Source organism: Pedococcus sp. 5OH_020, assembly GCF_027812955.1.
Taxonomy (GTDB): domain Bacteria; phylum Actinomycetota; class Actinomycetes; order Actinomycetales; family Dermatophilaceae; genus Pedococcus.
In genome coordinates this window covers 57,672-170,710 of record NZ_JAPYZV010000005.1, presented here as the reverse complement: position 1 = coordinate 170,710, position 113,039 = coordinate 57,672, and the positions used below count along the sequence as shown (strand labels likewise).

The 113,039-nt window shown below is 70.0% G+C and carries 108 protein-coding genes, 1 tRNA gene, 1 pseudogene and 1 riboswitch (2 of these 111 cut by a window edge); of the genes and pseudogenes, 50 read left to right on the top strand and 60 right to left on the bottom strand.

Annotated features, from left to right (window positions below; translation table 11 throughout):
- From PHA84_RS10660 to PHA84_RS10650, 3 genes are all read right to left on the bottom strand, one after another.
- On the bottom strand, positions 1-63 hold the 5' portion of the coding sequence (locus PHA84_RS10660; RefSeq protein WP_270888082.1) for a class I SAM-dependent methyltransferase. It extends 702 nt beyond the left edge of the window; 63 of the gene's 765 nt are visible here — the first part of the coding sequence; its start codon is at positions 61-63; its stop codon lies off the left edge, out of view.
- A 57-nt stretch (positions 64-120) separates the two neighbouring features.
- A complete protein-coding gene (locus tag PHA84_RS10655) occupies positions 121-795 on the bottom strand; it encodes a DUF2461 domain-containing protein (RefSeq protein ID WP_270888081.1) in 675 nt (224 codons plus the stop codon).
- A gap of 96 nt (positions 796-891) precedes the next feature.
- Positions 892-2,034 (bottom strand): MalY/PatB family protein, encoded by a 1,143-nt coding sequence (locus tag PHA84_RS10650; protein ID WP_270888080.1) that lies wholly within the window; start codon positions 2,032-2,034, stop codon positions 892-894.
- A gap of 42 nt (positions 2,035-2,076) precedes the next feature.
- Between PHA84_RS10650 and PHA84_RS10645 the strand changes: the two genes are divergently transcribed.
- The 10 genes from PHA84_RS10645 to gcvP all read left to right on the top strand — a co-directional run bounded on the left by PHA84_RS10645 (position 2,077) and on the right by gcvP (position 10,917).
- Complete coding sequence (locus tag PHA84_RS10645) at positions 2,077-2,697, top strand: CDP-alcohol phosphatidyltransferase family protein (RefSeq protein WP_270888079.1); 621 nt, start codon at positions 2,077-2,079, stop codon at positions 2,695-2,697.
- A gap of 2 nt (positions 2,698-2,699) precedes the next feature.
- On the top strand, positions 2,700-3,641 hold the full coding sequence (locus PHA84_RS10640) for a DUF881 domain-containing protein (RefSeq protein ID WP_270888078.1): 942 nt from the start codon (positions 2,700-2,702) through the stop codon (positions 3,639-3,641).
- A complete protein-coding gene (locus PHA84_RS10635) occupies positions 3,638-3,970 on the top strand; it encodes a small basic family protein (RefSeq protein ID WP_270888077.1) in 333 nt (110 codons plus the stop codon). The genes PHA84_RS10640 and PHA84_RS10635 overlap by 4 nt, the downstream gene beginning before the upstream one ends.
- Positions 3,967-4,707 (top strand): DUF881 domain-containing protein, encoded by a 741-nt coding sequence (locus PHA84_RS10630; RefSeq protein ID WP_270888076.1) that lies wholly within the window; start codon positions 3,967-3,969, stop codon positions 4,705-4,707. The genes PHA84_RS10635 and PHA84_RS10630 overlap by 4 nt, the downstream gene beginning before the upstream one ends.
- A gap of 50 nt (positions 4,708-4,757) precedes the next feature.
- The gene (gcvH, locus tag PHA84_RS10625; RefSeq protein ID WP_270888075.1) at positions 4,758-5,147 is read left to right on the top strand and encodes a glycine cleavage system protein GcvH; all 390 of its coding nucleotides are present in this window, start codon (positions 4,758-4,760) and stop codon (positions 5,145-5,147) included.
- Between the two features lie 107 nt (positions 5,148-5,254).
- Positions 5,255-5,710: an FHA domain-containing protein gene (locus PHA84_RS10620; protein WP_270888074.1), complete on the top strand. Its 456-nt coding sequence runs from the start codon at positions 5,255-5,257 to the stop codon at positions 5,708-5,710.
- Positions 5,711-5,723: 13 nt separating this feature from the next.
- The gene (gene ftsR / locus PHA84_RS10615; RefSeq protein WP_270888073.1) at positions 5,724-6,452 is read left to right on the top strand and encodes a transcriptional regulator FtsR; all 729 of its coding nucleotides are present in this window, start codon (positions 5,724-5,726) and stop codon (positions 6,450-6,452) included.
- Between the two features lie 19 nt (positions 6,453-6,471).
- Positions 6,472-6,993 (top strand): bifunctional nuclease family protein, encoded by a 522-nt coding sequence (locus PHA84_RS10610; protein WP_270888072.1) that lies wholly within the window; start codon positions 6,472-6,474, stop codon positions 6,991-6,993.
- A gap of 192 nt (positions 6,994-7,185) precedes the next feature.
- Positions 7,186-7,767, top strand: a complete 582-nt coding sequence (locus PHA84_RS10605; RefSeq protein ID WP_270888342.1) for a MerR family transcriptional regulator — start codon at positions 7,186-7,188, stop codon at positions 7,765-7,767.
- Positions 7,768-7,839: 72 nt separating this feature from the next.
- Positions 7,840-7,943: riboswitch (glycine riboswitch) on the top strand.
- Positions 7,944-8,016: 73 nt separating this feature from the next.
- Positions 8,017-10,917 (top strand): aminomethyl-transferring glycine dehydrogenase, encoded by a 2,901-nt coding sequence (gcvP, locus tag PHA84_RS10600; protein WP_270888071.1) that lies wholly within the window; start codon positions 8,017-8,019, stop codon positions 10,915-10,917.
- Between the two features lie 20 nt (positions 10,918-10,937).
- Here the strand turns inward: gcvP and PHA84_RS10595 are convergent, their stop codons facing one another.
- Together PHA84_RS10595 and PHA84_RS10590 are read right to left on the bottom strand one after the other, a co-directional pair.
- Entirely contained in the window at positions 10,938-14,099 is a 3,162-nt protein-coding gene (locus PHA84_RS10595; RefSeq protein ID WP_270888070.1) for an AAA family ATPase, read from the bottom strand.
- Positions 14,096-15,271 (bottom strand): exonuclease SbcCD subunit D, encoded by a 1,176-nt coding sequence (locus tag PHA84_RS10590; protein WP_270888069.1) that lies wholly within the window; start codon positions 15,269-15,271, stop codon positions 14,096-14,098. Before PHA84_RS10590 ends, PHA84_RS10595 begins: the two co-directional genes overlap by 4 nt.
- A 133-nt stretch (positions 15,272-15,404) precedes the next feature.
- On the opposite strand from PHA84_RS10590, the gene PHA84_RS10585 reads away from it, so the two are divergent.
- The 3 genes from PHA84_RS10585 to PHA84_RS10575 all read left to right on the top strand — a co-directional run bounded on the left by PHA84_RS10585 (position 15,405) and on the right by PHA84_RS10575 (position 18,152).
- Entirely contained in the window at positions 15,405-16,886 is a 1,482-nt protein-coding gene (locus PHA84_RS10585) for a glutamate-cysteine ligase family protein (protein ID WP_270888068.1), read from the top strand.
- A gap of 88 nt (positions 16,887-16,974) precedes the next feature.
- Entirely contained in the window at positions 16,975-17,520 is a 546-nt protein-coding gene (locus PHA84_RS10580) for a hypothetical protein (RefSeq protein ID WP_270888067.1), read from the top strand.
- A complete protein-coding gene (locus PHA84_RS10575) occupies positions 17,517-18,152 on the top strand; it encodes an RES family NAD+ phosphorylase (protein ID WP_270888066.1) in 636 nt (211 codons plus the stop codon). Before PHA84_RS10580 ends, PHA84_RS10575 begins: the two co-directional genes overlap by 4 nt.
- On the opposite strand, the gene PHA84_RS10570 is transcribed toward PHA84_RS10575, so the two are convergent.
- Entirely contained in the window at positions 18,139-18,765 is a 627-nt protein-coding gene (locus PHA84_RS10570) for a histidine phosphatase family protein (RefSeq protein ID WP_270888065.1), read from the bottom strand. The genes PHA84_RS10575 and PHA84_RS10570 overlap by 14 nt on opposite strands.
- Positions 18,766-18,790: 25 nt before the next feature.
- Here PHA84_RS10570 and PHA84_RS10565 point away from each other — a divergent pair, with 25 nt between their 5' ends.
- From PHA84_RS10565 to PHA84_RS10555, 3 genes are read left to right on the top strand one after another with little or no spacing between them, the layout of a single operon-like run.
- Positions 18,791-19,651: a PhzF family phenazine biosynthesis protein gene (locus tag PHA84_RS10565; RefSeq protein WP_270888064.1), complete on the top strand. Its 861-nt coding sequence runs from the start codon at positions 18,791-18,793 to the stop codon at positions 19,649-19,651.
- 2 nt (positions 19,652-19,653) lie between these two features.
- Entirely contained in the window at positions 19,654-20,196 is a 543-nt protein-coding gene (locus PHA84_RS10560) for a DUF1697 domain-containing protein (protein ID WP_270888063.1), read from the top strand.
- On the top strand, positions 20,193-20,636 hold the full coding sequence (locus tag PHA84_RS10555; protein WP_270888062.1) for an OsmC family protein: 444 nt from the start codon (positions 20,193-20,195) through the stop codon (positions 20,634-20,636). The genes PHA84_RS10560 and PHA84_RS10555 overlap by 4 nt, the downstream gene beginning before the upstream one ends.
- On the opposite strand, the gene PHA84_RS10550 is transcribed toward PHA84_RS10555, so the two are convergent.
- The 3 genes from PHA84_RS10550 to tdh are packed head-to-tail and all read right to left on the bottom strand — an operon-like array spanning position 20,633 to position 23,446.
- Positions 20,633-21,205 (bottom strand): dihydrofolate reductase family protein, encoded by a 573-nt coding sequence (locus PHA84_RS10550; RefSeq protein WP_333742281.1) that lies wholly within the window; start codon positions 21,203-21,205, stop codon positions 20,633-20,635. The genes PHA84_RS10555 and PHA84_RS10550 overlap by 4 nt on opposite strands.
- Positions 21,206-21,208: 3 nt before the next feature.
- Positions 21,209-22,402 carry a glycine C-acetyltransferase gene (locus tag PHA84_RS10545; RefSeq protein WP_270888061.1) on the bottom strand — a complete coding sequence of 398 codons (1,194 nt, stop codon included), beginning with the start codon at positions 22,400-22,402 and terminating at the stop codon, positions 21,209-21,211.
- 6 nt (positions 22,403-22,408) lie between these two features.
- Positions 22,409-23,446 (bottom strand): L-threonine 3-dehydrogenase, encoded by a 1,038-nt coding sequence (gene tdh, locus PHA84_RS10540; protein WP_270888060.1) that lies wholly within the window; start codon positions 23,444-23,446, stop codon positions 22,409-22,411.
- A 71-nt stretch (positions 23,447-23,517) separates the two neighbouring features.
- Here tdh and PHA84_RS10535 point away from each other — a divergent pair, with 71 nt between their 5' ends.
- Positions 23,518-24,138 carry an L-threonylcarbamoyladenylate synthase gene (locus tag PHA84_RS10535; RefSeq protein WP_270888059.1) on the top strand — a complete coding sequence of 207 codons (621 nt, stop codon included), beginning with the start codon at positions 23,518-23,520 and terminating at the stop codon, positions 24,136-24,138.
- Between the two features lie 76 nt (positions 24,139-24,214).
- Here PHA84_RS10535 and PHA84_RS10530 read toward each other — a convergent pair whose 3' ends face one another.
- From PHA84_RS10530 to PHA84_RS10520, 3 genes are read right to left on the bottom strand one after another with little or no spacing between them, the layout of a single operon-like run.
- Positions 24,215-25,048 (bottom strand): DUF72 domain-containing protein, encoded by an 834-nt coding sequence (locus PHA84_RS10530; RefSeq protein ID WP_270888058.1) that lies wholly within the window; start codon positions 25,046-25,048, stop codon positions 24,215-24,217.
- 6 nt (positions 25,049-25,054) lie between these two features.
- Complete coding sequence (locus PHA84_RS10525; RefSeq protein ID WP_270888057.1) at positions 25,055-25,897, bottom strand: aldo/keto reductase; 843 nt, start codon at positions 25,895-25,897, stop codon at positions 25,055-25,057.
- 14 nt (positions 25,898-25,911) lie between these two features.
- Entirely contained in the window at positions 25,912-26,556 is a 645-nt protein-coding gene (locus tag PHA84_RS10520) for an RNA polymerase sigma factor (RefSeq protein ID WP_270888056.1), read from the bottom strand.
- A 356-nt stretch (positions 26,557-26,912) separates the two neighbouring features.
- On the opposite strand from PHA84_RS10520, the gene PHA84_RS10515 reads away from it, so the two are divergent.
- On the top strand, positions 26,913-27,326 hold the full coding sequence (locus tag PHA84_RS10515) for a GNAT family N-acetyltransferase (RefSeq protein WP_333742301.1): 414 nt from the start codon (positions 26,913-26,915) through the stop codon (positions 27,324-27,326).
- Between the two features lie 10 nt (positions 27,327-27,336).
- Here PHA84_RS10515 and PHA84_RS10510 read toward each other — a convergent pair whose 3' ends face one another.
- The 5 genes from PHA84_RS10510 to PHA84_RS10490 are packed head-to-tail and all read right to left on the bottom strand — an operon-like array spanning position 27,337 to position 32,728.
- Complete coding sequence (locus tag PHA84_RS10510; protein ID WP_270888054.1) at positions 27,337-29,742, bottom strand: excinuclease ABC subunit UvrA; 2,406 nt, start codon at positions 29,740-29,742, stop codon at positions 27,337-27,339.
- 2 nt (positions 29,743-29,744) lie between these two features.
- Entirely contained in the window at positions 29,745-30,155 is a 411-nt protein-coding gene (locus PHA84_RS10505; protein ID WP_270888053.1) for a VOC family protein, read from the bottom strand.
- 4 nt (positions 30,156-30,159) lie between these two features.
- Complete coding sequence (locus PHA84_RS10500; protein ID WP_270888052.1) at positions 30,160-30,609, bottom strand: helix-turn-helix transcriptional regulator; 450 nt, start codon at positions 30,607-30,609, stop codon at positions 30,160-30,162.
- A 41-nt stretch (positions 30,610-30,650) separates the two neighbouring features.
- Entirely contained in the window at positions 30,651-31,793 is a 1,143-nt protein-coding gene (gene cax / locus PHA84_RS10495; RefSeq protein WP_270888051.1) for a calcium/proton exchanger, read from the bottom strand.
- A 53-nt stretch (positions 31,794-31,846) separates the two neighbouring features.
- Positions 31,847-32,728: an SMP-30/gluconolactonase/LRE family protein gene (locus PHA84_RS10490; protein ID WP_270888050.1), complete on the bottom strand. Its 882-nt coding sequence runs from the start codon at positions 32,726-32,728 to the stop codon at positions 31,847-31,849.
- 15 nt (positions 32,729-32,743) lie between these two features.
- Here PHA84_RS10490 and PHA84_RS10485 point away from each other — a divergent pair, with 15 nt between their 5' ends.
- The 4 genes from PHA84_RS10485 (at position 32,744) to PHA84_RS10470 (ending at position 36,890) form a co-directional block, all read left to right on the top strand.
- Complete coding sequence (locus PHA84_RS10485) at positions 32,744-33,286, top strand: GNAT family N-acetyltransferase (protein ID WP_270888049.1); 543 nt, start codon at positions 32,744-32,746, stop codon at positions 33,284-33,286.
- A gap of 59 nt (positions 33,287-33,345) precedes the next feature.
- On the top strand, positions 33,346-34,737 hold the full coding sequence (locus PHA84_RS10480) for a D-alanyl-D-alanine carboxypeptidase family protein (protein WP_270888048.1): 1,392 nt from the start codon (positions 33,346-33,348) through the stop codon (positions 34,735-34,737).
- A gap of 76 nt (positions 34,738-34,813) precedes the next feature.
- Positions 34,814-36,373 carry an MFS transporter gene (locus PHA84_RS10475; protein WP_270888047.1) on the top strand — a complete coding sequence of 520 codons (1,560 nt, stop codon included), beginning with the start codon at positions 34,814-34,816 and terminating at the stop codon, positions 36,371-36,373.
- A gap of 157 nt (positions 36,374-36,530) precedes the next feature.
- The gene (locus tag PHA84_RS10470) at positions 36,531-36,890 is read left to right on the top strand and encodes an RNA polymerase-binding protein RbpA (protein WP_270888046.1); all 360 of its coding nucleotides are present in this window, start codon (positions 36,531-36,533) and stop codon (positions 36,888-36,890) included.
- 118 nt (positions 36,891-37,008) lie between these two features.
- On the opposite strand, the gene PHA84_RS10465 is transcribed toward PHA84_RS10470, so the two are convergent.
- The 8 genes from PHA84_RS10465 to PHA84_RS10430 all read right to left on the bottom strand — a co-directional run bounded on the left by PHA84_RS10465 (position 37,009) and on the right by PHA84_RS10430 (position 45,899).
- A complete protein-coding gene (locus tag PHA84_RS10465; RefSeq protein ID WP_270888045.1) occupies positions 37,009-37,551 on the bottom strand; it encodes an FxsA family protein in 543 nt (180 codons plus the stop codon).
- A complete protein-coding gene (locus PHA84_RS10460; protein WP_270888044.1) occupies positions 37,536-38,303 on the bottom strand; it encodes a polyprenol monophosphomannose synthase in 768 nt (255 codons plus the stop codon). Before PHA84_RS10460 ends, PHA84_RS10465 begins: the two co-directional genes overlap by 16 nt.
- Positions 38,296-39,927, bottom strand: a complete 1,632-nt coding sequence (gene lnt, locus PHA84_RS10455) for an apolipoprotein N-acyltransferase (protein ID WP_270888043.1) — start codon at positions 39,925-39,927, stop codon at positions 38,296-38,298. The genes PHA84_RS10460 and lnt overlap by 8 nt, the downstream gene beginning before the upstream one ends.
- A 406-nt stretch (positions 39,928-40,333) precedes the next feature.
- Positions 40,334-40,732: a hotdog domain-containing protein gene (locus PHA84_RS10450; protein WP_270888042.1), complete on the bottom strand. Its 399-nt coding sequence runs from the start codon at positions 40,730-40,732 to the stop codon at positions 40,334-40,336.
- Positions 40,729-41,553 carry an OAM dimerization domain-containing protein gene (locus tag PHA84_RS10445; RefSeq protein ID WP_270888041.1) on the bottom strand — a complete coding sequence of 275 codons (825 nt, stop codon included), beginning with the start codon at positions 41,551-41,553 and terminating at the stop codon, positions 40,729-40,731. Before PHA84_RS10445 ends, PHA84_RS10450 begins: the two co-directional genes overlap by 4 nt.
- Positions 41,550-43,139, bottom strand: a complete 1,590-nt coding sequence (locus tag PHA84_RS10440; RefSeq protein WP_270888040.1) for a lysine 5,6-aminomutase subunit alpha — start codon at positions 43,137-43,139, stop codon at positions 41,550-41,552. Before PHA84_RS10440 ends, PHA84_RS10445 begins: the two co-directional genes overlap by 4 nt.
- Positions 43,140-43,204: 65 nt before the next feature.
- Positions 43,205-44,833, bottom strand: a complete 1,629-nt coding sequence (locus PHA84_RS10435) for an amidohydrolase (RefSeq protein WP_270888039.1) — start codon at positions 44,831-44,833, stop codon at positions 43,205-43,207.
- A gap of 13 nt (positions 44,834-44,846) precedes the next feature.
- A complete protein-coding gene (locus PHA84_RS10430; protein ID WP_270888038.1) occupies positions 44,847-45,899 on the bottom strand; it encodes an L-erythro-3,5-diaminohexanoate dehydrogenase in 1,053 nt (350 codons plus the stop codon).
- Positions 45,900-45,984: 85 nt separating this feature from the next.
- On the opposite strand from PHA84_RS10430, the gene PHA84_RS10425 reads away from it, so the two are divergent.
- From PHA84_RS10425 to PHA84_RS10410, 4 genes are all read left to right on the top strand, one after another.
- Complete coding sequence (locus PHA84_RS10425; RefSeq protein WP_270888037.1) at positions 45,985-47,442, top strand: KamA family radical SAM protein; 1,458 nt, start codon at positions 45,985-45,987, stop codon at positions 47,440-47,442.
- Positions 47,443-47,532: 90 nt separating this feature from the next.
- Entirely contained in the window at positions 47,533-48,117 is a 585-nt protein-coding gene (locus tag PHA84_RS10420) for a biotin transporter BioY (RefSeq protein WP_270888036.1), read from the top strand.
- A complete protein-coding gene (gene ybaK, locus PHA84_RS10415; RefSeq protein ID WP_270888340.1) occupies positions 48,114-48,638 on the top strand; it encodes a Cys-tRNA(Pro) deacylase in 525 nt (174 codons plus the stop codon). Before PHA84_RS10420 ends, ybaK begins: the two co-directional genes overlap by 4 nt.
- A gap of 105 nt (positions 48,639-48,743) precedes the next feature.
- Positions 48,744-49,967, top strand: coding sequence for a glycoside hydrolase family 15 (locus PHA84_RS10410; protein WP_270888035.1), 1,224 nt, complete (start codon positions 48,744-48,746; stop codon positions 49,965-49,967).
- 95 nt (positions 49,968-50,062) lie between these two features.
- Here the strand turns inward: PHA84_RS10410 and PHA84_RS10405 are convergent, their stop codons facing one another.
- Positions 50,063-50,485, bottom strand: a complete 423-nt coding sequence (locus tag PHA84_RS10405; RefSeq protein WP_270888034.1) for an Lrp/AsnC family transcriptional regulator — start codon at positions 50,483-50,485, stop codon at positions 50,063-50,065.
- 47 nt (positions 50,486-50,532) lie between these two features.
- Here PHA84_RS10405 and PHA84_RS10400 point away from each other — a divergent pair, with 47 nt between their 5' ends.
- The gene (locus PHA84_RS10400) at positions 50,533-51,471 is read left to right on the top strand and encodes a 5'-3' exonuclease (RefSeq protein ID WP_270888033.1); all 939 of its coding nucleotides are present in this window, start codon (positions 50,533-50,535) and stop codon (positions 51,469-51,471) included.
- Positions 51,472-51,626: 155 nt separating this feature from the next.
- On the opposite strand, the pseudogene PHA84_RS10395 reads toward PHA84_RS10400, so the two are convergent.
- The 9 genes and pseudogenes from PHA84_RS10395 to PHA84_RS10355 form a co-directional block, all read right to left on the bottom strand.
- Positions 51,627-52,661: pseudogene (locus PHA84_RS10395) on the bottom strand (DUF222 domain-containing protein); the annotation flags it as partial.
- 197 nt (positions 52,662-52,858) lie between these two features.
- Positions 52,859-53,569 carry a mycothiol transferase gene (locus PHA84_RS10390; protein ID WP_270888032.1) on the bottom strand — a complete coding sequence of 237 codons (711 nt, stop codon included), beginning with the start codon at positions 53,567-53,569 and terminating at the stop codon, positions 52,859-52,861.
- Positions 53,526-56,363: a DEAD/DEAH box helicase gene (locus tag PHA84_RS10385; protein WP_270888031.1), complete on the bottom strand. Its 2,838-nt coding sequence runs from the start codon at positions 56,361-56,363 to the stop codon at positions 53,526-53,528. Before PHA84_RS10385 ends, PHA84_RS10390 begins: the two co-directional genes overlap by 44 nt.
- A 15-nt stretch (positions 56,364-56,378) precedes the next feature.
- On the bottom strand, positions 56,379-57,323 hold the full coding sequence (locus PHA84_RS10380; protein ID WP_270888030.1) for a diacylglycerol/lipid kinase family protein: 945 nt from the start codon (positions 57,321-57,323) through the stop codon (positions 56,379-56,381).
- A gap of 9 nt (positions 57,324-57,332) precedes the next feature.
- The gene (gene tatC / locus PHA84_RS10375) at positions 57,333-58,139 is read right to left on the bottom strand and encodes a twin-arginine translocase subunit TatC (RefSeq protein WP_270888029.1); all 807 of its coding nucleotides are present in this window, start codon (positions 58,137-58,139) and stop codon (positions 57,333-57,335) included.
- A 33-nt stretch (positions 58,140-58,172) separates the two neighbouring features.
- Positions 58,173-58,481, bottom strand: coding sequence for a Sec-independent protein translocase subunit TatA (gene tatA, locus PHA84_RS10370; protein ID WP_270888028.1), 309 nt, complete (start codon positions 58,479-58,481; stop codon positions 58,173-58,175).
- A 72-nt stretch (positions 58,482-58,553) separates the two neighbouring features.
- A complete protein-coding gene (locus PHA84_RS10365; protein ID WP_270888027.1) occupies positions 58,554-58,859 on the bottom strand; it encodes a hypothetical protein in 306 nt (101 codons plus the stop codon).
- Positions 58,860-58,892: 33 nt separating this feature from the next.
- Positions 58,893-59,882 (bottom strand): helix-turn-helix transcriptional regulator, encoded by a 990-nt coding sequence (locus PHA84_RS10360; RefSeq protein WP_270888026.1) that lies wholly within the window; start codon positions 59,880-59,882, stop codon positions 58,893-58,895.
- Positions 59,879-60,868, bottom strand: a complete 990-nt coding sequence (locus tag PHA84_RS10355; protein ID WP_270888025.1) for a helix-turn-helix transcriptional regulator — start codon at positions 60,866-60,868, stop codon at positions 59,879-59,881. The genes PHA84_RS10360 and PHA84_RS10355 overlap by 4 nt, the downstream gene beginning before the upstream one ends.
- Before the next feature lie 52 nt (positions 60,869-60,920).
- Here PHA84_RS10355 and PHA84_RS10350 point away from each other — a divergent pair, with 52 nt between their 5' ends.
- Positions 60,921-62,042 carry a DUF3866 family protein gene (locus PHA84_RS10350; RefSeq protein ID WP_442952879.1) on the top strand — a complete coding sequence of 374 codons (1,122 nt, stop codon included), beginning with the start codon at positions 60,921-60,923 and terminating at the stop codon, positions 62,040-62,042.
- Here the strand turns inward: PHA84_RS10350 and PHA84_RS10345 are convergent.
- The 3 genes from PHA84_RS10345 to pafA form a co-directional block, all read right to left on the bottom strand.
- Positions 62,039-62,425 carry an FKBP-type peptidyl-prolyl cis-trans isomerase gene (locus PHA84_RS10345; RefSeq protein ID WP_270888024.1) on the bottom strand — a complete coding sequence of 129 codons (387 nt, stop codon included), beginning with the start codon at positions 62,423-62,425 and terminating at the stop codon, positions 62,039-62,041. The two genes, PHA84_RS10350 and PHA84_RS10345, sit on opposite strands and share 4 nt — an antisense overlap.
- 71 nt (positions 62,426-62,496) lie before the next feature.
- The gene (locus PHA84_RS10340) at positions 62,497-63,444 is read right to left on the bottom strand and encodes an FKBP-type peptidyl-prolyl cis-trans isomerase (RefSeq protein WP_270888023.1); all 948 of its coding nucleotides are present in this window, start codon (positions 63,442-63,444) and stop codon (positions 62,497-62,499) included.
- A gap of 71 nt (positions 63,445-63,515) precedes the next feature.
- Complete coding sequence (gene pafA, locus PHA84_RS10335; RefSeq protein WP_270888022.1) at positions 63,516-64,883, bottom strand: Pup--protein ligase; 1,368 nt, start codon at positions 64,881-64,883, stop codon at positions 63,516-63,518.
- A gap of 71 nt (positions 64,884-64,954) precedes the next feature.
- Between pafA and PHA84_RS10330 the strand changes: the two genes are divergently transcribed.
- The 3 genes from PHA84_RS10330 to PHA84_RS10320 all read left to right on the top strand — a co-directional run bounded on the left by PHA84_RS10330 (position 64,955) and on the right by PHA84_RS10320 (position 67,543).
- Entirely contained in the window at positions 64,955-65,962 is a 1,008-nt protein-coding gene (locus PHA84_RS10330) for an NAD-dependent epimerase/dehydratase family protein (protein WP_270888021.1), read from the top strand.
- Positions 65,963-66,074: 112 nt separating this feature from the next.
- Positions 66,075-66,710, top strand: coding sequence for a peroxiredoxin (locus PHA84_RS10325; RefSeq protein WP_270888020.1), 636 nt, complete (start codon positions 66,075-66,077; stop codon positions 66,708-66,710).
- An 83-nt stretch (positions 66,711-66,793) separates the two neighbouring features.
- Positions 66,794-67,543, top strand: a complete 750-nt coding sequence (locus PHA84_RS10320) for a dienelactone hydrolase family protein (protein ID WP_270888019.1) — start codon at positions 66,794-66,796, stop codon at positions 67,541-67,543.
- On the opposite strand, the gene prcA is transcribed toward PHA84_RS10320, so the two are convergent.
- The 4 genes from prcA to dop form a co-directional block, all read right to left on the bottom strand.
- On the bottom strand, positions 67,540-68,406 hold the full coding sequence (gene prcA / locus PHA84_RS10315; protein ID WP_270888018.1) for a proteasome subunit alpha: 867 nt from the start codon (positions 68,404-68,406) through the stop codon (positions 67,540-67,542). The two genes, PHA84_RS10320 and prcA, sit on opposite strands and share 4 nt — an antisense overlap.
- Positions 68,403-69,230, bottom strand: coding sequence for a proteasome subunit beta (gene prcB / locus PHA84_RS10310; protein ID WP_270888017.1), 828 nt, complete (start codon positions 69,228-69,230; stop codon positions 68,403-68,405). Before prcB ends, prcA begins: the two co-directional genes overlap by 4 nt.
- Positions 69,227-69,433 (bottom strand): ubiquitin-like protein Pup, encoded by a 207-nt coding sequence (locus PHA84_RS10305; protein ID WP_270888016.1) that lies wholly within the window; start codon positions 69,431-69,433, stop codon positions 69,227-69,229. The genes prcB and PHA84_RS10305 overlap by 4 nt, the downstream gene beginning before the upstream one ends.
- A 72-nt stretch (positions 69,434-69,505) precedes the next feature.
- Positions 69,506-71,023: a depupylase/deamidase Dop gene (gene dop, locus PHA84_RS10300; protein WP_270888015.1), complete on the bottom strand. Its 1,518-nt coding sequence runs from the start codon at positions 71,021-71,023 to the stop codon at positions 69,506-69,508.
- 110 nt (positions 71,024-71,133) lie between these two features.
- On the opposite strand from dop, the gene PHA84_RS10295 reads away from it, so the two are divergent.
- A complete protein-coding gene (locus PHA84_RS10295) occupies positions 71,134-72,123 on the top strand; it encodes a ribose-phosphate diphosphokinase (RefSeq protein ID WP_270888014.1) in 990 nt (329 codons plus the stop codon).
- 129 nt (positions 72,124-72,252) lie between these two features.
- The gene (locus PHA84_RS10290; RefSeq protein WP_270888013.1) at positions 72,253-74,943 is read left to right on the top strand and encodes an AMP-binding protein; all 2,691 of its coding nucleotides are present in this window, start codon (positions 72,253-72,255) and stop codon (positions 74,941-74,943) included.
- Here the strand turns inward: PHA84_RS10290 and arc are convergent.
- From arc to PHA84_RS10275, 3 genes are all read right to left on the bottom strand, one after another.
- The gene (gene arc, locus PHA84_RS10285; protein ID WP_270888012.1) at positions 74,873-76,600 is read right to left on the bottom strand and encodes a proteasome ATPase; all 1,728 of its coding nucleotides are present in this window, start codon (positions 76,598-76,600) and stop codon (positions 74,873-74,875) included. The genes PHA84_RS10290 and arc overlap by 71 nt on opposite strands.
- A gap of 74 nt (positions 76,601-76,674) precedes the next feature.
- A complete protein-coding gene (locus tag PHA84_RS10280) occupies positions 76,675-77,721 on the bottom strand; it encodes a tRNA (adenine-N1)-methyltransferase (RefSeq protein WP_270888011.1) in 1,047 nt (348 codons plus the stop codon).
- An 11-nt stretch (positions 77,722-77,732) separates the two neighbouring features.
- Positions 77,733-78,848 (bottom strand): site-2 protease family protein, encoded by a 1,116-nt coding sequence (locus PHA84_RS10275; RefSeq protein ID WP_270888010.1) that lies wholly within the window; start codon positions 78,846-78,848, stop codon positions 77,733-77,735.
- Between the two features lie 59 nt (positions 78,849-78,907).
- On the opposite strand from PHA84_RS10275, the gene metH reads away from it, so the two are divergent.
- Positions 78,908-82,705: a methionine synthase gene (gene metH, locus PHA84_RS10270; protein WP_442952869.1), complete on the top strand. Its 3,798-nt coding sequence runs from the start codon at positions 78,908-78,910 to the stop codon at positions 82,703-82,705.
- Between the two features lie 66 nt (positions 82,706-82,771).
- Positions 82,772-83,617 carry a RecB family exonuclease gene (locus PHA84_RS10265; protein ID WP_270888009.1) on the top strand — a complete coding sequence of 282 codons (846 nt, stop codon included), beginning with the start codon at positions 82,772-82,774 and terminating at the stop codon, positions 83,615-83,617.
- Here the strand turns inward: PHA84_RS10265 and PHA84_RS10260 are convergent.
- The gene (locus tag PHA84_RS10260; protein ID WP_270888008.1) at positions 83,593-84,306 is read right to left on the bottom strand and encodes an HAD family hydrolase; all 714 of its coding nucleotides are present in this window, start codon (positions 84,304-84,306) and stop codon (positions 83,593-83,595) included. The two genes, PHA84_RS10265 and PHA84_RS10260, sit on opposite strands and share 25 nt — an antisense overlap.
- Before the next feature lie 123 nt (positions 84,307-84,429).
- Here PHA84_RS10260 and PHA84_RS10255 point away from each other — a divergent pair, with 123 nt between their 5' ends.
- Positions 84,430-85,281 (top strand): PAC2 family protein, encoded by an 852-nt coding sequence (locus tag PHA84_RS10255; RefSeq protein ID WP_270888007.1) that lies wholly within the window; start codon positions 84,430-84,432, stop codon positions 85,279-85,281.
- Positions 85,282-85,351: 70 nt separating this feature from the next.
- Here PHA84_RS10255 and mshC read toward each other — a convergent pair whose 3' ends face one another.
- From mshC to PHA84_RS10235, 4 genes are read right to left on the bottom strand one after another with little or no spacing between them, the layout of a single operon-like run.
- Positions 85,352-86,599, bottom strand: a complete 1,248-nt coding sequence (gene mshC / locus PHA84_RS10250; RefSeq protein ID WP_270888006.1) for a cysteine--1-D-myo-inosityl 2-amino-2-deoxy-alpha-D-glucopyranoside ligase — start codon at positions 86,597-86,599, stop codon at positions 85,352-85,354.
- 22 nt (positions 86,600-86,621) lie between these two features.
- Complete coding sequence (locus tag PHA84_RS10245; RefSeq protein WP_270888005.1) at positions 86,622-87,401, bottom strand: SCO1664 family protein; 780 nt, start codon at positions 87,399-87,401, stop codon at positions 86,622-86,624.
- A 29-nt stretch (positions 87,402-87,430) separates the two neighbouring features.
- A complete protein-coding gene (locus PHA84_RS10240) occupies positions 87,431-87,970 on the bottom strand; it encodes a DUF3090 family protein (protein WP_270888004.1) in 540 nt (179 codons plus the stop codon).
- A gap of 10 nt (positions 87,971-87,980) precedes the next feature.
- The gene (locus PHA84_RS10235; RefSeq protein ID WP_270888003.1) at positions 87,981-88,679 is read right to left on the bottom strand and encodes an MSMEG_4193 family putative phosphomutase; all 699 of its coding nucleotides are present in this window, start codon (positions 88,677-88,679) and stop codon (positions 87,981-87,983) included.
- 59 nt (positions 88,680-88,738) lie between these two features.
- Between PHA84_RS10235 and corA the strand changes: the two genes are divergently transcribed.
- Positions 88,739-89,719, top strand: coding sequence for a magnesium/cobalt transporter CorA (gene corA, locus PHA84_RS10230; RefSeq protein WP_270888002.1), 981 nt, complete (start codon positions 88,739-88,741; stop codon positions 89,717-89,719).
- A 36-nt stretch (positions 89,720-89,755) separates the two neighbouring features.
- Here the strand turns inward: corA and PHA84_RS10225 are convergent, their stop codons facing one another.
- Together PHA84_RS10225 and PHA84_RS10220 are read right to left on the bottom strand one after the other, a co-directional pair.
- On the bottom strand, positions 89,756-90,613 hold the full coding sequence (locus PHA84_RS10225; RefSeq protein ID WP_270888001.1) for an undecaprenyl-diphosphate phosphatase: 858 nt from the start codon (positions 90,611-90,613) through the stop codon (positions 89,756-89,758).
- 43 nt (positions 90,614-90,656) lie between these two features.
- On the bottom strand, positions 90,657-91,715 hold the full coding sequence (locus PHA84_RS10220; RefSeq protein ID WP_270888000.1) for an LLM class F420-dependent oxidoreductase: 1,059 nt from the start codon (positions 91,713-91,715) through the stop codon (positions 90,657-90,659).
- A 65-nt stretch (positions 91,716-91,780) separates the two neighbouring features.
- On the opposite strand from PHA84_RS10220, the gene PHA84_RS10215 reads away from it, so the two are divergent.
- Positions 91,781-92,719, top strand: a complete 939-nt coding sequence (locus PHA84_RS10215; RefSeq protein ID WP_270887999.1) for an aldo/keto reductase — start codon at positions 91,781-91,783, stop codon at positions 92,717-92,719.
- A gap of 8 nt (positions 92,720-92,727) precedes the next feature.
- On the opposite strand, the gene PHA84_RS10210 is transcribed toward PHA84_RS10215, so the two are convergent.
- The gene (locus PHA84_RS10210) at positions 92,728-93,057 is read right to left on the bottom strand and encodes a hypothetical protein (protein ID WP_270887998.1); all 330 of its coding nucleotides are present in this window, start codon (positions 93,055-93,057) and stop codon (positions 92,728-92,730) included.
- A 39-nt stretch (positions 93,058-93,096) separates the two neighbouring features.
- Between PHA84_RS10210 and PHA84_RS10205 the strand changes: the two genes are divergently transcribed.
- Positions 93,097-93,279 (top strand): DUF5703 family protein, encoded by a 183-nt coding sequence (locus tag PHA84_RS10205; protein ID WP_270887997.1) that lies wholly within the window; start codon positions 93,097-93,099, stop codon positions 93,277-93,279.
- 64 nt (positions 93,280-93,343) lie between these two features.
- On the opposite strand, the gene PHA84_RS10200 is transcribed toward PHA84_RS10205, so the two are convergent.
- Both PHA84_RS10200 and PHA84_RS10195 read right to left on the bottom strand, forming a co-directional pair.
- Positions 93,344-94,363 carry a hypothetical protein gene (locus PHA84_RS10200; protein ID WP_270887996.1) on the bottom strand — a complete coding sequence of 340 codons (1,020 nt, stop codon included), beginning with the start codon at positions 94,361-94,363 and terminating at the stop codon, positions 93,344-93,346.
- A gap of 97 nt (positions 94,364-94,460) precedes the next feature.
- Positions 94,461-95,783 (bottom strand): M20/M25/M40 family metallo-hydrolase, encoded by a 1,323-nt coding sequence (locus PHA84_RS10195; RefSeq protein ID WP_270887995.1) that lies wholly within the window; start codon positions 95,781-95,783, stop codon positions 94,461-94,463.
- 167 nt (positions 95,784-95,950) lie between these two features.
- Between PHA84_RS10195 and PHA84_RS10190 the strand changes: the two genes are divergently transcribed.
- A tRNA-Leu gene (locus PHA84_RS10190) sits at positions 95,951-96,035 on the top strand.
- A gap of 76 nt (positions 96,036-96,111) precedes the next feature.
- Here PHA84_RS10190 and PHA84_RS10185 read toward each other — a convergent pair.
- Both PHA84_RS10185 and PHA84_RS10180 read right to left on the bottom strand, forming a co-directional pair.
- Positions 96,112-97,176 carry an NAD(P)/FAD-dependent oxidoreductase gene (locus PHA84_RS10185; RefSeq protein ID WP_270887994.1) on the bottom strand — a complete coding sequence of 355 codons (1,065 nt, stop codon included), beginning with the start codon at positions 97,174-97,176 and terminating at the stop codon, positions 96,112-96,114.
- 246 nt (positions 97,177-97,422) lie between these two features.
- Positions 97,423-98,538 (bottom strand): LacI family DNA-binding transcriptional regulator, encoded by a 1,116-nt coding sequence (locus PHA84_RS10180; protein WP_270887993.1) that lies wholly within the window; start codon positions 98,536-98,538, stop codon positions 97,423-97,425.
- Positions 98,539-98,740: 202 nt separating this feature from the next.
- Here PHA84_RS10180 and PHA84_RS10175 point away from each other — a divergent pair, with 202 nt between their 5' ends.
- The 8 genes from PHA84_RS10175 to PHA84_RS10140 all read left to right on the top strand — a co-directional run bounded on the left by PHA84_RS10175 (position 98,741) and on the right by PHA84_RS10140 (position 106,973).
- Positions 98,741-99,739 carry an SIS domain-containing protein gene (locus tag PHA84_RS10175; protein WP_270887992.1) on the top strand — a complete coding sequence of 333 codons (999 nt, stop codon included), beginning with the start codon at positions 98,741-98,743 and terminating at the stop codon, positions 99,737-99,739.
- An 80-nt stretch (positions 99,740-99,819) separates the two neighbouring features.
- Positions 99,820-100,833: an SIS domain-containing protein gene (locus PHA84_RS10170; protein WP_270887991.1), complete on the top strand. Its 1,014-nt coding sequence runs from the start codon at positions 99,820-99,822 to the stop codon at positions 100,831-100,833.
- Between the two features lie 9 nt (positions 100,834-100,842).
- Entirely contained in the window at positions 100,843-101,739 is an 897-nt protein-coding gene (locus tag PHA84_RS10165) for a PfkB family carbohydrate kinase (protein ID WP_270887990.1), read from the top strand.
- Complete coding sequence (locus tag PHA84_RS10160; protein ID WP_270887989.1) at positions 101,736-103,082, top strand: ABC transporter substrate-binding protein; 1,347 nt, start codon at positions 101,736-101,738, stop codon at positions 103,080-103,082. The genes PHA84_RS10165 and PHA84_RS10160 overlap by 4 nt, the downstream gene beginning before the upstream one ends.
- Positions 103,083-103,184: 102 nt before the next feature.
- On the top strand, positions 103,185-104,072 hold the full coding sequence (locus PHA84_RS10155; protein WP_270887988.1) for a carbohydrate ABC transporter permease: 888 nt from the start codon (positions 103,185-103,187) through the stop codon (positions 104,070-104,072).
- Positions 104,069-104,968: a carbohydrate ABC transporter permease gene (locus PHA84_RS10150; RefSeq protein WP_270887987.1), complete on the top strand. Its 900-nt coding sequence runs from the start codon at positions 104,069-104,071 to the stop codon at positions 104,966-104,968. The genes PHA84_RS10155 and PHA84_RS10150 overlap by 4 nt, the downstream gene beginning before the upstream one ends.
- Positions 104,969-105,054: 86 nt before the next feature.
- Positions 105,055-105,714 carry an HAD family hydrolase gene (locus PHA84_RS10145; protein WP_270887986.1) on the top strand — a complete coding sequence of 220 codons (660 nt, stop codon included), beginning with the start codon at positions 105,055-105,057 and terminating at the stop codon, positions 105,712-105,714.
- An 11-nt stretch (positions 105,715-105,725) separates the two neighbouring features.
- Complete coding sequence (locus PHA84_RS10140) at positions 105,726-106,973, top strand: MFS transporter (protein WP_270887985.1); 1,248 nt, start codon at positions 105,726-105,728, stop codon at positions 106,971-106,973.
- Positions 106,974-107,157: 184 nt separating this feature from the next.
- Here PHA84_RS10140 and PHA84_RS10135 read toward each other — a convergent pair whose 3' ends face one another.
- Positions 107,158-108,630, bottom strand: coding sequence for an NAD-dependent succinate-semialdehyde dehydrogenase (locus tag PHA84_RS10135; RefSeq protein WP_442952868.1), 1,473 nt, complete (start codon positions 108,628-108,630; stop codon positions 107,158-107,160).
- A 19-nt stretch (positions 108,631-108,649) separates the two neighbouring features.
- Positions 108,650-109,993, bottom strand: coding sequence for a 4-aminobutyrate--2-oxoglutarate transaminase (gene gabT, locus PHA84_RS10130; RefSeq protein WP_270887983.1), 1,344 nt, complete (start codon positions 109,991-109,993; stop codon positions 108,650-108,652).
- A gap of 136 nt (positions 109,994-110,129) precedes the next feature.
- Between gabT and PHA84_RS10125 the strand changes: the two genes are divergently transcribed.
- Positions 110,130-111,029, top strand: coding sequence for a LysR family transcriptional regulator (locus PHA84_RS10125; protein WP_270887982.1), 900 nt, complete (start codon positions 110,130-110,132; stop codon positions 111,027-111,029).
- Positions 111,030-111,033: 4 nt separating this feature from the next.
- Here the strand turns inward: PHA84_RS10125 and PHA84_RS10120 are convergent, their stop codons facing one another.
- Positions 111,034-112,680, bottom strand: coding sequence for a CocE/NonD family hydrolase (locus PHA84_RS10120; RefSeq protein WP_270887981.1), 1,647 nt, complete (start codon positions 112,678-112,680; stop codon positions 111,034-111,036).
- A 258-nt stretch (positions 112,681-112,938) separates the two neighbouring features.
- On the opposite strand from PHA84_RS10120, the gene PHA84_RS10115 reads away from it, so the two are divergent.
- On the top strand, positions 112,939-113,039 hold the 5' end (the start) of the coding sequence (locus PHA84_RS10115) for a carboxymuconolactone decarboxylase family protein (protein ID WP_270887980.1). The gene runs 205 nt beyond the window's last position; 101 of the gene's 306 nt are visible here — the first part of the coding sequence; the start codon lies at positions 112,939-112,941; the stop codon falls past the right edge of the window.

The following is a 113,039-nucleotide window of genomic DNA, read 5'->3' as shown; positions in this document are numbered from 1 at the left end:
GAGCGGCTCCGAGAACCGCCCCATGAACTCGCCGTAGGCGTCTGCGGAAGCGAAGAAGCTCACCCCTCCACGGTAGGCCGCGCGCCGGTCGGCTGCCGACCGGGCTTGGCCCTGCTGGAGTCAGCGCCTGCCGGGCCTCGGACCATCCGCTGCCGGGCCGACGTGCTCTGACACCCAGTCGACAAGTGGCCGAAGGACGGACCACTCGGCCCGCACCCGGTCCAGAGCCTCCTTGCTCTCCAACCACGCCGGCGTGCCGAGGCGTCTGAGCGCCATGAGCTCCTTGCGCCGCAGCAGCTCGAGCCGAGGATGGTCGGCCTCCACGCCCTTCGGGCGGGTCTTCAGGGCCGCCCCCTCCAGGGAGTAGCCCTGGTCGACGAGGGAACCGGTGATCCGCTCGAGCTGCGCGCCGGTGGGACCGGCCGCGATCGCGGCCCGGAAGCGCCCCGTCTGCTCGGCGGAGTGGGTGTGGAAGCCGCCACCCACCAGCAGGCCGTCGGCGTCCAGCTGGACGTAGTAGCCGATGCCGGCGGCCGGCCCCGCGATGGCCCCCTGGTACGTCTTGTAGGGCGACTTGTCCGGGCTGAACCGGATGTCGCGGTTCGGCCGGAAGACCGTCGCGGGCCCGAACTCGTCCTCGAGCGACTCGACCAGCGCGCGCATCGGGTCGCGTACAGCGCGCTCCCACTCAGCCTTGTGCTGCGACCAGAGCTCCTTGGTGTTGGTCGTCCGCAGCTCGTCGTAGAAGCGGACTCCCCACAAGGGAAAGCCCCTGAACCCCGCGTCGCCGGCCATGACCACACTGTGGCACGCGGCACGGGGCGCGCCGCACGCCGCTCAGGCGCAGGCGGCCGCCCCGTCCCATGAGCGGGCCACGCCGACGTCGTTCTGCTACACGGCCGAGGCGATCCGCGATACGGCCTCGCGAACGATCTCAGGGGAGGTCCCGAAGTTGAGGCGCGCGTGGCTCTCGGCTCCGGAGCCGAAGCCCGGACCTGGGTGCAGCGCCACCTTGGCGCGCTCCCGCAGCACGGCGGAGGGGTCCGCTCCCAGGTCGAGCTCGGAGAAGTCCAGCCAGGCTAGGAAGGTTCCCTCGGGGACCCGGTACCGAACCGAGGGAAGCTGCGCAGTCAGCAGGTCGCGCAGCAGCCGCCGGTTCTCGTCCAGCCCCGTGAGCAGGGCGTCGAGCCAGGGGTCTCCCTCCAGGTACGCGGCCCGGTGGGACACCACGCCGAGATGGCTCGCGCCGTGCGAGACCACCTCGGGCATCCGCTCGAGGTCTGCGGCCGCCTCGGGACCTGGGATGGCAACGGCTGCCTTGAGGCCGGCCAGGTTGAAGGCCTTGGACGCCGACATCAGCGCCACCGCCCGGGCCCCGGCCTCGAGCGACACCACCGACGTGAAGGTGGCACCCGAAGGTACGAGGGGTGCATGGATCTCGTCGGCGACGACCCGCACTCCGTACGACGCCGCCAGCGTCAACGCGGCGGTGAGCTCCTCAGGAGTGTGCACGGCTCCGGTCGGGTTCTGAGGGTTGCACACCAGGTATGCCGCGCGCCCTCCGTCCTGGGTCGCCGCCGTCAGCGCGCGCTCGAGCACCTCCAGGTCGATCCGGCCCTCGTCCGACAACGGAGCCTCGACGACCCGGCGGTCCAGACCGCGGACGAAGTCGAAGAACGGCGGGTACACAGGCGGGTTGACCACAACGGCGTCGCCAGGTCTGGTGACGAGCTGGAGCACCTCGGCGACGCCCAGCATGACGTCCGGAACGAGCTTCATCCTGCTCGGGTCTGGGCGCCACCCCCAGCGCCGGGCGGCGAAGTCGGCGAGCGCCTCGGCGTAGTCGGGCGCCCAGGGATAGCCGGTGTCGCCCCGCTCGACGGCGTCGATGACGGCGCGCCGCACCGGTTCCGCCGGGACGACGTCCATCTCGGCGACCCACAGAGGCAGCACGTCCGCGCCGTAGAGACGCCACTTCACGCTGCGCCGCTCACGGAGCCGGTCCAGCCCCGGACCGAGCAGCGGGTTGTCCATGCCTGCGAACTCTACGACGCGGCCGCCCGTTAGGCTTCCCGCGTGGCGGCACGACGACAGCGCGGGACCGCGCGGGGGGAGGCGGCCGTCTCCGACCGCGTCCTCACCCTGCCGAACGTGCTTTCCCTGCTCCGCCTGGTCGGGGTCCCGATCTTCCTCTGGGCGATCCTGGCGGAGCACGATGTCGTTGCCCTCTGCACCCTCATGGCCTCCGGCCTGAGCGACTACCTGGACGGCAAGATCGCCCGCCGGTACGGCCTGGAGTCGCGGCTCGGACAGCTGCTCGACCCGTTTGCCGACCGGCTCTACATCGCCACGACGCTCCTCGGGCTGGCGTGGCGCGACATCATCCCGTGGTGGCTCGTGGCGCTTCTTGTGGGGCGAGAGCTCCTGCTTGCAGTCGTCCTGTGGTGGATCCGTCGCTACGGACAGACGGGGCTACCCGTCCACTTCGTGGGCAAGGCCGCCACGTTCAACCTCCTCTACGCCTTCCCTTTGCTGCTCCTCGGGGAGGGCAGCGGCACCTTCGCACAGTGGGCCCTGCCCGTGGGATGGGCCTTCGCCTGGTGGGGGACGGTCCTCTACTGGGTCGCCGGCGTCATGTACATCGTCCAGGCCCGCCAGCTGGTGGTCCAGCGCAGCGCCCCCGTCGCAGCATCCTGACCATGTCGCCCGTCTCCCATCGCGACTCGCCACCCTCGCCCCGCCCCCCGGGCCGCCGCCTCGACGAGTCCATGACGCTGCTCACGTCCATGATGGAGCGCCCCCTCGACCCGGGCTATGCGGCCGCAGCGGAGGAGCGGCAGCGAGCCGGCCTGCCGACGAGTACCGGCCTGCGGACGCCGACCGTCGCCGTGGCGGCCCTCGTGATCGGCCTGCTGCTCGCGATGGGCGCCGTCGCCCTGCGGGCGCCCTCCACCTCCGCGGCCAGGGCGAAGGAGGACCTCGTGAAGCAGGTGGAGTCCAGGCGGGCGGCGGTGGACAAGCAGGCGGTCCAGCTACGCACGACCCGGGCCCAGGTGGACGAGCTGCAGGCCCGAGCTCTGAGCCAGCAGGGGGAGGCCCCCCTGCAGACGAGGCTGCAGACCCTCAACCTGGCGTCGGGCGCCGACGCTGTCACCGGCAAGGGCCTGAAGGTGGTGCTGGACAACGCCGAGGGGGCGCGCGGCACCAGCGCGGACGGGAACCCCAGGACGACTCCGGAGAACACCGAGGGAGTCGTGCTGTCCAAGGACCTGCAGGTCGTCGTCAACGGCCTCTGGGAGGCGGGGGCGGAGGCGATCTCCGTCAACGGCCAGCGGCTGACCTCGCGGTCGGCCATCCGTTTCGCGGGCGAGGCGATCCTGGTCAACTACCGCCCACTGGCGCCCCCCTACACGATCAGCGCCATCGGGGACCCGGCTTCGCTCCAGGTCGAGTTCGCCGATAACGACGGCGGGGCGTACGCGCGTGCCCTCAAGGACAACTACGGCATCCGTGTTTCGATAGACGCTGCCGACACCCTCACCCTGCCGGCCGCCACGTCCCTGACGGTACGAGACGCCACAGTCCCCACCGCGTCCCCCACCGCGTCCCCCACCGCGTCACCTTCGGAGAGCCCACCGTGATTCCCCTGCTAGGCCTTGTCGGCGGAGTGCTCATCGGACTGCTCTGGGGTCCGGACGTCCCTCTGGGGCTGCAGCCCTACCTTCCTATCGCGGTGATCGCGGCCCTCGATGCCGTCTTCGGGGCGGTGCGGGCAGTTCTGGACGGCATCTTCAACGACAAGGTGTTCGTCGTCTCGTTCCTGGCGAACGTCGTCGTCGCTGCCTTCATCGTGTTTCTCGGTGACCAGCTGGGGGTGGGCTCCCAGCTCTCGACCGGCGTCGTCGTCGTGCTGGGCGTGCGCATCTTCTCCAACGTCGCGTCGATCCGCAGGCACCTCTTCAAGGCATGAGCACCACGTCATCCTCGAGCTCCTGGGCCACGCTGCTGCGGATGGCGCGCCCCAGGGCGACCCGGGCCAACGTGTTCGGCGCCCTGCTCGCCATCCTGCTCGGCTTCGCCATCGCGACCCAGGTGCAGCAGACGAACCAGAGCGGGCTGGAGCAGCTGCGTGAGGACGAGCTGATCCGGATCCTCGACGACGTGACGCAGGAACAGGGTCGGGTGAGCAGCGACATCCGTCAGCTCGAGGCCAGCCGTGACCGGCTGCTGTCCGGCGTCGACTCCAGCTCCGAGGCTCTGAAGTCGGCGCAGGAGCGGCTGGACACCCTCGGGATCCTCACCGGGACGGCGCCGGCAACCGGTCCCGGGGTGGTCATCACCATCACGGACCCCGGGCACAAGGTCACCGCGGCACGGCTGCTCGACGCGCTGCAGGAGCTGCGGGACTCGGGCGCGGAAGCCGTGCAGATGGGTGACCAGCGCGTGGTGGCGGACACCTGGTTCAGCGACGCGGACGGGGGGATCACGGTCAGCGGGCACCAGATCGCGGAGCCGTACGTCATCAAGGCGATCGGCGACAGCGCCACCATGGCGTCGGCGATGGACATTCCCGGGGGCGTGACGGACTCGGTACGCCGCGACGGCGCGCAGTCCACGGTGCGCCAGCTGAAGCGCGTGGACATCACCGCGTTGCACAGCCTGGAAGAGCCTCGTTACGCTCGCCCCGTCCCGGCGCCCACCAAGTAACCGGTCCCTCCCGACCGGTCGTAGGCCGTCCTGTCCGCAGAAGGAGCAGCATGAGCGAGCTGGAGTACCCCCAGGACCTGCGTTACACGCCCGAGCACGAGTGGGTCCGCGCGGGCGAGGACGGGACGGTCCGGATCGGAATCACGGCCTTCGCCCAGGATGCCCTTGGAGACGTCGTCTATGTGAGCCTGCCTGCGACCGGCGACACCGTCGAGGCCGGGGACGCGTGCGGCGAGGTGGAGTCGACGAAGTCCGTCAGCGACCTCTACGCGCCCCTGTCTGGTGAGGTGACGGCCGTGAACGAGGCCCTCGACGCCACGCCGGAGCTCGTCAACACCGACCCCTACGGCGAGGGCTGGATGTACGAGCTTCGGCCCAGCGACTCGGCCGCCGTCGGCGCGCTCCTTGACCCCGCGGCATACCAGGAGCAGCTCGGCTGAGGGCGGCCACCGGCTGCGGAATTCCGGCCCCTGGCCCGGGCTTTCTCACCTAGGGTTTGTGCTTTGCTAGAAGCCACTGACATGACGACCACGAGGAGCTCGGCACCATGAACGGCAGCGAGAAGGACCCTCAGGCATCGCGCCCTCATGAGCCGACCACGATGCGGCTCCCCGGGATCTCTGACCTCGAGCAGGTGGACACCAGCGCCGAGGCTGAGGTATCGCTGAGCAAGGCGGACCAGGCCACGGTCGACGCGCTGCGGCCCGGTACGGCGCTGCTCGTCGTGCTGCGGGGCCCGAACACCGGTGCGCGGTTCCTCCTCGACGACGACGAGGTCTCCTCCGGGCGCCATCCGGACAGCGACATCTTCCTCGACGACGTCACGGTGTCGCGCAAGCATGCGTCCTTCCGCCGGGAGGGTGACACCTTCGTCGTCCGCGACGTCGGCTCCCTCAACGGCACCTACGTCAACCGCGAGCGGATCGACGAGGCGGCCCTGCGCACCGGCGACGAGGTGCAGATCGGCAAGTTCCGTCTCGTGTTCTACGCGGGCAAGGCGTGACGCAAGGCTGCTCGTGACCGCTCGCTCAGCACGTCAGTCGATGACGATCGGGTCGGTCCTCGCTGCCCTCGCGCCGGACTTCCCCGATGTCACGATCTCCAAGATCCGGTTCCTGGAGAGCGCGGGACTGGTCAGGCCGTCCCGTACCGGCTCGGGCTACCGGAGCTACACTGCCGCAGACGTCGATCGGCTGCGCTACATCCTCACCGCTCAGCGGGACCACTTCTGGCCGCTGAAGGTCATCGGGGAGGCCCTCGACGCGATGGACCGCGGCCTGACTCCTGCCCCCGATGGTGAGCGGATGGCGCGACCGTCGGTGCCGGCCCCTGCCGCGGACGCCGACGTGCCCGACGCGGAGGTGCTCACGGCGACCAGTGACCTGCGGCTGACGCGAGGCGAGCTCGCTGCCTCCTCGGGGCTGGACGAGGCCACGGTCGAGGCCCTGGAGACCTACGGTCTCATCAAGCGCGACGCTCAGGGCCACTACCGCGAGGCGGCGCTCGCTGTGACGCACACGGCCGCGGCACTGGGGGCCTACGGGCTCGAGCCACGCCACCTCCGGGCCTTCCGGACGGCCGCCGACCGGGAGATCGGCCTGGTGCAGCAGGTCGTCACGCCGCACCGCGCGGCGTCAGGGAAGAGCTCCGGCGCCAAGGGCCCGAAGGACCCCACGGGCGAGGTGCTCCGGCTCTGCATCGCGCTGCACGCGGCGCTGGTGAGGGAGGGACTGCAGCGCAGCTGAAGCGAGGTACGGTGGAACGGTGAAGGTTCTCGAGGTCCTGGGCGTCCGAGTCGAGATGCCGACCAACCACCCGATCGTCCTGCTGCGCGAGCGTGACGGCGACCGGTATCTGCCCATCTGGATCGGCGCCGCCGAGGCCACCGCCATCGCGTACGCCCAGCAAGGGATCGAGCCGCCTCGGCCGCTGACGCATGACCTCATGAAGAACGTCATCGAGGGGCTGGGACACACGCTCACCGAGGTGCGGATCGTGGAGCTGCGCGACGGCGTCTTCCACGCCGCGCTCATTCTGGACGGGACCACCGAGATCTCCTCGCGCTCCTCGGACGCCATCGCGTTGGCGCTGCGCACCGGCACCACCATCGTGGCCGGGGAGTCCCTCCTCGAGGAGGCCGGCGTGGCCATGTCCACCGAGGACGACAAGGACGACGAGGTGGAGAAGTTCAGGGAGTTCCTGGACCACGTCTCCGCCGAGGACTTCGAGACGGAGCCCGGAGACGAGCCCGGGGACGAGCATGGAGAGGACAAGCCGACAGTCTGACGTGTCTGACGGCGCACTGGCGTCCAACCTAACCCTCCACTTGATCTTTAGCCTTGCGCCTCAGTGGTGCGACACGCCGAGGTCGAACCTGCAGTGGTTGTTGACCTGCGGTTCCTGGCAGCCGTACGGTCGGGGGAGTCCGAATGCGACGCATGTAGTTACACCACGAAGTCCTACCAGGAGGTGAGCGCTGTGAACCCGAGCAGTGATGCTCAGCACGGCCACACGAGCGTGCCGGCCGCGGCACAGGGCCTGTTGTTCACGGACGACCTCCCGCAGCTGAGCGAGGACATCGGCTACCGAGGTCCCACGGCCTGTAAGGCGGCCGGGATCACCTACCGGCAGCTGGACTACTGGGCCCGCACCGGGCTCGTCGAGCCGTCGGTCCGCGGGGCCACGGGGTCTGGGACGCAACGGCTCTACGGCTTCCGCGACATCCTCGTCCTCAAGGTGGTCAAGCGCCTGCTGGACACGGGCGTGTCCCTGCAGCAGATCAGGGTCGCCATCACGCATCTGCGTGAGCGGGGAGTGGAGGACCTCGCCCAGATCACCCTCATGAGCGACGGCGCATCGGTCTACGAGTGCACTTCCGCGGACGAGGTCATCGACCTCGTCCAAGGCGGGCAGGGCGTCTTCGGCATCGCTGTGGGCCGCGTCTGGCGCGAGGTCGAGGGCGAGCTGGCCGAGCTTCCCGGCGAGCGCACGGAGGACGAGGCGCCGGCCGCTCACCCTGACGACGAGCTGCGCGTCCGCCGCCAGGCGCGGCTGGCCTGACCGTCCCGCCCCCCACGCAGCTGCCCGCCTTTCTGAGGAACGGCGGGCAGTGCTGTAGATTGGTGTCGCTGAACATCCCGCACGGGAGAGTCCTCGTATGTCTCGTCGAGACATGGCGGGGCGCCGAAGGGGCAAACTCCCCGGAACCTCTCAGGCGCCAGGACCGTGCGGGACAGGCACCTCTGGAGCCGCGTGCGCGCGCGACAGATGGGGAGGCGATCTCGAGCATCTTCCACGTTCAGGAGCCTCATGTCTGTCTCGACGCCCACCCCCGCCGGCGACCGCCCTCAGCTTCCCGACTTCGTCGGCCGGCACATCGGTCCCTCGGCGGTCGACGTGACGGCCATGCTCGCCGCCGTCGGTCATGACTCGCTCGAGTCCCTGCTCGATGCCGCACTTCCCGAGGGCATCCGCGCGGAACAGTCGCTACGTCTGGAGCCGGCAGCGTCGGAGCCGGCCGTGGTCGAGGAGCTTCGGGCCCTCGCCCGGCGCAACCACGTGATGAGGTCGATGATCGGGCTCGGGTACTACGGGACGGTGACGCCGGCCGTGATCCAGCGCAACGTGTTGGAGAACCCTGCCTGGTACACCGCCTACACGCCGTACCAGCCGGAGATCTCCCAGGGTCGGCTGGAGGCCCTTATCAACTTCCAGACCGTCGTCAGCGACCTCACCGGGCTCGCCACGTCAGGAGCATCGCTGCTCGACGAGGCCACTGCCGCGGCCGAGGCGATGACTCTGATGCGTCGCACGAGCAAGGCTGCCGCGGGGGCCGTCCTGCTGGTGGACAGGCAGGTCTTCCCCCAGACCCGTGCGGTGATGCAGACCAGAGCTCTGCCGCTGGGCCTGGAGCTCGTAGTCGCGGACCTTGCCGCCGTCCAGACCGCCGAGGGGCTGCGAGCGGCGGCCGGCGACCGGGACGTGTTCGGGGTCCTCGTGCAGTACCCGGGAGCCGACGGCGAGCTCCGAGACTGGCATGCCCTTGCGGACGCAGCCCACCAGGTCGGGGCACTGGTCACGGCTGCGGCAGACCTCTTGGCCCTCACCCTGGCGGCCGCGCCGGGGGAGTGGGGGGCAGACGTGGCCGTCGGGACGACGCAGCGGTTCGGCGTGCCCATGGGCTTCGGCGGCCCCCACGCCGGCTATATGAGCGTGCGGGCCGGCTTGGAGCGGTCCCTTCCCGGGCGGCTCGTCGGGGTGAGCGTCGACACGGCTGGCACCCCGGCCTACCGGCTCGCTCTGCAGACCCGGGAACAGCACATCCGCCGGGAGAAGGCCACGTCCAACATCTGCACCGCGCAGGTGCTGCTGGCCGTGATGGCCTCCATGTACGCGGTGTACCACGGCCCCGACGGTCTGGCGGGCATCGCGCGTCGCGTCCACAGCCACGCCCGCGCGCTGAAGGCAGGGCTGGTCGAGGGCGGTGTGGAGGTGCCGACGCAGCACTACTTCGACACCGTGACGGTCAGCGTTCCCGGGCGCAGCGACGAGGTCGTGAGTGCGGCCGCGCAGCGGGGGGTCAACCTTTTCCGCGTGGACGACGACACGGTGTCCGTGAGCGTCGACGAGACGACCGATCTGCGGGACCTCGAGGCGGTCTGGGCCGCCTTCGGCGTGACCGGAGGAACGGAGGTCCCGCTCCAGGGGGTCGACTGGCCGGCAGACCTGGTGCGAACCAGCGACTACCTCACCCATCCGGTCTTCCACAGCCATCACAGCGAGACGTCGATGCTGCGCTACCTGCGCCGGCTCTCGGACCGCGACTTCGCGCTTGACCGGGGGATGATCCCGCTGGGGTCGTGCACCATGAAGCTCAACGCGACGACCGAGATGGTCGCGATCACCTGGCCCGAGTTCGCCGAGCTCCACCCGTTCGCACCGGCCCAACAGACTGAAGGCATCCGACAGCTGATCGGAGACCTGGCGTCCTGGCTCTGCGAGATCACCGGGTACGACGCGGTGTCGCTGCAGCCCAACGCCGGCTCGCAGGGAGAGTTCGCCGGGCTGCTGGCGATCCACGCGTACCACGAGGCGAACGGCCAGTCCCAGCGACGGGTCTGTCTCATCCCGGCGAGTGCGCACGGCACCAACGCCGCCAGCGCCGTCATGGCAGGCATGAAGGTCGTCGTGGTGAAGACCGCCCCAGGCGGGGACATCGACATGGACGACCTGCGCGCTCAGGTGGACCTGCATCGGGACGACCTGGCCGCGATCATGGTGACGTACCCGTCGACGCACGGAGTGTTCGAGGACACCATCACCGAGCTGTGCGGCCTGGTGCACGACGCGGGCGGTCAGGTGTACGTGGACGGAGCGAACCTCAACGCTCTTGTCGGGCTCGCGCGGCCGGGCAAGTTCGGGGCCGACGTGTCACACCTCAACCTGCACAAGACGTTCTGCATCCCGCATGGCGGGGGTGGTCCCGGGGTCGGTCCCGTGGCGGTCCGGGCGCATCTCGCGCCGCACCTGCCCAACCATCCGCTGGCTGCCGAGGCGGGGCCGGAGACGGGCGTGGGGCCGATCTCCGCTGCGCCGTTCGGGTCTGCGAGCATTCTGCCCATCTCCTGGGCCTATGTTCGTCTCATGGGCGGCGCGGGGCTGACCCGGGCAACCCAGGTCGCCGTCCTCAACGCGAACTACATCGCCAGGCGTCTGCGCGAGCACTACCCGGTGCTGTACTCGGGTCACGACGGCATCGTGGCGCACGAGTGCATCCTCGATCTTCGGGACCTCACCAAGCGCAGTGGGGTGACGGTCGACGACGTCGCGAAGCGGTTCGTCGACTACGGCTTCCATGCGCCGACGATGTCGTTCCCCGTGGCCGGCACGCTGATGGTCGAGCCCACCGAGAGCGAGGACCGTTATGAGATCGACCGGTTCTGCGACGCGATGATCGCCATCAGGCAGGAGATCGCGGCGGTGGAGTCGGGGGAGATCCCGGTGGCCGACAGCATGCTGCGCAACGCTCCGCATACCGCCAAGGCGCTGGCTGGGAAGTGGGAGTACCCCTATGACCGCTTCGAGGCGGTCTTCCCCGTGGGCGTGCATGCGCCGGACAAGTACTGGCCGCCGGTCGGACGGATCGACGGCGCGTATGGCGACCGCAACCTCGTCTGCAGCTGCCCTCCGCCGGAGGCCTTCGCCGACTAGAGCTGGGCCGGAGCACAGCTCTACGCGGCGGGCGCCGTCTCGTCGCTGCAGGTGACACGCACTGACGAGCCGCGCTCCGTCTTGGTCACGACCACCTGGTTCGGGATCCGGCTGCGTAGCTCGGCGACGTGGCTCACGACCCCCACGGCGCGACCGCCCTCGCGGAGCTCGTCGAGGACGTTCATGACGTGCTCGAGGCTGTCGTCGTCCAACGTGCCGAACCCCTCGTCCACGAAGAGCGTCTGCAGGTCGAAGCCACCGGCCTCCTCTCGCACTGCGTCCGCGAGGCCGAGCGCGAGGGCCAGCGAGGCCATGAAGGACTCCCCGCCGGACAGCGAGCTGGTGTCGCGGGGTTGGCCGGTCCAGAGGTCGAGGACCTCGAGGCCCAGGCCGCTGCGCGCGCCGCGGGCGGCGAGGCCGTCGGTGTGTCTGAGCTGGTAGCGCCCCTCTCCCAGGGTCCGGAGCCGTTCGTTGGCGAGGGCTGCCACCTTCTCCAGGCGAGCCGCCAGCACGAAGGCCGACAGCCGCATGCGGAGAGCGTTGTCCGGGCTGGTGCCGGCCAACGTGTCCGCCACCCTACGTAGGGCGTCATGCTCCGCGTAGGCCGTGGCCAGTCTCGAGCTTCGCTCCGTGATGCTCTGGCCGACCCGCTCCATCGCTGTCAGCGCCTCACGCAGGAGCGTGTCGCTCGAGACTGCCGCAGTGTAGGAGGTGCGCGCCGTCTCCCGCAGGCGCGACAGCTCGTCCACATCTGGGACCGGCTGGGCCAGCGCGAACTCCACCTCCGGATCGCCGAGAGTCGTTTGGGCCACCATCACGGCTCGCTCATAGGCGGTGGCCTTGGCGCGCAGGTCTGCCACGGTCCCCACCGGCAGAGTCGCCTGCCGTGCCTCGGCGACACTGGTGAAACCTGCCTCCGAAAGGGAATGGGTGGTGCCATCCTCGACCGACGCCTGCTCCGCGACCGCACGCTGGTGCCCGACAAGCGCCTCGGCGTACGACGCCAGCACCCCTGCCACGCGCGCGTGGCGCCTGGTGGTGTCCGCGAGGACGCCCTCGGCCGCGAGGCCGGAGCGCACCTCTCCCGGGCCCCCTGGGTCGGCCCCCTCAGGGTCCGCCGCCGGCTCCGTATGGGTATCTGCGCCGGCTCCAGCACAGGGGCATTGCTCTGCGTGCCTGTCCAGGAGCTCACGCAGCCCTTCGCCGTCAACCGAAAGTTCCTGCAGGATGGCCGCCGACGTCGACATGAGGGTGGTGAGCTTGTCCCGGAGGGCGCGCTGCTCCTCCTCGACGGAGCTGACTGACGCCCGAGCCGCGGTGACGGCAGCGTCGGCCTGCGGGAGAAGCCGCGCCGCCTTCGTCAATGCGGCGACTCTCTGCCGACTTCGGTCGAGCAACCGCTCCAGCGTCGCATGGTCCCGCTCCTCGGAGCCCAGCTCGTCGAGCCTCTCGGCCTGCGTCGCCTGCAGAGCCACGGCTTCTCGCTCCGTCCGGTGCAACGCCGTGACGGCCTGCTGCCAGTGCTGCTCCGCTGTCTCCACGTCGGCGGCGGTGAGCGCCCTCGCCGCCTGCGCGGGTGCCGGATGCTCGTACGACCCGCAGACCGGGCACGGTCCGCCATCACGCAGGGCGGTGGCCAGCTCGGCTGCCATGCCGTCGAGCCTGGCCTGCCGAAGATCCTGGTAGACCTGTCGCAGCCCCTGGGCAGCCTCACGTCGGGTCAGGCGAGCTTCCCTGAGGACCTCCGCCCGGGCGATATCCCGTTCGTACGCCGCCCGGACCGTCACCAGGCGCTCCAGGAGCGTGACCTCGGCGGTACCCTGCTCCAGCTGTGCCGCTGACGCGGATATCTCCTCGAGCCGCTGTCGGGCTTGCTCCAGTGCGCTCTTGGCGCCGTCGAGCTTGGCGGCGACCAGCGAGCTGCCATCACTGGCAGCCTCGGTGTCAAGCAGAAGCGCGGCCTGCTGAGCCTGGCGGCGACTCATCGCGTTCGCCACGTGCTTCGCCTCGGTGAGCGCCACGGTGCCTTCGTCGAGTCTTCGCTGAAGAGCACTGACCTCGAGCACCGAGCCCGCTGGGACGGTGAGGCCACCGTGCTCCAGCTCGGCGCCGAGCGAGCGGAGCCTCGAGGCGGCGGCGTCCACCGCTGCGTGAGCCCTCTGAAGAGCTTTCAGGTCACCCTGCACCGAGGCCGCGCGGTCGGCCGCCGCCACCAGCGCCAGGGTCGCGGTGTGAGCGTCCTGCCGACCCTCCAAAAGCGCCAGAGATCGCAACGCCTCCTCGCCACGATGACGACGGTTCAGCTGGTCCAGCGCTGCCAGGTGAGCGGCGGTGGCATGCCCGTCTGCGAGCCGGGCCACGTCCAGCTCTGCCATCGACGCCGTCACGGCGGCGGAGAGCCGGTCCTGGAGCCGCGACACCGTGGCCCCGAGGTGGTCAGGACTCAGAGCCGCGAAGTCCGGGGCCTCGCACGAGGCGGTAGGTATGGAGGATGAGTCGACGACGCCTGCGGGCACGTGCGCGAGCACCTCGGTGAGGATGCCGAGGTCGCCCCGCAGGGCCGTGCGATGGCTCTCGACCAGGTCGGCGGACTCCTTGCGCCGGACCGCGAACCACTCCTCCACGCCGGCGAAAGCGGTGACGTCGAACAGTCTCTCCAGCAGACCGCGGCGTTCCTCGGGAGTCGCACGCAGGAACGCGGCGAAGTCGCCCTGGGGCAGCAGCACCACCTTGCTGAACTGCTCCAGCCCAAGGCCCACCACGTCCCTGACGACCTCGCCGATCTCATCGTGGCGGGTGCTGAGCGGCTGCCACGCGCCATCGCGATGCTCGAACAGGACAGCCTTCGCCGGCACCTTCGTGAGCCCCGACCCACGCGACTTGGGACGGGAGAACTCCGGGGAACGCTCGATCCTCAAGCGACGGCCGCCCGCCGTGAACTCCAGCATCACGCCAGGGACGGTGCCGCGGTCGGCATGGTCGCTGTGCAGACCCTTCTTCGAGCGCGCCCCGGGAACGTCTGCGTACAGCGCGAAGGCCACCGCGTCGAGAAGGCTTGTCTTCCCTGCGCCTGTCGCACCACGGACCAGGAACAGCCCGCTGCTCGACAGCGTGTCGAAGTCGACGGTGACAGTGCCCGCGAAAGGCCCGAAGGCGGTGACGCTCAGGGAATGGAGCCTCATGCGGCACCCGCGGTGGCGCGGTTGTGGCCGAGCTGCCCCTCGTCGTCGTGGCGCGCCGCGCCCACGCGGACGGACTCCACAGCCCGGGCGAGCAGGGCGCGCTCCTGCGCCGAGGCACGTGCTCCACCTCGGACGTGCTCCAGGAACTGGCAGCACACGTCGACGTCGTCGTGAGCCTCTACCCGCTCCGCGTACCGCCGCACCGGAACGGCCATCCCCTGCGGGTCGAAGCGCAGCTCCAACGTGTGCGGGAACCGCCTTCGCACCCGCTCCATCGCCCCCAGCGGACGGGCGGGATCCGTCAGGGTCACCTGGCACCAGGCCCGCTCAGCATGCGTGAGAGCGGGATCCGCGAGGATGGAGTCAAGGTCTCCACGGATCGTGGCAAGGGGTCTGGCCACCGGTGAGTCCACGGCCTGGACGTGAACGCCGTCATCGTCGAGATCGACCAGCCAGGAGCCCTTGGTCTGGCCGGCCTCGCTGAACGAGAGCGCGAGCGGCGAGCCGCTGTAGCGGAGGTGCTCGCCGACCCGCTGCCGCCCGTGCAGGTGACCCAGTGCCACATAGTCGTGGCCCGCGAAGACGCGAGGGTGGACGGCGGAGACGCCTCCGACGGAGATGTCCCGCTCCGAGTCGGTGGTGGCCCCACCGGTGACGAACGCATGCGCCATCACCACCGAGCGAGCGCGGCGCTGACGGTCGACGCGGACGCGCGCGAGCGCGGCGCCGAGCACCCCTGCATGGGTCCGGTCGGCCGAGGCGAGCGGCGCGCAGGCGACGGACGGTTCGAGGTAGGGCAACGGGTAGACCGCGACGTCCTTCACCATGACCGGCGTCCCGATCGACGCCACGGAGGAGCGGATGTGGAGCCCGGCGCGCGCGAGCAGCTCATGGGCGAACCCGAGGCGGATGGCGGAGTCGTGGTTCCCGCTGGAGAGCAGCACCGTCGCACCGGCGTCGATGAGCCGCGTCACAGACTCCGAGAGCAGCTGAACCGTCTCGGGAGCCGGCATGGCGCGGTCGTAGATGTCGCCCGCGACCAGGACGGCGTCCACCTGCTCCGAGCGGACCGTCGACACCAGGTGGTCGACGAGCTGCGCCTGCGCGTCGAGCAGCCCCACCTGGTGGAAGGACCGTCCCAGGTGCCAGTCGGAGGTGTGGAGGAACCGCACACCCGCAGGTTAGGAGAGCGCACCGACAGGCGTTGGCAGGCGCGCCCTGCATGTGGTTGGGTCAGTACAGCGTTGGGTTGTTCCACGAGGCGACACGCGGGCATACCGGCAGGCACTGCAAGGGAGGGTTCCCGTGGGTGAAGAGGTGGGCGCGCAGAGCTACACCCGAGAACAGCGTCAGCGCTATCGGGAGAAGGTGCGCCAGAACCTCGACGTCTTCGAGCGGATGCTGGCCCAGAGCGTGTTCGAGTTCGAGCGCCCCATGACCGGGATGGAGATCGAGCTCAACCTCGTGGACGACCGGTACCAGCCGAAGTTCGCCAACGCCGAGGTGCTCGAGGCCATCGCGGATCCGGGCTACCAGACCGAGCTCGCGCGGTACAACATCGAGCTCAACGTCCCGCCGCGCCCGCTGCCCGGTGACGCGGCGATCGAGCTCGAGGACGAGATGCGTGCCTCACTGAACGCCGCCAGCGCCGCGGCTGAGAAACGCGGAGCGCACATCGTCGCGGTGGGGATCCTGCCGACGATCATGCCGGAGCACTTCGAGGGGGAGTGGATCAGCGCGAACAACCGCTACACCGCCCTGAACGACTCGATCTTCTACGCGCGCGGTGAGGACATCTACCTCGACATCGAGGGCCCGACGGGGGAGCGGGTCGCCACGTACTGCGACTCGATCGCTCCGGAGTCGGCGTGCACCAGCGTGCAGCTTCACCTCCAGGTCGCACCAGCTGACTTCGCCGCCCACTGGAACGCCGCACAGGCCCTCGTCGCCCCGCAGATCGCCTTGGCTGCCAACTCGCCGTTCTTCTTCGGCAAGCGGTTGCACGCCGAGACCCGGATCGAGCTGTTCAGCCAGGCGACGGACACCCGGAGCATCGAGCTGAAGAACCAGGGCGTCCGGCCCAGGGTGTTCTTCGGGGAGCGGTGGATCACCTCGATCTTCGACCTCTTCGAGGAGAACGTCCGCTACTTCCCGGCCCTGCTCGCAGAGGTGAGCGACGAGGACCCGATCACCTTCCTCGAGTCAGGTCAGGCGCCCTCGCTTCCTGAGCTCCGTCTGCACAACGGCACGATCTACCGCTGGAACCGGCCGATCTACGACATCGTCGGCGGCACTCCACACCTGCGGGTGGAGAACCGCGTGCTCCCGGCGGGCCCCACCCTCGTGGACGTGATGGCGAACGCGGCGTTCTACTACGGCGTGATCCGCAAGCTCGCCTCGGACGACCGGCCGATCTGGAGCAAGATGAGCTTCGCGGCCGCGGAGCAGAACTTCCACAACGCTGCCCGTGACGGCATCGAGTCGCGGCTCTACTGGCCGGGCTTCGGCGAGGTGCGAGCTGAGGAGCTCGTCCTTCGCCATCTGCTGCCCATGGCCCACCAGGGCCTCGCGGAGTGGGGGGTCTCGGCCGCCGTTCGTGAGCGGTACCTCTCGGTGATCGAGGGCCGCTGCAAGACCAGCAGAAACGGTGCCACGTGGCAGTCCGAGACGGTCGCGAGCCTGGAGAAGGCGGGGATGGACAGGCAGAGCGCCCTCGGGGAGATGCTGCGGCTGTACGCCAAGAACATGCACAGCAACGAGCCCGTGCATACCTGGGCGATCCCCTAGCCGGCCGGCGTTCCGGGAGCGGGGTCAGTGGCGCCGGTTACGCTGTAGGACATACCTTGACGCCCTTGACGCTGAGTGGAGACCTGCCATGTCGCTACCGACCCGTTTGACCACGGATCTCGAGGCGCTGACCGCGGCGCTTCACCGGCGCATCCGCCTGCGGGCCGAATCCCTTCGCGCCCAGGGGCGCGTCCTCGAGCTCGGCGACGTGGAGCAGCTCGCGGACCGCATGGTTGCGGCCCTGCCGACGGTGCATCCGCTGGACGAGCCGCTCGGGCCGTTCTATGACACCCCTGGGCTCGTGGCGTGGCTCGGCATCTCCCGACAGGCCCTGTTCGACCGGGTGCGGCGCGGGACCGTGCTGGCATGCCGCACCTCCGACGGTCATCTCGTCTACCCCTCGCTGCAGTTCGGGCGCAACGGAACAGTGCGTGCGGGCGTCCAGGAGGCGGTCGGAGCGTTCACCCGCAAGGGGGTCGACGGCTGGTCCATCGGCGCCTGGCTGACCACCCCGACGCCGGTCTTCGACGGCCACAGTGCGGTCGACTACCTCGTGGTGCATCGGTCCTCGGCCGCGGCGGTCGGCCGGGTCGCGGACGCGGCGGCGTCGGACGCAGCCGCCTGGGCGGCATGACGGCCCGCGAGCGGCCGGCCCAGGGGCCACCGCCCGCTACGCTGCAGGGCTTCCCCGCATACGAGCTGCTGGCCTCCACGGACCTGTACCGGGCGCACCAGGTCGACCTCGGTCCATGGTGGTTCGGCAGCGACCGCGCTGGTCGCTTCGACCTCGGTCCGCCCGACGGGACCTGCTATACGGCCCTGGATGCCCTGAGCGCGCTGCGTGAGCGCGTCGGTCCGGTGCTCGGGGGTGCAAACGCCGTCCCGGAGTCGCTGCTGTCCGAGGTGGTGGTCTCGCGTCTCAGGCTTCCGGAGCCTCGGTCGGTGGCGAACTGCCAGGACCGGGCCGCTGGCGACTTCGGCGTCACTCGCGAGCTCGAGACGATGGTGCCGTATGCCGTGCCTCAGCAGTGGGCGCAGGCGTTCCGGTCCGCGGGGCTGGCCGGGGTTCGATACGGCCCGCGGTTCACCCCGGGGGAGTGCAGCGCCGTGGCGCTGTTCGACGAGCAGGGGTCGCGCCCGTGGCCGGCCGACCCCGATCCGGTACCCGCGCGGGCAGTGCCCGGGGCGCCCGCCCTCGTGCCGACGCCTCGCCGGGCCGACCTCACCGTCGTGCGACCGCCCAGGACCCGGGTCACGAAGGCCTAGCAGACACCGCAGGACCGTGGTTCCACACGCGGATGGCCGGCTCCTCCCGCTCGAACTGCAGCACGCTGACCGAGCCGGCGTCGAACAGCAGCTGGGCTCCCATCCGCGGCTCCTGCCGCAGGAAGACCGTGGCCAGGACGCGCAGGCAGTGCCCGTGACCGACCAGGGCGACGTCGCCGTCGGACATGGCCGCCACCGCGCGCCGCACGACTCGGGAGGCCCGCGCGGCCACCTCCTCCACGGTCTCGCCCGGGGTGTCGCCCGCCGGCACGCCGTGCTCGAAGACGGTCCAGTCGTAGCCCAGCTCGGACCGGATGTCGGCCGTGGTCCGGCCTTCGTAGCCGCCGTAGTCCCACTCCAGCAGGTCCGCGTCGGGCTGCGTGGCCAGCCCCGCGAGCTCAGCCGTCCGCTTCGCGCGCTGAAGCGGAGACGCGAGCGCGAGGGAGAAGTGGTAGCCGGTGAGGAGCCGGCCCGCCGCCGTGGCCAGCTCCTCACCGTGCGAGGTGAGCGGGATGTCGGTACGTCCGGTGTGCTGGCCCGAGAGCGACCACTCGGTCTCCCCGTGGCGCAGCAGGACCAGGCGTCCTTCGGGTGGCACGGTCGACGACGTCACCCAGCCAGCATGACAGAGTGGCCCCATGCCCCTGCCGTACCGGCTGCTCAACGTCTTCGCCGAGCCGGGAAACCCGTTCTCCGGCAACCCTCTGTGCGTCTTCGAGGACGGTTCGCCTCTCTCGGAGGGCCAGCTGCAGGGCTTGGCACGGCAGTTCAACCTGTCCGAGACCACGTTCGTGTTGGGGCCGACGACGGGCGGCCACGCAGCGGTGCGCATCTTCACGACCGCCTCGGAGATGCCGTTCGCGGGCCACCCGACGCTCGGGACGGCGCATGTCGTACGAGACCTATGGGGCCTGGGCGACGACCTTGCCCTGTCCATGCCGGCCGGCATCGTCCCGGTACGCGCGACGGGGGACGAATGGACGCTCACCGCTCTGACGGGCACGGTGGAGCGCGACCTCGACAGCGCGGAGCTGGCCCGGGCGTTGGGGCTGCAGCCGTCCGACCTGCTTCCGCCGGCCCAGCAGGTGAGCGTCGGCACCTCCCAGGTGATGGCCCGGGCCTCCTCGGTGGAGGCGGTGCGCCGCGCACGTCCCGATGCTGCCGCGATGGCGCGCTACGGCTCCATGGGGGTACGGGGCGGTGAGACCCTGGTGTACCTCTGGGCCGAGACCGGTGACGGCGAGCTGGAAGCCCGCGCACTGATCAGCGACGGGGTGAGCATCTCCGAGGACGCCGCCACGGGTTCGGCATGCTCGAACCTGGGCGCCTGGTTCGCTGCGCGCTCAGAGATGGGGGAGTGGACCGTCAGGCAGGGTCGCCAGCTGGGGAGGCCTTCCACCCTCAGGCTCAGCGTGGGCTCGTGCGGCACGGTACGCGTTGGCGGTCTGGTGCGCGAGGTGGGGCGCGGCGTCGTCGACCTGGACAGGGCAGGTGCCTAGCGGTGTCCCGGTTCGTGGTGCTCCTGCGTGCAGTCAACGTCGGTGGGCGGAAGCTTCGCATGGACGAGGCGCGAGAAGTCTTGCAGGAGAACGGCTTCTCGGCGGTCGAGTCGCACATCCAGACTGGGAACTTCCTGGTGGCCACGCCGCTGCGCAGCGCAGAGAAGGTGGAGCAGACTGTGGGGCGGGTCCTCGGTGCGCACGCCGGGTACGACATCGTGGCCATCGCCCGCACGCCTGCCCAGCTCACTGGCCTGGTGGCCGCGGTGGACGCCATACCGCCGTCGGCTGCGGTGGGAGGCAGCCGGTATGTGAGCTTCTGCGTGAGGGCTCCGACGGGTGACTACGCCTCGGCGCTGGAGGACTGGGCGGCCGGTGGGGAACATGCCACGGTCATCGGCAAGGATGTCCTTCTGGAGTATGCGGTGCCCTTCAACGAGGCGAAGCTCACCGGAGCCCGCCTGGAGAAGGTCCTCGGGGTGCCCGGCACCGCGAGGAACCTGACCGTCGTCCGCGCACTGGCGCAGAAGTGGGGAGAACCATGACCGAAGAGACCGGCGGTACGGGACTGGGACACCGGTCGATCAGCATGGAGCGCGTCTCCAAGGGCGTCTTCGACGTGACCAACGCTCGGGGTGGCACCATGAGGATCGGCGGCGACGGCCCGGCCTTCACGCCGGTCGAGCTGCTGCTTGCCGCCATTGCGGGCTGTAGCGCCATCGACGTGGACTTCATCACCGTGAAGCGGGCCGAGCCCGAGACGTTCACCGTCGAGGCCTCCGGGGACAAGGTGCGCGACGACGACGGCAACCACATGCGTGACCTACAGGTGCGGTTCTCGGTGAGCTTCCCGGAGGGGGAGGCCGGGGACCGGGCGCGCGAGATGCTGCCGAGGGCGATCGCGATGTCCCATGACCGACTGTGCACCGTGAGCAGGACCGTAGAGCTCGGCACGCCGATCGACACCGCCGGCTCGGAAGGCTAGGCGGCCGAGGACCGCACGGCGTAGCGCAGCATCGCCACGCCGCCGACCGTGCGCTGCTCCAGCAGGTGAAGTTCCAGCGGGACGTCCGCCGGTAGCGCCGCGGTGCCACCACCTACGTTCACCGGCGTCAGGTACAGCGTGAGCTCGTCGACGAGTCCGGCCCGGAACGCCTCTGCCGCCAGGGTGGGTCCTCCCACACTGAGGTCGGCCTGGCTCTCCTCCTTGAGCCTGCGGACCTCCTCGGCATCGAACCGAGGCACGAGCCGCGTCCGACGGGTGCTGACCTCGGTCAGCGTGGCGGAGTACACCACCTTGTCGGCGGACTGCCAGATGCGTCGGTACTCCGCACTGGTGGAGGACCTGTCGGCGGACTCGTCGGCCGCGTCCCAGTAGCGCATCACTTCGAACATCCGACGGCCGTACAGGTACGTTCCGACCTCCCTCTCGCTGTCATTCACGAGGCGGTGGAGCTCTTCGGTCGGCCTGGCCCAGTCGAACCGCCCCGTCGAGTCCGCGACATACCCGTCCAGGGAGGTGATGGCCGAGTAGCGCAGCCGTTGCAGCGACATGCGTCAGCCCACCGCGTCGCGTGCGCTGACGAAGGCGGTGACGCACGCTCTGACGTCGTCCTCGGTGTGGGCGGCCGAGAGCTGGACGCGGATGCGCGCCTTGCCTTGGGGGACGACGGGGTAGGAGAAGGCGATGACGTAGACGCCCTCCTCGAGCATCGCGTCGGCGATCTGCGCGGCGCGGCGGGCGCCGTCCGGTCCCGGGAACATCACCGGGGTGATGGGGTGTTCGCCGGGCAGGAGGTCGAAGCCGGCGTCGGTCATGAGCGTGCGGAACAGGGTGGTGTTGGAGCGCAGACGTTGTCGGGCGTCGTGGGAGGTCGCGGCGATCTGCAGGGCGGCCAGGGAGCCGGCGGCGACACTGGGGGCGACGGCGTTGGAGAACAGGTAAGGCCGGGAGCGCTGGCGAAGCAGGTCGACGATCTCCTGGTGTGCCGCGACGTACCCGCCGGAGGCACCGCCGAGGGCCTTGCCCAGGGTGCCGGTCAGGATGTCGACCCTGTCCATCACGCCGAAGCGTTCGGGGGTGCCGCGGCCACCATCGCCGACGAACCCGACAGCGTGGCTGTCGTCGACCAGGACCATTGCGCCGAACTCCTCGGCCAGGTCGCAGATCTGGTCCAGCGGGGCCAGGTAGCCGTCCATCGAGAAGACCCCGTCGGTGACCACGACGGTACGCCGCGCTCCACCGTCACGAGCCGCCTGGAGCTGGGTGCGCAGGTCGGCCAGGTCGGCGTTCCTGTACCGGAACCGCTGGGCCTTGGACAGCCTGATCCCGTCGATGATCGAGGCGTGGTTGAGCTCGTCGGACACGATGGCGTCCTCGGCCCCGAACAGCACCTCGAAGACCCCGCCGTTGGCGTCGAAGCAGGAGGAGTACAGGATCGTGTCCTCGGTCCCCAGGAAACCGGAGATGGCTGCCTCGAGGCTCTTGTGCAGCTCCTGGGTGCCGCAGATGAAGCGCACGCTGGCCATGCCGAAGCCCCACTCCTGCAACGCCTTCGCCGCCGCGGCCTCCACGTCGGGGTGGTCGGCCAGGCCCAGGTAGTTGTTGGCGCAGAAGTTCAGCGCTTCGGTCCGCGACGTACGGATGTGCGCCGACTGCGGTGAGGTGAGCTCCCGCTCACGCTTGTACAGGCCGGCCTCCTCGATCTCGGCAAGGGTGGCCGCAAGCTCGTCCTTGACACTGCCGTACACGATGTCTCAGCTCCAATCCATGACGACCTTGCCGCACTGACCCGACCGGGCCGCGGCGAACGCCTCCTGCCACCGGTCGGCGGGGAAGCGGTGGGTGATGACCGAGGCGATCCGCTCGCGCAGCAGCGCGGAGCTGCCCAGCATCGAGCTCATCGCGTACCAGGTGTCGTACATCTCGCGGCCGTAGATGCCCTTGATCGTGATCATGTGCGTGATCACCCGACCCCAGTCGACCGAGAAGCGGTCCTTCGGCAGACCCAGCATGGCGACCCGGCCGCCGTGGTTCATGTTGGTCAGCATGTCCTCGACGGCACTGGGAACCCCGGACATCTCCAGCCCCACGTCGAAGCCCTCCTTCATGCCCAGCGACCGCATCGCCTCGGCCAGCGTACTGGCGGACGCGTCGACGACCAGGTCGGCGCCCGCGTTCTTCGCCAGCTCCAGCCGGTAGCCGCTGACGTCGGTCACCACGACGTGCCGCGCTCCGACATGGCGGGCCAGGGCGGTCGCCATCACACCGATCGGACCGGCCCCGGTGATGACGACGTCCTCGCCGGCCATGGGGAAGGACAGTGCCGTGTGGGTGGCGTTCCCCAGCGGGTCGAACACTGCGGCCAGGTCCGGGTCGAGCTCGGGTGGCTGGACCCACACGTTGGAGGCCGGGATGACGACGAAGTCGGCGAACGCCCCGTCGCGGTTCACCCCGATCCCCCTGGTGTGGATGCACAGATGCCGTCGACCCGCGCGGCAGTTGCGGCACGTCCCGCAGACGATGTGTCCCTCACCGGAGGCGCGCTGGCCGACCAGCACCCCACTGACGTCGGCGCCGACCTCGACCACCTCCCCGTAGAACTCGTGGCCGATCGTCATCGGCGGCGCAACGGTCGAGGCCGCCCAGTCGTCCCACTGCTCCAGATGCAGGTCCGTGCCGCACAACCCGGCCCGCAGCACCCGGATCTTCACATCAGCCGGACCGGGCTGCGGCTCGGGGACGTCTCTGAGCTCGAGTCCTGGGCCGGCCTGGGTCTTGACGAGGGCGCGCACGAGGTCAACCTATCGGCAGCCGGAGGCGCCCCCCGAAGGCCCACGCGCGAGTCGCGGCATACAGTCTGGACATGGCGAGGTACCTGGACGTTCACCCGGTCGACCCCCAGCCTCGCGCCATCACGCAAGCCGTGCAGCTGGTGCGGGACGGGGGACTGCTCGCCTACCCGACCGACTCCGGCTATGCCCTCGGCTGCGCTCTGGGGAACCAGGACGGCAAGGAGCGGATCATGAGGATCCGCCAGCTGAGTGACGGGCACCACTTCACCCTGATGTGCAGGGACTTCGCCCAGCTGGGGCAGCTCGTCCACATCGACAACACGGTGTTCCGCGCCATCAAGGCGGCCACACCAGGGAGCTACACCTTCATCCTCCCCGCGACCAAGGAGGTGCCACGCAGGCTGCTGCACCCGAAGAAGAAGACGGTCGGGGTGCGCATCCCGCAGGACCGGGTCGTCCAGGCCCTGCTGGCAGAGCTGGCCGAACCGTTGCTCTCGAGCACCCTGATCCTGCCTGGCGAGGACGGCCCGATGACGGAGGGCTGGGTCGTCAAGGACGAGCTGGACAACCAGGTCGACGCGGTCGTCGACTCGGGGGAGTGCGGCACGGAGCCCACGACGGTCATCGACTTCTCCGGGGGCTCGCCGGAGGTGGTCAGGGTCGGCGCCGGCGACCCTGCGCCCTTCAGCTAGCGGTCTCCGCCAAGGGTCCTTCGGGCAAGGCGTCTTCGGTCAAGGGCCCTTAAGGCAAGGGTCCTTCGGGCAACGGTCACGGCGGACCGTCGCCGTCGCAGAGCAGTCGCTGCAACGCGACGGCGTCATGCGGAGCCCTGCCGTCCGCGTCGTTGTCGAAGTAGACGTACGTGTCGTGCCCCTCGGCGTGCCAACCCCTGGCCAGCTCGGCCCAGCGCCGTAGGGACGCCTCGCCGTAGCCGCCGTGGTACAGCCGCTGCTCACCGTGGAGGCGGACGTAGTGGAAGTCAGCGGTGGTGTCGCCCATGCGCGGCCACCTGCCGGCGGTGTCGGCCACGACCATGGCGACGCCGTGCTCGCGCAGCACCTCGCGCGCGGCCTCGGTGTCGAACGAGGTATGGCGCGGCTCGAGGGCGTGCCGGATCGGGCGGCTGCTCTCGACCCGGGTCAGGACGCGGTCCTCGGCGAGCTTGTCGTCGTGCCGGGCGGCCAGTGCCGCTGCGGCGTCCGTCGTGTCCGGCAGGAGCGTGAGGAAGTCGTCGAGGACCTGGGTGTCGAGCTCGACGCGCTCAGGAAGCTGCCATAGGAACGGTCCAAGCATCGGGCCGAGGGCCAGCGGGCCGGAGGCGAAGAAGTTTGCCAGCGCCGTCTCCACCCCTCGGAGCCGCTTCAGGTGCGTGATGAACCGTCCGCCCTTGACCGCGAACACGAAGTCCTCGGGCACCGCCTGCCGCCACGCGGCATACGAGCTCGGGCGCTGGAGGGAGTAGAACGAGCCGTTGATCTCGACCGAGCTCATCCGCTCCGCAGCGTACGCGAGCTCGTCACGCTGACGAAGGCCTACGGGGTAGAAGTCGCCGCGCCAGCGCGGATAGCGCCAGCCGGACACGCCGATCCGGTACTCGGGCATGGAGACCTACATCTCCTCGTGCGTGTCCGGGTCACCACCGAACAGGCGGCCGTCCGGCCTGCCCAGAGCGGTGACGGCCGCCATCTCGTCCTCGGAGAGCTCGAAGCCGAAGAGGTCGAGGTTGGTCTGCTGGCGTTGCGGCGTGGCGGACTTCGGCAGTGGCATGGAGCCCAGCTGGAGGTGCCAGCGGAGGATGACCTGACCGGGGGAGACGTGATGTGCGGCCGCAGCCCGCGCCACCGGCGGCTCGTCGAACGGTGCCTGCCGCTTGCCGAGCGGACTCCACGCCTGGGTGCGGATGCCCAGCTCGTCATGGACGGCGCGCATCTTCTCCTGCGGGAAGTAGGGATGGAGCTCGATCTGGTTGAGCGCAGGGGTTACTCCGGTGGCCTCGATGACCTGGCGCAGGTGGTCCTCGGTGAAGTTGCTGACGCCCACGGTCGTGACGAGCCCTTCCCGTTGTGCCTCGACGAGGGCCTCCCAGGCCTCGGTGAAGAGGCCCTGGCTGGGGTTCGGCCAGTGGATGAGGGCTACGTCGAGGCGGTCGAGGCGCAGACGCTCCACCGAGTCCCGAAGAGACTGCAGGGCAAGCGGTTTGGCGTGGAAGCGGCCCGGGATCTTCGTCGCGATGCGCACGTCGTCGCGGGGGAGTCCCGACCGCCTGACGGCCTCACCGACCTCGACCTCGTTCTCGTAGTTCACCGCGGTGTCGAGATACCGGTAACCGTTGTCCAGCGCTGCCACCATGGCGATGACCCCGTCGTCGCCACGAAGGGGGTACGTCCCGAAGCCGATGGCAGGCACCACGGTGCCGTCGTTGAGGGTGTAGGCGGTGGTGTCGTTGGCCATGAGGCCACCGTAGGTCAGAACGTATGCGGTCGCCCGTGGGTGGACTGCGAGCTCAGGGCCCGTCGCAGGGCCAGTCGGGCCCGCCGCGCCAGCTGTCGCGCGGCCGGGACGGTCACCCCCAGGTGAGAAGCGACGTCCTCGTACGGGCGCCCGTCGAAGTACACCAGGAGCAGAACGTGTTGCCAGTGCTCGGGCAGGGCGCTCATCGCGGATCTCAGACGGTCCTGCACCAGCTCGTCAAGCACCAGGTCCTCAGGGCTGCCTTGGGCCACGCGGGCCGCGTAGCAGGGGTGCGAGAGGGCGGCGTCCTGGACGTCTGCCACCCAGAGGTGGATCCGGTCACGGCGGAGCCTGGTGAGGTGCAGGTTGCGCACCACGGCGCGCAGGTAGGCAGCCACTTCGGTGTGCGGCCCACGACCAGCCCGTAGCTGCTCCCACGTCCTGGTGAACGCGTCCGCGACGAGGTCCTCCGCGGTGTGGAACTGCGCCAGTCGCCGGGCATACCCGCGCACGGCCGGGGCGTGCTGCTCGTACAGCGCGGCGAACGCGGCCTGGTCACCGGCCCGCGCCGCCTCCAGCAGGCGAGCGGAGTCCGGGCGCCGGTCGACCGGGTCGCCACGGTCGCCATCGCCGTCGCCATCGTCCCCGCTGGGCAGCATGCATTTCCCCTGTTCCCCCCGATGTGGTGCTCTCACGGCGGCTCAGGCCGCCCTGCACATGGCTCCAATGGTGGCGGAGCGGGACGTACGCCAAACTCGGCGAGGCGCCAAATGCGTCTCCCATGCGAGACGGCAACCTGGCGTCAGCAGGCCTGACGGTACCGAGCGGGGACGCTGCCCGTGTTCAGAGTGACATAATGTTGATTATCGGCGTTATTCCAAGAGCGATGACGCTCAGCAGCGACCGGGAAGGAACGCTAGGGTCGGGCCTCGTGACCAGGCAACTATGAGCGCGCGACGTCGGCGCCTGGACCGTCGATGACGTCGGCCCGGATGATCACGAGGCCTGGGCTGTCCTGCACCGCGGCTATCTCGACTTCTACGAGTGCACGCGGCCGGACGAGGTCACGGCTGTCGTGTGGCGGTGGCTCCTCGACCCCGACCACGAGCTCGAGTGCCTCGTCGTGAGCCCGTCGCCCGGTGCGCCGCCGGTCGGGCTGGCCCACCACCGCCCGTTCGTCCGCCCCCTCCATGGGTCCCTGGCGTGCTTCCTCGACGACCTGTACGTGGCGGAGTCCGCACGCGGCACCGGTGCCGTGGACGCGCTGCTCGCGGGTCTGCAGGCCCGTTGCCGCGAGCGCGGGTGGGCGCCCGTGCGCTGGGTCACGAGCGCATCGAACGCGAGGGCCCGAGCCGTGTACGACCGGCTCGCCACGCAGACCGAACTTGTCACCTACGACCTCGTCGTCGACGGCGAAGCACCGGGCTGACTCCCGGCGTTCATGCTCCGACGTACGCCGCCAGGTGCTCCCCGGTGAGCGTCTGGCGACCGGCTACGAGATCGGCGGGCGTGCCTTCGAAGACGATGCGGCCACCGTCATGGCCGGCTCCCGGGCCGAGGTCGATGATCCAGTCCGCATGCGCCATGACGGCCTGGTGATGCTCGATGACGATGACGGACCTGCCCGAGTCGACCAGCCGGTCCAGCAGGCGCAGGAGCTGTTCCACGTCTGCAAGATGCAGCCCACTGGTGGGCTCGTCCAGGACGTAGACGCTGCCCTTCTCGGCCAGATGCGCGGCCAGCTTCAGCCTCTGCCGCTCCCCACCGGACAGCGTGGTCAGCGGTTGTCCCAAGCTGACATAACCAAGTCCCACGTCGGACAGGCGCGTGAGGATGGTGTGCGCCGCAGGCGTGCTCGCCGCGGCGCCCTGGGCGAAGAACGCCTCCGCCTCGGTGACCGAGAGGTCGAGGACTTCGGCGATAGAGCGACCACCGAAGGTGTACTCGAGTACGGAGGCCTGGAACCGCCTGCCCTCACACTCCTCACAGACGGACTCGACGGTGGCCATGACGCCTAGCTCGGTGAAGATGACGCCGGCGCCGTTGCACGCGGGACACGCCCCCTCCGAGTTCGAGCTGAAGAGCGCCGGCTTCACGCCGTTGGCCTTCGCAAAGGCCTTGCGAATGGGGTCGAGCAGTCCGGTATACGTTGCCGGGTTGCTCCGCCGCGACCCGCGGATCGCCCCCTGGTCGATCGTGACGACGCCCTCGCGGCCGGCCACCGAGCCCTGGATCAACGAGCTCTTGCCGGATCCGGCCACGCCCGTCAGGACACAGAGCACCCCGAGCGGGAGGTCGACGTCCACCTTCTGGAGGTTGTGCGTCGAGGCACCACGGACCTCCAAAGCGTCGGAGGCCCGCCGGACGGAGTCCTTGAGGGACGCGCGGTCGTCGAGGTGTCGTCCCGTGACGGTGTCGCTTCGACGGAGCTCCTCGACGGTGCCCTCGAAACACACGGTGCCGCCCGCTGCACCGGCGCCCGGCCCGAGGTCGACGACATGGTCGGCGATCGCTATCGCCTCGGGCTTGTGCTCCACGACCAGCACGGTGTTGCCCTTGTCCCGAAGCTGGAGGAGCAGGACGTTCATCCGGGCGATGTCGTGCGGGTGCAGGCCTACCGTGGGCTCGTCGAAGACGTACGTCACGTCGGTCAGCGACGATCCCAGGTGGCGGATCATCTTGGTGCGCTGCGCCTCTCCCCCGGACAGCGTGCCGGACGGCCGGTCCAGCGAGAGGTAGCCAAGGCCGATCTGCGCGAAGGAGTCCATGAGGTGCTGCAGCCCGGCGAGCAGCGGCGCGACCGACGGCGCATCGAGATCGCGGATCCACTGCGCCAGATCGCTGATCTGCATCGAGCAGACCTCGGCGATGTTCAGTCCCTTGATCCTGGACGACCGGGCCTCTTTGCTCAGCCGTGTCCCGTCACAGTCGGGACAGGTGTCGAAGGTGATCGCGCGCTCGACGAAGGCCCGGATGTGCGGCTGCATCGCGTCGATGTCCTTGGCAAGCATGGACTTCTGGATCTTCGGGATGAGCCCCTCGTAGGTGAGGTTGATGCCTTCGACCTTGACCTTCGTGGGCTCCTTGTAGAGCAGGTCGTGCAGCTCCTTCTTGGTGTACCTGGCGATGGGCTTGTCCGGGTCGAAGAACCCGCAGCCGCGGAAGATCCGGCCGTACCAGCCATCCATGCTGTACCCCGGAATGGTGAGTGCTCCCTGGTTGAGCGACAGGCTCGCGTCGTACAGCGCAGTGAGGTCGAAGTCGCTGACCGAGCCCATGCCCTCGCACCGGGCGCACATGCCGCCCTGGTAGACGGCCTTGCGTACGACCGTCTTCTCGCCGCGCCCCTTGTCGGTACTCATCACGCCGCTGGCCGTCCGCGTCGGGACGTTGAACGCGAAGGCAGTCGGTGGGCCGATGTAGGGCCGTCCCAAGCGGCTGAACAGGATCCGGAGCATCGCGTTGGCGTCCGTCGCCGTGCCCACCGTCGACCGGGGGTTGGAGCCCATCCGCTCCTGGTCGACAAGGATCGCCGTGGTGAGGCCTTCCAGGACGTCGACGTCGGGCCGCGCGAGGGCAGGCATGAAGCCCTGCAGGAAGGCGCTGTACGTCTCGTTGATCAGCCGCTGCGACTCCGCAGCGATGGTGTCGAAGACCAGGGAGCTCTTGCCCGACCCCGAGACGCCGGTGAACACCGTCAGCCGGCGCTTCGGGATGTCGAGGCTCACGTCCTTGAGGTTGTTCTCACGCGCTCCGTGCACGCGGATGACACTGTGGCTGTCGGCCGGACTCGTCCCAGCCGGGGCGCCAGAGCCCGCCGCCGTGCTGCCTGCGCTGGTCACCATGCTCAGGGCAGCTCCTGGATCCGGAGCAGGTTCCCGGCAGGGTCGCGGACGGCGCAGTCACGGACCCCGTACGGCTGGTGCGTCGGCTCCTGGACGATCTCGGCGTCGCGTGACTGCAGCCGCTCGAAGGTACCGTCGAGGTCCTTGGTGGCCATGAGGATCGTGGCGTAGCTGCCCTTGGCCATCATCTTGGTGATGGTGCGGCGCTCCTCGTCGGTGATGCCGGGGTCGACACCGGGGGGATGCAGGACGATGGATGTTCCGGGCTGGTCGGCGGGGCCGACGGTGAGCCAGCGCATCCCGTCGTAGCCCACGTCGTTGCGCACCTCGAAGCCCAGGGTGTCGCGGTAGAAGGCCAGCGCCGCCTCCGGGTCGTCCTGTGGGAGGAAGCTGGCGTGAATGCTGATGTCCATGCGGTCAGGCTAGTTGCGGCTCGTCGGCGCGCGCTTCTCTATTCCTGACCGGCCTGGCCACCTGTTTCACGACGCACGACGGGAGCTCCGCCGCGTGCGCTGCGGCCTGACGCTGGTACACGCTGGGCGGCATACCGACGAGCTGGGTGAAGCGGCTGCTGAACGTGCCCAGCGACGCGCAGCCGACGGCGAAGCACACCTCGGTCACGCTGAGGTCGCCGCGGCGCAGCAGCGCCATGGCTCGTTCGATGCGTCGGGTCATGAGGTAGCCGTACGGCGACTCGCCGTAGGCCTCCTTGAACCGGCGGCTGAGATGCCCAGCCGACATGTGTACGCCACGAGCGAGCGCCTCGACGTCCAGCGGCTGTGCGTACTCCCGGTCCATCCGGTCGCGTACGCGGCGCAGCCGCGCAAGCTCCTGCAAGCGCTGTGGCGGGCTCCCATTGGTGGTCACGTTCGCGATGGTGCCACGTACCACCGACGTTGCCTAGCGGCTCAGCCCCACCAGAACGACGTGGCGATCACGGCATACACCGCGATGAGGGCCGCCCCCTCGATCCACGTGGACTCGCCGTCGAACGTGATGAACGCGGTGATGACCACCGCGATCACGACGGCCACCACGAGCAGCGGTGGGAAGACCAGGGTCAGCGCGGTGAACCCGAGGAGCGAGGACAGGATGACGAGCAGCGGCGCCAGGACCAGCGCGATCTGCAGGGGGCTGTTGATGACGACAGAGAAGGCGTACTCCGAACGCCCCTGCGCCGCCAGCTGGACACCCACGACGTTCTCGACGGCGTTCCCGGCGATCGCCACGATCACCAGGCCCGCGAAGGCCTGGGAGATGTTCAGCGCCTGCATGGCCGGCTGGAGGGCTGCGACGAACCAGTCCGACACGAAGGCCGCCAGCACCGCGGCAAGCACCAGGAGCGCCACGGCGAGCCAGAGCGGCCACCGCGGCTGCTCCTGCTCCATCCCTGCTCCGGTACTCCGGGAGCGGCCGGTCGCCCGCTCGTCTCCGGCGGTCTCCCTCCCCCCTGCCCCGGCCCGCTGCGGCTCCCGGCGCAGGGATGCGGGCAGCGTCAGGGCGAAGAGCAGCAGCAGCACCGCCGACACGATGAGGGACAGGGTCTTCTCGTGGGCCGCTGCGGGGGTGTGCACGTAGTGCGCCAGCGACGGCACCACCATGGCCGCGACGGAGAGCACCATCAGCACGATGGTCTGGCGGGCGCGCTCGGAGTCGAGCTGCTGCGTGCCGTGCCTGAGGCCACCGACGACGAAGGCCATACCGAGGACCAGGAGCAGGTTCGCCAGGATGGAGCCGATCAGGGCTGCCTGCACCACCGCGACGAGGCCCGCCTTGAGGGCGAACAGGGCGATGAACAGCTCGGGAAGGTTGCCGAGGGCCGACTGCAGGACCCCTGTGGCGCCCGGCCCGAAGCGGTCCCCCAGCTGCTCCACGGACCTGCCCACCAGGGACGCGAGCAGCGTGACCGCCACCGCGGAGCAGGCGAAGGGCAGGACCGCTCCGGCACCGCCGTAGTGCGTCACCGCCGCGGCGACCACCGCCGCGGCACCGCCGACAACGATGAGGTAGTCCGAGCGGAGGAAGGTGTCGCGGGCGGGGGCCGTGGGCATGCTGCGCATCCTCGCACTGCCCTGTGCCTCAGGCACCCGTTCGGGCGGCAGGTTCAGCCCACTCGAACGGCCACGAGCTGACCGGACGGTCCCTGCTGGCCGATGCTGTCGGGACCTCCCCAGCGGTTCGTCGCGACATAGAGAACGCCGTCCGCGTAGGCGCAAGAGAACGCGCCCCGGTCGAGCGGCACCCGCTGGAGCACGGCGCCACCCTCCGCAACGAGGGCGCACTCCTGGTGCGGGACGTCGGCATACCAGATGGCTCCCTCCTCCCCGAGGCAGAGACCGTCGGGGGCTCCCCCGTCCAGCTCCGCCCAGACTCGCCGGCCGGTCAGGCTGCCGTCCGCCTCGATCGTGAACGCGGTGAGCCGCGAGCCGTATGACTCGGCCACCACGAGGGTCCGTTCGCCCAGCACCACCATCCCGTTGGGGAAGAGCATGTCCCCGGCCACCACCCTGGCCCCGCCTTCCGGTGGAACGACAGCGATCAGCCCGGGGCGCGGCTCACCCCCGGGAAAGTCGAACCCCACGTTGTTGACGTAGACCGTGCCGCCACGGTCGGTGGTCAGGTCGTTGAAGCTGCGGGCCGAGATGCTGCCCAGGTCGGCGTACACCGACAGCCGGTCTCCGTCCTGGACGCGCAGCAGCGTGCCGTCCATGACGAGGAGCCGGCCGTCGGGAAGGAAGTCGATGCACATCGGGAACGCCGAGCCGCTCGCCACCACGCTCCGGTGGCCCTCCGGGTCCACCGCGTCCACCGCGACCACCTCGTGCCGCCCCCAGTCGGAGACGTAGACCCGGCCATCACGACAGCGGGGCGACTCGGGGAACACCAGACCGTCCAGCAGCACCGTCGTCTCATGCATGCCAGGTAGACCGGCGAAGGCGGCCGAAGTCATCGCCGTCGCGCCGTGACGTCCCACCTCGGCCGCCATGACACACTTCCTCCCATGCGCTCGCGCGTGCTCCGTCCCATGGTGGACGCAGACCTGGACACCGTGCTGGCCATGAACGCCGCGCACGTCGAGCTCCTGTCCCCGTTGGACCCTGGACGGCTGGCGGACCTGCGCCGGTGGGCCGACCGAGCCGACGTCATCGTCGACGAGGGACAGACCGCAGGCTTCGTACTCGTCTTCGGGCCCGGCACTGGTTACGACTCCGTCAACTACCGCTGGTTCAGCCAGAGGTACGGGGACGGGTTCGACTATCTGGACAGGATCGTCATCGACGACCGCTTTCGCCGGCGCGGGTTGGCTTCGGCGGTGTATGACGAGATCGAGGCCGCCGCGGTCCGGCGAGGCAGGCTCGTCCTGGAGGTGAACCTGGAACCGGCGAACGAGCCGTCCCTGGCATTCCACCGGGGCCGGGGCTTCGCCGAGGTCGGGACGCTTGGTCCGGAGGGACACCGGGTCAGCCTGATGGCCAAAGCACTCTCAGCCGAAAGTGCGGGGTCGGCCGAAAGAGGGAACGCGGGCGTGACGTCAGGCCGTTAGGGTGCGTTGAGAAGGCAGCACTGCCCGTGGGGGGCGGTTGGTCGACGTGAGGAAGCACTGTGGTTTGGCTTGGGGTGAAGGCTGGGCTGACCAGCGCCGTGGTTGCGGTCGCGGTCCTGGCTGGCACCTCCCCGGCTCACGCGTCGAGCGCGGTCCCATCAGCCTCTTCGACCACTCCAGTCACGAGAGCAACCACGGTCGACAAAAGGACAGCGGCCACGGTCAGCACGGGGTCCACGAGCTTCACCGGCTCGTCGGTCGTCGGCACCGGACCTTCCGGCCAGTCCCCCACGCCGGCGACCGCGACCCCGGGGGCGGCCGGCGAGCAGACGCTGAGCCCTGAGGAGCTGGCAGCGCAGATCGCCACGGCGCAGCAGCTCACCGACGACCTGACGAGGTCGGATGCCGGCATCGCGGCGGCAGCCGCGAAGCTCGACCGGCTCGCGGCCCAGGCCAACACGCTCCTCCAGGCTTACGCGAAGGCGCGCGATGACGAGCGCGTGGCCCGCGATACCGCCAACCGTGACGTCGCCCTCTTCCAGCAGCTGAGCACGCGCCTCGGCCAGGACCGGCGCGCCCTCGGTCAGTGGGCCTACCAGGCGTATGCCGGTGGCGGCGGCTCGCTCGGTGACATGGGCGCCATGTTGGACGTTCTGACCAAGTCCGCCAACGAAGCCAGTGACACAGCCGCCCAGCTGTCGTACCTCAGCGACCAGCGCACCTCGGCCTTCAAGCGGGTGGAGAACCAGACGCAGCTGCAGCGGGACGTTGCGGCGCAGGCTGTGGAGGCGAGCACGAAGGCGAGCGAGGCCGCCGCCAAGGCCGCGGAAGCCAAGAAGCAGCTGGATGTCGTCGTCAAGGAGCAGCAGGCCCAGCTCGACGCCACCCGCAAGCTGCACACGGAGCAGGTCGCGAAGGCCGGCCCCGTGGCCGGCTTGCTGCTCGGCAGCGGTGACCCCAAGGCGATGGACGTGTCCGAGCGCCTGCTCACAGCGGCGAAGATCCCCGGCATCCACCAGGACGGGTCGGTCAAGGCCTGCAGCACCGACGAGGGCGAGTACCCGAACGGCCAGATTCCGGTGTCCGCTCTGTGCCCGCTGTACGGCGCTCCGGGAGCCAGTCTTCGACCCGCCCCCTCGGCGGCCTTCAACGCCATGAGCCTGGCGTACGAGAAGGACACCGGACAGCCTCTGTGCGTCACGGACTCCTACCGCTCCCTCGCCGAGCAGGTGGCCGTCAAGGCGACCCGCGGCAAGTGGGCCGCCACGCCGGGCACCAGCGAGCACGGTCTGGGGCGCGCGGTGGACCTGTGCGGCGGGGTCGAGAGCTTCGGCAGTGCGGCGCATCTGTGGATGAAGCAGAACGCCCCGCTCTACGGCTGGTTCCACCCGGACTGGGCAGAGCCGACGGGAGCCCTCCCGGAGCCGTGGCACTGGGAGTTCGCGGGCTAGGTACGGCCGTGCCGCCTCCCGGCACCTGAGTACGACACCCGGTCTACGCTCGTCGGGACTGTGACACCCTTCACGCATGACGACTGAGGCGGTGCCCTCGCATCGGCGCTGGGGCACGCCGGAAGAGCGCAGGGCGTGGTACTGGTACGACTGGGCCAACTCCGCGTTCGTGACCACGGTGGGCACGGTTCTCTTCGCTCCCTACCTGACCACGGTGGCCAAGGCGGCCGCGTGCCCGGGACAGGACAGCGGGGAGGCGTGCCGGACGGACCTGTACGTCGTGCCAGCTGCCGCGTCCCTTCCTCCTGCGCTCTGGCAGGCGGCCCTGGCAGTCACACTGGTCGGCTTGGCCGTGCTGGTCGGCAGTGTCGTCCAGCTCGTCAGGACCTCCCGCCTCCCGATCCGTCCCGCAGTGCCCCTGGCGGCCGCGGCGGTCGGCGGGCTGGTTCTGGTGCTCACCGCGCCGCTGGACCCGGGGTCCGTGGCGTCCTACACCATCACGCTGTCGACCGTCATCTCTGCCGTGGCCCTCGTCTTCCTCGGGGCGATCGCCGACCGTACCCCGCGTCCGGCTCGCCTCCTGGGACTCCTGGCGTGGGCTGGTGCGGTGGCCGCGTGCTCGCTGTTCTTCCTGCACGGGACCCTGTGGCGGTTCGGCGCGCTGATGATGGTCCTGGCGACCATCGCCCTCGGTGCCTCCCTGGTGGTGTACGACGCCATCCTGTGCCGCATCGCGCACCCTGACGACCGCGACGAGGTGTCGTCCCGCGGGTGGGCGCTCGGCTACCTCGGCGGCGGGCTGCTCCTCGCGGCGAACCTGGCGATCGTCGACAAGCCCCACCTCGTCGGTGTCGACAAGACCATGGCGGTGCGCATCAGCCTGCTCTCGGCCGGCTTGTGGTGGGCTCTCTTCACCGTCATCCCGGTGCGGGGGCTCTGGCGCCTGCGAAGCCCTGCAGCCGCGCCAGCGGACCGCCCCGGCGCCGGAGTGGTGCGCGGCAGCCTCGCGCAGCTGGGCCATACGTTCCGCGACCTGCGGGGCTATCCGCAGACGCTCATGTTCCTGCTGGCGTACCTGTTCTTCAACGACGGAATCCAGACGGTGATCGCGTCCAGCAGCCTCTACGGCGCCGAGCAGCTCGGTTTCGCTGCCGAGCAGCTCATCTCCCTGGTGCTCCTCGTCCAGTTCGTCGCGTTCGGGGGCGCCCTGCTCTTCGGCCGGCTGGCCCGACGGTTCGGAGCATGGCGCACGATCCTCGCCTCCCTGGTGGGTTGGTCGCTGATCGTGGTGGCCGCCTACTTCGTGCCTGCGGGGGCCTTCGTGCCGTTCGCCGTCCTCGGCGCTCTCATCGGGATCGTGCTCGGCGGGAGCCAGGCGCTCAGCCGGTCGCTGTTCAGCCAGCTCGTACCGCGCAGCAGGGAGGCTGAGTTCTTCGCCTTCTACCAGGCCATGGAGCGCGGGACGTCCTGGTTCGGCACGCTGCTCTTCGGTCTGGTGCACCAGCTCACCCACTCGTACCGGCCGGCCATCGTGGCGCTCATGGCCTTCTTCCTCCTGGGTTACCTGCTGCTGCGTCGGGTCGACGTCCGTCAGGGCGTGATCGACGCCGGCAACGAGGTGCCGGCGGTGGTGTGAGCCACCGCCTATCCACGGCTCTGTGATTTGCGTCACTTCGCCCACCGATGACCGGATCTGGTTAGTCGGAACATTGCACGGGTACTTGTCGTTGTCATAGACGAATCCCGTGCCCCACCCGAGTTGGCCGGGAACCAAGCACGTTGGGAGAACCCCTATGGCAGAGCGCACCCTCCGGGGCAGCCGAATGGTCTCGCACAGCCTGGAGACGGACGAGCACGTCGTCCCCAGCGAGCGTCAGATCACGGCTTACCTGTGCCCCCAAGGACACCGGACCGAGTTGCCCTTCTCGATCGAAGCAGAGATCCCCCCGACCTGGGAGTGCCGCTGCGGCGCAGACGCACGCCTCGTCGACGGCCCGGAGCCGGAGGTGAAGCAGGTCAAGCACCAGCGCACGCACTGGGACATGCTCCTCGAGCGCCGCTCCATCCCGGAGCTGGAGGAGCTCCTGGAGGAACGGCTCACGCTGCTGCGTGAGTCCCGCGGCGAGAAGCCGCGTCGCAAGCGCACGGCCTGACTCAGGTGCCACCTGACCTAGGCGCCAGCTGACCAGCAATATCGCCGTGGCCGCGTCCCGCTGAGGGCGCGGCCTTCGGCATGTCCGGGTAGCCGACTACGGAGCCGCATGGCCGCAGCTACAGCACCTCCCCCTCGATGACGTCGGGGCCGGTCGTCCCCGGCGCCCTGCCGCCCGAACCAGCACCGCCCGAACCAGCACCGCCCGAACCAGCGCCGCCCCGGCGCGTACGCCCCTGGTCCCGGAGGAGCCTCCTGGCTACGGCGGCCTCCAGTGCCTTGCGAGCGATCGGCCTGGTGAAGGGGAGGATGAAGAAGAAGCCCACGATGTCGCTGAGGAACCCCGGCGTCAGCAGCAGCGTGCCCCCCACCAGCACCAGCGCGGCGTCCGACAGCTGCCGGCTCGGCATCCGGCCGGTGCGCAGCGCCTCGCGCAGCGACGCCCAGGCCCGCGCGCCCTCCCGGCGGACCAGCCAGGCACCGAGCGCGGACTCCAGGAGCAGGAGTCCCAGAGTAGGCCACCCGCCGATGACCTTGCCGACGGCGATGATCACGGCAATCTCCAGGACCGGGACGACCAGGAGAGCGATGAAGACGAAAGCGAGCCAGCGTGGTCGTCGTCGTCGTCGCCGCCGCGGCCGGCCGGCTATACGCGGTGCCACGTCGGTTCCCTGCGGCTGAGCCGGCGCAGCTGTTCGCCGCGGTGCTGCACTCCCCACACCGTGATCCGGCGCAGTGACTCCCGCATGATGTCCCCGCTCATCTTGGAGTTACCGACCTCCCGTTCCACGAACGTGATCGGCACCTCCACCACCCGCATTCCGAGGGCGACGGCCCGCCGGGTGAGGTCTGTCTGGAACGAGTAGCCCTGCGAGGCGACGTCGTGCAGCCCGATGCGGTGCAGAGCCTGGGCGGTGTAGACGCGGAACCCGGCCGTGGCGTCGTGCACCGGCATCCCGAGCAGCACCCGGATATAGAGGTTCCCGCCGACCGACAGCGCCTTGCGGTGCAGCGGCCAGTTGACCACCGAGCCGCCTCGCACCCACCGGGAGCCGATCACCACGTCCGCGTCCGGCAGGGCCTGCAGCAGCGAGGGGAGCTGTTCCGGCTGGTGCGAGCCGTCGGCGTCCATCTCCACGATGGCCCCGTACCCGCGTGCGAGACCCCAGTGGAAGCCCGCCAGGTAGGCCCTGCCCAGGCCCTCCTTGCGAGCGCGGTGCAGGACCTGTACCTGCGAGTCGTCGGCGGCCAGCGCGTCGGCCACCTCCCCCGTTCCGTCGGGTGAGCTGTCGTCCAGTACCAGGATGTCGGCGGTGGGGACCACTGCACGGACTCGGCGGACGACGGCGGGAAGGTTCTCCCGCTCGTTGTAGGTCGGGATGCACACGAGCACCCGGTCGATCTGGTCAGACAACGAGGCTGTCCCTTCGCGGTTGCGCTGCGGCGGTGGTGGTCCGGTCGACCCTAGCGTCCAGGCGCCTCGACCACTGACCCCACAGGATGAGCCCCACGACGGCCAGCGCCACGACATACTGCGGGAGCGCACCGAGCCGGTCCGCCGGCGTGACCTCGGTGCGCACCACCGGGGCCCCGTAGCGCGCGGCAGGCGTGAAGAGCGCGGTCTTGTCGACATAGGACCCGTCCGGGTTGATGAACCCGCTCACGCCGACGGTGGAGACGTGCACGACCGACCGTCCGTGCTCGATGGCCCGGAGCCGGCTGATGGCGAACTGCTGCTCAGACTCCGCCGTGTAGCCGAAGGTGGCGTTGTTGGTCTGCACCGCCAAGATGCTCGCCGCGCGACCGGGCTGCAGGGTCGAGTCGCGCATGAGGTCGTCGTACGCGACCTCGAAGCAGATGGTGGGGATCACCCAGTACGGCCTGGCGCCCGCCACCGGCACCTGGAAACCCCCCGGGCGGTCTCCCTTGGTGAAGTCCCGCGACACGAGGTCGACCTTGTCGCTGAAGTTGCGGAAGAAGGCGCGGTAGGGGATGTACTCAGCGAAGGGCACCGGATGCTGCTTGACGTACCGCTGCGGCTCGAGGTCGCCCGGACGGTAGAACAGGCTCGCGTTGGACACGTATCGGCCGGGGCCGTCGAGCACGGCACCGACGAGGATCGGCGCCTTCACCGTCTCCACTGCGAGCCGGATGTCGGCCCGCGCGTCCAGGTTCTCCAGCGGGTCGATGTCGGAGGAGTTCTCCGGCCAGACCACCAGCGACGGTGCGGGCCTTCGCTGGGCTGCGGCCGCCAGGGTCCCCTGCACGTGGTTGTCGAGCACCTTGCGCCGCTCCGCGTTGAAGTCGAGGCCTGCCCTGGGCACGTTGCCCTGGACGAAGAGCACCGAGACCTTCCGGCCATCCGTGGGGATCGTGGTGGCCACGGCGGCGAGCGCCGGCGCGAGCGCGAGGACGACCAAGGCGAGAGAGAGCGCCGGGAGAGCCCGCGGTGCGGAGGTGCGGGGCCGACCCAGCCGGTGGACGACCTCGCGGACGAGGACGTGCAGGACCACGCCGGTGGAAGCCACTGCGAAGGTGAGTCCTGGCGCGCCCGCGAACCGTGCGAATGGCGCGAGCGGACTGTCGGCCTGGCTGAACGCGAGCCGAGCCCAGGGGAAACCCCCGAACGGCGTGGTGCCGCGCGCCCACTCCTGCAGGACCCAGAGGAGCGGAACAGCGGCGTAGGCGAGCGGTCGGAAGCGGGTGGCGAGCAAAGGCCGCTGCACGATCGACGTCACGCAGCACATCACCGCGATGTACAGGGCCTCGAGAGCGGCCAGCGCCACCCACGGCAGCTTGCCGACATAGACCCCTGACCAGGACAGCGTCGGGAGGAAGAAGCCCAGCCCGTGCGCGAGGCCCAGGAGGAGGGCCAGCCGCCAGCCGGCGCCGACCACCGAGGCAGACAGGAGGGCCACGCCGACGGGCGCCAGCCACCACACGTCATGGGTCGGGAACGCGTACGCGGTGAGGACGCCCGAGATGACCGCGACGACGACGCGCGCGGTCGCCTGGGGCCTCAGCAGGGGTCTCGACACGTGACAACGGTAGGACACGGCACGGCCCGCGCTGCCGTTGGGACCAGCAGGGGGCCGGCCGGCTGTCGGCATCCTGCTGTTGTCTACTAGGCGCGCGGGCCGAGCCGCCGTCCACCACCGCCTCGAACGGCACACCAGATCGGGTCGGACTTCACTGCTGGTAAAGCGGTGGCTGCGCGCGCTAGTCACCGGGCCGTGTGTCCTTCTCCAGCCTGGATGCTCCCCCTCGAGGACGGACGATCGGTAGGACAACCGAGGGCCAACTTACCCCCCGGCGGGACGCTGTCAAGCCGTCCGAGGTGACGGAAATGCGTCACCCGGGGGGTCCTTGTGCTGGGCCAATTCCGTTGCACACCAAGACATCGACGGGTGGTCGGCGTGTCACACACGACACGCCGTGACGCGCTCAGCCCGCGTGGTCCCGTGGTGGCACCACCACGACGCCCCGTGCCGTGGTCGCCACGATCGCGGGCTCCAGCACGTCGGCCCTTGACTCCCCGCGTCCCGGGGCCCCGCGCGCCACCACCCGGAGCTCGAACTCGAGCTCACGGCTGCGAGTGCCTAGCCGGACCAGCCGAGCCTCGATCTCGATGACGTCCCCCGCCCGCACCGGGGCAAGGAACTGGACGTCGGAGTACGACGCGAACAGCCCCTCGTCCCCGTCGGTCAGGATGCACAGCTCGGTCGCCACGTCACCGAAGGCGGCCAGCGAGTAGGCGCCGTCGACGAGGTTGCCCGCGTAGTGCGCGTGGCTGTACGGAACATACCGGCGGTGCGTCACGACCCGTCCGAGCTCTGCCGTCATCGCTGCTTCCTGCCGTCGGGCCCCGAGGGGGCTGCGGCCCCGCCGGGACGTGGGCTGCCGGGCACCGCCGCAGCCGCCGACCTCGTCGTGAGCGCATGGACGAGGTAGCTGGCCACCTCGGCGGGCGTCGTGCCCCGCCCGAAGATCCGGTCCACACCGAGCTTGGGCGCCGAGCCCTCCTCGAACCGGGGGCCTCCCACGACGAGCAGCGGCACCTGCCCGGCCGGGTATGCCTCGCGGAACGCCGCGCTCATGGTCATGGTGTTGTGGAGATGGGCGTCACGCTGGGTGACCACCTGGCTGACCATCACGGCGTCCGCCCTCTCCGCGCGGGCGCGGGCCACCAGCTCGGGGACCAGCACCTGAGCCCCCAGGTTCACCACCCTGATCTCGCGGTAGTACTCCAAGCCCTTCTCCCCCGCGAAGCCCTTGACGTTGAGGATCGCGTCGATGCCCACCGTATGGGCGTCGGTCCCGATGCACGCCCCCACGACGACGAGCTTGCGGCGCAGCCTGGACTTGACCGCCTTGTTGACCTCTGCAGGGCTGAGCAGGGGGAACTCGCGCTCCACGACGGTCACGTCCCGCAGGTCGACGAGGTGCTTGGCGCTGCCGTAGACGACGAAGAAGGTGAAGTCCGGGCCCATGGCCTTGGCGTGCACCACCAGGGCGGGCTCCAGGCCCATCTTGGCAGCGAGCTGACGGGCTGCGCCCTCGGCGCGCTTGTCGTGCGGCACGGGCAGCGTGAAAGAGACCTGCACCATGCCGTCTCCCGTGGTGTCCCCGTACGGGCGGATGATGTCGGGAGTGGACGCGCTCACCGGTCTGAGCCCTCCTCCAGCATCGTCGCGGCAGGGTTGTCGTAGTCTGCGGCGCGCTCGACCACCCCGTCCAGGCCCTTGCCCGCATTCGCCGGGCGCCTCATCAGGCCGAACGTGCCGTCCGCGATGGCCTCGAGGAGCGGCGCGGCGCCCGGTTCCTGCGTGATCCGGGTCAGCAGGTCGACCGCCTCGCCGAGCACCTGACGGGCTCGCGTCTGGATGAACCCGTCGCGCGGAGGATGGAAGTCCTCGGTGAGACCGCCTACGGCGTTGAGCACGTAGCGGACGTTCTGGAGTGCCAGGTCGCGGTCGGAGAGGAACGGCGTCACAACCGCCTCGGTCATCATCCCGACGAGCAGGATGCCCTGCCCCGTCATGGCGCCGACGAGGTTGAAGAAGCCGTCGAGCAGGTAGCCGCGGAAGACGTCCCCCGTCATGTGCTTCGTCGGTGGCATCCACTTCAGGGGCGCCTCGGGGAACAGCTGGCGGGCCAGCAAGGCGTGCGCCAGCTCGATCCGGAAGGAGTCGGGCAGGTCGGGGTTCACCTCGAAGGCGTGCCCGAGGCCCAGCTGCCAGTCCTGCAGCCCGGCCTCCTTGGCGAAGTACTCGTTGAGCAGCTGGCTGACCGTGACGGTATGCGCCGAGTCCACCGCGTCCGCCGTGGTGAGGTAGTTGTCCTCGCCGGTGTTGATGATGATCCCGGCCCGGGCGTGGATCTGCCTGCTGAACCGCTGGTCGACGAACGTGCGGACCGGGTTGATGTCGCGGAAGAGGATCCCGTACATCGAGTCGTTGAGCATCATGTCGAGCCGCTCGAGCCCGGCGAGCGTGGCGATCTCGGGCATGCAGAGCCCCGAGGCGTAGTTGGTCAGCCGGATGTAGCGGCCCAGCTCCTTGGACGTCTCGTCCAGGGCAGCGCGCATGAGCCGGAAGTTCTCCTGCGTGGCGTACGTGCCTGCGTACCCCTCCCGCGTGGCGCCCTCAGGGACGTAGTCGAGGAGCGACTGTCCCGTCGAGCGGATCACGGCGATGACGTCCGCTCCCTCCCGGGCGGCTGCCTGGGCCTGCGGGATGTCCTCGTAGATGTCACCCGTGGCCACGATCAGGTAGATCCAGGGGCGCTGGACGGGGTCGCCGTGGCGCTTGACCAGGCGGTCGCGACGGGCCCGCTGCTTGTCGATGATGCGCAGGCCGCGGCCCACCTCCCGCCGCGCGGCGGAACGGGCGGCCGCAGCCTCCCGCCCCTCAGGGAGCCGCAGGTGCACCGACCCGCTCGCCGCCCTCTGCGCAAGGGTCAACAGGTCGGGGGCTTCGCCCCTGCGCAGCGCGTCGTACACCGGCGGGGTGACGCCGTGCTCCAGGCCGACCTCGGCCCGGACGGCGTCGACGAGATGGTTGACCCAGGGGACGCGGTCGTGGTCCGCGCCGGACAACCCCGCGAGGCGCAGAGTGGCGCGCTCCACGCTCACGGTCGTATGGCTCCGCGCGAGCCTCACGACGGGCGCGCCGGCCTTCCGGGCGAGCGTGCGCGCTCTCCTGACGGTCGCCGGATCGAGGTCCAGCAAGGGTGTGGGTCGCGAGGACACGCGGCAAATCTAGCAGCGCACCAGAAGATTTCCGGCAGACCCGGTCCGACACCGCAAATTCTCGCTCACGGCCTGTGAACGTCCAAGGCGCCGGCGTCGAAGACGGTGCGGCCGCGGACGACGGTACGCAGACACTTCGGTGTGGGTGAGCCCGGCGACAGGTCCGGGAGCCCCGGGGTCCCAGAGCGAGGGTCGGTGCTCCACGTCTGGATCCGGTCGTCCGGCGCCTGCACCACCAGGTCCCCCACCTCCCAGACCGCGATCGTGGCGGGCAGGCCGAGGTCGAGGTACCCCCGGTCGTCGTAGCCCGCCGCTCGCCAGCCGCCGCGGGTGTGGGCCAGGAACGCCGAGCGCGCGGAGACCCTCTGCTCCGGGTCGTGGTGGTTCACGCAGGCGCGCACCGCCTCCCAGGGTGCGAACGGGGTGACGGGCGAATCCGAGCCGAGGGCCAAGGTCATCCCGGCCGCCATCATCGAGGCGAACGGGTTCATCCCGCTGACCCGCTCGGAGCCCAGCCTTTCGGCATACATGCCGTCGTCCCCGCCCCAGAGGGCGTCGAAGGCGGGCTGCACGCTGGCCGTGACGCCGAGCGCCACGAGTCGCGCGATGCCCTCCGTCGAGATCATCTCCACATGCTCGAGGCGGTGCCGTGCCCGCGTCACGACGGGCACCCCCACCATCGCGGCGGCTGCCTCGAAACCCTGGACGACGGTGTCCACCCCGGCGTCGCCGATGACGTGGAAGCCCGCCTGCAGGCCGGCCAGCGAGCATGCCGTGACGTGGTCCCGCACCTCGGCTACTGAGAGGTACCCGTTGCCGGTATGGCCCTCCCGGTCCGCGTACGGTGCGCGCAGGTGTGCGGTTCGCGAACCGATGGAGCCGTCGACGTTGAGGTCGCCGGCGAGCCCACGTGCTCCACGTACGGTGGCGACGTCGCGCGCCTGAGCCTCGTCCGACACCAGCTGCGCCCAGTAGCCGATGGTCTGCGGGGCATCCCCCCGCTGCCCGGCCGCCAGGACCTCTGCGAAGTCGTCCGTCCCGGACAGCGTCCGCCCACCGTTCTCGTGGACCAGCCCGATTCCGGCCGCCGCAGCCGTATGCAGGGCCAGGTCGATGTCGGCCCGGCGCTGCGCGGGCGTGACGGCACCTGTGAACGCCTCTCGTGCCGCGTGGTGGGCGTCCCTGGTGACCAGGCCGTCGCCCTCCCAGCCGGGCAGGTCCCGCGCTCCGCTGGCGGAGGCCAGTGCGGAGGAGATGACCGCGGAGTGGCCGTCCACCCGCGGCGAGTACACGACGCCCCCGTAGGTGGCCCGGTCCAGCTCGCCGGCCGTGTGCGGCCGTCCCTCCGCCCAGCGGCCCTGGTCCCAGTTCGGGGCGTAGACCGGCCGTCCCTGGTGCGCTCGAGCGCCGTCCTCGATGCGGCTGAGGGCCTCGGCGACGCTGCGCGTCTCCCCCAGGTCCACGCCGCGCAGCCCCGCGCCGGTCTGCGACACGTGCGCGTGGGCATCGACGAAGGCCGGTGTGACCAGCGCCCCGTCGAGCTCCACGACCTCGTCGACGGCGTCGACATGCCCCGAGGCCGCGTCGTCACCACCGATCCAGGCGATCGTGCCGGTGGCGTCGTCCACGACGAGGGCGTTGGCGAAGGGGTCGACAGGTGAGTAGACGAAGCCGCCACGGTAGAGAGTGCTCACCGCTCCAGTGTGCCTACGTGGACAGGCGCCCCTCGAACAGGGCCCTCACCGAGGGACTGCCTCGTAGGAGGTCGAGTGCATAGTCGGCGTGCCCGGGGACGTAGCCGTTCCCGACGAGCATCCGCACGTCGGCAGCCACACCTTCGGCTCCGAGCGCGGCCGCCGCGAAGCTGGTGGCCATGGAGAAGAAGACGATGGTGCCGCCCGACGCCGTCGACAGGATGGCGGGCTGCTCGCACCCGGGGACGTCGACGCAGACGACCGTGATGTCGGCCGGTCCTCCGGCGTGAGCCACCGCCTCCGAGAGCCTGAGCGGGTCGCGGGCATCGGCGACGACCACCTTCTCCGCCAGTCCCGTGCCGCGCAGCAGCGCTGCCTCCCCTTCGACAGGCACGACGGCGATCCGTCGACCTGCTCCCGCGTCGGCCGCTGCCGCCAGTGACAGCGAGCCGGACTTGCCGGCGCCACCGAGGACCGCGACGGTCGGGGAGTGTCCGCGAGCGACGTACTCCCCCACCACCCGCGCGACGAGGGCCGGCGCGCCGCAGACGTCCATCACCATGAGGGCGAGCTCGGCGGGGAGGTCTCCGGGAAGGAGAGCGGCGATGGAACGCCCGAAGAGGATCGCGTGTCCGCGTGCCGGAGCGCGTTCGGACCGGCCGTCCCAGCGCGACAGGCGGTCGCTGATGACCAGTGGCGTCAGGGACAGTGAGACGAGGGTCGCGATCCGGTCCCCCGGCGAGAGCCCGAGCGGCGAGCTCGGGCCGACCTCGTCCACCGTTCCGATGAGCATGCCCCCCGACCCGGTGACCGGGTTCTGCAGCTTGCCGCGGGTGGCGACGATCTCCAGGACCTCCGCCCGGACCGCGTCGCCGTCACCGCCGTGCTTGTCGGAGAGCTGACGGTAGGAGGCTGCGTCGAGGTTGAGCGTCTCGACGCTGACCCGCACCTCGTCCGGCCACAGCTGAGGGCGCGCGTCGAGGCGCACCGCCGCCTGCGGGAGACACGCCCCCGCGGGCTCCACCACTCGGTGGAGACCGATGGGCGAGGAAGGAGTGTCCGGCACAGAATCTCCCTGGGTCAGCGATGTGGAGCGAAGAATTTACGGCGGTTTGCGCGGCTGGGCGTAGCCTCTCCCGTATCCTGCCAGTATGAGCGTCGGCATCGAGCAGCCGTATGTCTACCGTCACCGCGAGCTCGTGGAGCCCGACTGGACCCGCTTCCCCGGGTGGCGCACGGTGACGGCTGAGGACTGGGCCAGCGCCCAGTGGCAACGGGCTCACTGCGTCAAGAACGTCAAGCAGCTGCACGAGGTCATGGGCGACCTGCTGGACGACCACTTCTACGCCGACCTCGAGCGCGACCAGGCCGAGCGCGCCACGATGTCGATGCTGCTGCCGCCGCAGATGGTCAACACCATGGTCAGCGAGGGGACGTGGCCCGGTGCTGGCATGCCGGGTGTTGGCGAGGAGTTCACCCGGGCGTTCTACGCCGACCCGGTGCGCCGCTACATGCTCCCGGTCTTCTCCGACCGCAGGACCGACTGGCCCTCGCACCCGCACGCGACGCGCGACAGCCTGCACGAACACGACATGTGGGTCGCCGAAGGCCTCACCCACCGCTACCCGACGAAGGTGCTGGCCGAGCTCCTGTCCACCTGTCCGCAGTACTGCGGCCACTGCACCCGGATGGACCTGGTCGGCAACTCCACCCGGGTCGTCGACAAGCTGAAGCTCGAGGGCCGGCCCGCCGACCGGTACGCGGCCATGCTGGCGTACCTGCACCAGACCCCGCAGGTCCGGGACGTCGTCGTGTCAGGCGGCGACGTGGCCAACGTGCCGTGGCACAACCTCGAAGCGTTCCTCGACAGGCTGCTCGACGTGGAGTCGGTCCGGGACATCCGCCTGGCGACCAAGGCACTCATGGGCCTTCCCCAGCACTGGCTCCAGTCCGACGTCGTCGAAGGGGTGGCACGGGTGGCGGCCAAGGCCCGTTCGCGCGGGGTCTCGCTGGCCATCCACACCCATGTCAACAGCGCCCAGTCCGTCACCCCCCTGGTCGCCCGCGCGGCCCGGACGATGCTGGAGGCGGGGGTGCGGGACGTCAGAAACCAGGGCGTGCTCATGCGGGGCGTCAACGACTCGACGAAGCAGCTGCTCGACCTGTGCTTCGCGCTCCAGGACGACGCCATGGTGACGCCGTACTACTTCTACATGTGCGACATGATCCCGTTCTCCGAGCACTGGCGGTTGTCGCTGGCCGAGGCGCAGCGGTTGCAGCACTCGATCATGGGATACCTGCCGGGCTTCGCGACACCTCGCATCGTCTGCGACGTCCCGTTCGTCGGGAAGCGCTGGGTGCACCAGGTCGACCATTACGACATGGAGCTCGGGATGTCGTTCTGGCGTAAGAACTACCGCACCCAGCTGGAGGCCGCCGATCCTGCGTCGACCGAGCAGGCGTTGTCCCGGGACTACGTGTACTACGACCCCATCCACACCCTGGCCCCGGAGGGCCAGCAGTGGTGGCGTGAGCACGGCGACGAGGACTCCACGCATGCCGAGGCGGTGCGCCGAGCGGCGGCGAGCCGCGAGGCCTCGCTGGTCTGAAGGGGGCCCGACGCAGGGGTGGACGCAGTGTGACGTGGTCGACGTGAGACGCCGCTGTATCGGCTCGGCGCCGTTCGCTAGGTTGCTCCCGTGACTGCTATCGCCCTACCCCGCAAGCGCGTCCTCGCCGACGTCATCCCCGGCGGCCTCGTCCGTGACGCCGCCCTCGTCCTCGGTGGGGCGGCCTTCGTCGGGCTGCTCGCCCAGTTCGCCATCCCGCTCTCGTTCACCCCGGTCCCGCTGACCCTGGGCACCTTCGCCGCTCTGCTGACCGGAGCGTCGCTGGGCTCGGTGCGAGGGCTACTGAGCATCGGCCTCTACCTGGCTGCCGGTATGGCGGGTGTTCCCTGGTTCGCGGGCCACTCGAGCGGCTATGGCTTCCCCTCCTTCGGCTACATCATCGGGTTCGTGCTGGCCGGTGGCCTGGTGGGCTGGCTCGCTCAGCGGGGCGCAGACCGGACTCCGCTCAAGACCGCCGCGACCATGGTGCTGGGCAACGTGGTCATCTACGCGGTGGGCCTGCCTTACCTCATGGCCGCCACCGGGATGGACCTGTCGACCGGGCTTGCCAAGGGCGTCGTGCCGTTCCTGCTCGGCGACGCCATCAAGATCGCCGTGGCCGCCGGACTACTTCCCGCCGCGTGGAAGGTCGTCCAGCGCGTCGAGAAGCGCTGACGCGGAAGGACCGGGCGGGCACGCCGGCGACGGCCGCGCTGATCCGGCTGGGGATCCCGTTCGGGCTGCACCGTTACGCGCACGACCCTGCCGCCGCCTCCTACGGACTGGAGGCCGCTGCCGCACTGTCGGTTCCGCCGGGCCAGGTGTTCAAGACCCTCCTCGTCTCCGGCGAGAGGGGACTCGCGGTGGGCGTCGTCCCGGTCGATCGCCAGCTCGACCTCAAGGCGCTGGCCACCGCGCTGGGACTGAAGAAGGTCGTGATGGCCTCACCCGCAGCCGCCGAGCGCTCCACCGGCTACGTCCTGGGTGGCATCTCCCCGCTGGGTCAGAGAAAGGCGCTGCCCATGGTCGTCCATCGGTCCGTGGAGGAGCTCGAGACGGTGTATGTCTCGGGCGGCCGACGCGGGCTGGACATCTCGCTGTCGCCTGCGGACCTCGTTCGCGCCACGGGAGCCCTGGTCGCGTCGATCGCACGCGACCGTACGAGCGCTGATGGGGCGAGGGGCGACACCTCCTAGAACGCCGGTCGAGACATTTCGCCGAACGGCTCCCTGGACGGACCCGGTCCCCTACGGTTTCCCCACCGCCCCGTGAAGGGGCCACGGCACGAGGGGGACCGGCCGGTGAGGCGACGTCGAGCACCAGTCTTCCTGGCGTCCGGCGTCGCCCTGCTCGTCGCGGGCGCCGCGGCGGGACCGAAGGTCGCGCTGCCGGAGGAGCCTCTGCTGCGGGCCCCCGGCTACCGGGCGCAACCGGTCTACGCCGACAGCGGCCAGCAGTACGACGACGCCCGCTGGCTCGGCGGCGGCGACGTCCCCGGGGGTGCCACGGCTTGGGCTGAGATGGCCCGCTGGGCGCTCGTCGACATTCGGTCCCAGACCAGCCCGAACGGGGCGGTCGCCGCTGGGCCCGGGCGGTCGTGGCAGTACTTCTGGCCGCGCGACGGTTCGTTCGCCGCAGTCGCCCTGGCCCGCAGCGACCACCGGGCCGAGGCCTCGCGGGTGCTGGACAGGCTCAGTGGCCTGGAGTTCGACGACGCGGTCGGCTTCCAGGCGCGGTACGGGCTGGACGGCTCGCCACGGCGGGACCGACCGCGCCAGTCGGACGGTTGTGGGTGGGTGCTCTGGGCGGTCGCCGAGGTGCGCGCCGAGGCCCCTGCCGCGGTGCCGCCGTCAGCGGACAGGCTCCGGGACCGCTGTGTCGCGACGCTGACACGGCTTGTCGCCCAGGGGCATCGGCTTCCTCCTGCGTCACCCGACTACTGGGAGGTGGCGGTCGACCGCACGACTCTCGGCACGGTTGCGCCGATGGTCGCCGGTCTGCTGGCCGCCTCACGCGACTACAGCCTGACCGGCGATGCCCGCGCGGCGCGGCGTACTCGTGAGGTCGGTGACGCGTTGGCCGCCGTGGTGGTGCGGGGCTTCGGACCGCGCTTCGAGCGGTTCGGTGACACCGGAGGGCTCGACGCAGCCGTCCTCCTGCTCCTGCCGCCGTTCCTGCCCGCCGGGGAGCTGCCCGCCGACTCCGGGGCCGCTCTGGACTCAGCGGTTCACAGGTATGCACGGGAGGCACTCCAACCCGCCGGCGGGCTCGCCCCGGGCGTGGACTGGGTGAAGCACGACGGGTCCTCCTGGACGCCCGAGACGGCGCTGCTGGCCCTCACCGCAGCCGCCACGGGTCATCGCGAGCGCGCCGGCGACCTCCTCGACTGGCTGGACGCGCACCGTACCTCGTACGGGTCCCTGCCGGAGAAGGTGACGCGTACCGGGAGACCTGCCGGACCCGCACCGCTCATCTGGACCGCCTCCCTGGTCGTCCTCACGCTGTCGGAGCTCGAGAGGCACTGACTCGGCTCGGGCACTGATGCGACTCGGGAGGCAGCGCCGCAGCACGGCACTCGCTACGCCGTCCGAGAGGCCCTACGCGGCACGAGCGGGGCCGGTCATTCCCAGGGCGTCGAGAGCACCACGGTGGTGCGTGTGGCGACGTTGGCCGTGGCACGGACCCGGGCAAGAAGGTCCTCGAGGTCGCCGGGAGTGCGCACCCGCGCCTTGAGGATGTAGTTCTCCTCCCCCGCCACGGAGTGGCAGGCCTCGAGCTCGGTGATGCCGCGCAACCGCTCGGGAATGTCGTCCGGAGCTGCCGGGTCCAACGGGGTGATGGAGATGAACGCGGTGAGCGGCAGGCCGAGCTCGGCGTAGTCCACCAGCGCCGCATACCCCTTCAGGACGCCCCGCTCCTCGAGCCGGCGCACGCGCTGGTGCACCGCCGACGTCGACAGACCCATCGCCTTGCCGAGGTCGGTGTAGCTCATCCTGCCGTCGGTGCGCAGCAGGGTGACGATCCGTCGGTCGAGGTCTTCCACCGCCCCAGCCTACTGAGCACCCTGCCGCCGATGGCAGCATGTCCGCCATGACCTCCGCCGCCGCCGGACGACTGATGCTCTTGGACTCGGCCTCGCTGTACTTCCGCGCGTTCTTCGGCGTACCGGACCAGCGCAAGGACCCCTCGGAGCCACCGACGAACGCCCTGCGGGGCTTCCTGGACATGATCGCCTCGTTGCTGACGACCCATCAGCCGACGCACTTCGTGGCCTGCTGGGACAACGACTGGCGACCCCAGTTCCGCGTGGACGCCATCCCGACGTACAAGACTCACCGGTTGATCGACGGCTCGCTGGAGGAGGAGCAGACTCCCGACTACCTGGCGCCTCAGGTCCCCGTCATCCGTGACGCGCTCCAGGCGTTGGGACTGGTACGCCTGGGTGCCGACGGCTACGAGGCGGACGACGTCATCGGTACTCTCACGGCTCGGCACAAGGGCGCGATGGCCGTCGACGTGGTCACCGGCGACCGGGATCTCTTCCAGCTCGTCGACGACGCGGCCCAGGTCAGGATCATCTACACCGCGCGCGGCGGGGTCCGGGACTCCGACCTGGTCGACGAGGCCTTCCTTCGCACCAAGTACGGGGTCGCGAACGGGCCCGCGTACGCCGATATGGCGGTGCTGCGCGGCGACGCCAGCGACGGGCTGCCCGGCGTCGCCGGTATCGGCGAGAAGACCGCGGCCAAGCTCATCGAGCGCTATGGGTCCTTGAACGCCTTGCGAGCCGCCCTGGCCGACGGTGACCCGGAGCTCAAGGGTGCCCAGCGCGCACGCCTCGAGGCGGGTGCGGCATACCTCGAAGTGGCGCCGAAGGTGGTGGAGGTGGCCCCGGACGCTCCCGTCCCAGACGTCGACCTGGCATTGCCCACGGAGGTCGCCGACCCCGTCCTGTTGAGCCGGATCGCGAGTGAGTTCGGGGTGACGAGCTCGTTCAACCGGGTGCTCTCCGCTCTTCGTCTCGAATGAGTCGCCGCCGGGCGACGTCGAGAGTCGAGCAGCGGCGGTGCCGTGGAGTCGTACACCTGCCCCGCGGGCGTCGTCACGCGGACCCGGTGGCGCCGCTGTCCTGACAACCCGTCGTCGAGCACCTCCGCGCCCCAGCCTGGCGACTCCTTGGTCTGGTTACAGGAAGCGCACAGAGCTTGGCCGTTCGCGGCATCCGTGTGACCTCCTCGAGCGGCAGCCACGATGTGGTCGCTGTGCCGCACAGGTGCGTCGCACCAGGGCGTCCTGCACGTCTTGTCGCGCGCGGCCAGGAACCGGCTGAGCGCCCTCGGAAAGAGCCGACGCCGGCTCTCCAGGGAGACCAGCCGCGTTCCGTCGCCGGTGGTGAACAGCCGGCGGACCCAGATCGACGCCCCAGCCTCGGCGCTCTCCGCCAGCAGCGCGCGAGCGGTCCTCCCGGTCAGCGCGGCTCGCCCGACCAGCTCCGCAGGCTCGTCGCCCGCCGCCGTCAGAGTCTCGACCGGTATGACCACCCGCACCTCGATCGGAACAGCCCCGGCGCTGGACTGGCCGGTCACGCGCTCCACGAGGGTGTCGGCCATGATCTGTCCGCGACCTCGCGGGTCTCCAGCGGCGACCCGCTCCCGGGCGTGCCGGTCCAGCGCTGCATAGGCCGCCACTCCCTGCGCCACCGGCAGGAGTCCGGAAAGGTAGGTCATCGTGTCCGGTGCCGGGCGTAGGGAGACGAACCGGTCGTTGGCGGCCGCGGCGGTGCGGCGCGCCACAGACTCCGCGTCGAGCTGGGCTGCTAGGCCTCGCGCGGCGCGCATCACCTGGCCGTCCGACATGGTCGGCAGCTCGTCAGCCAGGCGGCGGTCCACCTCGCCGCGGTCCTCAACGCAGAGCGAGGCCGTCTCGCGGCACAGAATGGTGGCGCGCCACTCGCTCACCCGCCCCACGCTCAGGTGGGCCATCGTCTCCGGCATCTCGCGGACCATGGACTTGGCGAAGCCCAGGTGTCGCGATCCCCGGTGCGCGGACTCATGTCGCGCCAAGGCGATCTGGGCTGAGATGCCACGCCCTATCTCTCGACGTGGCACGCCCTGCTCGGCCTGCCGCTCTCGCTGTGAGGAGTCGAAGGCCACCGCTAGGCGCGCCTGCACCGCCGCACTGGCCGCTTTCAGCTCTTCCAGGGCGCTGATCAGCTCCATCCGGTCGCCGTCGGGCATGCGGGTGGAGGAGCTGGACAGCGCGCCGATCGCACCACGCACGACGGCCGCCCTCAATGGCTCTTCCCCCCGGTCGAACATATGTTCACCCTACCGGGAGGCCCCGACATCCCCCCTGGAGGCGCGGGCCGAGGACCGGGACGCTGCCATCGTTCCTGCCGTGCCACCCCAGGAGCCAGCTAGCGGTGTGCGTCCGCAGCGGCCTGGATCGTGGCGACATAGTGATCCCACCAGGCCCGGTCGCCCTGGGACTCATGGTCACGGCCCGCCTGACCGTCGATGGTCTCCCGGAGGATGTCGGCGTGTCCCGCATGCCGGGCCGTCTCGGCGACGACCCGCGCCACGAGGTGACCGAACGTCGTGCGCCGGCGCTCCGGTGCCCACCAGGACACCTCGGCCGGCGCCTCCAACGGCAGTGCGGCCAGCGAGGCGTCACTGTGGCCCCATGCCTCGCGGTAGAGAGCCACGAGATACTCGCGCGACTCCTCCGCCGTGGCCCACAGGTCTGCGCTCTCCCAGACCGAGCCGTCCTCGTTCCAGGGTAGGACGGGGCCTGGCCGGCCCACGGAGTCGGCGAGGTAGCCGAGCTCGACCCCGGCCAGGTGCTTGACCAGTCCCAGCAGGTTGGTGCGCTGGCGGTCAGCGGCCGCCGTGCGTCGTACTCGCTCAGGCCGTCGAGCGCCCGCAGCACACCGTCCCGGCCCTCCTGGAGGTAGCGGTGCAGGTCGGCCTTGGTTCCGGTGAGCCCGGGCTCCATGACGGGCTCCATGACGGGTTCCATGACGGAACCGTACTGAGGAGCAGCGACAGGCGGGGGCCAGCGGTGGTGGTCCTCCGTCCTCGTCCTCAGTCGAGCCGGTCAGCAGCCACGACGCCGCGCATGACGGCATCGACAGCCTTGCGAGCCGTCGCGTGGAGCTGCGGCTCCGGGGCAGCGTCGGCGATCTGTCCGAGCAGGTCGACGACCTGCTTGCATCGTCGTACGAAGTCGCCGGCTGCCATCTCCTGCCCGCGCAGCACGTAGTCGAGGCGCTGGCCCGAGGCCCATCGGTGCATCATCCACGCCATCCCGCCGTCCGGGTCGCCGGTGAGCGGCAGCCCCAGGTCCTGCTCACGGGACTCCAGAGACGCCCACACCCGGTGCATCTGCGAGATGACCTCTGCGACGTCCTCACCGGGCATCCGCGGCGACGGGTCGCTCTCGTCCCGTCGCGGCTCGTGGACGAGCGCAGACACGACCGCCGCGAGCCCCGCCGGGTCGAGCCGCTTCCACAGCCCCAGTCGCAGGCACTCCGCTGCCAGCAGGTCCTTCTCCGTATAGAGCCGCCGCAGGTTCTCACCCTGGCCGGTGACCTCCGTCCCGTCGGCGGAGAGGTACCCCATCTCGGCCAGCAGCTCACAGATGCGGTCGAACGTCCGCGCGACGGAGTTCGTCCGCCCCTCGACCTTGCGCTGCAGACCGACCGTCTCTCTCTTGAGACGCCACCAGCGCTCCGCCCAGCGGGCGTGGTCCTCACGGTCGGGGCACTGGTGGCACGGGTGCGCCTTGAGCCGCCGCCGGAGCTCGGCGACCCGTTCGTCCTCTCCGGGGACTGCGTCGCGGCCGCGGCTTCCCTGCCTCGGAGGCGGGTCGTGCGGTACGGCGATCCGCAGCGAGGTGGCCAGGTCCCGCCGCGCCTTCGGGCTCTTGGCGTTGAAGTGCTGCGGGACCTTGACCCGGGCGAGGGGCTCCACCGGCACGGGCACGTCCACGAGGGTCAGCTTGCGCAGCTGCCGGTCCTCCGTGACCACCGTGGGCGACGGTGACTCCCCGCGGTAGGACTTCGCCGGCTGCACCACGACCGCATAGCCGGCGCGGCGCCCCGACGGGATCCGGATGACGTCGCCGATCTTCAGGGCCTCCAGCGAGACCGCCGCCTCCGCGCGCCGGCTGGCCGACCGAGCCCGGGCGCCGTCCTTCTCGAGCTGCGCGATCTGGTGCCGCAGGGCGGCATACTCGCGAAAGTCCCCGAGGTGGCACGCCATGCCCTCCGCGTACCCCTCCAGCCCCTCCTCGTTCCGGCGAACGGCCCGCGCCAGGCCTACCACCGCGCGGTCGGCCTGGAACTGGGCGAAGGAGGTCTCCAGGATCTCGCGGGCGACCTCGCGTCCCACCTGGGAGACGAGGTTGACCGCCATGTTGTACGTCGGCCGGAAGCTGGAGCGCAACGGGTACGTCCGCGTCGAGGCCAGCCCAGCGACCGCCAGCGGGTCCATCCCCCGGTTCCAGAGCACGACGGCATGCCCCTCCACGTCGATGCCCCGGCGTCCGGCCCGTCCGGTGAGCTGGGTGTACTCCGCCGGGGTGACGTCGGCGTGCGTCTCCCCGTTGAACTTCACCAGCTTCTCGAGCACCACGGTCCGGGCCGGCATGTTGATGCCGAGGGCAAGCGTCTCGGTGGCGAAGACTGCTCGGATCCGCCCCGCGGTGAAGAGCTCCTCGACGATCTCGCGGAAGGTCGGAAGCATCCCGGCGTGGTGGGCCGCGAACCCGCGCGAGAGACCTTCGACGAAGTCCCAGTACCCGAGGACTCCGAGGTCCTCCTCCGCCAGCCCGCGGATCCGCTCCTCGACCGTGCGCCGGATCCGCTCCCCCTCCACCTCGGGGATGAGGTGGATGCCGTCACGGAGCAGCTGCCCCACGGCGGCCTCACAGCCGACCCGGCTGAAGATGAAGGTGATCGCCGGCAGCAGCCCTTCCCGGTCGAGCTTGGCGACGACCTCGGAGCGGCTGGCCGACCCTCCCGGCCGGCCGCCTCCGCCACCGCGTGCCATCCCCCTTCCGCCCGGACCTCCACCGGGACCTCGGGGTGCCGCACCACGCGCCTCGCCACGTCCCCCGTGCGACCCTGCGGCAAGCCTGCCGGAGTCCATCCAGCGACCACGCTGCTCATTGTTCCGGATCGCCTGGAGCAGGTCGGGGTTCACCCGGGTGGCGCCCGGACCGGTGACCGGGGCAGCAGACTCGTCGACGAAGAGGTCGAACAGGCCGGACCCCACCATCATGTGCTGCCACAGCGGCACCGGACGGTGCTCGGACACGATGACCTCGTGGTTCCCCCGGACCTCGGCCAGCCAGTCCCCGAACTCCTCGGCATTGCTCACCGTGGCGGACAGCGACACGACCTGGACGTCCTCGGGCAGGTGGATGATGACCTCCTCCCAGACAGCGCCACGGAAGCGGTCCGCGAGATAGTGCACCTCGTCCATCACCACGAAGCCGAGCCCGCGCAGGGTCGGCGACCCGGCATACATCATGTTGCGCAGGACCTCGGTGGTCATGACGACCACGGGCGCCTCCCCGTTGATCGAGGAGTCGCCCGTGAGCAGCCCGACGTTCGCCGACCCGTGTCGGCGGGCCAGGTCGGCGTACTTCTGGTTGGAAAGGGCCTTGATCGGGGTCGTGTAGAACGCCTTGCGGCCGGTCGCCAGCGCCAGGTGGACGGCGAACTCGCCGACGATGGTCTTCCCCGCACCGGTGGGTGCGGCGACGAGCACGCCCCTGCCCTCCTCCACCGCCTGGCACGCCTTCAGCTGGAAGTCGTCGAGCGGGAAGTCGAGGCCGGCCGTGAACTCGCCGAGGTGGGTCCGGCGGAAGGCCGCTCGCTGGGAGGATGCTGCGAACCGCTCGGCGGGCGTGGGCATACCCCCGAATCTACGTCAGGTGACCGGTCCTGCCCGGGATGGCACGACCGGGGCCGCCACGGGGGCTGACACCGGAGCCATCACCGTGACGGCCCCCGGCACGACCTCCACAGTCAGCGGCAGAGGTGCGAAGCGCTCGCCGTCCGCGTACGCGACGATGCCGGCGGCCTCCAGGGTGACCCGGCGTCCCTGCAGGATCTCCACCGCCGGGTGGCCCACATGGGCGCCGCGGAACACAGTGGGAAAGACGCGCAGGAACTCCACGGTGCTGATCTCGTGCAGGATCATGACGTCCAGCAGGCCGTCGTCGAACCGGGCGGCCGGGGCGACGCGCATCCCGCCGCCGTACGACGGCCCGTTCGCCACGACGACCAGCATCGCCTTCGTCTCGCGTCGGACCCCGTCGACCGTCACCACGTACGGGATGGCCCGGAAGAGCGGTAGCTCGCGCACGATGGCGAGGTTGTAGCGCATCTTGCCCTTGGGCCACGGCCAGGTGTTGGCCCGCTCGTTCACCAGCGAGTCGAAGCCCGCGCCGAGCACGCCTGCATACCAGTGCCGGTCTCCGTGGGCGTCGACGTGCCGTACGGCGTCGACGGCCCGGGGAGACCCGCTCGTCACGAGGTCGGCCGCCCGGACCGGGTCGTGCACCGGCAGCCCCAGACCGCGGGCCACGTCGTTGCCCGTCCCCACGGCGATGACGGCAAGGGCCGTCCCCGTCTCGGCGGCCACCTCCACGCCGAGGTGCACCATGCCGTCACCGCCGACCACGGCCAGGACGTCCAGCCCTTGCGCGACCGCCCCGAGGGCTCGGTCGCGAGCCGCGGCGTACGTCTCGTCGGACAGGTCCAGCACTTCGTGGCCCGCCGACCTCAGCCGGTGCGCGACCTGCAGGCCCAGCGTCATGCCGCGGCTCTTCCCGGAGGTCGGGTTGACGACCAGCCCGATGCGCTTGCCCACGCGCGGAGGCTACAGGGCGGATGCCTCGTCGTCCGCCACGTCGACCCACTCGGGCCGGTTGGCACGACGGCTGCGCTCGATGAGCTTGCTCACGCCCACGGCTGCGAAGTACAGGAAGACGAGCGGGATCGCCATGAGGAACATCGTGAAGGCGTCAGGGGTCGGAGTGGCGACCGCGGACAGGACGAAGATGCCGAACACGGCCGGACGCCAGGCGCGCAGCATGGTCGCCGACGGCAGCACGCCGATCGCGTTGAGCGCCACCAGGAACACCGGCATCAGGAACGCCCCGCCGAAGGCGACGATGAACCTGGTGACGAACGAGAAGTACTCGCTCACCTGCTGGATGTTGGAGGCTCCGGCGGGCGTGAACCCGTAGAGCACCGCCAGCACCTTGGGCAGAACGTAGTAGGCGAGGGCACAGCCGGACAGGAACAGCGGCACGGTGGCGCCGATGAACGCCAGCGAGATGCGGCGCTCCTTCTTGGTCAGGCCCGGGACGATGAAGGCCCAGAGCTGGTAGAGCCAGACCGGGCTCGAGGCGAGGATCCCCACGAAGATGGAGATGCTCAGCTGCTGGGAGAAGGCCGCCGTCGCGTTGCCGAAGTTCAGGCTGATGACGCTGCTCGGATGCGACGCCTTGTAGTCGTTGAACGGCGCAGCCAGCCGGTCGTACACCTGCGGGTAGGCGACCCAGCCTCCCACCGCGCAGAGCAGCACCGCGATCGCGGAGATGAGGAACCGGCGGCGCAGCTCGCGCAGGTGGTCGCCGAGCGACATGCGAGCGTCAGGGTTGCGGGCACGCCGGAAGGCCATCGTCGGCAGGGTGATGGAGGCTCTGCCGGTCGGTCAGAGAGTGCCGGACGTGTTGTCCGTGCGGGGGCTGTTGTCCTCGCGCAGCGGGGTGCCGCCCTCGGCCCCACCGTCGCGAACCGGGGTCTCGCGCACGCTGCTCTCGCGGACGGTCTCACCCTTGACCGTGTCGCCGCTCGCGGCGCTCTTGCCGTCGTTCTTCATCTCGTGGACCTCCGACTTGAAGATCCTCATCGAGCGCCCGATGCTGCGCGCGGCGTCAGGCAGCCGCTTGAAACCGAACAGCACCACCAGAAGAACCAGTAGGACGATGATGTGCCAGCCCTCGAACAGTCCGCGACCCATGTGACTCATTCCTCTCGGTCACTCGGTGACCTCTGGTGCCTGGTACGCCCCTACCGTCTCGGGCGCCTGCTGTCAGTCTAGATGCCTCGCCCAGGCAGGCCTTCCAGCGGCTGCGCGGGCGCGGCGTCGGCGCCTCAGCGAGGCCCGGGTGGCCTCGCGCTCCCGGCGCAGGGCTCGCGGGTCACCGAAGATGTCAGGTTCCGGCGCCTGCTCCCCCAGCCGTTCCACCTCCACCTGGAGGGCGGCGACCATCCCGGATGCGCGGTGGACCTCCGCCCCGAGCTCCCTGAGCCGGCCCCAGGTGGCCCAGGCGCGGCTCCCGAGGTACGCCGCCGACACCACGACGAGAAGCGCCCAGATCAGGACCCACCACCACATACGCCGACCCTACCCGTCGACCTACCCGTCGACCTACCGTTCCGCTCCGGCGGCGGCCTCCTGGCTCTCGTATGCCGCGAGCGCGGACCTGGCGCCCTCGCTGACGGCCTGCGCGAGCTCCGCCGGGGCCAGGACACGCCCGTAGCCACCCAACCGCCACATCAGGCGCCGAAGCCAGAGGGTGTCGGCGGTCCGCAGGGCGACCACCTGCGTGCCGTCCTCGCGGGTCAGCACCGACTCGACGGGGTAGTAGTCGCTGACCCAGGACGCACCCGGCTGGAGCTCGAGGGTGACGAGCGTGTCCTCCTCCCGTGGCGTGAAGGTCCCGGCGTCGAGGTCGCGCAGCTGGGCGTCTGGAGGCGGGGTCCCGTCGACGTCGAGCAGCGCGAGGCCCTCGATCCGGTCCATCCGGAACAGGCGCGTGTCCTGGGCGCGGTGGCACCATCCCTCCAGGTACCAGTGGGCGTCCAGGTTGACGACCCGCATCGGGTCGACGTCCCGTTCGGTGGACTCGTCACGGCTCGGCACGAGATACCGCAGGTGGACGCGTCGGTGCTCCTCAACGGCGCGCCGGGCGTCCGCCAGCAGGTCGGCCTCCACGCCCTCGTCGATCGAGACCTGCACCCGGGCCGCGGCTTCGGCGCTGGCGCCGGTGGCCTCCTCGAGCTTGGCCATCGCGCGTTCTATCGCGTCGCGCTCACCGAGCCCGGGAACGGCGGCGAGCGCCCGCAGTCCCACCATGAGCGTCAGGGCCTCGTCCCGCCCCAGCCGCAGTGGACGCGCGATGGTCTCCGCGTTGCTGATGAAGACCCGGCCGTTCTCCCACTCCGCGTCGATCAGCTCGTCGGGCATCTGCCCGTAGCCGCACAGGTAGAGCAGCCTCAGGTCGGTCTCCAGCTGCTGGACGGTGATGCCGAGGTCGGCGGCCGCCCGCTCCAGGTCGATGCCTTGGCGGTTCACCAGCCACGGCACCATCGTCAGCAGCCGGGACAGCCGTGCGGTAGCAGTCTCCGGTGTGGTCACGCGGCACCTCCGCTGTTCGCGGCCAGTGCGCCACGCAGCCGTTCGACGACCAGGTCGCGCACGTCCTGCGGAGCCTGCACCACGACGTCGGAGCCGTACCCGCAGACCTCGTCGGCGAGCGCGTCGCCATCGGTGAAGGGCACCTCCAGGGTGCTCCACTGCCCTTGCTCCTCGACGATGGACCCGCGCCGTCGCAGCGTCCCTCCCCGTCCTCGGTGGACCAGCAGCCGTGCGCTGCGCTGGACCTGCTCCCCCACGGTGGTGCGGATCATCTCCTGGGCGTGGTGGTCGGCGGGCACCACATACGGCGTGGCGCGGCGGACGACACTGACAGCGCCGTCGATGCGCGAGAGTCGGAAGACGCGGGGGGCAGCGCGGTCCAGGTCGAAACCGGTGAGATACCAGCGACCGTGCCACGACGCCAGCCCCCACGGCTGGACCCGCCGCGTCCGCGCCTGCCCCTGTCCCGCGGTCCGGTAGCCGAAGGAGATGGTCTGCTGGGCCACCACGGCGTTCTTCACGCTCTCGAACGCGGGCTCGCTCGTGCCGAGCCGAGGCTCTATGCCCACGAGCGAGTCGCCGTCCCGCTCTATCCCGGCGGCCTTGAGCTTGCGCAGCGCCTGGGCTGCAGGGCCGGCCAAGGAGGCATGGGCCCAGGTGCGGCTGGCCAGCCCGAGGACCGCGAGCTCGTCGGGCTCGAACTCCAGGTCCGGCAGCGCGTACTCGCGCTGGTCGATGCGGTAGCCGGTCTCGTCGTCCCAGGCACCGCCGATGTCCTGCGTCACCAGCGGGATGCCGAGCTCGCGGAGCTCGTCCTTGTCGCGCTCGAACATGCGGTCGAAGGCCTCATCGCTCGCCGCGTCGCCATACTGCGGGACGATCCGCCGGATCGTGGACTTCGGCAGCGGCCGGCGCGTGTAGAGGAGACAGAGGACGAGGTTGAGCAGGCGTTCCGTCTTCGCCGCGGGGCCGGTGGGGGAGCTCACGGACCGACGCTACCCGACTCCCCCACTGCGCACCGTGGCTAGTCTGCGTGTCGTGATGCAGTGGCGTGAGGGCTCGGTGACGCGGGTGCGGCGGCGGTGGCCGGGAGCCGTGGAGTACGCCGTGCAGCTGGCCGGCGAGGGCGCTGCGACGGTGCGCGCCCTGGCGTACACGGCGCTCGTGGGCGAGCCGCAGGTGGGCGACCGGGTCCTGCTCAACGCCTCGGCCCTGTTCCGCGGGCTCGGCACCGGCGGGCTCGCGTTCGTCGTGGCGGCCCCCGACCGGCTGCCCGCCGATCCCCCGTCGCAGGGGGGCCATATCGTCAAGGCCCGCTACACGCCCCAGCAGCAGATGTTCATGGCGGTCGACGAGCAGGACAGCCAGCACCACTCGACGATGACCGGAGACCGGGTGAGGGCCGGAGACCTGGGTGGACTGCCCGTCGTGGTGGCGGACCTCCACTCGGCCCTGCCCGCCGTGCTTGCAGGCGTGCGCCTCGAGCGGCCCCAGGCGCGCGTCGCCTACGTCATGACAGACGGCGGGGCGCTGCCCATCGCCTTCTCGCGCACCGTCGCCGGGCTGCTCGAGCATGGGTGGCTCACCGGGACCATCACCGTGGGCCAAGCCTACGGCGGCCAACACGAGGCCGTCACCCTTCACTCCGGGCTGCTGGCCACCCGGCACGTGCTGGCCGCCGACGTCGCAGTCGTCGTGCAGGGTCCTGGCAACGTGGGCACCGGCACGACGTGGGGCTACACGGGAGTCGCTGCCGGCGAGGCCCTCAACGCCGTCGCGACACTGGGAGGTCGCGGGGTCGCCGCACTGCGCGTCTCCCAGGCGGACGCCCGGGAGCGGCACCGGGGCATCTCGCACCACAGCAGGACGGCGTACGGCCGCATCTGTCTGGTCCCTGCGGACCTGCCCGTCGCCAGCACCGACGACGAGCTTGGCGGGCTCGTCCTTGAACAGGCCCATCAGCTGGCGGCCGACGCCAGTGGCTCCCTGCGGGTGCGGGAGGTCCCCGTCGACGGTCTCGACGGCGCCCTACGACGAGTACCCGTACCGCTGTCCACGATGGGACGGGGCCTGGACGAGGACTATGCCGCCTTCGTCCACAGCGCAGCGGCGGGCCGGTACGCCGCGGGACTCCTGGAAGCTGGGACGTCCGAGTCCTAGCGGACGTCCACCAGGTCGACGACGAAGATGAGGGTCTCCCCCGGCTTGATGGCGCCACCGGCACCGCGGTCGCCGTACGCCAGGTGGGCCGGGATGGTGAGCCTGCGGCGGCCGCCGACCTTCATGCCGACGATGCCGTCGTCCCAGCCCTTGATGACCTGGCCCACCCCGAGCCGGAAGTCGAGCGGCGCCCCGCGGTTCCAGGAGGCGTCGAACTCCTCCCCGGTCGAGTGAGCCACGCCGACGTAGTGGGCGGAGATCGTGTCACCTGGCCCTGCCTCCTGGCCGTCGCCCTCCTGGAGGTCCTCGATGACGAGCTCGGTGGGGGCGGCGTCCCCGGGGAAGTCGATCTCGGGCTTGGTGGTGTTGGGGTCGAAGGGCATGGTCGCGCTTCCTGTCTGTTTGGTCGGTCACGGGGGTCGGTCGCTGCTCGTGCGCCCGGGAGAGGCCGCGGTCAGTAGGCGGCCAGGATGTCCACGACGAAGACAAGCGTGTCGGTGCCGCTGATCTTGGGCGGGCTGCCGGCCGCGCCATACCCCTCGGCCGGCGGCACGACGAGGAGGAGCCTGCTTCCCACCTGGCGGCCGACGAGCTGGGCGTCCCAGGCCTTGATCACCTGCTGCTTGCCGATGACCGTCTCGAAGTACTTCTGCGGGCTGTTGGCCGAGGAGTCGAACACCTTGCCGTTCTTCCAGAGGGCGCCCGTGTAGGTCACCCGGATGGTCTGCCCGGCCTGGACCTTGGCGCCCTGTCCCTGGACCAGCACCTGACCGACCGTCTTGGTCGGCGGCTTCTTGCCCTTGGGGATCGTGATGGTCGCCGCCTTGCCGTCCTCGACCTTGACGCTGGGCAGCCCGGCAGCGGGCGCGACCGGCGTGCCCTGGGCCGACTTCAGTGGCGTCGTGGCCGACAGCACGTCCATGAGGAAGACGACGGTGTCGTTCGGGCCCACTTTGATGTCCGCGTTGCCCTGGGTGCCGAAGGCGTCCTTCGGGGGCATCGCCACGAGGATCCGCGACCCGATCTTGGCGTTGGCCAGCCCCTTCTTGAGGCCGGGCAGCAGGTCGGTCGCGCCGAGGCTCAGGCCGAGGTTCTGCTTGCCGAAGTTCGTGTCGAGGACCGAGGAGTCCTTGCCGTTGAGCAGGACGTACTTGAGGCTCACGATCTCGTCGTCCTTGACCGGGCTGCCGGTCCCGGGCTTCACCACGCGCGTCGTCGTCTCCGTGACGCTCAGCGGCTTCGGCTTCACGGCCACGGTCGGGGCGCTGGTGGCGCTGCCTCCGCTGACCGTCACGTGGTCGAGCGGGGAGCCCTTCGACTCCTTCCCGCCACCACAGGCGGTGAGGGTCAGGGCGGCGGCCAGAGCGGCAGCGCCGAAGGCGTGGGAACTTCTCAAGTGCACGGGAGGGATCTTTCGCAGGGGGCGTGGACCAGCGTCCACCATAACCGCCGACCCTGGCCGGCCCCTGACCGCTACCCGCGCATCCCCTCGATCAGCCGTTCGACCCGGGCGTCCACGGCGGCGAACGGGTCCTTGCAGAGCACCGTGCGCTGAGCCTGGTCGTTGAGCTTCAGGTGCACCCAGTCGACGGTGAAGTCACGGCGGTGCTCCTGCGCCGCCTTGATGAAGTCGCCGCGCAGCTTGGCGCGGGTGGTCTGCGGAGGCACGGTCTTGGCCTCGAACACCTCTGGGTCGGTGGTCACCCGCGCGGCGCGACCGTGCTTCTGCAGCAGGTAGAACACGCCTCGCTGGCGGTTGACGTCGTGGTAGGCGAGGTCCAGCTGGGCGACTCGCGGGTGCTCCATGGGCAGCCCGTGCTTGCTCATGTACTCGCTGATGAGCTTGTGCTTGATGACCCAGTCGATCTCGGTCTCCACGAGAGACAGGTCGCCGCTGCCGATGGCGCGGAGGGTGCGTTCCCACAGGTCCAGCACCTGCTTGTGGATGGGGTCCTCGAGGCCTTCGCGGTCGGCGAAGGCCTGCGCCCGCTCCAGGTACTCGGCCTGGATCTGGAGTGCCGACAGCTCCCGGCCGTTGGACAGGCGCACGGTCTTGCGCCCGGTCATGTCGTGGCTCATCTCGCGGATGGCGCGGATCGGGTTCTCCAGGGTGAGATCGCGGACCACCATCCCCGCTTCGATCATGCGGAGCACGAGGTCCGCGGACCCCACCTTGAGCATGGTCGTCGTCTCGCTCATGTTGGAGTCGCCGACGATGACGTGCAGCCGGCGGTACCGCTCGGCGTCCGCGTGCGGCTCGTCGCGCGTGTTGATGATCGGCCGGCTGCGGGTCGTCGCAGAGGAGACGCCCTCCCAGATGTGGTCCGCCCGCTGGCTGACGCAGAACGTGGCCCCCTTGGAGGTCGTCACCACCTTCCCGGCGCCGCAAGTGATCTGGCGACTGACGAGGAACGGGATGAGGACGTCGGAGAGCTGCTGGAACTCCCCCGCCCGTCCCACGAGGAAGTTCTCGTGGCAGCCGTAGGAGTTGCCGGCCGAGTCGGTGTTGTTCTTGAACACGTAGATCTCGCCCTCGATGCCCTCCTCGGCCAGGCGTTCCTGGGCGTCGGCGACCAGGCCCTCGATGATCCGCTCCCCCGCCTTGTCGTGGACCACCAGCTGGCGGACATGGTCGCACTCGGGAGTGGCGTACTCGGGGTGCGAGCCGACATCGAGGTAGAGGCGTGAGCCGTTGGACAGGAAGACGTTGGAGGACCTGCCCCAGGAGACGACCTTGCGGAAGAGGTACCGCGCCACCTCGTCCGGCGTCAGCCGGCGCTGCCCGTCGAAGGTGCACGTGATGCCGTACTCGTTCTCGATCCCGAAGATCCGGCGCTCCATGAACCCACAATAGGCTCCGCTACCAGCGGAACCGCCTCGACAGGCGACCGGCGGCCTGGTTGCGTGGCGTCATGCGGCTTCTCGTGCTCGGTGGGACGGCGTGGCTGGGCGGGGAGGTCGCCGCAGCCGCCGTGCGGGCGGGGCATACGGTCAGCGCTCTGGCCAGGGGCTCGGCGGGAGTCGTCCCCGCAGGCGTGGACTTCCTGCCAGCCGACCGCTCGGAACCTGGAGCGTATGCCGGTGCGCTCACCCACGACTGGGATGCCGTGGTCGACGTCTCCCGTCAGCCGAGCCACGTACGCGGTGCGGTGGCCGCGCTCGCCCGGCATACTGCGTGCTGGGTCTTCATCTCCTCCGCGTCCGTGTACGCCCGCAGCGACACCCCGGACGAGGACGAGCACGCGACCCTCGTGGACCCGTACGCCGAGGACGACGACGGCTGGGAGACCTACGGCGGACGCAAGGTCGCCTGCGAGCAGCTCGTCACGGGCGCCGTGGCCGGCCGGTCGCTCGTGGTCAGGGCCGGACTCGTCGCCGGTCCCGGCGACCACACCGACCGCACCGGGTACTGGCCCGTGCGGTTCGCCCGCCCTGCCACTGCCGACGGTGCGGTGCTGGTGCCCGACAGCCCGGTGCCGACCCAGGTGGTAGACGTCCGGGACCTCGCGGCTTGGGTCGTCGCGGCCGCCGAGGCGGGGGCGGCGGGAACGGTGAACGCGGCCGGGCCGGTCCTGCCCCTCGGCGACCACCTTGCCGTCGCCCGTTCGGTCGCGGGTCACCGTGGCGACCTGGTCGCCGCCCCTCAGTCCTGGCTGGAGAGCCACGGGGTCGCCCCGTGGTCGGGGCCGCGCTCCCTTCCCCTGTGGCTGCCACTGCCGGACCATGCCGGGTTCATGGCACGGAGCACCGCGGCGGCACAGGCTCTGGGACTTCACTGCCGACCCTTGGAGGACACCTTGGTGGACACCCTGGCTTGGGAGCTCCAGCAGGGGCCTGGGCGCCCGCGGCTGGCCGGCCTGTCTGCGACGGACGAGGCGGCCCTGGTCGAGGCCGCCCGTGGCGAGGGGCTGGCAGGCTGAGGATCCAGCGCATGCGAAGGGTCCAGCATCCGGACGGCGTATCCACAGTCCGGTCAAGTAACGGCATGTTTGGGGACGACAAACACCGCGTTACCTTCGAGAGGAAGCCGTCATGGCCACGCTGCGACTGGGCGACGACGCCCCGGACTTCACCGCCCAGACCACCGAGGGCGAGCTGAGCTTCCATGACTGGAAGGGCGACGGCTGGGCAGTCCTGTTCAGCCACCCGGCCGACTTCACGCCGGTGTGCACCACCGAGCTGGGGCGGGTGGCCCAGCTGAAGGGCGAGTGGGCCCGCCGCAACACCAAGGTGCTGGCGGTGTCCGTCGACGGCCTCGAGGACCACAACGCCTGGAAGTCCGACATCGAGGAGGTCGCGGGGGCGCCCGTCGACTACCCGATCGTCGCCGACAAGGACCGCCAGGTGGCCGAGCTGTACGACATGATCCACCCGGGAGCCGGGGACACCTCGCCGGTGCGCTCGGTCTTCCTCATCGACCCGGCCGGCAAGGTGCGACTGTCGCTGACGTACCCCAAGAGCGCAGGCCGCAACTTCGACGAGATCCTGCGCGCGCTCGACGCTCTGCAGGTCAACGACTCCGGCCCCTTCTCCACGCCTGCCGACTGGAAGGCCGGCGACCGCATCATCGTGGCTCCGACCGTCACCACGGACGAGGCGCAGCAGCGGTTCGCGGGCGTCGAGGAGGTCAAGCCGTACCTGCGGTACGCGCGGGCCCCCACCGCCTGAAGATCGAGGCCCCACCGCCCGAGATGGAGGCCGCGCCGTTCCCTGGAGGGGACGGCGCGGCCTTCGTCTGCCAGCATCCCCCCATGACCACGACCTCCCCCACACCGTCGCCCGCTCAGCTCAGCGTCCCCGTCGAGGGCGGGGAGATGCCCGCCGACCTCCACCTGCCCGAGTCCGGGCGAGGGCCGGGCATCGTCCTGTATCAGGAGATCTTCGGCGTCACGGCCTACATTCGCCGGCGCGCGGAGGACCTGGCCACTCTGGGGTACGTCGTGCTGGTCCCCCATCTCTACTGGCGCCTCGGCGACCCGGTCGTGCAGGAGGGCGCCGAGGGGCTGCCCGAGGCGGTCGACCTCGTGGGCCGGCTGGACTGGGAGGCGGCGGTGGCCGACGCCGCGGCTGCCCTGCGGCTGCTGCGCGACCGTGACGAGGTCGAGGGACCCGTAGGGGTGTTCGGGTTCTGCTTCGGAGGTGGCCTGGCGTTCAACGTCGCCGCCTCGACCTCTGGACCCGCAGGCGCCGCAGAAGCCCTGGTCAGCTACTACGGGTCGGCGCTGCCCACCCTGCTCGCCCTGGCGCCCCAGGTGCGGTGCCCCAGCCTGCACCACTTCGGCACGGCGGACACCTACATCCCACCGGAGGTCCAGCAGTCGGTCCGCGAGGCCGTCGAGCAGGACGGCCGGGCCGACGTGACGTTCTGCACGTATGAGGGAGCGGGGCACGCCTTCGACAACCCGTCCCCGATGTTCCATCACCCCCAGGCATCGCCAGAGGCTTGGGAGACCACCTCACGCTGGCTCTCCGAGCACCTCCCGGTCCAGGCCGGCCGCTAGCCGTCCACGTCAGCGTCGCCGTCACCCTGGGACCGGTCGCCGTCACCCTGCGAGCGCTGGGTCTGCGGGTTGGAGGACTCGTCCCGCGGGGACCCACCGGTCAGCGTGTCGTGCCGACCGGGGGTCGGGTCGTCCTCCTCGGGGGCGTCGTGCGTCGGGTCCTCGGTGCTCAGCAGCGCCTCGAGCAACGCGCCGCCGATCCTGCGGAACGTCCTGCGGGGCCGCTCCCGGTCCAGCACCGCCACCTCGAGCTGCGCGGCGGTGAGGGTCCGCGGGGCACCGCTGCCGGACGGGTCCTGGGCGAGGAGCTCGACGGCGACGGTGAGAGCGTCGGCCAGGGTGAGCCCCGGGCTCCAGCGGTTCCGAAGCCCGGTCTCGATCTGCTCCCCGGCGCCGCCCATGGCGACGAAGCCCTGCTCGTCGGCGACGGACCCGTCGTACGTCAGCCGGTAGATCTGGTCATCCTCCGCCGCGGCTCCGACTTCGGCGACGACGATCTCCACCTCGTACGGCTTGGACTCCTGCGTGAAGACCGTTCCCAGCGTCTGGGCGTACGCGTTGGCCAGTCCGCGGGCGGTGACGTCGGTGCGGTCGTAGGAGTAGCCCCGCAGGTCGGCGTACCGCACGCCCGCCACGCGTAGGTTCTCGAACTCGTTGTACTTGCCCACCGCAGCGAAGGCGATGCGGTCGTAGATCTCGGAGACCTTGTGCAGGGCACGGGAGGGGTTCTCCGCGACGAAGGCGATGCCCTTGTCGTAGCCCAGCACGACGACCGAGCGGCCCCGGGCGATCCCCTTGCGCGCGTAGTCCGCGCGGTCCTTCATGAGCTGCTCGGGCGAGACGTAGAACGGCATGCTGCTCATCGCGCACCTCCCGGGTTGCCCTGGCGTCCGGCGATCACTGCCTCGACGACACCTCGCAGGTCGTCGTCGGACCGGAAGGCGACTCCTCGCGCGTCCACCACGGCGACCGTGGGCCAGATGCGCCGCCCGACGTCCGGACCGCCGGTCGCCGAGTCGTCGTCGGCCGCGTCGTACAGCGCCTCCACGGTGACGGACACCGCCGAGTCGACGGACATCCCTGGGTGCCAGACCTTCTTGAGCGCACCGCGGGCGAACAGGGAGCCCGAGCCGACGCTGTGGTGGTCGTGCTCCTCGTAGCAGCCGCCGGTCACGTCGTAGGAGAAGATCCGTCCCTGCCCGAGGTCCAGGTCGTAGCCGGCGAACAGCGGCACCACGGACAGTCCCTGCATCGCCATCCCGAGGTTGGCCCGGATCATCGCGGCGAGGCGGTTGGCCTTGCCCTCCAGCGACAGCAGCGTCCCTTCGATCTTCTCGTAGTGCTCGAGCTCCACCTGGAAGAGCTTCACCAGCTCGATGGCGATGCCCGCCGTGCCGGCGATGCCCACGGCGGAGTACTCGTCGGCGGCGAAGACCTTCTCCATGTCGCGGTTGGCGATGATGTTGCCCATGGTGGCCCGTCGGTCACCGGCCATCACGACCCCGCCGTCGAAGGTGGCGGTCACGATGGTGGTCCCGTGCGGTGCTTCGAGGCTGCTGCCCGGAGGCAGGGCACGCCGCGACGGCAGCAGGTGAGGGGCGTGCGCCCCGACGAAGTCGGTGAAGGAGGAGCTGCCCGCGGCCAGGAAGGCCGCGGGCAGCCTCCCCGCGTCGGCGCCTGTGGTCACTGGCCACCCTTCTGGACGAAGCCGCGGACGAACTCCTCCGCGTTGGACTCCAGGACGCCGTCGATCTCGTCCAGGACGCTGTCGATGTCGGAGTCCAGGTTCTCCTTGCGGGCACTGGCCTCGGGTGCCCCGGGGGCGGGCTCGGGCGCCTCGTCCGGCGCGTCGTCCCTGCGCTGTGGTCGGCTCTGCTCCTGGCTAGGCATGTCCGTGACCTCTCGCTGGTGCTGTTCCTCGTGGCGCTCGTGCGCCGCTGCTGCTTCGACCCTAGTGCGACCCTAACCCGATGCGGAGGCCAACTCACGAAGGAGCGTGGCGGCGTCCGGACTGCGGTCCAACAGGCCTCCCACGCTGGCCCGCGTGCCCCGCAGCGGCTCGAGCATGGGGACGCGCTGCAAGGAGGGCTGACCCGGGATGTCGAAGATGACGGAGTCCCAGGACGCGGCGGCGATCTGGTCGGGGTACTTCTCCAGACACTTGCCCCGGAAGTAGGCCCGCGTGTCCACCGGTGGCTCGTGCACCGCTTCGAGGACCTCCTCGTGGGTGACGAGCTCCTCGAAGCGGCCGGCGGCCCTCAGGCGGTGGAAGATCCCCTTGTCGGGCCGCACGTCGGACCACTGGATGTCCACGGCCCGCAGCCGCGGGTCCGACCAGTCGAGGCCGTCCCGGTCGATGTAGCCCTGCAGCACCTGCTGCTTGGCGACCCAGTCCACCTCGCGGGCGGCCTCCCACGGGTCCCGCTCCAGCCGGTCGAGGACCACCTCCCACCACCGCATCACCTCCGCGGTGTCGCTGTCCACCTCCCCGGCCTGGCGCCGGTGGAGGTAGCGGTCGGCCAGCTCGTGGTAGCGCCAGAGCAGCTGCACCGCGGTGAGCCGCGTCCCGTCGCGCAGCTCGAGGGTGGCCTGGCAGGTCGGGTCGTGGCTCACCGCCTGCAGGGTCGCCACGGGCCGGGAGACGGTGAGGTCCTGGTCGATCGCCCGGTCCTCGATCATCGCCAGCACGAGCGACGTCGTACCCAGCTTGAGGAGGTTCGCCACGTCGCAGTGGTTCGCGTCCCCGATGATCACGTGCAGCCGGCGGTAGAGGTCGGCGACGGCGTGCGGCTCGTCCCGGGTGTTGATGATGGGCCTCTTGAGGGTGGTCTCGAGGCCGACCTCAACCTCGAAGAAGTCGCTGCGCTGGCTCAGCTGGTAGCCGGCCGTGCGCGAGTCGGGACCGAGGCCGACACGACCCGACCCCGTCATCACCTGCCTGGCGACGAAGAAGGGGACCAGGTGGCGGACGATGTCCGTGAACGGCGTCTCCCGGCGCATCAGGTAGTTCTCGTGCGTGCCGTAGGACTGCCCCTTGCCATCGGTGTTGTTCTTGTAGAGGTTCACCCCGGGCGGCGCCTGGGACAGCCGGCGCACCGACTCAGCCATGATCAGCTCACCTGCCCGGTCCCAGACGACGGCGGCCCGAGGGGACGTCACCTCAGGCGATGAGTACTCGGGGTGGGCATGGTCCACGTAGAGGCGGGCCCCGTTGGTGAGGACCACGTTGGCCAGGGCCGGGTCCTCCTCGTCCGTGAGCTGGCTCGGGTCGGCGACACCGCGTCCCATCTCGAAACCGCGGGCGTCCCGCAGGGGCGCCTCGTCCGCGTAGTCCCACGAGGCGTGGGCCGCGCGGATGCCCTGCGCGGAGGCGTAGGCGTTGACCACCTGGCCCGACAGGATCATCGGGTTGGCCGTCGGGTCCCCCGGCACCGAGATGCCGTACTCGGTCTCGATGCCCATCACCCGTCGCACGGTCATGCCGGAAGCCTAGGTGAGAGCCTGCGCGAGCACCCGCCGCTCCCTCCGCCGGCGGTAGCGGGCTAGGCTCAGGCCTGCCCCTGTGCCACCACCAGCCACCAGGAGTCGCAGTGCGGGACATCGTGGTCTTCAGCGGTAACGCCCATCGGGCCCTCGCGGACCGCATCTGCGAGTCGCTGGGGGTGGCCCTCTCCCCCGCGGAGATCAAGCGCTTCAGCAACGACTGCCTCCAGGCGCAGCTGCTGGCGAACTGCCGCCAGCGGGACGTCTACATCGTCCAGCCCCTCGTCCCACCCACGCAGGAGCACCTGATGGAGCTCCTGCTGATGGTGGACGCGGCACGCGGCGCCTCTGCTGCCCAGATCACGGCGGTCATCCCCCACTACGCCTACGCCAGGTCGGACAAGAAGGACGCGTCCCGCATCTCCCTCGGCGGGCGGCTGGTGGCCGACATGCTCGTCGCGGCGGGGGTCGACCGGGTCCTGACCATGACGCTCCACGCGCCACAGGTGCACGGCTTCTTCTCGGTGCCGGTCGACCACCTGACGGCTATCGGGGTGCTCGCGGACCACTACCGTCGGGCCGACCTCACCGGCTCCGTGGTGGTGTCTCCCGACCTCGGCAACGCCAAGACGGCCACCCAGTTCGCGCGGCTGCTCGGGCTGCCGGTCGCGGCGGGCTCCAAGCAGCGCATCGCTGACGACCGCGTGGTGATCGACTCGATCGTGGGTGACGTGAGCGGCCGGCGCGCCATCATCCTCGACGACGAGATCGCCACCGGTGGGTCGATCCTGGAGCTGCTCGAGCGGTTGGCCGATCTTGGGTGCACCCAGGCCGACGTGGCCTGCACCCACGGGCTCTTCGCGGGCAAGGCGGTCGAGCGCCTGCGTGACCACCCGATGGTGAGGGAGGTCCTGACCACCGACACCGTCCCAGCTCCCGGGCGCTGGCCGGAGCTGCGCGTCCGCTCCGTGGCCCAGCTCTTCGCGGAGGCCATCAAGCGGATCCACGCTGGCGAGTCGGTGAGCAGCCTGTTCGACGGCGTCGACCCCACCCATGCGCCACCCCAGGCCAGTCTCTTCGACCGCGTCCACGCGTAAGCCGAGCTGTCCGGCGGGTCCCCGCGCTGCTGACCGATGCCCTCTTCGTCCTGCTCTTCGCCGCCGTAGCCGTCCGCCGGCTGACGCGGGTTTGGGTTTGGTAAGGCTTGCCTAATATCATCGCGCCTCGTGACCGCCACCCCGTTGACCGGTCCGGGCCACCGGACCATCTCCTTCGTGGCTTCGCTCGCCCGGCACGGCCCCTCGCCGGCAGTCCTCACGCGCGACGACGTCGTGTCGTACGCCGCGCTGGCCGGTCGCGTGGAGCAGGAGGCACGACGTCTTGCAGGCGCCGAACGCCGCCTCGTGCTCGTGGCTGCTGAGAACTCGCTGGACGCCCTCGTCACCTACCTTGCCTGCCTCCACGCCGGTCACGTCCCGCTGCTGGTCCCCGGGGACCGCCTGCACCACGTGGACGGGATCGTCGACGCCTACGACCCGGACGTCGTCGCCGGACCAGGGCCGACCGGCTGGCGGGTGGTCCCCCGCCGGGACGCCACCGCACACGACCTGCACCCGGATCTTGCGCTCCTGCTCACGACGTCGGGCTCGACCGGGTCGCCCAAGCTCGTCCGGCTCTCGCACGCCAACGTGGACAGCAACGCCACGGCCATCGCCGAAGCACTCGCCATCCGCCCGACGGACCGGGCCATCACGAGCCTGCCGCTGCACTACTGCTACGGCCTGTCCGTTGTGCACAGCCATCTCGCAGCGGGTGCCGCTTTGGTGCTGACCGACCTGTCCGTCGTGGACCCCTGCTTCTGGGAGCTCTTCGACGGCACCTGCGCCACCACGCTGGCCGGCGTGCCGCACACCTTCGAGCTGCTCGCCCGCAGCGGCTTCGCCGAGCGGGAGCATCCGTCGCTGCGCGCCGTCACGCAGGCCGGCGGCCGGCTGGACCCGGCGCGAGTCCAGGAGTACGCGGGGCTGGGGCGAGAGCGGGGCTGGGACCTCTTCGTGATGTACGGGCAGACGGAGGCCACGGCGCGGATGGCCGTGCTGCCACCAGACCTCGCGGACAGCCGTCCGGAGTCGGTCGGCCTGCCCGTCCCTGGAGGCTCGTTCCGGATCGAGCCGCTGAACTGGCTCGACTGCGGGCTCGGCGAACTCGTCTACTCGGGACCCAACGTCATGCTCGGGTACGCCGAGTGCCTCGAGGACCTGGCCCGGGGCCGAGACCTACAGGAGCTGCACACCGGCGACCTGGCGCGCCTGGGCGCCGACGGGCTCATCGAGATCGTCGGACGGCGCGGCCGGTTCGCCAAGGTGCTCGGCCTGCGCCTCGACCTCGACCAGGTCGAGGCAGACCTCGCGGCGGCCGGTCACCGGGGACACTGTGTCGACCTCGGGGACGCGGTGGGTGTCGTGGTGCCGCAGGCCGGAACCGGGGGCGAGGTCGTCGCCCTGGTGAGCCGCCGCCACGGCATACCGGCGTCTTCGGTGGTCGTCCTCGACGGGCACGAGACCCCGCGCCTGAGTACGGGGAAGCCCGACTACCCCCGGATCGGCGACCTCCTCGGGGCCAGCCGGGCGGAGCACGCGGCGTTGAACGCCGACGCGGCCCGGCAGGCGGCCCGGGAAGTCGCTCTGGTCGACACCATCGTGGAGCTCTACCAGGAGCTGCTCGCGGCACCGCGGGCGACGAGGTCGAGCAGCTTCGTGGACCTCGGGGGTGACTCGCTCTCCTACGTCGAGGTGTCGCTGCGGCTCGAGCGCCTCCTCGGATCGCTGCCTTCCGGCTGGCATCTCCTGGCGCCGGACGTCCTGGTGCCGCCGGCCGCCGAACCGGCTCGCGCGCAGGCCCCTGCGCCCCGGCGCTCGTGGCCACAGCGGCTGCACCAGGTCGACACCACGGTCCTGGTGCGCGCCCTTGCCGTGCTCCTCATCCTGGCCAACCACACCCACCTGTCGTTCGTCCCGGGCGGCGCGCACACGCTCCTCGTCGTCGTGGGCTACAACCTGGCACGGTTCCAGCTCACGTCGCGCCCCCGGGCAGAGCGCGTCCGCGGCGTGCTACGCAGCGTCCAGCGGGTGGTCCTTCCGAGCTCAGTGTGGATCGCCGCGGTGGCGCTGCTGGCGGGCACCTACGACTGGCGCAACATCCTCATGGTCAACCAGGTCTTCGGCGACTGGGCCACGTGGTCACCGCACTGGCACTACTGGTTCATCGAGGCGATCACGTCGCTGCTGCTCGGTACCGCCCTCCTGCTGGCCGTCCCCGCGGTGGACCGCTGGGAACGACGACATCCGTTCGGCTTCCCGCTCCTCCTCGTGGGCGTGGGGCTCCTGACGAGGTATGCCGTGGTCGTTCCCGACGCCGGCCCCTACCGTGGGGCGAACGCCTACGTGCTGCTATGGCTCTTCGCCACCGGCTGGGCCGCGGCGCGGGCCCGGACGACGCCTCAGCGCGTGCTGGTCTCCGCCATCCCCGTGCTGACCATCCCGGGTTTCTGGCCCTCGATGCCCGGCCGCGAGGTGACCATCATCGTCGGGACGCTGGTGCTGGTCTGGTTCCCCACGGCCCGGGTGCCCGGCTGGGTGGTCAGGGGCGCCTCGACCATCGCGACGGCGTCCCTGTTCGTGTACCTCACGCACTTCGTGGTGTACCCGCGCGTCATGGCACTGAGCTCGGTGCTGGCCATGGCTGCCTCGCTGGCGGTCGGCATCGCCTACTGCCGCGTCTGGAGCGCCACGGAGGGCCGCGCCCGACGCTGGTGGCGCGGTCGCCGGTGCGGCGGTCGGACTCGGGTTACAGGTACTGCCCCGTGTTGGCCACATTGTCGATGGAGCGACCCGGCTCCGTACCGCTCTTGCCGGTGATCAGCGTGCGGATGTACACGATCCGCTCGCCCTTCTTGCCGGAGATGCGAGCCCAGTCGTCCGGGTTCGTGGTGTTCGGCAGGTCCTCGTTCTCCTTGAACTCGTCGACGCAGCTCGCCAGCAGGTGGTCGACCCGGATGCCCTTGGCACCCACCGTCAGGTAGTCCTTGATCGCCATCTTCTTGGCCCGGTCCACGATGTTCTGGATCATCGCCCCTGAGTTGAAGTCCTTGAAGTACAGGACCTCCTTGTCGCCGTTGGCGTAGGTGACCTCGAGGAAGCGGTTCTCCTCGATCTCGGAGTACATCCGTTCGACAGCGGCGGTGATCATCGCGTCGACCGTGGCCTGCGGCGACCCGCTGTGCTCGGAGAGGTCGTGCTCGTGCAGCGGCAGGTCGGCGGTGAGGTACTTGGTGAAGATGTCGCGGGCGCTCTCCGCGTCGGGTCGCTCGATCTTGATCTTCACGTCCAGCCGCCCCGGCCGAAGGATGGCGGGGTCGATCATGTCCTCGCGGTTGGAGGCGCCGATGACGATGACGTTCTCCAGGCGCTCGACCCCGTCGATCTCGGAGAGGAGCTGGGGCACGATCGTCGTCTCCACGTCCGAGGAGACCCCCGAGCCCCGGGTGCGGAACAGGCTGTCCATCTCGTCGAAGAACACGACGACCGGCGTACCACCCGACGCCTTCTCCCGCGCCCGCTGGAAGATCAGGCGGATGTGCCGCTCGGTCTCGCCGACGTACTTGTTCAGCAGCTCCGGGCCCTTGATGTTGAGGAAGAAGGACTTGCCGAGCGGCTTGCCCTCCTTCTCCGCGACCTTCCGCGCCAGCGAGGAGGCGACCGCCTTGGCGATGAGGGTCTTGCCACAGCCAGGAGGACCGTAGAGCAGGACCCCCTTGGGCGCCTTGAGCTGGTGCTCCTTGAACAGGTCGGGGTGCAGGTACGGCAGCTCGACGGCGTCCCGGATCGCCTCGATCTGGCCGGCCAGCCCGCCGATGTCCTCGTAGTCGATGTCCGGGACCTCCTCCAGCACCAGGTCCGACACCTCCGCCTTGGGGATCCGCTCGTAGACGAACCCCGAGCGGGACTCCAGCATGAGCGCGTCACCCACCCGGATGGGCTCGCCTTCGAGGGAGTCGGCCAGGCGGCATACCCGCTCCTCGTCGGCGTGGGCCACGACCAGCACCCGACCGTCGCCGAGCAGCTCCTTGATCATCACGACCTCGCCGACGCGCTCGTAGCCACAGGTGGCCACGACGTTCATCGCCTCGTTGAGGCGCACCTCCCGGCCACTGGACAGCTCGGCCGGGTCGACCGCCGGGCTGACGGCCACATGCATCTTGCGGCCGCCGGTGAGGATGTCGACGGTCGCGTCGTCATAGGACTCCAGGATCACGCCGTACGCCGCGGGCGGCTGGGCGAGGCGGTCCACCTCCGACTTGAGGGTGACGATCTGTTCCCGTGCCTCCTTGAGGGTGCGCACGAGACGCTCGTTCTGCGAGGAGATGGTCGCGAGGTTGGCCTGCAGCTGCAGCACCTTGGTCTCCAGCTCGCGCGATCTCACGGGCGCGTCGGCGAGGCGCTGGCGCAGGGCGGCGACCTCTTCGGCCAGGAGCTCTGCCTGGCGACGGTCCTCAGGGCTGTTGTGGCTGGTCATGTCGGCTCCCTCGGTGGCGAACGACCTCTGCCGACCGTGCCTGAACACGGCCGATGACCCAACCTAACCCTGAACTACTCCGCAGTCGTGGAGGTTTGCGTCACAGAACGGCGAACGCGCCGGATCTTCTTGTCCGAAGGGACGAGCTCGCCGATGTCCTCTGCGGTGAACTCGCTGTCCCGCCCGAAGGCCGCCTCTCCCGCGAGCACGTCCTCGTCCTCGCCGGCGCCTTTGCCGGGCCGCCTCTTGCGCAGTGGCGGGGTGACGCCCGGGGCCAGCCGCCGCGTGGTGATCAGGAAGCCGGTGTGCCCGTGCATCCGGTGCTGCGGACGGACCGCCAGGCCTTCGAGGTGCCAGCCACGCACGAGCGACTCCCACGCCTCCGGCTCGGTGTAGCCGCCGTGGTCCCGCATCGCCTCGGCGACCCGTGAGAGCTGGGTGGCCGTGGCGACGTAACAGATGAGCACCCCACCGGGAACCAGGGCCTGTGCCACGGCGTCCAGGCACTCCCAGGGTGCCAGCATGTCCAGCACCACGCGGTCGATGCTGCCCGCCTCCACCTGCCGGGGAAGCTCCTCGACGAGGTCCCCCACGGTGACCTGCCAGGCCGGGTGGTCCTGGCCGAAGAAGGCCCGCGCGTTGGCCTTGGCGATGTCGGCGAAGTCCTCGCGCCGCTCGTAGGAGTGCACCTCCCCGTGCTCACCCACGGCTCGCAGCAACGACATCGAGAGCGCGCCGGAGCCCACCCCGGCCTCGACCACCCGAGCCCCCGGGAAGACGTCGGCCATGGTGATGATCTGCCCGGCATCCTTGGGATAGACCACGGCCGCCCCGCGGGGCATGGACATCACGTAGTCGGCCAGCAGTGGGCGCAGGGCGAGATACTCCACGCCGGCGGTGTTCCGCACCGTCGAGCCGTCCGGCGCACCGATGAGGTCGTCGTGCGACAGCCGTCCGCGGTGCGTGTGGAACTCCCGGCCGGCCTCCAGCGTGATGGTGTGCAGGCGCCCCTTGGGGTCCGTCAGCTGCACGCGCTCCCCGGCCGTGAACGGCCCCCGGCGCAGCGCGGCGCCGACGGCGCCGGAAGGTTCGCAGGACACGGGGTCGGGGGCGCTGCTCATGGGGCGCGAGTCTAGTTGCGGCTCAGCGCCTTCCCGATGTCGGCGGCGTGCACCACGCCCACGACCCGGCCTCCGTGGACCACCGCACCCAGCGAGATGCCGTGCCGCTGCAACGCGGTGAGGACCGCGACGACGTCACCCTGGGGGTCCGCGTCGACGACCCAGCCGGGGTGCTGGCGGCTCGCGACGGCGGCGACGCTCGTGGCGCCCCGCGCCTCCTCCGGGACGGCGGCGAGGTGCTGGGCGTCGACGTAGGCGTCCGGGTGGCCCGAAGGACCGACCACGACCAGCTCGCGCTGTGCCTGGCGGACGGCCTCGGCCACCGACGTGCCTGCCGAGACGACCGACGCGGGTCGCATCACCTGGCCAAGGGTCACCCGGCTGATGGCCCCCAGAACGCGGCCGCGCCGGATCGACTCCGTAGCGCCCGTCCAGAGCACCCCGGCGATGATGAGCACCCAGATCTGGTCGAAGCCCACCTGCCCTCCACGGGCCAGCGGCCGGAGGAAGAACCAGGCCACCACGGCGAGGGCCAGCAACCGGCCGCACCAGCCCGCCACGACGGCCCCGCGGTTCCGGTCGCCGGTGGCCTTCCAGACCAGGCACTCCACCACCTGCCCGCCGTCCAGGGGCATACCGGGAAGGACGTTGAGCACGGCCAGCGAGCCGTTGATGATCACCAGACCGTGCAGGAGCCGGGCCAGCAGGGTCCCGTCCGACGGTGTGCTGAGCGACGCCAGCGCGGCGAGCAGTCCGTTCGCCGCAGGCCCCGCCAACGCCACCATGGCCATTCGGCCGGGGCTGCTGCGCACGACCTCCATCGACGTGTGGCCGCCCCACAGGTTCGCGACGATGCGGATGACCGGGAGACCGAAGGACCGGGCGGTCAGCGCGTGCGCGGCCTCGTGGACGAGCACGCTGAGGAGCAGCAGCAGAGCCTGCGTCGCGCCCACTGCCACGCCGAACAGGGGCCGGGTGGCGAGCACCGGCTGGGCGACGAGCACGATGATCACGACAGCGATCAGGAACCAGCTCGGCGCGACGTAGACCGGGATGCCCGCGACGCGGGCGATCCGGACGCCGTGGCCAGCCTCGTCCCCGTCCTGCAGGCGTGCTCGCGTCGTCATGGGGCGACACTACGTGACCACGTCGTACCGCAGATCCGGCGCGGGGCCATACTTGTGCAGTGCCCAGCCCCACCACGTTCCAGCCCGACGCGACCGACCAGCTGAGGACCGCCTTGAGCGAGCGGATCCTCGTCATGGACGGTGCCATGGGCACGATGATCCAGCGCGAGGGGCTCAGCGAGGCCGACTATCGCGGTGAGCGGTTCGCCGACTGGCCGAGCGACCTCAAGGGCAACAACGACCTGCTCAGCCTGACCCAGCCGGAGGTGATCGCCGGCATCCACGCGGCATACCTCGAAGCCGGCGCGGACCTCATCGAGACGAACACCTTCAACGCGCAGCGGATCTCGCTCGCCGACTACGGCATGCAGGACCTGGCCTACGAGATCAACCTGGCGTCGGCCCGCTTGGCCCGCCAGGCCTGCGACGCGATGACGGCCCGCACGCCGGGACAGCCGCGCTGGGTGCTGGGCGCCCTGGGCCCGACCAACCGCACCGCGTCCATCTCCCCCGACGTGAACGACCCGGGGGTGCGCAACATCACCTACGACGAGCTGGTCGAGGCCTACCTCGAGCAGGCTCGCGGCCTCGTGGACGGCGGCGCGGACGTCCTCATCGTCGAGACGATCTTCGACACGCTCAACGCCAAGGCTGCCATCTTCGCCCTCGAGACCCTGTTCGAGGAGCACCGCCGGCGGTGGCCGGTCATCATCTCCGGCACGATCACCGACGCGTCCGGACGGACCCTGTCCGGTCAGGTGACCGAGGCGTTCTGGAACTCCGTGCGCCACGCGCGACCGATCGCCGTCGGGCTCAACTGCGCCCTGGGCGCTGCCGAGATGCGGCCGTATGCCGCCGAGCTGGCGCGCGTGGCCGACACCTTCGTGTCGTGCTACCCCAACGCAGGCCTGCCCAACGCCTTCGGGGAGTACGACGAGACGCCCGAGGCGATGTCGGCTGTCGTGGGCGAGTTCGCCCGCTCCGGACTGGTGAACCTCCTCGGGGGCTGCTGCGGCACCACGCCCGACCACATCGCCGCCATCGCCAAGGCCGCCGGCGAAGAGTCCCCGCGGGTCCCCGTCACGGTGGAGCCGGCGCTGCGCCTGTCTGGGCTGGAGCCGCTGACGGTCACCCCGGAGTCGCTGTTCGTCAATGTCGGGGAACGGACCAACATCACCGGGTCGGCACGGTTCCGCAAGCTCATCCAGGCGGAGGACTACCCCGCGGCCCTGAACGTCGCGCGCCAGCAGGTGGAGGCAGGGGCGCAGGTCATCGACATCAACATGGACGAGGGGATGATCGACGGCGTCGCCGCGATGGACCGGTTCGTCAAGCTCGTGGCCAGCGAGCCGGACATCTCGCGGGTGCCGCTGATGATCGACTCCTCGAAGTGGGAGGTGATCCAGGCCGGGCTGAAGTGCGTCCAGGGCAAGCCGATCGTCAACTCGATATCGATGAAGGAGGGCGTCGGCCCCTTCGTGGAGCACGCCCGCCTGTGCCGCAAGTACGGTGCTGCCATCGTCGTCATGGCGTTCGACGAGGAGGGCCAGGCCGACTCGCTGCAGCGGCGCAAGGAGATCTGCCGCCGGGCGTACGACATCCTGACCCAGGAGGTCGCCTACCCCGCCGAGGACATCATCTTCGACCCCAACATCTTCGCGGTCGCGACGGGCATCGAGGAGCACGCCACCTACGGCACCGACTTCATCCAGGCGACGCGCTGGATCAAGGAGAACCTGCCCGGTGCCCTCGTGTCGGGCGGTGTCTCGAACGTCTCCTTCTCGTTCCGCGGCAACAACCCCGTGCGCGAGGCGATCCACGCGGTCTTCCTCTTCCACGCCATCCAGGCGGGGATGGACATGGGCATCGTGAACGCCGGCGCCCTGGTCGTCTATGACCAGGTCGACGCCGAGCTGCGCGAGCGCATCGAGGACGTCGTGCTCAACCGCCGGCCCGACTCGACCGAGCGGCTGCTGGAGATCGCAGACTCCTTCAACACCGGTGACACCAAGCAGGAGGCCATCGCGGAGGAGTGGCGCTCGCTTCCGGTGGGCGAGCGGATCACCTACGCCCTGGTGAAGGGCATCGACGAGCACGCCGAGGCCGACACCGAGGAGCTGCGGCAGGAGATCTCCGGTCGCGGCGGGCGCCCCATCGAGGTGATCGAGGGCCCGCTGATGGACGGCATGAACGTCGTCGGCGACCTGTTCGGCAGCGGCAAGATGTTCCTGCCGCAGGTCGTGAAGTCTGCCCGGGTCATGAAGAAGGCGGTCGCCTACCTCATCCCCTTCATCGAGGCCGAGAAGACCGAGGCGGAGGTCGCGGAGAACAAGGCCAAGGGCAAGATCGTCATGGCCACGGTGAAGGGCGACGTGCACGACATCGGCAAGAACATCGTCGGCGTCGTGCTCCAGTGCAACAACTACGACGTGGTCGACCTCGGCGTGATGGTGCCGGCGCAGAAGATCCTGGATGCCGCGCGCGAGGAGAAGGCCGACGTCATCGGACTGTCGGGCCTCATCACGCCGAGCCTCGACGAGATGGTCAGCTTCGCGGGCGAGATGGAGCGGCAGGGCTTCGAGCTCCCCCTCCTCATCGGGGGCGCGACGACCTCGCGGGCGCACACGGCGGTCAAGGTCGACAAGCAGTACCACGGGCCCGTGGTCTGGGTGAAGGACGCCTCGCGCTCGGTGCCGGTCGTCTCCCAGCTGCTCTCCGACGAGCTGCGCCCCAAGCTGCTGGCCGACGTCACCGCGGACTTCGACGCGCTTCGCGCCCGGCATGCCGCGAAAGCGACCGAGCGGCCCCTGGTCACGCTGGAGCAGGCCAGGGCGAAGGCGACGCCCATCGACTGGAACCGGTACCGCCCGCCGGTCCCACACCTGGTGGCCGCCCAGGAGAAGGAGCTGCTGCGTCGCCAGTCAGGCGCCCCGAGCCGGTCCGTCACGCAGTTCGTGCGGACGTTCCACGGTTATCCCTTGTCCGAGCTGCGGGACTACATCGACTGGGGACCGTTCTTCCTCGCCTGGGAGATGAAGGGCCGGTTCCCCGACATCCTGCACAACCCCGCGACCGGGGAAGCCGCCACGAGGCTGTACGAGGACGCTCAGCGGATGCTCGACCAGCTCATCGAGGAGAGGTGGCTGACCGCCAACGGGGTCATCGGGCTCTTCCCGGCCAACTCCGTGGGTGACGACATCGAGGTGTACACGGACGAGACGAGGCAGCAGGTCGCCACGACCCTGCACTCCCTGCGGCAGCAGGGCCAGCACCGCGAGGGTGTCCCCAACCGGGCGATGTCCGACTACGTCGCTCCTCGGGAGACGGGGTTGGCCGACCACGTCGGGGCCTTCGCCGTGACGACCGGACTCGGTTCCGGGGAGCGGATCGCGGCGTTCAAGGCGGCGAACGACGACTACAGCGCCATCCTGCTCGAGTCCCTGGCCGACCGCCTCGCCGAGGCCTTCGCCGAGCGGATGCACGAGCGCGTCCGACACGACTTCTGGGGCTACGCGCCCGACGAGCACCTGAAGAACACGGAGCTCATCGCGGAGAGGTATGTCGGCATCCGGCCGGCGCCCGGCTACCCCGCCTGCCCGGACCACACCGAGAAGAAGCTGCTCTGGGACCTGCTGGACGTCGAGCGGAACACCGGCATCGAGCTCACCGAGTCGATGGCCATGTGGCCGGGTGCGGCCGTGTCGGGCTGGTACTTCTCCCACCCGGAGTCCCAGTACTTCGTGGTCGGACGGCTGGGACGCGACCAGGTCGAGGACTATGCGCGGCGCAAGGGCTGGACGCTGGCCGAGGCCGAACGGTGGCTGGGCCCGAACCTGGGCTACGTGCCGGAGGACTGACCGCGTGGCCCGTCGTCCCGGTGCGGCGTGGCTGCACTGTCGGTGACGCCGAATACGGTGTGTGACATGGTTCCCGCCCTCTCGCCGAGCCGCGCATCGGACTTCAAGCAGTGTCCGCTGCTGTACCGGTTCCGCACCATCGACAAGCTGCCGTCGCCGCCGAGCCCGGCGGCCGCCCGCGGCACGCTGGTGCACGCGGTGCTGGAGCGGCTGTTCGACCTCCCGCCGGAGGGACGGACCCCGGCCGCGGCCCAGGCACTGCTGGGTCCCCAGTGGGAGGCGCTCGTCGAGGCGGAGCCGGCGCTGGCCGCCATGATCGCCGAGGACGAGCGACTGTCGGAGGACGGCTGGTTCGGTGACGCGCAGGCGCTCATCGAGACGTGGTTCACCCTCGAGGACCCGACCCGCCTGGAGCCCGCCGAGCGTGAGCTCTATGTCGAGGCGGACCTCGACGGGCTGGTGCTGAGGGGGTACGTCGACCGGCTCGACGTCGCCGCCGACGGAGCGATGCGGGTCGTCGACTACAAGACCGGCCGGTCCCCCAGCGAGCTGTTCGAGGGCAAGGCGCTCTTCCAGATGAAGTTCTACGCGCTGGTGCTCTGGCGGCTACGGGGCGAGATCCCGCGGCTGCTCCAGCTGGTGTATCTGGGCAACGGCGAGGTGGTGCGCTACGCGCCGGACGAGCACGACCTGCTCGGCCTCGAGCGCAACCTCAAGGCGGTGTGGTCCGCCATCGAACGCGCCGCCAGTACCGGGGACTGGCGGCCGAAGACGTCACGCCTGTGCGACTGGTGCGACTTCCGTGCGCTCTGCCCCGCCTGGGGCGGGACCCCGCCGCCTCTTCCGGAGAACGCCGCGCTGATCGCGCTCAACCCGGCCGTGTCGGGTCAGGTCGAACCGGCCGACGACTGACGGGCGCCGTCGAAAAGGGCTCGAAGGTCCCGCGGACCGATGCCCCGCAGGCTCGGCACCTGCACGGCTCCGACGGTGAACGGCACGGGCACGACGTGAGGTACCGCAAGCGTGGGTACGCCTGCCGCCACCGCGGAGCGCACGCCCGCCGGAGAGTCCTCGATGGCCACGCAGTCAGCCACCTCCACCCCGAGCGCCCGCGCCGCCGCCTGGTACGGCTCGGGGTGCGGCTTGCCATGCTGCACCTCGTCCCCGGTCACCACCACCGCGAACGTGCCCGCGGGCAGAGCCGTCACCACGGCGTCGGCGAGGGACCGCCAGGACATCGTGACCAGGGCATTGGCCACGCCGGCCTGCCCCAGCGCTGCCAACAGCTCCAGGGCGCCCGGCCGCCACGGTACGTGCACCCGGACCTGGGCGATCACCCGGTGGAGCAGCTCCTCGATGATCTCGAGCGGCTCCAGCGTCACCGGGCTGTTGTCCCGGATGAACTCCGCCGACACCATGAGGTCGTTGCCGACCAGCTGATGGGCGTACTCGTCGCTCCATACGCCGCCGGCCTCCTCGACGATGGCGTGCTCAGCGTCGATCCAGTACGGCTCGGTGTCGACGAGGGTTCCGTCCATGTCCCACAGGACGGCTGCCGGCAGCGTTCCTGCCGACGATGGGGCGGTAGGCGTGGATGGCATCGAACAGGCTCCGGAGGGTGACGAGGGCGGCGCGCCCGACTATACGGACCGGACGCGCTCGGACCCAGGCGGACCGTAGGGTGGGAGAGCGAGATGTGCGACCAGCACACGCAAGGAGGAACGGTGATCGAACTCGAGGACGTCCCGGAGCTCGACAACCCGGTCGTCGTCGCCGCCTTCGAAGGGTGGAACGACGCGGGCGAGGCAGCCACCGCAGCGATCGACCACCTCGTCGAGATGTGGGACGCCGACGCCATCGCGGCTCTGGACCCCGAGGACTACTACGACTTCCAGGTGAACCGCCCCCGTGTCGTGCTCGACGAGGGCCGCCGCCGCATTCACTGGCGCACGACGCGGATCCTCGTCGCCACGGATCCCGGGATCGGGCGAGACGTGGTGCTGGTGCAGGGCATCGAGCCGTCGTTCCGCTGGCGCGCCTTCACGATCGAGCTGATGGAGTTCGCGCAACAGGTCGGTGCCAGCACGGTGTTCACCTTGGGCGCGCTGATGGCAGACGTCGCCCACACCCGGCCGATCCCCGTGACGGCCACCTCGGACGACGACGACGTGATCCATCGCTTCGACCTCGAGCCGAGCCGGTACGAGGGCCCCACGGGCATCGTCGGGGTGCTCGCGGACGCGGCGACCCAGTCCGGGCTGCAGTCGATCTCGTGCTGGGCTGCGGTCCCGCACTATGCCGGGCACTCCCCCTCCCCCAAGGCGACGCTTGCGCTGATCTCGCGCTTGGAGGAGCTGCTCGACGCGCCGATCCCGCACGGCGACCTCGCCGACAGCGCGAAGGCCTGGGAGCGCGGGATCAACGAGCTGGCCGACACCGACGAAGAGGTCGCAGAGTACGTCCAGTCCCTCGAGGAGGCGCAGGACACCGCGGACCTTCCGGAGGCGAGCGGTGACGCGATCGCCCGGGAGTTCGAGCGTTACCTCCGGCGCCGCGGCCAGGACGGTCCCGGCTGAGAGGGACTGAACCCGGCTGGGACCGGACCTGGCCCGGACCGAGACCGGACGAGCCCTGCTGAGACTGCAGTCAGACGCGGACCCCGAGGATGGCGTCCAAGGCCCTGGCCAGCACCCCGGCGGAGGTGGCATCCGACCCGCCCACCTCCAAGGTCTCGCGTGCCCACGCGTCCACCGCCGCCAACGCACCGGGCGTGTCCAGGTCCCGCGCCACGTGCTCGCGGATCTGCTCGACGACGTCGGCCGAGTCCGGGGCGCTGTTCACCGAGAGCGCCGCTCGCCAGCAGCCGAGCCGGTCCTGCGCCTCTTCCAGCAGGTCGGCGGTCCAGGACCACTCCGTCCGGTAGTGCCGGGCCAGGAGGGCCAGACGGATCGCCATGGGGTCGATGCCGTCCGCCAGGAGCTTGGAGACCAGGACCAGGTTGCCCTTGGACTTGCTCATCTTCTCGCCGTCCAGGCCCACCATCGCCTGGTGTGTGTACGAGCGGGCGAACGGACGCTCGCCGGTGAGCACGACAGCCTGGGTGGCACTCATCTCGTGGTGGGGAAAGACGAGGTCGGTCCCGCCGCCCTGGATGTCGAACGCCATCCCGAGGTGGTCCAGCGCGATGGCGGTGCACTCCACGTGCCAGCCGGGTCTGCCTTCGGGCAGTCCCTCTGCAGCCCAGGACGGCTCCCCCTCGCGCGCGGCTCGCCACAGCAGGGGATCGAGGGCGTCCCGCTTGCCGGGGCGGTCCGGGTCGCCGCCCCGGTCGGCGTACACGGCGAGCATCTGCTCACGGGTCCAGCTCGACACGGAGCCGAACGCGGGATCGGTGGAGACGTCGAGGTACAGGTCGTCGTCCCTCGCTTCGGGCGTCGCCACCTCGTACACGGCTCCGCTCGCGAGCAGCTCTCGCACCGCCGCGCCGACCGCTTCGATGCTCTCGACGACGCCGACGTAGTGATCCGGCGGGATGACGGCCAGAGCCGTCATGTCCTCGCGGAAGAGGGAGATCTCCTGCGCCGCCAGGTCTCGCCAGTCGACCCCGTCGCGCTGGGCCCTTTCGAGGAGGGGGTCGTCGACGTCCGTGATGTTCTGCACATACAGGACCTCGTGCCCGGCGTCGCGCAGCGCCCGTCCCAGCACGTCGAAGGTGACGTACGTGGCCGCGTGCCCCAGGTGCGTCGCGTCGTACGGCGTGATGCCACACACGTACATCCGCGCGGTGGGCCCGGGGCGCACTTCCCGGACCGACCCGGTGGCGGTGTCGAAGACCTGCACAGGACGACCGGTGCCCGGCACAGCGGGGAGGAACGGCATGGGCCAGGAGATCACAGCCGCAGCCTACGGGGACCGCTCAGAGCGGCGGCCACGGGATTGCCGGCCACTGCCCGCTGGGCACCGGGTACACCGGCTCCTCCACCAACGCCCGCGTCCTGCGCCGGAGCGCCACCAGCTCGGCCGTGGTGAGCAACGGCCGCAGCTCACGGGACAGGGAAGAGCTTGCCTCGCTCAGCTGCTCCAGGACAGTGGTCAGCCGGTGCAGGTCCACGGCGGACAGTCGCTGGCCAGCGAAGCCCCACAGCACCGTGCGCAGCTTGTGGTCCTCGTGCAGGCTCACGCCGTGGTCGAACCCACGCAAGGCAGTCCCCTCCCGGACCAGATGGGAGCCCTTGCGGTCGGAGTTGTTCAGCATCGCGTCGAACGCCGCCACGGCCCGCACCGCCGCGCTGTCCTGGTGCACGACGATCACCGGCCGTCCTCGCTCGTTCTCGCCACGCAGTACCGGAACCCACCCCGGCGGAACGGCGTCGGGCCGGACCAGGTCGACGACGTACTCCGGCGCCACGTCGGGGTTCCCCACCCAGCGCTGCACCGACCCCTCGCCGTGCGGCCCGTCCCGCAGGACCGTCTCCGGGACGATGTCCCAGCCGCCGGCGCGGCTCAGCAGGTACGCCGCCCGCTCACGAGCAGCCAGCGACCCGTCGGGGAAGTCCCACAGTGGTCGCTCCCCCGAGACCGGCTTGTAGATCGCCAAGGGCCCCGCCTCGTCGCCCAGCCGGACCAGCAGAGCCAGGTTGGACGCGTCGGCCAGTGCGCCGAGGACCACGAGGTCGGCGTGGGCCAGGAGGTCCACCGTCGGCCCCGACTGCTCCGGGCCCCGCTTCAGCGCTTGTAGCCGTTCGCGCGGGGGCAGATGTGCCCCTGCGGCTCCAGCGGGCCACCGCAGAAGGGGCAGGGCGGACGACCCGCCGACACGACGGACTGCGCCCGCCGAGCGAAGGCCCTTGCCCGGGCCGGTGTGAGGACGACCCTGACCGAACGGGGTTCCTCGCTCAGCACGGCCGGGTCGGCGCTGGCCTCGGGGTCGTCCGGGTCGCGGTCCAGGCACTCGATCACCACGACCGCGCGGTCCTCGTCCCAGCCCAGGCTCAGCGTGTTGACCCGGAACTCGTCCTCGATAGGGGTGTCCAGGGGAGCGTTGTCCACGACCTCGGTGGCTGCGAAGTCGGCGCCGCTGCCGCCCGCGTAGCTGTCGAGCAGGTCGTTGATCCGTGTCGCGAGCACGAAGACCTGCTCCTTCTCCAGGGACACGCTGGTCAGTCGTCGACCCTCGCTGGCCTGGAGGAAGAAGGTGCGCTGTCCGGGTGGTCCGACGGTCCCGGCGACGAACCGGTCCGGCGGGTCGAACTCGTGTAGCGGCATGTCCGAAACTCTAACCGGCTCCCCCGCCGACCACCGCGTCGTGGGCGACCGGCGCCTCCGGCGGCGGAAGAAGCCGCCGCAGGTCGGGAGCGAGCTCGTTCGCCGAGAGCAGGAAGGTATGCCGTCCGCCGTACCGCACCGCGGAGACCGACGCCGGGTCCGCGGTGTAGCGCTGGAAGTGCGAGAGCCCGGCGCCGGTGGCGTCGGCCAGGACCGCCTTGAGCAGGTCGCCATGCGTGACGAGGAGCCAGAGCGCAGCCTCCCCTTCACGCTCGCGCACCTGCTCGTCGTGGCGCCGAACGGCAGCCACGACGCGCTCGCTCATCTCGCGCAGGCTCTCCGCGGCATACGTCTCGTGGTCCGGGAAGCGGGCGTTCGGGGGGTCGTCCTGCACCGTGGCCCACAGCGGCTCCTTCGCCAGCTCGGCCAGCGGTCTGCCGGTCCAGGCGCCGTACGCGCACTCCTGCAGGTCGGCCTCCAGGAGCACCTCGACCTGCGCCTCGGCCGCCAGCGGAGCGGCCGTCTCGAGGCAGCGCTCCAGAGGGCTGCTGACCACGCGGGCCAGCGGGATCCCGGAGAGACGCTGCGCCAAGGCGGCGGCCTGCTCGCGGCCCCGGTCGGTGAGGTGGATGTCGGGGAGCCGGCCGGCGAGGATCCCCTCCCCGTTGGCGCTCGAGTGACCATGGCGCACGAGCAGGACGGTGGGCACGACCGGCACTCTACGGGTCCTGGTCGCCCACGCTGTCCGTGACGTGGTGGAGTAGCCCCGTGATCATGGACCAGGCCATCTACCGTGACGGCACCCGAGGGCCGTGTGGCGACCTCAGCGACGAGCTCGAGGGGCTGCGCGCCGACCCCACCGGGAACGACTTCCTGTGGATCGGCCTGAAGAACCCGACCGACGCCGAGTTCGACCTCGTCAACGACGAGCTGAAGCTCCACCCGCTGGCGGTCGAGGACGCGGTCCGCGGCAACCAGCGCGCCAAGATCGAGCTCTACGACAACACCATCTTCGTCGTCCTGAAGACGCTGCGCTACATCGAGTCGTCCAGCGACATCGAGACCGGGGAGGTGATGCTGTTCGTCGGCGACCGGTTCGTGGTGACCGTTCGACGGGGCGAGGCCAACCCGCTGGTCGGCGTGCGGCACCGGCTGGAGCACGATCCCGACCTGCTGCGGCACGGCGCGATCGCCGTCGTCCACGCCGTCATGGACAGCATCGTGGACAACTACCTGAGGGTCGACCAGGAGGTCGCGCAGGACCTCGACGACATCGAGACCGCGGTCTTCTCGGGCTCGCCCGATGCGAGCTCCACGACCATCTACAAGCTGAAGCGCGAGGTGCTCGAGTTCCGCCGCGCGGCCGTGCCCCTGGCCGGTCCGCTGCGGATGCTCCACGACGGGTCGCGGTCACCGCTACCGGACCGTGAGATGCGGATGCTGTTCCGTGACGTCGCCGACCACCTGCTGCGGGTGATCGACCACGTCGAGAGCTACGACCGTCTGCTCACGGACATGCTCAATGTCCACCTCACGGAGATCTCGGTCCAGCAGAACAGCGACATGCGCAAGATCTCGGCCTGGGTGGCGATCGCTGCCGTGCCGACGATGATCGCCGGCATCTACGGCATGAACTTCGAGAACATGCCCGAGCTGCACTGGCGCTACGGGTACTTCCTCGCCCTGGGCCTCATGGCGGCCACGTGCCTCGCGCTCTACCGCGCGTTCCGCCGGTCCGGCTGGCTCTAGCGTCTCGAGGGCGGGCTCTCGCGCGGAGGCCCCAGCTCAGGTCGCGGACAGGGTCCCGACCGTCAGTAGGACCACCAGCACGACGCCCAGCGCGATGCGGTACCAGACGAACGCCGTGATCCTGTTGGAGCTCACGAAGCGCAGGAGCCACGCGATGGAGGCGTAGGCCACCACGAAGGACACCACGACGCCCAGGACCATCTGTCCGACACCGAGGAGCTTCAGATGGTCGCTCTCGCTGGCCATCTCGAACAGCCCAGCGGCAGTCAGGGCGGGGATGGCCATGAAGAACGAGAGCCTCGTCGCCGTGACCCGGTCGAGCCCGCGGAACAGGCCCGCGGAGATGGTCGCCCCCGAGCGCGAGACACCCGGCACCAACGACAGGCACTGCACCAGCCCGATGACGACACCGTCGCGCAGGGTCACCTGCCCCTCGCCCCGCTCCTGGCCGCGTCCCGCGAGCATCGCGTGGCGACTCTCCGCCAGCCACATGGCGCCGCTCCAGACGATGAGCGCCGCGGCCACCACCCATAGGCTGCGCAGCGGGCCGCTGATGAGGTCCTTGGCGAGGAAGCCGACGACGCCCACGGGGATGGAGCCGACGATGACGGCCCAGGCCAGCTGGTAGTCGTGGTCGGCCCGCGCCTGCGACCTGGCGAGGCCGCGACCCCACGCCGTGAGCAGCCGGACGATGTCCCGCCAGAAGTACAGCAGGGTCGCCAGGATGGCGCCCAGCTGGATCACCGCCGTGTACGCCGTGACCCCCGGGTCGTCGACCGTGAGCCCGAGGATCTTCTCTGTGATCGTGAGATGCCCGGTGGAGGAGACGGGCAGGAACTCGGTGAGTCCTTCCACGATGCCGAGAACGAGCGCGTCCAGGTAGGTCAGGGTCAACGGAGTGCTTTCCAGGTCGGTGGGCAGCGGTGCGGCGCCGTGGTCAGGCGCCAGTCTCCCCCATGACGTCGGCCATCGTGCGCACGACATGCAGCCGCTGGGCCAGCCCACCGGCGAACGGCGCGACGGACAGCGTGCCGACACCTGCCTCGCGGTACCGGGCGAGCCGGTCCCGGATCCGGTCCCGGGGACCCAGGAGGGCGGTGGCGTCGATGAACTCGAACGGCACGGCCGCGGCCGCGTCCCGGTGCTGCCTCGCCAGGTAGAGGTCCTGCACCTTGGCGGCAGCCTCCTCGAACCCCATGCGCACGGCCAGCTGGTTGTAGAAGTTCTGCTCGCGCGAGCCCATACCCCCGAGGTACAGGGCGGCATACGGTCGGATGGCGTCCGCGGCCGCCTCGACGTCCTCGTCGACCACCACGGGTACCGACGGCGCGATGTCGAAGCCCTGCAACGGTTTCGAGTCCGAGCCCTTGCCCGCGCGACGGCGACCGGCTGCGACGGACTCGACCAGGTGCCCGGAGTGCTCAGGGCTGAAGAAGATGGCGTGCCAGCCGTCGGCGATCTCGCCTGCCAGCTGGAGGTTCTTCGGGCCGACCGCTGCGAGATACAGCGGGATGTGCTCGCGCGGCGGGCGTACGGTCAGCTTGAGGGCCTTGCCGGCGCCGCCGGGCAGGGGCAGGGTGAAATGCTTCCCGGCATACGCCACGCTCTCGCGACGCAGGGCTCGCTGGACGACCTCGACGTACTCCCTGGTGCGCCCGAGCGGCGCGGCGAACGGCACCCCGTGCCATCCTTCGCTGACCTGCGGGCCGCTGACCCCGAGCCCGAGACGGAACCGGCCACCGGAGAGGGTGTCGAGGGTGGCCGCCGTCATGGCGGTCATGGCCGGAGTCCGCCCCGGGATCTGCATCACGGCGGCCCCGAGGTCGATGCGCTCGGTCAGTGCGCCGACCCACGCGAGCACTGTCGGCACGTCGGAGCCGTACGCCTCTGCGGCCCACGCCACTGAGTAGCCGAGCCGGTCCGCCTCCTGTGCCACGGCCACGTTGTCCTGGTCGACACCCATGCCGAAGTACCCGAGGTTCACGCCGAGATCCATGACACCGGAGGGTAGCGGCGCGGTCGTGCGGTAGGCAGGCCGCCGTCGGACTACGGTACGGAGCCATGCGTCACAGACGAATGGGAAGCTCCGGCCTGTCGGTGTCGCGCCTGGCCCTCGGCACGATGACCTGGGGACGCACCACCGACGAGCAGGAGGCGCGCGACCAGCTGCGGACCTTCCTCGACGCGGGCGGCACCCTGGTCGACACCGCACACGGCTACGCGGACGGCACCTCCGAGGAGACCATCGGCCGCCTGCTGGAGGACTCGGTCGCCCGCGAGGACGTCGTCCTGTGCACCAAGTCGGGCATCTCCCGGCGCTCCGGCCATCGCGTCGTCGACACCTCGCGGCACAGCCTGCTGAGCCAGCTGGACACCTCGCTGGAGCGCCTGCGGACGGACCACGTCGACCTGTGGCTCGTCCACACCTGGTCGGACGAGGCCCCGCTCACCGAGACGCTGTCGGCTCTGGAGTGGGCGGTGAGCACCGGACGGGCCCGGTACGTGGGCGTGTCGAACTTCAGCGGCTGGCAGACGGCCCGGGCCCTCTCGCTGCTCGAGCAGGCCCGGATCCCGTTGGTGGCCAACGAGATCGAGTACTCCCTGGTGAACCGGTCGGCCGAGCCGGACCTCGTCCCGGCAGCGCAGTCGCTCGGGTTCGGGCTGATGGCCTGGTCGCCGCTGGGTCGGGGCGTGCTGACCGGGAAGTACCGGCACGGCGTGCCTGCCGACTCCCGGGCCGCGTCACGCGACTTCCCGCGCTTCACGGCGCGATACCTCGACGAGCGCACGGCCGGGATCGTCGAAGGGCTGGCCATCGCCGCCAAGGGCCTGGGGGTCAGCCCGGCGGAGGTGGCTCTCGCCTGGGTCCGAGACCGTCCCGGAGTGGTGAGCCCGGTGGTGGGGGCGCGCACGACAGCGCAGCTGCGTACCTCGCTGGCGAGCGAGACCCTGGAGCTGCCGCAGGAGCTCGTCGCCGCCCTCGACGAGGTGTCTGCCTGACCGACCCCTCAGGGCCGGTCGTCGTCGTCCACGTCGTCGTCGTACTCCTCGTCGTCCAGACCCGAGTAGACGCCGGCGTCCCCGTCCTCGTCCGAGTGGTCGTCCAGCTCCTCGTCCTCGTCCTCGTCTTCGTCCTCGCCGTCGTAGATGTCGAGCGGGGTCATCTCCCCGTACGCCTGCAGGAGCGCTTCGTCGTACGTCGCGAACGCGTCGGCCAGGTCGTCGTAGGCCGCGATGACGGTGGGGTCCTCCTCGCCTCGCTTGGAGGCCGATGCCTCGAGGTGTCTCTCGAATGCGGTGAAGAGGTTGGCCAGCGCGCCACGCGGGTCTGCGGTCATGTGCCGACCGTAGCGGGTTCTGGGGGAAAATGGCGCGTGATGGTTGAGTACGAGTACCGCGTGCTGAGCTTCACGCGAGACGATTCCAAGTCCGACATCCGCCGGACCCTGACTGACCATGCCGAGTACGGGCACTGGGAGCTGCACCGTACGCGCGTGTATCTGGGTGGCGTCCAGCGGACCTGGTTGCGACGCAGGATCATCCGCGCCCCTCGCGCCTGAGCGGAGGGCAGCTGCCGGGATGCCTCACACCCTGCGTGCAGGCATCCCGGCGGCCGGCTATCGGTCAGGCGCGCCCGGTCAGCAGGCGCGCCTTGCGGGTCAGCACCGTGCCCAGCGCCAGCAGGGTCGCCCCCATCAGGACAAGCGGGGTCGGGGCGGTGCCGGTGAACGCGAGGCCGGTGGGCAGCCCCGCCCGAGCTGCGGCCCCGGGGGCTCCTGCCGGCCCCAGCGCCGCAACGGGGCCGGCGCCGTGGGCACCGGCCGGGAGCTGCCGGCCGGCGAAGGCGCCTCTGGGACACGGCACGACGAGCTTGTCCAAGGGCACGCCGGCCTTCGTCAGCTCGGCGATGAGGTCGTGGTCCAGCACGACGAGGGTTGTCTTGAGCGGCGCTACCTGGCGGGTGACCCGCACGCAGGCTCCGAGAAGGTCCGGCACGACCGCGTCGACCGCGACCACGTCGTCCGGGTTGGCCGGCACCGTGCTCTTCGGGCAGGGCGCGAAGAGCTGCGGGAACTGCTGCACCACGGGCGACGAGAGGTCGTGCCCCAGTGCTGAGAGGGCCACCTCGAAGGCCGGTGAGCCGGCGCCCGTGGGGATCAGGCAGACAGAGGCGGCAGGGGTCTGCGCCTGGACACCTGCCGGACTGGACGACCGGTTCGCGGTCCCACGTGAGGGCGTAGCCCTGCCGCCCGTCGTACCGTCTTTGGACGGCGCCGCGCCGCCGGCTGTCTTTGCTCCGGTCAGTGAGCCGGTGCCCGACCCAGTGGCGTCAGAACCAGGGCTCTCCGAAGCTGTCGTGCCGGAGCCGGCGCCGGGGGGCAGGCTCGGTGCCGTACCCGAGGTCGTCGCCCCGGTCAGGAGCTTCCCACCGCCTTCGGCCAGACCTGGGACCGACGCGCCGCCGCTTCCAGCCGTCAGGGCCTGGCGCACCTGGTCGACCGGCTGCGAGATCGGCGACGGCAGCGGCGCGGGGGTCGCCTGCGCACTGGCTGCGACGCCGAGTCCGGCGACGAGGCCGACTCCGGCGAGCAGGGTGGCGGCCCCCAGTCGCGACGGCAGCGGATGGTGCGGGTGAGTCCTCATCGACGATCCCTCGGTCTTCAGGTCAGCGGTTACTGACGTGTCAACGAGGGCGGCGGCGCGTTGGGTACGGGTGTGGGGCCAGGAATTCTTGGCGGTCTCAGCAGGTCGCGATGAACCGCTGGAGCACGCGGGCTCCGAACTCCAGGGCGTCGACCGGCACGCGCTCGTCGATGCCGTGGAACATGGGCGCGAAGTCGAGGTCGGCGGGGAGCTGGAGCGGGGCGAAACCATAGCCCGTGATGCCCAGGGTGCTCAGCGCCTTGTTGTCGGTCCCACCCGAGAGGCAGTACGGGAGCACCTGCGCGCCTGGGTCCTCCGCGAGCAGGGCGGCCTTCATGGCGTCGACGAGCGGGCCTTCGAACGGAGTGTCGAGAGCGATGTCGCGATGGACGATGTCCACGTGGACGTGCTCGCCGGCCAGCTCGCGGATCGTCGCAAGGAGCTCGTCGTCATGGCCGGGGAGGAAGCGGCAGTCCAGCGACGCACAGGCGGTCTGCGGGATGACGTTGTGCTTGTACCCGGCGTCGGCCATGGTGAAGTTCGCGGTGTCCTGCAGGGTTCCGCGGACGAACCCCTGGGCCCCGCCGAGATGGTCGAGGAGCTCGTCGAGGTCCTCGTCGGAGTACCTGGTGCCGGTCAGCGCGCTCAGGCCGTCGAGCAGCTCGCGCACCGCTGCGACATACTCGCGCGGCCACTTGTGCTCGTTGATGCGTGTGATCGCCTCGGCGAGGCGCACCAGTGCGTTCTCGGGGTTGGGCACCGACCCGTGTCCGGCGCGACCATGTGCGGTGAGCCGCAGCCACAGGATCCCCTTCTCCGCGGTCTGGACGAGGTAGGCGCGGGTGTCCGCACCTCCTGGCGTGGGGACCGTTACGCTGTAGCCACCGACCTCGCTGACGGCCTCGTCCACCCCGGCGAAGAGCTCCGGGTGGTGGTCGACGACATAGTGCGAGCCCTTGACTCCCCCAGCCTCCTCGTCGGCGAAGAAGGCGAAGACGATGTCACGCGGCGGCTTGGCGCCGCGTCGAGCAAGGTCGCGGATGTTCGCCAGGATCATCGCGTCCATGTCCTTCATGTCGACGGCGCCGCGTCCCCAGATGCAGCCGTCCTTCAGCTCACCGCCGAGCGGCTCGACCTGCCAGTCGGCGGCGTTCGCGGGTACCACGTCGAGGTGTCCGTGGATGCACAGTGCTGGACGGTTCCGGTCGGCCCCCTCGACCCGCACGACGACACTGGCCCGTCCGGGGTCGCTCTCGACGATGGTCGGCTCCAGGCCGACCTCGCGCAGCATGCGCACGACATACTCGGCAGCCTCCCGCTCCCCCGGGCCGCTGCCGTCTCCGTAGTTGGTGCTGTCGATCCGGATGAGCTCCTGGCAGATGCGGACGACCTCGTCCACTGGGCCGGTGACCTGGTTCATGGCCTCCAGACTAGGACGACTCCACGGTCCGATGTCGGTTCCGCTCGGTCCGTTGCGGCGCGCCGTGGTCCGGCACCGTGCGGCCGGAGCCGGTTCGGAGATGGGGTGGCCTGCGTGCTATCGTTCCGGGTCGCAGCAGGCGCTCCCCAAGGCGACTGTGAGCACCTGTCCGGGTGGCGGAATGGCAGACGCGCTAGCTTGAGGTGCTAGTGCCCTTTATCGGGCGTGGGGGTTCAAGTCCCCCTCCGGACACGTCCAGGGACACACGTTGATTCCGCGGTGGCCCTGAGCATTGGCAGTTGCGTCCTCGCTGCCCTGCCAGACTCGGTCACGTGACGACGGTCGAGTTTCGCAGGAGGCGGCCGGGCCGACACCGCCTCAGCTCGTCGGCGTCTGCGCGGTCTGTCAGTTCGCCGGCGACCAAGCGGCCAACGGTCGGCGCCAGGGTCACGCCGGCGTGCATCACGGCGACGTAGACGCCGGCAACGGCAGTCGGCCCGATGACGGGTACCTCGTCGCTCGGCATGGGGCGCATCCCGAGGCGGATGCCGGCCGGCTGCAGCTCTTCGCCGTGCTCGAACATCGCCCTGAGCCGCTCCGAGGTCTCTCGAGCGGTCCGCGCGAGGTCCGCCCGACTGGTCTCGCCGCGGTACGGCCGTGCCACCAAGAGCTCTCGGTCCCCGGTCTGGCGCGCCTCCAGGCCCGGGCTGGCCAGAAGGGTGCGGATGATGCCTGGAGGACCGGCGTAGCGCAGCAGCAGCGCCGGCGAAGGCCCGACCGGCAGCACGAGCCCCAGGGGCGCGCACAGACCCGGGGTATCGACTCCGGCGGCCAGCACGACGGTGCCGGCCGCAACGAACCCTGTCGAGGTGTCGACTCCGACGACTCGCCCTTCCTGCACCCGCAAGCCGCGGACGGCGACCCCGAGGGCCACCTGCGCCCCGTGACCCCTCGCGGCCTCCACAAGAGCCTCGGTGACCTCCACCGGATCGACGGCTCCATCGCTGGCAGTGAAGACCGCCCACCGCGGAGGAGTGCGCAGGTTCGGCTCCAACCGAGCAATCTCTGCGGTGTCAACCAGGCGTTGTCCGGGCCCCAGATCTCCGCTGTCCGTCGGCACCGCCTCGGACCAGGTGACCGAACCGGTCCACCGCACCCGAACCCTGGGCAGCTGGGTCTCCAGACGACGGTAGTCCTCCAGCACCGTCCGGTAGATGCCTTCGGTGCTGGGCGGGGCATCACCTGCCGCGCCGATCCAGGCGAAGGAGTCCGCGGTGACGCCCGACCCCGGCAGCGACTTGTCCACCACCCTCACCGACGCCCCGGCCCGGGCGGCGTGGTAGGCGATGGACGCGCCGATGATCCCAGCGCCCACGACGAGCACGTCGCTCACAGGACCGCTCCCCTCCCAAAGCCACACGCCGGTCAAGGGCAAGTGCCAAGTGTCTCCAGACCAGCATGAAGCCGGCTTCGCTGGACAGGCAACGCGGTTTGCCCGACTAGTTGAATCTTCTTAAGACCGGCAACCTTGAGATCGGTCCTACACGCGTGGCTCCCCGCCGACCGGCTGGCGGCCGCGGGGTTTCGTTTGGCTGATGGCCGCCTTAGGGTCGTGAAGCCAGCGAGGCGTGTTTGCGGTCTACGTGGCAAGAAGCGCGGCGTCTTCGTGCACCGCGGTACCGGGGGCGGCCGTCGAGTCCCTCTCGATGAGCTGCCCCTTGAGTCGGTGTTGGCTCGGGCGCCGTCCTCCGCCCTCTATGCGGTCGAGAAGCAGTGTGCAGGCTTTCGACCCGATCTCGTACACCGGCTGGCGCACCACGGAGAGTGGCGGAGATACGACTTCGGCCCACTCGGCGTCGTCGAAGCCCAGTACAGAGACGTCATCGGGGCAGCGTCTTCCCAGTCGGCGCAGGGCTAGCAGCACACCAAGGGTCAGGATGCTGTCGAAGGCGAGCACCGCAGTGGGTGGTTCGCTCAGGTTCATGAGCACCTCGGTGGCGGCTGCGGCGTCGTCTCGGTGGAAGCCGCTCGCGCTGAGGTACTCCGGCCGCAGTTCCAGGCCTGCTTCGACCATCGCGTCGCGGTATCCGGCCGCTCGCGCCGGGGTGGTGACGGAGCTGCCCTGGATGCCTGGCACGTTCCGCTGTGTCGGCGTGGGCAGCACGGGTTCGCGGCCACCGGTGACGATGGCGATCCGAGTGTGACCGTGCTGGATGAGGCATCGGGTGGCGTCGGCAGCCGCCCGGCGGTTGTCCAGCCCGACCATGTCTACGCCCAGTCCCGGGACATGTCTGTCCAACAGCACCATCGGGAGCCCGGAGTCGACGGTGTCGCTCAGGTGTCGGCGGTCACCGCCCTCGGCAGGGCAGACGATGAGGCCGTCAACGCGCCGCTCGAGGAGGGTGGTGAGCGCTTCCCGCTCCAGGCTTGCGTCCTCGTCGGTGTTCGTGAGTACGACGCCGTATCCCCGCGACCGCGCCGTGTCGGTGATTCCCCGCAGCGCTCGGTAGAAGAAGGGGTTCTCAATGTCTGCCAGGACCACGCCGAGGGTGTGCGTCGTTCCGGTGATCATGCTGCGGGCCAAGCCGTTGGGCCGGTATCCCAGGGTTGCTGCGGCGACGAGGACCCGCTGGTGCGTCTTGGGGCTTACGGAGCCGTAACCTCCGAGGGCCCGCGCCGCCGTAGCGGTGGAGACTCCCGCATGCCTGGCCACGTCGGGAATCGTCGCCACCCCCTCGCGGGCGCTTCTACGCATGGTTCCTCCCTGCGGCGGCTGCCGTCACGAGCAGTGTGCAACATGCCCGCAGGCTTGCCGCCGTTGAGCCAGATGAGCGGGGCTGGGAAAGCGGCAGCGCAGTCCTAGCGGAACGGTCTTGACATGTGCCTGCAACTTCTGAGAACGTTACCACACGCGGTAATGAGAACGTTATCGACATCCCGATGTGTACGGAGTGACAATGCCTGACACCCTTCCCCTGAAGCCCATCGACGCGGACACCGTCGACAAGTACCGAGCCGCCATCGATGAGCGCGCAGCCATCGCTGAGACGGTCGCGCCCCTCGTCGAGGCCGGCCTGCGCAACGTGTACTTCGTGGGCGCTGGCGGCTCGATCATCTGTAGCTGGCCCGCCCACTACCTCTTGCAGCAGAAGGCGTCCTTCCCCGCCTTCCAGCTGCAGAGCGACGAGCTCAACAGCAGCACTCCGGCGCTCATGGGTCCCGGCTCTCTGGTGGTCCTCGCCTCCTACACGGGCACCACGAAGGAGACCGTGCAGGCGGCCAAGACGGCCAAGGCGTCTGGCGCGACGGTGATCGCCTCGGCGAAGGCCGGCAGCCCGCTGGCGGACGCAGTGGACAAGGCCTTCGCCGGCAAGAGCGACATCTTCGAGCTGCTGGTTGCCTTCAGCCTGCTGGAGGCCACTGGAGCGGACGTTGATGCCGGCTCGATCTCAGCCGCTCTCCAGGCCCTTCCGGAGGCTGTGCTGAATGCGGTGCAGCAGTCCGAAGGGACGCTGGCCGACATCGCGGAGGCGTTCAAGGACGAGCCCATCACCTACGTGCTGGGCTCGGGTCCGGGGTATGGGTGGGCGTACGGCTTCGCCATGTGCTTCCTGCAGGAGATGCAGTGGAAGCACGCAGCCGCGTTCAACACCGGCGAGTTCTTCCAGGGCGCCTTCGAGATGGTCAACGACGACACCGCCGTGCTGCTGTGGCTGGGCGAGGACGCCACTCGCCCCATGGCAGAGCGTGGCAAGAAGTTCCTCGACACCTACTGCAAGAAGGCTCAGTACGTGGACGTCAAGGACCTCGAGCTGCCCGGAGTCCCGGCTGAGCTGAGGGGTGACTTCACCGGGATCGTCATCGGTGCCCTGGCGAACCGCCTGGCTCAGCACTACGAGTCCGTCCGGGGCCACGACCTCGAGCAGCGGCACTACATGTTCAAGGTCGACTACTGAGCGGTGCTGACAGCGCCGGGGCTCGCACCCGAGCCCCGGCGCTACAGCCGCTGCTGGCCAAAACCTAGAAAGGCACCCCCTTGCTGAACTTCGACGAAGACCGCTTCCTGGGCATCCAGGCCGGCGCGGTCGCCCAAGCCGAAGCCATCCACCGCACCATCGGTGAGCGCCTGGAGGCAGGCGCGTCGAACCTGTTCTTCCTCGGCTCCGGCGGGGCGGGTATCCTCATGTTGCCCGCGGTGCAGCTGCTGCAGGACCGCTCCACCTTCCCTGTGCACCTGCGCCTACCCGCGGAGCTGGTCGAGCTGGGGTCGGTACACCTGGGGCCGCAGTCGATCGTCGTCATCCCCTCCCTGTCGGGGACCACGAAGGAGAGCGTCGAGGCCTTGGCGTACTGCCAGGAGCGCGGAGCGAAGGTCCTGACGCTCACGGGGCACGCCGACACGCCGCTTGCCCAGCGCGCCGACGACAGCTTCGTCAACTTTGCTGAGGACGACACCTCGTGCGAGTCGTTCTACCTGCAGTCCCTGCTCGTGGCGCTCTCCGTGCTGAGCCATCGGGGGGAAACCACCTCTTACGCCGAGACCGTGGAGCAGCTGACCCGGTTGCCCGAACTGCTGCTGGAGGTCAAGCGCGCCTTCGAGCCCCGGGCAGGCCGTGTGGCGGACCATATCGCGGGCTCCGACTTCCACATCATCACCGGTTCAGGCAACACTTGGCCCGAAGCCTGGTACTACGGCATGTGCATCCTCGAGGAGATGCAGTGGATCCGGACTCGGCCGGTGCACGCCTCCGACTTCTTCCACGGCACGCTGGAGCTGGTGGAGGAGGGGGTCAGCGTCATCCTTCTGAAGGGTGAGGACGGCACTCGGTCGCTCATGCAGCGGGTCGAGAAGTTCGTTCCCTCGGTGACGGACTCCATGCTCGTGCTCGACACTGCGGAGCTGGAGCTGCCGGGCGTGACGGGCGAGGTTCGGTCGCTGCTTTCCCCCGTGCTGCTGGCCACGGTCCTCGAGCGGGTCAGCGCGCACCTGGAGGTCAAGCGGGGCCACCCGCTGACCACCCGGCGGTACTATAAGCGCGTTGCGTACTGAGGGCCTGCGATGACCTCCCACCGAACATCAGACCCGCCCGGCGGCCGGCAGGGCGCCGTGCCTCGGCTGCTCGCCGTCGGCGACAACGTCGTCGACGTGTACCCCCAGCAGGGGGTCATGTACCCGGGCGGCAACGCCGTCAATGTCGCCGTGCATGCACAGCGGCTCGGGGCGCAGGCCGCCTATCTCGGCGCCGTGGGCACCGACCGTGCAGGCGAGGTGGTGCTCGGGGCTCTGCGATCGGAAGGGGTCAGCACGGCCCTGACCCGCATCGTAGACGGCCCGAACGCTGCTGCCGTCGTCCATGTTGTCGACGGAAACCGGGTGTTCGCCGACGGAGATGTGGGCGTCTCGGTCTTCGAGCTGAGTGCTGACGACCTGCAGGCGGCGTCTACGTACGACATCGTGCATACCGGTGAGTGCTCGAATATCGAAGAGCAGCTCAGCCAGCTGGCGCGCTCCTCGCACTGCTTGTCCTTCGACTTCTCGGAGCGGCCGTGGGACTACGTGCAGCAGTACGCACCCTCGGCCTCGGTGGCGATCTGGTCCGCTCCGAGCGGCGACCTGGCACACGCCACGCGACAGGCGGAGCGGCTACGCGCCCTGGGACCCCCCACCGCGGTCGTCACCCTCGGAGCAGCCGGTGCGCTGATTCTGCAGGAAACGCTCACGTACCGGCCGGCTCCAGCCGGTGAGATCGTGGACACCCTTGGCGCAGGAGACGCCTTCATCGCCCGGCTCCTGGTGGGTTTGGCCCAGGCCCAGGACATCGGGGCGGTGCTCAGCGCTGCAACGTCGTACGCCACGGCCAACTGCGCCAGCTTCGGCGCATTCGGCTATCCCACCGCCATCAACCCACAGCACCACCCCGTCCTTACCCCTCCCCGCAGATCGGACCCGCAATGAAGCGCACCATCCATAAGAGCGCCCTGCTCGCTGCCACCGCAGCCGCCGTGCTCATCGCCGCGTGTGGTGCCCCGGGCACCAGCGGCACCGCCAAGACGGGGAAGTCCCAGGACCTGGCAAGCCCCGCCACCAAGAGCGGCACGCTGAGCATCATCACCAAGTTCGCCGACCCGAAGTACGCCCCCTTCTTCGTGGACGTAGCCAAGGCATACGAGAGCGCCAACCCCGGCGTGAAGGTGAACCTCCAGCAGGTTGGCGACCAGCCGTACAAGGACAAGATCCGGGTGCTCTCCGCGTCCAAGAGCCTGCCCGACATCTACTTCTCCTGGGCCGGCGACTTCGCCAACAAGTTCATCCGTGGTGGCCTGGCGACCGACCTGACCAGCGTCGTCGGTCCCTCCTCGTCGTGGGGCAAGACCTTCTCACCGGCGGCACTGAAGGCCTTCGAGTACCAGGGGAAGAACTACGGGGTGCCCATCGACCTGGACGCGAAGTACATGGTGTACAACAAGGTCGCGTTCCAGAAGGCCGGGCTCAGCGGGCCGCCGACCAGTCTGGCGGATCTCCTGTCCGACTGCGGCAAGCTCAAGGCTGCGGGTTACACCCCGATCGCGTTCGGCAACCAGTTCGGCTGGCCCGCGATTCACTACCTGACGCAGTTGAACACGTTCGACGTACCTGCCGCCACGCTGGCCAAGGACTACAACCCCTCCACCGGTGAGTTCACCGACCCCGGATACGTCAAGGCGCTGGAGCAGTTCCAGAGCATTGTGAAGGAGTGCAGCAACCCCTCCGCGAACGGGCTTTCGCACGAGGCCGCCCAGGCCACCTTCCTGAACGGCAAGGCGGCGATGCACTACCTGGAGCTGCTGGAGTTCCCGGCCATCACCACCAAGGGCGGCGCGACGAAGGAGGTCGCCAACAACTGGGACTTCTTCCGGCTCCCGGCCGCATCAGACGCGCCTGGGGACAAGAACGCGCTGACCGGTGCGCCCGACGGGTTCATGGTGAACCAGGGGAGCAAGAACGCCGCACTGGCGGTCGACTTCCTCAAGTTCATGACCAACCTGCAGAACGCGCAGAAGATGACCAAGCAGATCGGCTACCCCAGCCCCGTGCAGGGCTCGGCCACGGAGGCGAACTCCGTGCCGCAGCAGCGCAAGGCGCTCGAGGACATGGCCAGCGCCAGCGCGTACGCCATCTGGCTCGACACCGTCACCAACGCTGATGTCGCCAACGCCTTCCTGGCGGGGGCGGAGGGCATCGCCAACGGGTCACAGACCCCGCAGCAGGTGATCCAAGCGGTCCAGAAGGCCGCGGCAAAGGTCAAGAAGCAGAGCTGACCAGCCATCGTCCGCCCGCGCCCGTCGGACCACTCGCGTCGTCCGACGGGCACGGGCAGGGCCCCGCACCAACCCGCCCGAGCAGGAGGTTAGGACCTTCACATGAACAGACAGATTGAGCGCTGGCGCACCTGGGTGTGGGTTCTACCGGCCGTGGTTCTGCTTGTCGTCTTTGTGTACTACCCGATCGTCGACAACATCAGGCTCAGCTTCTTCTCGTGGAGCGCCTTCTCGACGAGCCCCGCATTCGTGGGCCTCGACAACTACACCACCGCCGCGACCGACCCGGTGTTCTGGCACTCACTGTGGAACAACGTCCTCTACGCGGTGATTTCGCTGATATTCCAGGTGGGCCTTGCGCTCGTCCTGGCGGCGGTGCTGGAGGAGGTCGTCCACCAACGTCTGCGGGGCATCCTGCGGACCATCTACTTCATCCCGGCGACGATCTCCATCACCGTCGCCGGCATCCTCTTCTCCTTCGTGTACAACCCGCAGATCGGTCTGCTCAATCGAGCACTTGGCGCGGTGGGGCTGGGATCACTCGCCCAGGACTGGCTCGGCAACCCCCAGACCGCCATCTTCGGTGTCATCGGGATGAGCCAATGGCAGTCCATCGGATACACCGCCGTGCTGTTCGTCGTCGCGATCCAGCGGATCCCACGAGAGCTGTACGAGGCCGCCAAAGTCGATGGCGCTGGACACGTCCGCACCTTCCTGTCGGTCACCATCCCGCTGCTCAGGGAGATGACCACCCTCGTGGTGATCCTGACGATGTCAGGGGCGTTCCTGGTCTTCAACGAGATCATGGTCATGACAGCCGGGGGCCCGTCGAACAGCAGCCAGGTCCTCAACACGTGGCTGTACCACAACGCGTTCCTCACCGACGACATGGGCTACGCGTCCGCCATCGGCACCGTGATCTTCGTGATCACCTTCAGCATCTCTGCCGCCCAGATACTCATCACCCGTCGACGGAGAGTCCAATGGTGACAACCGATCCCACGGCCACCATCCCCAAGGCACGACAGCGCCGAGGCAACGCCATACCGGCGAACCGCGGTCCCGGCCTGCGGCAGGCGATCGGCAAGTGGCTCATCTGGCTGGCGCTGGCCATCCTGGCGGTGCTCGTCATCTACCCCCTGCTCTGGATGGTCTTCAGCAGTTTCAAGGACAACGGCGAAGTCTTCGGCCACCCCTTCGGCCTTCCCGGCCAGCTCAGATGGCACAACTTCGTCGAAGCCGGTAACGCCGGGGTCGTCCGCTACTTCACCAACAGCGTGATCGTCACGGCGGGCTCCATCCTGACGACGACGCTGTTCAGCGCCTGGGCGGCATACGGCCTGGTTCGGCTCAACATCCCGTTCGGCGGGCCGGTCGTGCTGCTCCTGCTCGGTGGTCTCATGCTGGCCCCCACCGTCGCCCTCATTCCGCTGTTCGGGTTGTTGCAGCAGCTGCACATCTACAACACGCTTTGGGCTCTGCTCGTGCTCTACACGGCGTTTCGGATTCCCTTCACGACCTTCCTGATCCGCGCCTACATGATCGACCTGCCGCCTGATGTCGATGAGGCAGCCATCCTCGACGGCGCCTCGCGCAGTCAGATCTTCTGGCAGATCATCCTGCCCATGTGCCGGCCCATACTTGTCTCCGCGGCCCTGCTCCAAGCACTGTTCGCCTGGAACGAGTTCGTCTTCGCCCTGGTCTTCCTCAGCGACAGCAACCTCAAGACCCTGCCGGTCGGACTGATGGACATGCAGAGCCGCCTGCTGACCAACTGGCCCGTCCAGTTCGCCGGACTGACGATGGCTGCGCTGCCCATGCTGGTGCTCTTTCTCATCGGCCAGCGCCAGTTCCTGCGCGGGCTGACCGAGGGCATGGGCAAGTAGCAAGTAGGACGCCAGCGGAAGCCGCTCTTTGCTCGTTAGTCGCGGCGGCTTCTCACACTCTCGAGAGCGAAGGGCCGGTATAGCCCATGGACCTGGTCATCTTCGACTGCGACGGCGTCCTGGTCGACTCTGAGCCGATCGCGGCCCGGGTGGGAGCGGCTGTCCTCACCGGCATGGGGTGGCAGATCAGTGCCGAGGAGGTGGTCCAGCGCTTCCTGGGATGCACGGAGGAGTACTTCCACGCCGAGGTGGAGCGGCAGCTCGGCCGGCGACTCCCCCGCGGCTGGGATGACGAGTTCCAGCACCTCTACGATGCCGCCTACGCCGCGGAGCTCACGCCGGTCGAGGGGATCGTCCCGCTGCTCGAGGAGCTGGCGCGGCGCGGCATACCCACGTGTGTGGCCTCCAACGGCAGTCACGACAAGATGCGGCGCACCCTAGGTGCGACCGGACTCCACGACCGATTCAACGGACGGATCTTCAGCGCGCAGGACGTGGCTTTCGGCAAGCCGGAACCGGATCTGTATCTGCACGCCGCTCGCACCATGGGCGTAGCACCGGGCAGGTGCGTGGTGGTGGAGGACAGCCCCCGCGGCGTCGCCGCGGCCAGGGCGGCGGCCATGGCCTGCATCGGTTATGCCGCCTTGACACCTCCCCAGCGTCTGGCCGGTCCAGGAGTCAGCGTGTGCACGACGATGACGCAGGTGAGGGATGAGCTGCGCGGTCTGCGGGCGAGCCACGAGTGACCCACCACGGCATGCGCCGCTATCTCCAGATCCTCCGGCGCGGTCACGCGGGACGGCCCTTCGCCGCCTCGGTCCTGGCCAGGCTTCCGATCTCCATGGCGCCGTTAGGAATCGTGCTGCTGGTGAGTGAGGTCCAAGGGGCGTACGGCTACGCCGGGGCGGTGGCCGGCGCCTTTGCGGTTGGCACAGCAGTGGGTGGCCCGTGGTGGGCCGCGCGCATCGACCGGACCGGCCAGACACGCGTCATCCTCGCCACGTCCGTGAGTAGTGCCATCATGCTGGTCGGCGTCTCCCTCTCGGCCGTCTCCAACGCTCCGCCGGCGATGCTCATGACCACCGCCGCCGCGGCGGGCGCGACCTTTCCGCCGCTCGGCCCCGGGATGCGGGCCACATGGGCCAGGGCGCTGGACGACCCGGACTTGAGCGGAGCTGCGTTCGCCCTGGATGCCGTTGCCGTCGAAAGCATCTTCGTCGGCGGTCCGCTGCTGCTGTCCGGGCTGTTGATCCTCACCCCGCCCATGGTTCCCCTGCTCGTCACGGCAGCGCTGCTGGGGGCTGGAGGAACGGCATACAGCCTCGCAGAGGCTGTGCGGCACCAACGTCCCCGCACCGTTCTTCCCGCCAACGTCGGCGACGCGCGGCGACCCCTCGTGTGGCGGACCGCCGGCGTGCCCGGAGTACTCGCCGTGACAGCCGCGGTCAGTGTGGGGTTCGGCCACATCGACACGAGCATGGCCGCCATTTCCCGTGAGATCCTGCATGACCCCAGCCGCATCGGGTTGCTGTTCACCGCCATTGCCGGGGGAAGCGTCACGGGCGGCCTGGTCTACGGTGGGCTACGGCCATCCAGCTCAGAGCACCACCGACTGCCGTTCCTCCTCGGGGTGATGGCGGTCGGCCTTGCCCCGCTACCGCTGATCTTCGCGTTCAGCCGTCCAAGGCTCTGGTGGCTGATGTGTCTTCTCTTCGTTGCTGGCCTGTCCATCGCCCCGAGCCTGATCATCTCCCAGAACCTCATAGACCGGCTTACATCGCAGAACCAGGCCAGCGAGGCGCAGGCGTGGCTCTCGACAGCGGGAACGACCGGTGCGGCCGCAGGCACAGCCGTGGCCGGGGTTCTCATTGACCGCCTCGGGCTTCAGTGGTCATTCGCCGCGGCGGCGGCGGCCGTGCTCGTCGGCAGTCTCCTTTGCACGTTGCACCGCGACCGCTGGACCCTTCACCACAGCCATCAAGCAGCTTCAGGAGGTGACTCTTGATAGGCAGCGCTGAACACATCCCCCGGGTCCTCGCAGTCACCTGGAGGGGTCCCGAGACGCAGCCCAGGTGTTCAGAGCGCCCGAGCGCCTTGGAGGGCGTGGCGCTTGAAGTAGTACCCGAGCCGCACGGCGTCGGCCATGCTGTCCTGCTCTACGGGCAGACGCCACCGACGGAAGGCGCGTACTAGGTCGCCAGTCCGACGTACGTGGTCTCGAGGTACTCCTCGATACCGTCCGGTCCTCCCTCGCGGCCGAAGCCTGAGGCCTTGACACCCCCGAAGGGAGCGGCGGCGTTGGAGACGCTGCCCTGGTTCACCCCGACCATGCCGACCTCGAGGGCCTCGCACACGCGGATGACACGGGACACGTCGCGGGTGTAGACGTACGCAGCGAGCCCGTACTCTGTGGCGTTGGCGGCTGCCAGCGCCTCCTCCTCCGTGCGGAAGGTGGTCACAGGTGCCACAGGGCCGAAGATCTCCTCGCCGTGCAGGGCCGCCTCTGGCGGGACGTCGGTCACCACGGTGGGGGCGTAGAAGTAGCCCGAGTCGCCGACAACCTTGCCTCCGCAGACCACCCGTGCTCCGCGTACCACCGCGTCGTCGACCAGCTGGGCGACCTTGGCGAGTGCCGTTGAGTCGATGAGAGGTCCGACCGTGACACCGTCGTCGGAGCCCCGTCCTACGACGAGCTGGGCCATACGTGCGGTCAGGGCCTCGACGAAAGTCCCGACGACGGACTCGTGCACCAGGAAGCGGTTCGCGGCCGTGCACGCTTCCCCCATGTTGCGCATCTTCGCCAGCATGGCGCCCTCGACGGCGGCGTCGAGATCGGCGTCCTCGAAAACGATGAAGGGGGCATTCCCCCCGAGCTCCATAGAGACGCGAAGCAGCTGGCTCGCCGACTGCTCCACCAAGCGCCGCCCGACGGGGGTCGACCCGGTGAAGGTCAGCTTGCGGGTACGCGGGTCGCGGACGAGCGGCTCCATCCCCTCCCTCGTGCGGGTTGTCGTGATGACGTTGAGGACGCCGGCCGGCAGTCCGGCCTCACGCAGGAGGTCTGCGAAAGCGAGCATCGTCAGGGGCGTCTGGCTCGCGGGCTTGACGACCATCGAGCAGCCGGCGGCCAGCGCTGGCCCCACCTTGCGCGTACCCATCGCGAGCGGGAAGTTCCACGGCGTCACCATGAGGGTTGGCCCGACGGGCTTCTTCATGGTGAGCAGCCGGCCCTGGCCGTCGGGCGCAGTCGTCCAGGACCCGCTGATCCGGACCGCCTCCTCCGAGAACCACCGCAGGAACTCGGCGCCGTACCCGACCTCGGCTCGGGACTCGGCCAGCGGCTTTCCCACCTCGAGCGTCATGAGGGTGGCGAAGTCCTGCGCGCGCGAGGTGAGCAGCTCGAACGCTCGCCGGAGCAGCTCGGCACGTTCCCGCGGCGCGGTGTGTGCCCACTCGTCCTGGGCGGCCGAAGCGGCCGCCAGCGCGGCGTCACCGTCGGCAACCGTGGCGTCTGCCACCGAGGCGAAGACCAAGCCGGTGGAGGGGTCCTCCACCTCGATACGTGCGCCGTCCGAGGCCTCGCGCCACGTGCCCGCGATGAAGAGCCCCGTGGGCACAGACGCGACGAGCTCCTGCTCCACGTCGGTGATGGTCATGCGCATGTCCTTGCGGTCAGTCGACTCAGACGCTGGACAGGAAGGCGCCCTCGAGGATGTCCAGTCCCTCGTGGAGCAGGTCGTCGGAGATGTCAAGAGGCGGCAGGAAGCGCAGCACGTTGCCGTGCGTCCCTGCCGTCAGGGTGACCAGCCCCTCCGAGTGGCAGTGCTTGTTGACCGCGGCCGCAAGCGCTGCATCCGGCGTCCGGTCGCCCCCGGCCGTCACGAGCTCGACGGCCAGCATCGCACCGCGTCCGCGAACGTCCCCGATGACGCTGAACTTCTCGGCCAGGGTTCGCAGCCGGGGTGTCATCAGCGCCTCGATCTCACGGGCCCGGCCGCGGAGGTTCTCGACCTCCATGGTCTCGATCGCCCCGAGGGCGGCGGCGCAGGCAACCGGGTTGCCGCCGTACGTCCCGCCGAGGCCGCCCGCGTGGACAGCGTCCATGACGTCGGCCCGTCCCGTCACGGCCGCGAGCGGGAGGCCACCGGCGATCCCCTTCGCCGTAGTGATGAGGTCCGGCACGACGCTCTCGTGGTCACAGGCGAACCACTCGCCGGTGCGGCAGAACCCCGTCTGGATCTCGTCGGCGACCAAGAGGATCCCGTGCTGCCGGCACCAGTCAGCCACGCGCGGTAGCCAGCCGGGCGGGGGAACGATGAAGCCACCCTCGCCCTGGATGGGCTCGATGATGACGGCGGCGACGTTCTGCTCGCCCACCTGGGCGTGGACCTGGGCGGCGAGCGCCTCGAACGCCTCCTGGGCCACCCGTTCCGGGTCGCCCGGCCAGCGGTACGGGTAGGCCATCGGCATCCGGTACACCTCGGACACGAACGGTCCGAAGCCCTGCTTGTAGGGCATGTTCTTGGCGGTCAGCGCCATCGTGAGGTTCGTCCGGCCGTGGTAGGCGTGGTCGAAGGCGACGAGAGCCGACCGGCCGGTGAAGGCGCGCGCGATCTTGACGGCGTTCTCGACGGCCTCAGATCCTGAGTTGAAAAGCGCGGAGCGCTTCTCATGCGTGCCGGGGGTCAGCTCAGCCAGCTTCTCGCACACTGCGACGTACTCCTCGTACGGCGTGACCATGAAGCAGGTGTGGGTGAAGTCCGCGACCTGCTGTCGGACCCCCTCCACGACGCGGGGGGCCGAGTTGCCCACGGTCGTGACCGCGATCCCAGACCCGAAGTCGATGAGGTGGTTTCCGTCGACGTCGACAAGGACGCCCCCGCCGGCACGTTCGATGTAGACCGGGAGCGCAGTGCCGACACCGGCCGAGACGCTGGCCAGCTTGCGGGCCTGCAGAGCCCTTGAGCGCGGGCCGGGGATCTGGGTGAGAAGCCGACGGCGCTGGTCGACTGCGGTGGTGGTCAAGAGTTTCTCCTGAGGCCGGCGGGACGGGCTGCGGGCGGACGGGCTGCGGCCTGGCCGAGTGCACCCAGCCTGATCCAGCCATGTCATGCTGTCCAATACTTGTGTTGAACCGATGTCATGCCTTGGGGGCATATCGATGGAACTGCGAACCCTGCGGTACCTCCTCGCGGTGGCCGATGCCGGCTCGGTCACCGCAGCGGCCCGCGACGTCCACGTGACGCAGCCCTCCCTCTCGCGCCAGCTCCGGCAGCTGGAGCGCGACCTGAGGCTTGAGCTCTTCGTGCGTGAGGACGGGCGGCTGCGGCTCAGTGCGGCGGGACGTGAGTTCCTTCCCGTGGCCCGCGGCGTTGTGGCGGAGGCGGACGCGGCGGTCGAGACCGCAGCGGCCATCGCCGCCGGGCGGATGCTCCGCCTCACGATCGCGGCTCCAGGGACGACGCTGACCGACGTCGTGGCACCCTTCCTCGCGACTCTCGAGCGCGACGACCCGATGCCGACCGTCTGGCAGGAAGTGCCCGCGTCGGTCTACGGCACGCTCGGGCGGGGCGCCGACCTCGCGATCGGCACCACCCCGCCACCCGAACCCCTCACGGGCGTCGCGCTCGCCGACCTGCCTGTCTGGGCCTACGTCCCGACGACGCATCCTTGGGCCGACCGGGCCCGCGCCGACGTCAACGAGCTCGTCGGAGAGGCACTGCTCACCCAGAGCCGCGAGTTCCACCCCCGGCGGGCCCTCGACCAGGCGGTGGCCGCGGCAGGCCTCGGCTACCGCACCCTCCATGAGTTCGGAACGGCCGAGGTAGCGCAGGCCGTTGCCGCGTCAGGTCGCGGCGTCGCCGTGGTGTCCGACGACGTCCGGTTCGGGCTGCACCCCGTGGCCGTCGACGGGCCGCACGGTGCTGTGCACATCAGGTTGTACGCCGCGTGGTCGACGGGCCACCACGGCGCAGCGGTCATCGCCGGGCTGGCAGGACGGCTCAGCACCTTCTGCATCACGCGGTACGGAGAGGCGGTCCGGCCTCCCGGGGTCGAGTAGCGTTCTACCCTTGGTCGTGGCTCCCACGGAACACGATGGGAAGGGTCACGAACGATGCTCGGCCCCCGACGTGGACCGTCTGGGCTGCAGGCCTCAGCTCGCCGTTCACCAGGCCGTCTGCGGTGTTCGGGTTACGGTCCCAGCGCGGAAAGCAGCTGGAGGTGACCTGGACGCGGATGCGGTGGCCCTTCTTGAACAGCATGCTGGTGGACCAAAGGTCGACCTCCACCGTGGTGGCTTCGCCGGGAATGGTCTGCACCCGGCTGATTCCGTCCACGACGTTGAACGAGCCACCATCGGGGTGGACGTCACAAAGCCGCACCACCCAGTCAGTCGTCGGGCCGTCGGTTGCCGCCGTCAAGGTGGCGGTGACCCGGCCGGTGACCTCGATATCCTCCGTCAGGGGGTCAGTCGTGAACACCAGCACGTCCGCACGCTCCTCGACGAGGCGCTGGTCCAAGGATCCCGGCTGCGGATGCGGCATGGCACCCCCCACCGTCGGCACCGGGTTCTCCGGGTCATACGTGAACCTGAGGTTTGACGCCGGCAGCTCATCCTCGGAGGCGAGGTCACTGTCGCCGGCCAGGAAGAAGCGCGTGTCGACGGCTCGGCTCAGCGGCCACTCGGGCTCCGAACGCCATTCGTTGGCACCCATGACGTAGATCTTCACCGGCGGCTCATCCTGCGGCGCCTTTCCTTCCACCAGCCACGAGTGAAGCCAGTCGAAGGTGAGGTCGAGGATGGACGTCTCGTAGTCGATGGCGTAGCCGTCGCCCGCGAGCCCGAAGTTGATGTCACCTTGCAGGGACGTCTGACCGAAGTGGTTCCACGGGCCCACGACGAGTTTCGCGGGGGTCCTCTGCACGGCCGCTGAGTAGTTGTCTATCGTCGGCTGGAGGAACAGGTCGTACCAGCCCGCCAGGTGAAGGCTCGGCACCGTCACGTTCTCCTGATGACCAGGAACCTCAGCGGCCGTAACCGACTCCGGAGCCGCCAAGCTGCGCAGGTCATAGCGTGCGATGACCGGGTCGGTGCCGGTCGGCAGCTCCCGGTAGGTCGGTCCGGGGATGCCGTCCGCCTCCGCAGCAAGGCTGGCCACGCGCTTCTTCAGCTCATCCGGATCGTCGGCATACCGCCGCTGGAGAAGGTCGAAACCCATCATGATGGCCCAGCTGCGGGCCAGACCGAGCTCGTGCGCACCGCTGCGAGACGCGATACCGGCGTCGGCCTCTCGGAAGGTCCGCTCGGGTGCGATGGCTTTGAGTGCAGCGGGCTGCTGGCCCGCGGCCTGCCACTGCACGTTTCCCAGGTAGCTCAGCCCCCACATCCCCACTGACCCGCTCGAACCCGGCAGGGTGGCGGCCCACTCGACAGTGTCGGCTCCATCGGTCGCCTCATGGACGAAGGGCACGAACTCGCCCTCTGAGGCGAAACGTCCGCGCACGTCCTGCACCACCGCGACGAAGCCGCGCCGAGCCGCCAGCACCGGATCCAGGAACTCCAGCTCAGGAACGTCGTTCTTGTTGTACGGAGTCCGCGCGACGATCACCGGCCACGGACCGTCCCCGTGGGGCCGGTACACGTCCGCCCTCAGCGTCACGCCGTCCCGCATGCGAACCGGCACGTCGTACTCTATGGTCACGCTTCCCATCGGTGGCCTCTCGCTGCGTCGTGAGAAGGCACGCTACGGCGGCGGCCATCGACGTGCACTGCCGGTGTTTCCAGACTTCCGGGCGTGCGTCGTGAAGTTGCCAACTCCGGTCCCCAGCCGGTCACCTGCCGCAGAGCCACGCCGTACTCAGGCTCGCACTTCAGCGTGACCATCGGTTTGTCGCGCACGTCGGTTGTCGTCGCGAACATCTTGCCGGTGTCATACTCCTACGCACCTCCTACTGCCGAGGGAGCAGTCATGGACGACTACCTGCCAGAGATCTACGTCGAGTTCCAGGAGCGCTTCGCCGACGTGGCGAAGGCACAAGGTGCACTGGCTCGCGTCATCAGGGAACAGAC

Excerpts from the sequence above, each read along its gene's own strand:
- PHA84_RS10205 (WP_270887997.1), top strand. The coding sequence starts at position 93,097 with ATGGTTGAGTACGAGTACCGCGTGCTGAGCTTCACGCGAGACGATTCC.
- PHA84_RS10485 (WP_270888049.1), top strand. The coding sequence starts at position 32,744 with ATGCGCTCGCGCGTGCTCCGTCCCATGGTGGACGCAGACCTGGACACC.
- PHA84_RS10555 (WP_270888062.1), top strand. The coding sequence starts at position 20,193 with ATGACCGAAGAGACCGGCGGTACGGGACTGGGACACCGGTCGATCAGC.
- PHA84_RS10145 (WP_270887986.1), top strand. The coding sequence starts at position 105,055 with ATGGACCTGGTCATCTTCGACTGCGACGGCGTCCTGGTCGACTCTGAG.
- PHA84_RS10425 (WP_270888037.1), top strand. The coding sequence starts at position 45,985 with ATGAGCGTCGGCATCGAGCAGCCGTATGTCTACCGTCACCGCGAGCTC.
- PHA84_RS10530 (WP_270888058.1), bottom strand. The coding sequence starts at position 25,048 with ATGCCCGAGTACCGGATCGGCGTGTCCGGCTGGCGCTATCCGCGCTGG.
- PHA84_RS10470 (WP_270888046.1), top strand. The coding sequence starts at position 36,531 with ATGGCAGAGCGCACCCTCCGGGGCAGCCGAATGGTCTCGCACAGCCTG.
- PHA84_RS10195 (WP_270887995.1), bottom strand. The coding sequence starts at position 95,783 with ATGAACCAGGTCACCGGCCCAGTGGACGAGGTCGTCCGCATCTGCCAG.
- PHA84_RS10655 (WP_270888081.1), bottom strand. The coding sequence starts at position 795 with ATGGCCGGCGACGCGGGGTTCAGGGGCTTTCCCTTGTGGGGAGTCCGC.
- pafA (WP_270888022.1), bottom strand. The coding sequence starts at position 64,883 with ATGGAGCGCCGGATCTTCGGGATCGAGAACGAGTACGGCATCACGTGC.
- PHA84_RS10175 (WP_270887992.1), top strand. The coding sequence starts at position 98,741 with ATGCCTGACACCCTTCCCCTGAAGCCCATCGACGCGGACACCGTCGAC.
- PHA84_RS10125 (WP_270887982.1), top strand. The coding sequence starts at position 110,130 with ATGGAACTGCGAACCCTGCGGTACCTCCTCGCGGTGGCCGATGCCGGC.
- PHA84_RS10450 (WP_270888042.1), bottom strand. The coding sequence starts at position 40,732 with ATGACGGCAGAGCTCGGACGGGTCGTGACGCACCGCCGGTATGTTCCG.
- PHA84_RS10305 (WP_270888016.1), bottom strand. The coding sequence starts at position 69,433 with ATGCCTAGCCAGGAGCAGAGCCGACCACAGCGCAGGGACGACGCGCCG.
- PHA84_RS10580 (WP_270888067.1), top strand. The coding sequence starts at position 16,975 with ATGTCGCTACCGACCCGTTTGACCACGGATCTCGAGGCGCTGACCGCG.
- PHA84_RS10505 (WP_270888053.1), bottom strand. The coding sequence starts at position 30,155 with ATGGACATCAGCATTCACGCCAGCTTCCTCCCACAGGACGACCCGGAG.
- PHA84_RS10400 (WP_270888033.1), top strand. The coding sequence starts at position 50,533 with ATGACCTCCGCCGCCGCCGGACGACTGATGCTCTTGGACTCGGCCTCG.
- PHA84_RS10620 (WP_270888074.1), top strand. The coding sequence starts at position 5,255 with ATGAACGGCAGCGAGAAGGACCCTCAGGCATCGCGCCCTCATGAGCCG.
- tatC (WP_270888029.1), bottom strand. The coding sequence starts at position 58,139 with ATGGCCTTCCGGCGTGCCCGCAACCCTGACGCTCGCATGTCGCTCGGC.
- PHA84_RS10210 (WP_270887998.1), bottom strand. The coding sequence starts at position 93,057 with ATGACCGCAGACCCGCGTGGCGCGCTGGCCAACCTCTTCACCGCATTC.
- PHA84_RS10275 (WP_270888010.1), bottom strand. The coding sequence starts at position 78,848 with ATGACGACGCGAGCACGCCTGCAGGACGGGGACGAGGCTGGCCACGGC.
- PHA84_RS10240 (WP_270888004.1), bottom strand. The coding sequence starts at position 87,970 with ATGCCGCTACACGAGTTCGACCCGCCGGACCGGTTCGTCGCCGGGACC.
- PHA84_RS10330 (WP_270888021.1), top strand. The coding sequence starts at position 64,955 with ATGCGGCTTCTCGTGCTCGGTGGGACGGCGTGGCTGGGCGGGGAGGTC.
- PHA84_RS10165 (WP_270887990.1), top strand. The coding sequence starts at position 100,843 with ATGACCTCCCACCGAACATCAGACCCGCCCGGCGGCCGGCAGGGCGCC.
- PHA84_RS10520 (WP_270888056.1), bottom strand. The coding sequence starts at position 26,556 with ATGCTGCCCAGCGGGGACGATGGCGACGGCGATGGCGACCGTGGCGAC.
- dop (WP_270888015.1), bottom strand. The coding sequence starts at position 71,023 with ATGACCGTGCGACGGGTGATGGGCATCGAGACCGAGTACGGCATCTCG.
- PHA84_RS10200 (WP_270887996.1), bottom strand. The coding sequence starts at position 94,363 with ATGAGGACTCACCCGCACCATCCGCTGCCGTCGCGACTGGGGGCCGCC.
- PHA84_RS10155 (WP_270887988.1), top strand. The coding sequence starts at position 103,185 with ATGAACAGACAGATTGAGCGCTGGCGCACCTGGGTGTGGGTTCTACCG.
- PHA84_RS10640 (WP_270888078.1), top strand. The coding sequence starts at position 2,700 with ATGTCGCCCGTCTCCCATCGCGACTCGCCACCCTCGCCCCGCCCCCCG.
- arc (WP_270888012.1), bottom strand. The coding sequence starts at position 76,600 with ATGACCAGCCACAACAGCCCTGAGGACCGTCGCCAGGCAGAGCTCCTG.
- PHA84_RS10280 (WP_270888011.1), bottom strand. The coding sequence starts at position 77,721 with ATGAGCAGCGCCCCCGACCCCGTGTCCTGCGAACCTTCCGGCGCCGTC.
- PHA84_RS10385 (WP_270888031.1), bottom strand. The coding sequence starts at position 56,363 with ATGCCCACGCCCGCCGAGCGGTTCGCAGCATCCTCCCAGCGAGCGGCC.
- PHA84_RS10160 (WP_270887989.1), top strand. The coding sequence starts at position 101,736 with ATGAAGCGCACCATCCATAAGAGCGCCCTGCTCGCTGCCACCGCAGCC.
- PHA84_RS10390 (WP_270888032.1), bottom strand. The coding sequence starts at position 53,569 with ATGCCGTCATGCGCGGCGTCGTGGCTGCTGACCGGCTCGACTGAGGAC.
- PHA84_RS10630 (WP_270888076.1), top strand. The coding sequence starts at position 3,967 with ATGAGCACCACGTCATCCTCGAGCTCCTGGGCCACGCTGCTGCGGATG.
- PHA84_RS10180 (WP_270887993.1), bottom strand. The coding sequence starts at position 98,538 with ATGCGTAGAAGCGCCCGCGAGGGGGTGGCGACGATTCCCGACGTGGCC.
- PHA84_RS10575 (WP_270888066.1), top strand. The coding sequence starts at position 17,517 with ATGACGGCCCGCGAGCGGCCGGCCCAGGGGCCACCGCCCGCTACGCTG.
- cax (WP_270888051.1), bottom strand. The coding sequence starts at position 31,793 with ATGCCCACGGCCCCCGCCCGCGACACCTTCCTCCGCTCGGACTACCTC.
- PHA84_RS10325 (WP_270888020.1), top strand. The coding sequence starts at position 66,075 with ATGGCCACGCTGCGACTGGGCGACGACGCCCCGGACTTCACCGCCCAG.
- PHA84_RS10650 (WP_270888080.1), bottom strand. The coding sequence starts at position 2,034 with ATGGACAACCCGCTGCTCGGTCCGGGGCTGGACCGGCTCCGTGAGCGG.
- PHA84_RS10365 (WP_270888027.1), bottom strand. The coding sequence starts at position 58,859 with ATGTGGTGGTGGGTCCTGATCTGGGCGCTTCTCGTCGTGGTGTCGGCG.
- PHA84_RS10535 (WP_270888059.1), top strand. The coding sequence starts at position 23,518 with ATGGCGAGGTACCTGGACGTTCACCCGGTCGACCCCCAGCCTCGCGCC.
- gcvP (WP_270888071.1), top strand. The coding sequence starts at position 8,017 with ATGTCTGTCTCGACGCCCACCCCCGCCGGCGACCGCCCTCAGCTTCCC.
- PHA84_RS10490 (WP_270888050.1), bottom strand. The coding sequence starts at position 32,728 with ATGGCGGCCGAGGTGGGACGTCACGGCGCGACGGCGATGACTTCGGCC.
- PHA84_RS10265 (WP_270888009.1), top strand. The coding sequence starts at position 82,772 with ATGGTTCCCGCCCTCTCGCCGAGCCGCGCATCGGACTTCAAGCAGTGT.
- PHA84_RS10595 (WP_270888070.1), bottom strand. The coding sequence starts at position 14,099 with ATGAGGCTCCATTCCCTGAGCGTCACCGCCTTCGGGCCTTTCGCGGGC.
- PHA84_RS10260 (WP_270888008.1), bottom strand. The coding sequence starts at position 84,306 with ATGCCATCCACGCCTACCGCCCCATCGTCGGCAGGAACGCTGCCGGCA.
- PHA84_RS10220 (WP_270888000.1), bottom strand. The coding sequence starts at position 91,715 with ATGGATCTCGGCGTGAACCTCGGGTACTTCGGCATGGGTGTCGACCAG.
- prcA (WP_270888018.1), bottom strand. The coding sequence starts at position 68,406 with ATGAGCAGCATGCCGTTCTACGTCTCGCCCGAGCAGCTCATGAAGGAC.
- PHA84_RS10215 (WP_270887999.1), top strand. The coding sequence starts at position 91,781 with ATGCGTCACAGACGAATGGGAAGCTCCGGCCTGTCGGTGTCGCGCCTG.
- PHA84_RS10565 (WP_270888064.1), top strand. The coding sequence starts at position 18,791 with ATGCCCCTGCCGTACCGGCTGCTCAACGTCTTCGCCGAGCCGGGAAAC.
- PHA84_RS10345 (WP_270888024.1), bottom strand. The coding sequence starts at position 62,425 with ATGCCCTTCGACCCCAACACCACCAAGCCCGAGATCGACTTCCCCGGG.
- PHA84_RS10525 (WP_270888057.1), bottom strand. The coding sequence starts at position 25,897 with ATGGCCAACGACACCACCGCCTACACCCTCAACGACGGCACCGTGGTG.
- PHA84_RS10320 (WP_270888019.1), top strand. The coding sequence starts at position 66,794 with ATGACCACGACCTCCCCCACACCGTCGCCCGCTCAGCTCAGCGTCCCC.
- PHA84_RS10475 (WP_270888047.1), top strand. The coding sequence starts at position 34,814 with ATGACGACTGAGGCGGTGCCCTCGCATCGGCGCTGGGGCACGCCGGAA.
- tatA (WP_270888028.1), bottom strand. The coding sequence starts at position 58,481 with ATGGGTCGCGGACTGTTCGAGGGCTGGCACATCATCGTCCTACTGGTT.
- PHA84_RS10550 (WP_333742281.1), bottom strand. The coding sequence starts at position 21,205 with ATGTCGCTGCAACGGCTGCGCTACTCGGCCATCACCTCCCTGGACGGG.
- PHA84_RS10120 (WP_270887981.1), bottom strand. The coding sequence starts at position 112,680 with ATGGGAAGCGTGACCATAGAGTACGACGTGCCGGTTCGCATGCGGGAC.
- gcvH (WP_270888075.1), top strand. The coding sequence starts at position 4,758 with ATGAGCGAGCTGGAGTACCCCCAGGACCTGCGTTACACGCCCGAGCAC.
- PHA84_RS10135 (WP_442952868.1), bottom strand. The coding sequence starts at position 108,630 with ATGCGCATGACCATCACCGACGTGGAGCAGGAGCTCGTCGCGTCTGTG.
- PHA84_RS10510 (WP_270888054.1), bottom strand. The coding sequence starts at position 29,742 with ATGGTGACCAGCGCAGGCAGCACGGCGGCGGGCTCTGGCGCCCCGGCT.
- PHA84_RS10140 (WP_270887985.1), top strand. The coding sequence starts at position 105,726 with ATGCGCCGCTATCTCCAGATCCTCCGGCGCGGTCACGCGGGACGGCCC.